Source organism: Salmonella sp. SA15303 (genome assembly GCF_029962125.1).
Taxonomy (GTDB): domain Bacteria; phylum Pseudomonadota; class Gammaproteobacteria; order Enterobacterales; family Enterobacteriaceae; genus Salmonella; species Salmonella enterica.
Genome location: NZ_CP123924.1, coordinates 2475624 through 2589345, shown reverse-complemented (window position 1 = coordinate 2589345; position 113722 = coordinate 2475624). Strand labels below are relative to the sequence as shown.

120 protein-coding genes, 2 tRNA genes and 2 pseudogenes (2 of these 124 only partly in view) are annotated in these 113722 nt (G+C 50.6%); 64 read left to right on the top strand and 60 right to left on the bottom strand.

Annotated features, from left to right (window positions below):
• Nucleotides 1–925: the 5' portion of an L-cystine transporter gene (locus tag QEN31_RS12705; protein ID WP_099949675.1), read on the bottom strand. It extends 422 nt beyond the left edge of the window; the window shows 925 of its 1347 coding nt (coding positions 1–925); its start codon is at nt 923–925; its stop codon lies beyond the left edge, outside the window.
• A gap of 426 nt (nt 926–1351) precedes the next feature.
• Here QEN31_RS12705 and sufA point away from each other — a divergent pair, with 426 nt between their 5' ends.
• The 7 genes from sufA to ldtE all read left to right on the top strand — a co-directional run bounded on the left by sufA (nt 1352) and on the right by ldtE (nt 8027).
• On the top strand, nt 1352–1720 hold the full coding sequence (gene sufA / locus QEN31_RS12700; protein ID WP_000418970.1) for a Fe-S cluster assembly scaffold SufA: 369 nt from the start codon (nt 1352–1354) through the stop codon (nt 1718–1720).
• A gap of 8 nt (nt 1721–1728) precedes the next feature.
• Complete coding sequence (gene sufB / locus QEN31_RS12695; protein WP_000089383.1) at nt 1729–3216, top strand: Fe-S cluster assembly protein SufB; 1488 nt, start codon at nt 1729–1731, stop codon at nt 3214–3216.
• A 16-nt stretch (nt 3217–3232) separates the two neighbouring features.
• Entirely contained in the window at nt 3233–3979 is a 747-nt protein-coding gene (gene sufC / locus QEN31_RS12690; protein WP_000948902.1) for a Fe-S cluster assembly ATPase SufC, read from the top strand.
• Nucleotides 3954–5225 (top strand): Fe-S cluster assembly protein SufD, encoded by a 1272-nt coding sequence (gene sufD / locus QEN31_RS12685; RefSeq protein WP_000907925.1) that lies wholly within the window; start codon nt 3954–3956, stop codon nt 5223–5225. Before sufC ends, sufD begins: the two co-directional genes overlap by 26 nt.
• Nucleotides 5222–6442, top strand: coding sequence for a cysteine desulfurase SufS (gene sufS / locus QEN31_RS12680; protein ID WP_000143859.1), 1221 nt, complete (start codon nt 5222–5224; stop codon nt 6440–6442). Before sufD ends, sufS begins: the two co-directional genes overlap by 4 nt.
• A 12-nt stretch (nt 6443–6454) precedes the next feature.
• The gene (gene sufE / locus QEN31_RS12675; protein WP_000729468.1) at nt 6455–6871 is read left to right on the top strand and encodes a cysteine desulfuration protein SufE; all 417 of its coding nucleotides are present in this window, start codon (nt 6455–6457) and stop codon (nt 6869–6871) included.
• Nucleotides 6872–7025: 154 nt separating this feature from the next.
• Nucleotides 7026–8027 carry a L,D-transpeptidase LdtE gene (gene ldtE, locus QEN31_RS12670; RefSeq protein WP_000817059.1) on the top strand — a complete coding sequence of 334 codons (1002 nt, stop codon included), beginning with the start codon at nt 7026–7028 and terminating at the stop codon, nt 8025–8027.
• Nucleotides 8028–8093: 66 nt separating this feature from the next.
• Here the strand turns inward: ldtE and QEN31_RS12665 are convergent, their stop codons facing one another.
• The 11 genes from QEN31_RS12665 to ttrB all read right to left on the bottom strand — a co-directional run bounded on the left by QEN31_RS12665 (nt 8094) and on the right by ttrB (nt 20204).
• Nucleotides 8094–8333, bottom strand: a complete 240-nt coding sequence (locus tag QEN31_RS12665; RefSeq protein WP_001082332.1) for a major outer membrane lipoprotein — start codon at nt 8331–8333, stop codon at nt 8094–8096.
• Nucleotides 8334–8415: 82 nt separating this feature from the next.
• Nucleotides 8416–8652 carry a murein lipoprotein Lpp gene (gene lpp, locus QEN31_RS12660; protein ID WP_001082307.1) on the bottom strand — a complete coding sequence of 79 codons (237 nt, stop codon included), beginning with the start codon at nt 8650–8652 and terminating at the stop codon, nt 8416–8418.
• A 310-nt stretch (nt 8653–8962) separates the two neighbouring features.
• Nucleotides 8963–10375 carry a pyruvate kinase PykF gene (gene pykF / locus QEN31_RS12655; RefSeq protein ID WP_000751447.1) on the bottom strand — a complete coding sequence of 471 codons (1413 nt, stop codon included), beginning with the start codon at nt 10373–10375 and terminating at the stop codon, nt 8963–8965.
• 7 nt (nt 10376–10382) lie between these two features.
• The gene (ynhH, locus tag QEN31_RS25420; protein WP_418143684.1) at nt 10383–10613 is read right to left on the bottom strand and encodes a protein YnhH; all 231 of its coding nucleotides are present in this window, start codon (nt 10611–10613) and stop codon (nt 10383–10385) included.
• 163 nt (nt 10614–10776) lie between these two features.
• Complete coding sequence (locus QEN31_RS12650; protein WP_000756089.1) at nt 10777–12120, bottom strand: APC family permease; 1344 nt, start codon at nt 12118–12120, stop codon at nt 10777–10779.
• A gap of 21 nt (nt 12121–12141) precedes the next feature.
• Nucleotides 12142–13035: a proline iminopeptidase-family hydrolase gene (locus QEN31_RS12645; RefSeq protein WP_001000510.1), complete on the bottom strand. Its 894-nt coding sequence runs from the start codon at nt 13033–13035 to the stop codon at nt 12142–12144.
• A gap of 58 nt (nt 13036–13093) precedes the next feature.
• On the bottom strand, nt 13094–13831 hold the full coding sequence (locus QEN31_RS12640; RefSeq protein ID WP_000697187.1) for a glutamine amidotransferase: 738 nt from the start codon (nt 13829–13831) through the stop codon (nt 13094–13096).
• Nucleotides 13832–13842: 11 nt separating this feature from the next.
• Nucleotides 13843–15069 carry a PfkB family carbohydrate kinase gene (locus QEN31_RS12635; protein ID WP_000471807.1) on the bottom strand — a complete coding sequence of 409 codons (1227 nt, stop codon included), beginning with the start codon at nt 15067–15069 and terminating at the stop codon, nt 13843–13845.
• 322 nt (nt 15070–15391) lie between these two features.
• Complete coding sequence (gene ttrA, locus QEN31_RS12630) at nt 15392–18454, bottom strand: tetrathionate reductase subunit TtrA (protein WP_000002375.1); 3063 nt, start codon at nt 18452–18454, stop codon at nt 15392–15394.
• A complete protein-coding gene (gene ttrC / locus QEN31_RS12625) occupies nt 18447–19469 on the bottom strand; it encodes a tetrathionate reductase subunit TtrC (protein WP_000149760.1) in 1023 nt (340 codons plus the stop codon). Before ttrC ends, ttrA begins: the two co-directional genes overlap by 8 nt.
• Nucleotides 19470–20204, bottom strand: a complete 735-nt coding sequence (ttrB, locus tag QEN31_RS12620) for a tetrathionate reductase subunit TtrB (protein WP_001523928.1) — start codon at nt 20202–20204, stop codon at nt 19470–19472.
• A gap of 181 nt (nt 20205–20385) precedes the next feature.
• On the opposite strand from ttrB, the gene ttrS reads away from it, so the two are divergent.
• From ttrS to fumD, 3 genes are all read left to right on the top strand, one after another.
• Nucleotides 20386–22164 (top strand): tetrathionate respiration histidine kinase TtrS, encoded by a 1779-nt coding sequence (ttrS, locus tag QEN31_RS12615; protein WP_001214413.1) that lies wholly within the window; start codon nt 20386–20388, stop codon nt 22162–22164.
• Nucleotides 22139–22759 carry a tetrathionate respiration response regulator TtrR gene (gene ttrR, locus QEN31_RS12610; RefSeq protein ID WP_000190927.1) on the top strand — a complete coding sequence of 207 codons (621 nt, stop codon included), beginning with the start codon at nt 22139–22141 and terminating at the stop codon, nt 22757–22759. The genes ttrS and ttrR overlap by 26 nt, the downstream gene beginning before the upstream one ends.
• A 97-nt stretch (nt 22760–22856) precedes the next feature.
• On the top strand, nt 22857–23069 hold the full coding sequence (fumD, locus tag QEN31_RS12605) for a fumarate hydratase FumD (RefSeq protein ID WP_000165779.1): 213 nt from the start codon (nt 22857–22859) through the stop codon (nt 23067–23069).
• A gap of 95 nt (nt 23070–23164) precedes the next feature.
• On the opposite strand, the gene mlrB is transcribed toward fumD, so the two are convergent.
• The 4 genes from mlrB to QEN31_RS12585 form a co-directional block, all read right to left on the bottom strand.
• On the bottom strand, nt 23165–24124 hold the full coding sequence (gene mlrB / locus QEN31_RS12600; RefSeq protein WP_001060729.1) for a transcriptional regulator MlrB: 960 nt from the start codon (nt 24122–24124) through the stop codon (nt 23165–23167).
• Nucleotides 24125–24296: 172 nt separating this feature from the next.
• Complete coding sequence (locus QEN31_RS12595) at nt 24297–25025, bottom strand: MerR family transcriptional regulator (protein WP_000122323.1); 729 nt, start codon at nt 25023–25025, stop codon at nt 24297–24299.
• 178 nt (nt 25026–25203) lie between these two features.
• Nucleotides 25204–25842 (bottom strand): two component system response regulator, encoded by a 639-nt coding sequence (locus QEN31_RS12590; RefSeq protein ID WP_000666335.1) that lies wholly within the window; start codon nt 25840–25842, stop codon nt 25204–25206.
• Nucleotides 25843–25872: 30 nt separating this feature from the next.
• Nucleotides 25873–28635, bottom strand: a complete 2763-nt coding sequence (locus QEN31_RS12585; RefSeq protein WP_001050769.1) for a two component system sensor kinase — start codon at nt 28633–28635, stop codon at nt 25873–25875.
• A gap of 400 nt (nt 28636–29035) precedes the next feature.
• Here QEN31_RS12585 and spiC point away from each other — a divergent pair, with 400 nt between their 5' ends.
• The 30 genes from spiC to ssaU all read left to right on the top strand — a co-directional run bounded on the left by spiC (nt 29036) and on the right by ssaU (nt 50526).
• Nucleotides 29036–29437, top strand: coding sequence for an SPI-2 type III secretion system protein SpiC (spiC, locus tag QEN31_RS12580; RefSeq protein ID WP_001738217.1), 402 nt, complete (start codon nt 29036–29038; stop codon nt 29435–29437).
• A 1-nt stretch (nt 29438) separates the two neighbouring features.
• A complete protein-coding gene (gene spiA / locus QEN31_RS12575) occupies nt 29439–30932 on the top strand; it encodes an SPI-2 type III secretion system protein SpiA (RefSeq protein ID WP_000261284.1) in 1494 nt (497 codons plus the stop codon).
• Nucleotides 30913–32124: a SctD family type III secretion system inner membrane ring subunit SsaD gene (gene ssaD, locus QEN31_RS12570; protein WP_000323786.1), complete on the top strand. Its 1212-nt coding sequence runs from the start codon at nt 30913–30915 to the stop codon at nt 32122–32124. The genes spiA and ssaD overlap by 20 nt, the downstream gene beginning before the upstream one ends.
• Before the next feature lie 7 nt (nt 32125–32131).
• Nucleotides 32132–32374, top strand: coding sequence for a YscE family type III secretion system co-chaperone SsaE (gene ssaE / locus QEN31_RS12565; RefSeq protein ID WP_000210202.1), 243 nt, complete (start codon nt 32132–32134; stop codon nt 32372–32374).
• Nucleotides 32375–32637: 263 nt separating this feature from the next.
• Entirely contained in the window at nt 32638–32964 is a 327-nt protein-coding gene (gene sseA / locus QEN31_RS12560; protein ID WP_000972855.1) for an SPI-2 type III secretion system chaperone SseA, read from the top strand.
• Between the two features lie 6 nt (nt 32965–32970).
• Nucleotides 32971–33561: an SPI-2 type III secretion system translocon protein SseB gene (gene sseB / locus QEN31_RS12555; RefSeq protein WP_000094422.1), complete on the top strand. Its 591-nt coding sequence runs from the start codon at nt 32971–32973 to the stop codon at nt 33559–33561.
• On the top strand, nt 33558–34031 hold the full coding sequence (gene sscA, locus QEN31_RS12550) for a SycD/LcrH family type III secretion system chaperone SscA (protein WP_000711024.1): 474 nt from the start codon (nt 33558–33560) through the stop codon (nt 34029–34031). Before sseB ends, sscA begins: the two co-directional genes overlap by 4 nt.
• 2 nt (nt 34032–34033) lie before the next feature.
• Nucleotides 34034–35488, top strand: a complete 1455-nt coding sequence (gene sseC / locus QEN31_RS12545; protein WP_064239877.1) for an SPI-2 type III secretion system translocon protein SseC — start codon at nt 34034–34036, stop codon at nt 35486–35488.
• 15 nt (nt 35489–35503) lie between these two features.
• Nucleotides 35504–36091: an SPI-2 type III secretion system translocon protein SseD gene (gene sseD / locus QEN31_RS12540; protein ID WP_000388323.1), complete on the top strand. Its 588-nt coding sequence runs from the start codon at nt 35504–35506 to the stop codon at nt 36089–36091.
• A 2-nt stretch (nt 36092–36093) separates the two neighbouring features.
• A complete protein-coding gene (sseE, locus tag QEN31_RS12535; RefSeq protein ID WP_017466107.1) occupies nt 36094–36510 on the top strand; it encodes an LcrR family type III secretion system chaperone SseE in 417 nt (138 codons plus the stop codon).
• A 51-nt stretch (nt 36511–36561) separates the two neighbouring features.
• Entirely contained in the window at nt 36562–36996 is a 435-nt protein-coding gene (gene sscB / locus QEN31_RS12530) for a SycD/LcrH family type III secretion system chaperone SscB (protein ID WP_000979963.1), read from the top strand.
• A 15-nt stretch (nt 36997–37011) separates the two neighbouring features.
• A complete protein-coding gene (sseF, locus tag QEN31_RS12525) occupies nt 37012–37794 on the top strand; it encodes a type III secretion systems effector SseF (RefSeq protein WP_000690718.1) in 783 nt (260 codons plus the stop codon).
• Entirely contained in the window at nt 37791–38480 is a 690-nt protein-coding gene (gene sseG / locus QEN31_RS12520; RefSeq protein ID WP_000805851.1) for a pathogenicity island 2 effector protein SseG, read from the top strand. The genes sseF and sseG overlap by 4 nt, the downstream gene beginning before the upstream one ends.
• Before the next feature lie 93 nt (nt 38481–38573).
• Nucleotides 38574–38789, top strand: coding sequence for a type III secretion system needle filament protein SsaG (gene ssaG, locus QEN31_RS12515; RefSeq protein WP_000350226.1), 216 nt, complete (start codon nt 38574–38576; stop codon nt 38787–38789).
• Nucleotides 38767–39057, top strand: a complete 291-nt coding sequence (locus QEN31_RS12510) for an EscG/YscG/SsaH family type III secretion system needle protein co-chaperone (protein ID WP_000444713.1) — start codon at nt 38767–38769, stop codon at nt 39055–39057. Before ssaG ends, QEN31_RS12510 begins: the two co-directional genes overlap by 23 nt.
• A gap of 11 nt (nt 39058–39068) precedes the next feature.
• The gene (gene ssaI, locus QEN31_RS12505; protein WP_001574409.1) at nt 39069–39317 is read left to right on the top strand and encodes a SctI family type III secretion system inner rod subunit SsaI; all 249 of its coding nucleotides are present in this window, start codon (nt 39069–39071) and stop codon (nt 39315–39317) included.
• Nucleotides 39314–40063 carry an SPI-2 type III secretion system apparatus lipoprotein SsaJ gene (ssaJ, locus tag QEN31_RS12500; RefSeq protein ID WP_000862878.1) on the top strand — a complete coding sequence of 250 codons (750 nt, stop codon included), beginning with the start codon at nt 39314–39316 and terminating at the stop codon, nt 40061–40063. The genes ssaI and ssaJ overlap by 4 nt, the downstream gene beginning before the upstream one ends.
• A 17-nt stretch (nt 40064–40080) precedes the next feature.
• Nucleotides 40081–40629, top strand: a complete 549-nt coding sequence (locus tag QEN31_RS12495) for a type III secretion system domain-containing protein (protein WP_001535905.1) — start codon at nt 40081–40083, stop codon at nt 40627–40629.
• Entirely contained in the window at nt 40626–41300 is a 675-nt protein-coding gene (ssaK, locus tag QEN31_RS12490; RefSeq protein WP_000011212.1) for an SPI-2 type III secretion system apparatus protein SsaK, read from the top strand. Before QEN31_RS12495 ends, ssaK begins: the two co-directional genes overlap by 4 nt.
• Nucleotides 41266–42282, top strand: coding sequence for an SPI-2 type III secretion system apparatus protein SsaL (ssaL, locus tag QEN31_RS12485; protein ID WP_000238879.1), 1017 nt, complete (start codon nt 41266–41268; stop codon nt 42280–42282). The genes ssaK and ssaL overlap by 35 nt, the downstream gene beginning before the upstream one ends.
• A gap of 57 nt (nt 42283–42339) precedes the next feature.
• Nucleotides 42340–42708 carry an SPI-2 type III secretion system apparatus protein SsaM gene (ssaM, locus tag QEN31_RS12480; protein ID WP_000383702.1) on the top strand — a complete coding sequence of 123 codons (369 nt, stop codon included), beginning with the start codon at nt 42340–42342 and terminating at the stop codon, nt 42706–42708.
• Nucleotides 42693–44738, top strand: a complete 2046-nt coding sequence (gene ssaV, locus QEN31_RS12475; RefSeq protein WP_001258231.1) for an SPI-2 type III secretion system apparatus protein SsaV — start codon at nt 42693–42695, stop codon at nt 44736–44738. Before ssaM ends, ssaV begins: the two co-directional genes overlap by 16 nt.
• Nucleotides 44728–46029 (top strand): SctN family type III secretion system ATPase SsaN, encoded by a 1302-nt coding sequence (gene ssaN, locus QEN31_RS12470; protein ID WP_000787213.1) that lies wholly within the window; start codon nt 44728–44730, stop codon nt 46027–46029. Before ssaV ends, ssaN begins: the two co-directional genes overlap by 11 nt.
• Before the next feature lie 2 nt (nt 46030–46031).
• Nucleotides 46032–46409, top strand: coding sequence for an SPI-2 type III secretion system apparatus protein SsaO (ssaO, locus tag QEN31_RS12465; protein WP_000449089.1), 378 nt, complete (start codon nt 46032–46034; stop codon nt 46407–46409).
• Nucleotides 46390–46764 (top strand): SPI-2 type III secretion system apparatus protein SsaP, encoded by a 375-nt coding sequence (gene ssaP / locus QEN31_RS12460; protein ID WP_001223304.1) that lies wholly within the window; start codon nt 46390–46392, stop codon nt 46762–46764. Before ssaO ends, ssaP begins: the two co-directional genes overlap by 20 nt.
• Nucleotides 46745–47713, top strand: coding sequence for an SPI-2 type III secretion system cytoplasmic ring protein SsaQ (gene ssaQ, locus QEN31_RS12455; RefSeq protein ID WP_000944190.1), 969 nt, complete (start codon nt 46745–46747; stop codon nt 47711–47713). The genes ssaP and ssaQ overlap by 20 nt, the downstream gene beginning before the upstream one ends.
• A gap of 67 nt (nt 47714–47780) precedes the next feature.
• A complete protein-coding gene (gene ssaR, locus QEN31_RS12450) occupies nt 47781–48428 on the top strand; it encodes an SPI-2 type III secretion system export apparatus protein SsaR (RefSeq protein WP_000056367.1) in 648 nt (215 codons plus the stop codon).
• A complete protein-coding gene (gene ssas / locus QEN31_RS12445; RefSeq protein WP_000999982.1) occupies nt 48425–48691 on the top strand; it encodes an SPI-2 type III secretion system apparatus protein SsaS in 267 nt (88 codons plus the stop codon). Before ssaR ends, ssas begins: the two co-directional genes overlap by 4 nt.
• Nucleotides 48692–49471, top strand: a complete 780-nt coding sequence (gene ssaT / locus QEN31_RS12440) for an SPI-2 type III secretion system apparatus protein SsaT (protein ID WP_000068766.1) — start codon at nt 48692–48694, stop codon at nt 49469–49471.
• Entirely contained in the window at nt 49468–50526 is a 1059-nt protein-coding gene (ssaU, locus tag QEN31_RS12435) for an SPI-2 type III secretion system apparatus protein SsaU (RefSeq protein WP_001291716.1), read from the top strand. Before ssaT ends, ssaU begins: the two co-directional genes overlap by 4 nt.
• A gap of 157 nt (nt 50527–50683) precedes the next feature.
• Here ssaU and QEN31_RS12430 read toward each other — a convergent pair.
• The 3 genes from QEN31_RS12430 to mdtK form a co-directional block, all read right to left on the bottom strand.
• Nucleotides 50684–50760: transfer RNA gene (locus QEN31_RS12430), tRNA-Val, on the bottom strand.
• A gap of 10 nt (nt 50761–50770) precedes the next feature.
• Nucleotides 50771–50847, bottom strand: a tRNA-Val gene (locus QEN31_RS12425).
• Between the two features lie 151 nt (nt 50848–50998).
• Nucleotides 50999–52372 (bottom strand): multidrug efflux MATE transporter MdtK, encoded by a 1374-nt coding sequence (gene mdtK / locus QEN31_RS12420; protein ID WP_001175077.1) that lies wholly within the window; start codon nt 52370–52372, stop codon nt 50999–51001.
• Nucleotides 52373–52588: 216 nt separating this feature from the next.
• On the opposite strand from mdtK, the gene QEN31_RS12415 reads away from it, so the two are divergent.
• Nucleotides 52589–53230: a riboflavin synthase gene (locus QEN31_RS12415; RefSeq protein WP_000493967.1), complete on the top strand. Its 642-nt coding sequence runs from the start codon at nt 52589–52591 to the stop codon at nt 53228–53230.
• Nucleotides 53231–53271: 41 nt separating this feature from the next.
• Here the strand turns inward: QEN31_RS12415 and cfa are convergent, their stop codons facing one another.
• Nucleotides 53272–54420 (bottom strand): cyclopropane fatty acyl phospholipid synthase, encoded by a 1149-nt coding sequence (gene cfa, locus QEN31_RS12410; RefSeq protein WP_000098879.1) that lies wholly within the window; start codon nt 54418–54420, stop codon nt 53272–53274.
• A 289-nt stretch (nt 54421–54709) separates the two neighbouring features.
• Nucleotides 54710–55915: a purine nucleoside transporter PunC gene (punC, locus tag QEN31_RS12405; protein ID WP_001182316.1), complete on the bottom strand. Its 1206-nt coding sequence runs from the start codon at nt 55913–55915 to the stop codon at nt 54710–54712.
• 112 nt (nt 55916–56027) lie between these two features.
• Here punC and punR point away from each other — a divergent pair, with 112 nt between their 5' ends.
• The gene (punR, locus tag QEN31_RS12400) at nt 56028–56960 is read left to right on the top strand and encodes a DNA-binding transcriptional activator PunR (RefSeq protein WP_000269525.1); all 933 of its coding nucleotides are present in this window, start codon (nt 56028–56030) and stop codon (nt 56958–56960) included.
• Here punR and purR read toward each other — a convergent pair.
• On the bottom strand, nt 56957–57982 hold the full coding sequence (gene purR / locus QEN31_RS12395) for an HTH-type transcriptional repressor PurR (RefSeq protein ID WP_000190993.1): 1026 nt from the start codon (nt 57980–57982) through the stop codon (nt 56957–56959). The two genes, punR and purR, sit on opposite strands and share 4 nt — an antisense overlap.
• Before the next feature lie 295 nt (nt 57983–58277).
• Between purR and cydH the strand changes: the two genes are divergently transcribed.
• Nucleotides 58278–58367: a cytochrome bd-I oxidase subunit CydH gene (gene cydH / locus QEN31_RS12390; protein ID WP_000102277.1), complete on the top strand. Its 90-nt coding sequence runs from the start codon at nt 58278–58280 to the stop codon at nt 58365–58367.
• 82 nt (nt 58368–58449) lie between these two features.
• Here the strand turns inward: cydH and sodB are convergent, their stop codons facing one another.
• Both sodB and QEN31_RS12380 read right to left on the bottom strand, forming a co-directional pair.
• Nucleotides 58450–59031 (bottom strand): superoxide dismutase [Fe], encoded by a 582-nt coding sequence (sodB, locus tag QEN31_RS12385; protein ID WP_000007299.1) that lies wholly within the window; start codon nt 59029–59031, stop codon nt 58450–58452.
• A gap of 126 nt (nt 59032–59157) precedes the next feature.
• Nucleotides 59158–59979: a C40 family peptidase gene (locus tag QEN31_RS12380; protein WP_001520344.1), complete on the bottom strand. Its 822-nt coding sequence runs from the start codon at nt 59977–59979 to the stop codon at nt 59158–59160.
• 334 nt (nt 59980–60313) lie between these two features.
• Here QEN31_RS12380 and grxD point away from each other — a divergent pair, with 334 nt between their 5' ends.
• Nucleotides 60314–60661: a monothiol glutaredoxin 4 gene (gene grxD, locus QEN31_RS12375; protein ID WP_000108176.1), complete on the top strand. Its 348-nt coding sequence runs from the start codon at nt 60314–60316 to the stop codon at nt 60659–60661.
• 77 nt (nt 60662–60738) lie between these two features.
• Here the strand turns inward: grxD and rnt are convergent, their stop codons facing one another.
• The 4 genes from rnt to QEN31_RS12355 form a co-directional block, all read right to left on the bottom strand.
• Complete coding sequence (gene rnt / locus QEN31_RS12370; protein WP_001282267.1) at nt 60739–61386, bottom strand: ribonuclease T; 648 nt, start codon at nt 61384–61386, stop codon at nt 60739–60741.
• Nucleotides 61387–61486: 100 nt separating this feature from the next.
• On the bottom strand, nt 61487–61894 hold the full coding sequence (gloA, locus tag QEN31_RS12365) for a lactoylglutathione lyase (protein WP_001237787.1): 408 nt from the start codon (nt 61892–61894) through the stop codon (nt 61487–61489).
• 68 nt (nt 61895–61962) lie between these two features.
• Nucleotides 61963–63060: an alkene reductase gene (locus QEN31_RS12360; RefSeq protein WP_000092932.1), complete on the bottom strand. Its 1098-nt coding sequence runs from the start codon at nt 63058–63060 to the stop codon at nt 61963–61965.
• A gap of 58 nt (nt 63061–63118) precedes the next feature.
• Nucleotides 63119–63718, bottom strand: coding sequence for a TetR/AcrR family transcriptional regulator (locus QEN31_RS12355; protein ID WP_001041823.1), 600 nt, complete (start codon nt 63716–63718; stop codon nt 63119–63121).
• A 102-nt stretch (nt 63719–63820) separates the two neighbouring features.
• Here QEN31_RS12355 and QEN31_RS12350 point away from each other — a divergent pair, with 102 nt between their 5' ends.
• The 3 genes from QEN31_RS12350 (at nt 63821) to sodC2 (ending at nt 65608) form a co-directional block, all read left to right on the top strand.
• Nucleotides 63821–64060 carry a DUF1289 domain-containing protein gene (locus tag QEN31_RS12350; RefSeq protein ID WP_001519323.1) on the top strand — a complete coding sequence of 80 codons (240 nt, stop codon included), beginning with the start codon at nt 63821–63823 and terminating at the stop codon, nt 64058–64060.
• A gap of 50 nt (nt 64061–64110) precedes the next feature.
• Entirely contained in the window at nt 64111–65007 is an 897-nt protein-coding gene (locus tag QEN31_RS12345; protein WP_000250717.1) for an aldo/keto reductase, read from the top strand.
• A gap of 79 nt (nt 65008–65086) precedes the next feature.
• On the top strand, nt 65087–65608 hold the full coding sequence (sodC2, locus tag QEN31_RS12340) for a superoxide dismutase [Cu-Zn] SodC2 (RefSeq protein WP_000826819.1): 522 nt from the start codon (nt 65087–65089) through the stop codon (nt 65606–65608).
• On the opposite strand, the gene QEN31_RS12335 is transcribed toward sodC2, so the two are convergent.
• Genes QEN31_RS12335 through QEN31_RS12325 form a run of 3 tightly spaced genes read right to left on the bottom strand, consistent with a single transcriptional unit; the run spans nt 65584 to nt 68722 of the window.
• On the bottom strand, nt 65584–67623 hold the full coding sequence (locus QEN31_RS12335; protein WP_000777608.1) for an FUSC family protein: 2040 nt from the start codon (nt 67621–67623) through the stop codon (nt 65584–65586). The genes sodC2 and QEN31_RS12335 overlap by 25 nt on opposite strands.
• Nucleotides 67623–68483: an efflux RND transporter periplasmic adaptor subunit gene (locus QEN31_RS12330; protein WP_001520441.1), complete on the bottom strand. Its 861-nt coding sequence runs from the start codon at nt 68481–68483 to the stop codon at nt 67623–67625. Before QEN31_RS12330 ends, QEN31_RS12335 begins: the two co-directional genes overlap by 1 nt.
• Before the next feature lie 2 nt (nt 68484–68485).
• Complete coding sequence (locus tag QEN31_RS12325) at nt 68486–68722, bottom strand: DUF1656 domain-containing protein (RefSeq protein WP_000649755.1); 237 nt, start codon at nt 68720–68722, stop codon at nt 68486–68488.
• Between the two features lie 194 nt (nt 68723–68916).
• On the opposite strand from QEN31_RS12325, the gene slyA reads away from it, so the two are divergent.
• On the top strand, nt 68917–69357 hold the full coding sequence (gene slyA / locus QEN31_RS12320) for a transcriptional regulator SlyA (protein ID WP_000764553.1): 441 nt from the start codon (nt 68917–68919) through the stop codon (nt 69355–69357).
• A gap of 47 nt (nt 69358–69404) precedes the next feature.
• Here slyA and slyB read toward each other — a convergent pair whose 3' ends face one another.
• A complete protein-coding gene (gene slyB / locus QEN31_RS12315) occupies nt 69405–69872 on the bottom strand; it encodes an outer membrane lipoprotein SlyB (protein WP_000597179.1) in 468 nt (155 codons plus the stop codon).
• A gap of 271 nt (nt 69873–70143) precedes the next feature.
• On the opposite strand from slyB, the gene anmK reads away from it, so the two are divergent.
• The 5 genes from anmK to pdxY all read left to right on the top strand — a co-directional run bounded on the left by anmK (nt 70144) and on the right by pdxY (nt 74718).
• Nucleotides 70144–71265 (top strand): anhydro-N-acetylmuramic acid kinase, encoded by a 1122-nt coding sequence (gene anmK, locus QEN31_RS12310; RefSeq protein ID WP_000835011.1) that lies wholly within the window; start codon nt 70144–70146, stop codon nt 71263–71265.
• 87 nt (nt 71266–71352) lie between these two features.
• Nucleotides 71353–71682, top strand: a complete 330-nt coding sequence (gene mliC, locus QEN31_RS12305; protein WP_001132086.1) for a C-type lysozyme inhibitor — start codon at nt 71353–71355, stop codon at nt 71680–71682.
• Nucleotides 71683–71740: 58 nt separating this feature from the next.
• The gene (gene pdxH, locus QEN31_RS12300; protein WP_001282334.1) at nt 71741–72397 is read left to right on the top strand and encodes a pyridoxamine 5'-phosphate oxidase; all 657 of its coding nucleotides are present in this window, start codon (nt 71741–71743) and stop codon (nt 72395–72397) included.
• Nucleotides 72398–72523: 126 nt separating this feature from the next.
• Entirely contained in the window at nt 72524–73798 is a 1275-nt protein-coding gene (tyrS, locus tag QEN31_RS12295) for a tyrosine--tRNA ligase (RefSeq protein ID WP_000168626.1), read from the top strand.
• A gap of 59 nt (nt 73799–73857) precedes the next feature.
• Nucleotides 73858–74718, top strand: coding sequence for a pyridoxal kinase PdxY (pdxY, locus tag QEN31_RS12290; RefSeq protein WP_000789732.1), 861 nt, complete (start codon nt 73858–73860; stop codon nt 74716–74718).
• A gap of 58 nt (nt 74719–74776) precedes the next feature.
• Here the strand turns inward: pdxY and gstA are convergent, their stop codons facing one another.
• From gstA to blr, 12 genes are all read right to left on the bottom strand, one after another.
• On the bottom strand, nt 74777–75382 hold the full coding sequence (gene gstA / locus QEN31_RS12285; protein ID WP_000765727.1) for a glutathione transferase GstA: 606 nt from the start codon (nt 75380–75382) through the stop codon (nt 74777–74779).
• A gap of 104 nt (nt 75383–75486) precedes the next feature.
• Nucleotides 75487–76992: a dipeptide/tripeptide permease DtpA gene (gene dtpA, locus QEN31_RS12280; protein ID WP_000100911.1), complete on the bottom strand. Its 1506-nt coding sequence runs from the start codon at nt 76990–76992 to the stop codon at nt 75487–75489.
• A gap of 601 nt (nt 76993–77593) precedes the next feature.
• Nucleotides 77594–78229 (bottom strand): endonuclease III, encoded by a 636-nt coding sequence (nth, locus tag QEN31_RS12275; RefSeq protein WP_001030318.1) that lies wholly within the window; start codon nt 78227–78229, stop codon nt 77594–77596.
• A complete protein-coding gene (locus tag QEN31_RS12270; protein WP_001289628.1) occupies nt 78229–78921 on the bottom strand; it encodes an electron transport complex subunit E in 693 nt (230 codons plus the stop codon). Before QEN31_RS12270 ends, nth begins: the two co-directional genes overlap by 1 nt.
• 2 nt (nt 78922–78923) lie before the next feature.
• A complete protein-coding gene (rsxG, locus tag QEN31_RS12265) occupies nt 78924–79544 on the bottom strand; it encodes an electron transport complex subunit RsxG (protein WP_000920822.1) in 621 nt (206 codons plus the stop codon).
• A gap of 3 nt (nt 79545–79547) precedes the next feature.
• Nucleotides 79548–80606 (bottom strand): electron transport complex subunit RsxD, encoded by a 1059-nt coding sequence (gene rsxD, locus QEN31_RS12260; RefSeq protein WP_000231891.1) that lies wholly within the window; start codon nt 80604–80606, stop codon nt 79548–79550.
• Nucleotides 80607–82814, bottom strand: coding sequence for an electron transport complex subunit RsxC (rsxC, locus tag QEN31_RS12255; RefSeq protein ID WP_000915668.1), 2208 nt, complete (start codon nt 82812–82814; stop codon nt 80607–80609).
• Nucleotides 82807–83385 carry an electron transport complex subunit RsxB gene (gene rsxB, locus QEN31_RS12250; protein WP_001092597.1) on the bottom strand — a complete coding sequence of 193 codons (579 nt, stop codon included), beginning with the start codon at nt 83383–83385 and terminating at the stop codon, nt 82807–82809. Before rsxB ends, rsxC begins: the two co-directional genes overlap by 8 nt.
• On the bottom strand, nt 83385–83966 hold the full coding sequence (rsxA, locus tag QEN31_RS12245; protein ID WP_000133179.1) for an electron transport complex subunit RsxA: 582 nt from the start codon (nt 83964–83966) through the stop codon (nt 83385–83387). The genes rsxB and rsxA overlap by 1 nt, the downstream gene beginning before the upstream one ends.
• Nucleotides 83967–84042: 76 nt before the next feature.
• On the bottom strand, nt 84043–84483 hold the full coding sequence (locus tag QEN31_RS12240; RefSeq protein WP_000214061.1) for a DUF2569 domain-containing protein: 441 nt from the start codon (nt 84481–84483) through the stop codon (nt 84043–84045).
• Nucleotides 84484–84571: 88 nt separating this feature from the next.
• Nucleotides 84572–84787, bottom strand: a complete 216-nt coding sequence (gene ydgT / locus QEN31_RS12235) for a transcription modulator YdgT (protein ID WP_000217946.1) — start codon at nt 84785–84787, stop codon at nt 84572–84574.
• Between the two features lie 297 nt (nt 84788–85084).
• A complete protein-coding gene (gene blr / locus QEN31_RS12230) occupies nt 85085–85210 on the bottom strand; it encodes a division septum protein Blr (RefSeq protein ID WP_001708800.1) in 126 nt (41 codons plus the stop codon).
• 207 nt (nt 85211–85417) lie between these two features.
• Here blr and QEN31_RS12225 point away from each other — a divergent pair, with 207 nt between their 5' ends.
• Nucleotides 85418–86458, top strand: coding sequence for an oxidoreductase (locus QEN31_RS12225; protein ID WP_000998242.1), 1041 nt, complete (start codon nt 85418–85420; stop codon nt 86456–86458).
• A 74-nt stretch (nt 86459–86532) separates the two neighbouring features.
• On the opposite strand, the gene add is transcribed toward QEN31_RS12225, so the two are convergent.
• The 5 genes and pseudogenes from add to manA all read right to left on the bottom strand — a co-directional run bounded on the left by add (nt 86533) and on the right by manA (nt 91026).
• Nucleotides 86533–87534: an adenosine deaminase gene (gene add / locus QEN31_RS12220; protein WP_000565569.1), complete on the bottom strand. Its 1002-nt coding sequence runs from the start codon at nt 87532–87534 to the stop codon at nt 86533–86535.
• 225 nt (nt 87535–87759) lie between these two features.
• A pseudogene (locus QEN31_RS12215) lies at nt 87760–87891 on the bottom strand (transcriptional regulator); the annotation flags it as partial.
• Nucleotides 87892–87900: 9 nt separating this feature from the next.
• Nucleotides 87901–88121 (bottom strand): annotated as a pseudogene (locus QEN31_RS12210) (glucose PTS transporter subunit EIIB); the annotation flags it as partial.
• Between the two features lie 118 nt (nt 88122–88239).
• Nucleotides 88240–89748 carry a YdgA family protein gene (locus tag QEN31_RS12205; protein ID WP_099949673.1) on the bottom strand — a complete coding sequence of 503 codons (1509 nt, stop codon included), beginning with the start codon at nt 89746–89748 and terminating at the stop codon, nt 88240–88242.
• A 102-nt stretch (nt 89749–89850) separates the two neighbouring features.
• Nucleotides 89851–91026 (bottom strand): mannose-6-phosphate isomerase, encoded by a 1176-nt coding sequence (gene manA, locus QEN31_RS12200; RefSeq protein ID WP_001170622.1) that lies wholly within the window; start codon nt 91024–91026, stop codon nt 89851–89853.
• 199 nt (nt 91027–91225) lie between these two features.
• On the opposite strand from manA, the gene fumB reads away from it, so the two are divergent.
• Nucleotides 91226–92872 carry a class I fumarate hydratase gene (fumB, locus tag QEN31_RS12195; RefSeq protein ID WP_000066594.1) on the top strand — a complete coding sequence of 549 codons (1647 nt, stop codon included), beginning with the start codon at nt 91226–91228 and terminating at the stop codon, nt 92870–92872.
• 167 nt (nt 92873–93039) lie between these two features.
• Complete coding sequence (gene fumC / locus QEN31_RS12190) at nt 93040–94443, top strand: class II fumarate hydratase (protein ID WP_000259117.1); 1404 nt, start codon at nt 93040–93042, stop codon at nt 94441–94443.
• Here the strand turns inward: fumC and tus are convergent.
• The 5 genes from tus to rstA form a co-directional block, all read right to left on the bottom strand.
• Nucleotides 94440–95369, bottom strand: coding sequence for a DNA replication terminus site-binding protein (gene tus, locus QEN31_RS12185; protein ID WP_000092500.1), 930 nt, complete (start codon nt 95367–95369; stop codon nt 94440–94442). The two genes, fumC and tus, sit on opposite strands and share 4 nt — an antisense overlap.
• 75 nt (nt 95370–95444) lie before the next feature.
• The gene (gene rstB, locus QEN31_RS12180; protein WP_000732949.1) at nt 95445–96746 is read right to left on the bottom strand and encodes a two-component system sensor histidine kinase RstB; all 1302 of its coding nucleotides are present in this window, start codon (nt 96744–96746) and stop codon (nt 95445–95447) included.
• 110 nt (nt 96747–96856) lie between these two features.
• A complete protein-coding gene (locus QEN31_RS12175) occupies nt 96857–98563 on the bottom strand; it encodes an amidohydrolase (RefSeq protein WP_099949672.1) in 1707 nt (568 codons plus the stop codon).
• Nucleotides 98564–98715: 152 nt separating this feature from the next.
• Complete coding sequence (gene ompS2, locus QEN31_RS12170) at nt 98716–99867, bottom strand: porin OmpS2 (protein WP_001660099.1); 1152 nt, start codon at nt 99865–99867, stop codon at nt 98716–98718.
• Between the two features lie 479 nt (nt 99868–100346).
• Nucleotides 100347–101078 carry a two-component system response regulator RstA gene (gene rstA / locus QEN31_RS12165; RefSeq protein WP_001080048.1) on the bottom strand — a complete coding sequence of 244 codons (732 nt, stop codon included), beginning with the start codon at nt 101076–101078 and terminating at the stop codon, nt 100347–100349.
• 126 nt (nt 101079–101204) lie between these two features.
• On the opposite strand from rstA, the gene QEN31_RS12160 reads away from it, so the two are divergent.
• On the top strand, nt 101205–101540 hold the full coding sequence (locus tag QEN31_RS12160; protein ID WP_000524877.1) for a GlpM family protein: 336 nt from the start codon (nt 101205–101207) through the stop codon (nt 101538–101540).
• 61 nt (nt 101541–101601) lie between these two features.
• On the opposite strand, the gene QEN31_RS12155 is transcribed toward QEN31_RS12160, so the two are convergent.
• Complete coding sequence (locus tag QEN31_RS12155; protein WP_000412353.1) at nt 101602–102984, bottom strand: amino acid permease; 1383 nt, start codon at nt 102982–102984, stop codon at nt 101602–101604.
• Nucleotides 102985–103282: 298 nt separating this feature from the next.
• Nucleotides 103283–104227, bottom strand: a complete 945-nt coding sequence (ydgH, locus tag QEN31_RS12150; RefSeq protein WP_000769294.1) for a DUF1471 family protein YdgH — start codon at nt 104225–104227, stop codon at nt 103283–103285.
• Between the two features lie 526 nt (nt 104228–104753).
• Between ydgH and pntA the strand changes: the two genes are divergently transcribed.
• Complete coding sequence (gene pntA / locus QEN31_RS12145; RefSeq protein WP_001219360.1) at nt 104754–106283, top strand: Re/Si-specific NAD(P)(+) transhydrogenase subunit alpha; 1530 nt, start codon at nt 104754–104756, stop codon at nt 106281–106283.
• A 10-nt stretch (nt 106284–106293) separates the two neighbouring features.
• Nucleotides 106294–107682, top strand: a complete 1389-nt coding sequence (gene pntB / locus QEN31_RS12140; protein ID WP_000014056.1) for a Re/Si-specific NAD(P)(+) transhydrogenase subunit beta — start codon at nt 106294–106296, stop codon at nt 107680–107682.
• A 174-nt stretch (nt 107683–107856) separates the two neighbouring features.
• On the opposite strand, the gene QEN31_RS12135 is transcribed toward pntB, so the two are convergent.
• A complete protein-coding gene (locus QEN31_RS12135) occupies nt 107857–108891 on the bottom strand; it encodes an AI-2E family transporter (protein ID WP_001118268.1) in 1035 nt (344 codons plus the stop codon).
• Nucleotides 108892–109026: 135 nt separating this feature from the next.
• On the opposite strand from QEN31_RS12135, the gene QEN31_RS25415 reads away from it, so the two are divergent.
• The 3 genes from QEN31_RS25415 (at nt 109027) to mdtI (ending at nt 109987) form a co-directional block, all read left to right on the top strand.
• Entirely contained in the window at nt 109027–109197 is a 171-nt protein-coding gene (locus tag QEN31_RS25415) for a protein YdgV (protein ID WP_001539987.1), read from the top strand.
• A 111-nt stretch (nt 109198–109308) separates the two neighbouring features.
• Nucleotides 109309–109671: a multidrug/spermidine efflux SMR transporter subunit MdtJ gene (gene mdtJ, locus QEN31_RS12130; RefSeq protein WP_000500278.1), complete on the top strand. Its 363-nt coding sequence runs from the start codon at nt 109309–109311 to the stop codon at nt 109669–109671.
• Complete coding sequence (mdtI, locus tag QEN31_RS12125) at nt 109658–109987, top strand: multidrug/spermidine efflux SMR transporter subunit MdtI (protein WP_001183821.1); 330 nt, start codon at nt 109658–109660, stop codon at nt 109985–109987. The genes mdtJ and mdtI overlap by 14 nt, the downstream gene beginning before the upstream one ends.
• A gap of 39 nt (nt 109988–110026) precedes the next feature.
• Here the strand turns inward: mdtI and QEN31_RS12120 are convergent, their stop codons facing one another.
• The gene (locus QEN31_RS12120; RefSeq protein ID WP_000549649.1) at nt 110027–110848 is read right to left on the bottom strand and encodes a trypsin-like serine peptidase; all 822 of its coding nucleotides are present in this window, start codon (nt 110846–110848) and stop codon (nt 110027–110029) included.
• Nucleotides 110849–111116: 268 nt separating this feature from the next.
• Complete coding sequence (asr, locus tag QEN31_RS12115; RefSeq protein ID WP_001520947.1) at nt 111117–111368, bottom strand: acid resistance repetitive basic protein Asr; 252 nt, start codon at nt 111366–111368, stop codon at nt 111117–111119.
• 235 nt (nt 111369–111603) lie between these two features.
• On the opposite strand from asr, the gene QEN31_RS12110 reads away from it, so the two are divergent.
• Nucleotides 111604–111696, top strand: a complete 93-nt coding sequence (locus tag QEN31_RS12110) for a KPN_01571 family protein (protein ID WP_001068154.1) — start codon at nt 111604–111606, stop codon at nt 111694–111696.
• A gap of 66 nt (nt 111697–111762) precedes the next feature.
• Here the strand turns inward: QEN31_RS12110 and QEN31_RS12105 are convergent, their stop codons facing one another.
• A complete protein-coding gene (locus tag QEN31_RS12105; protein WP_000091796.1) occupies nt 111763–113016 on the bottom strand; it encodes an MFS transporter in 1254 nt (417 codons plus the stop codon).
• A 119-nt stretch (nt 113017–113135) separates the two neighbouring features.
• Here QEN31_RS12105 and QEN31_RS12100 point away from each other — a divergent pair, with 119 nt between their 5' ends.
• Nucleotides 113136–113722, top strand: partial view of a LysR family transcriptional regulator gene (locus tag QEN31_RS12100; protein ID WP_001019577.1) — the 5' portion only. It continues 313 nt past the right edge of the window; only the first 587 of its 900 coding nucleotides appear in the window; its start codon is at nt 113136–113138; its stop codon lies beyond the right edge, outside the window.

Genomic DNA, 113722 nt, shown 5'->3' with positions numbered 1-113722 from the left:
CGGAAATGGCCAGCGGGATAGAGGCTGCGCTGCTGCGGGAAACAAACGCAAAGGTTAAGACGGGCCAGACCATTCTGAAATAACGCGCTGGATTATTAGCGCTGAGGATCAGCAAGATGGCATGCACGATAAACATCATAAAAATCGCGATGTAACAGGCACCGATAAAACCAAGTAAGCTGGCGAATTGTTCAAGGCGGTATGATGAAAATACGGTGGTCATTAATGCCATGACGCCATAGGGCGTTAATGCAATAACGATACGTACCATCTTCATGACCCATATCTGAATAGCGTTAATGCCTGCGCTTAATTTCTGACCTTCTTCCGGCGCCTCTTTTTTGACCTTTAACAGAGCGATCCCCGCTATTAGCGTGAAGATAACGATGCCGATAACGGAAACACTTCTGGCTCCCGTAAGATCAAGAAAAATATTAGTCGGAATCAGCGATGTCACTAACTGGGGAATCGACACCGCGGCAGTCTTATTGACTTCTTCCGTAGTTAACATTGACGGCATGTGCACAAAAGCGCTGGCGTCAAGCCCCAGCACATGAGCGGTCAGTAATCCGATAAAACCGGCAACCATCACCAGGCATAACATGCATCCGACGATCGTCAGCGACATTTTTCCGATGCCGGCACTATTTTCCAGTTTATTGATGGCGGAAAGAATAGAAATAAAAATTAGCGGTATAGCGACCAGTTTTAGCAGGTGGACGTAACCATTGCCGACGATGCTGTACCATTCGATAATAGTTTTAGTGTGATTTGCTGAAATAAAATGCAGGGATAAACCAATAACAGCCCCTAAAAAGATAGCGATAAAAACGCTTTTCGACAGGGAATCGCTTTTTTGATTAATTCTCAAGATGACCCACGAGAAAACCAAAAAAAGTGCGATATACGCGAGCGTAACAACCATATTTTAAGCCTCTTGCCTCATTCAGCACCTGAAATGCCGGAAAGAGTTTACATAAACCTATAGCTCAAACTGAGTTATAGAACCGCAGCGGATTATAAAGAGCGCAACGCCAGGTATCCATACAAAAAATGGGGTTCTGACCTCGCCGCCCGGCAATGTCGACAGCCTATTAATTAAATAGTCATTTTCTATACATCTTTTCGTTTTTGACCTGTCAGAACGGTTAATATCTTATAAATCATTACTTATCAAAAAGTTAAGTTGTTTTTTGTCTGTCGTATGACCTGGCGGACAGGGTCTATGCTTAATAAAAGGCGCTCAATATGACCATTTGTTGGAAAGCCCCTGCGGTTAAGGGGTTGAAGTGATAATCATTATCACTAACATGCTGTTATATCCTGGTGATTTAGAACGCGAGGTAACTCTATGGAATTGCATTCAGACACGTTTAACCCGGAGGACTTCCCCTGGCAAGGGCTGACGCTAACGCCAGCGGCGGCAGCGCACATACGTGAACTGGCAGAAAAGCAGCCGGGCATGTTGGGCGTGCGGTTAAGCGTAAAACAGACGGGATGTGCCGGATTTGGCTATGTTCTGGATACCGTTCGGGAGCCGGATAAAGACGATCTGGTTTTTGAAGCCGAAGGCGCAAAGCTTTTCGCACCGTTACAGGCGATGCCTTTTATTGACGGAACAGAAGTGGATTACGTACAGGAAGGGCTGAACCAGTTATTTAAATTTCATAACCCCAAAGCCCAGAATGAATGCGGCTGCGGCGAAAGTTTTGGGGTATAGGCGGTACTATGTCTCGTAACACTGAAGCAACGGAAGAGGTCGGCATCTGGACAGGCGGACGCCTTAATTACAAAGAAGGATTTTTCACGCAACTACCCACTGATGAACTGGCAAAAGGCATCAGCGAAGAGGTGGTGCGCGCGATTTCCGCAAAGCGTAACGAACCTGAGTGGATGCTGGAATTTCGTCTCAATGCCTATAGAGCCTGGCTGGACATGGATGAACCGCACTGGCTGAAAGCGCACTACGATAAATTGAACTATCAGGACTACAGCTATTACTCTGCGCCATCATGCGGAAACTGCGACGATAGCTGCGTTTCCCAGCCGGGAGCCGTACAGCAAACGGGCGCGAATACCTTTTTGAGTAAAGAGGTTGAAGACGCCTTCGAGCAGCTTGGCGTTCCGGTTCGCGAAGGGAAAGAGGTCGCCGTCGATGCGATTTTTGACTCGGTCTCCGTAGCGACCACATACCGTGAAAAACTGGCGGAACAGGGCATTATTTTCTGTTCTTTTGGCGAAGCGATACACGATCACCCTGACCTGGTCAGGAAATATCTTGGCACCGTCGTGCCGGGGAACGATAACTTTTTTGCCGCGCTGAATGCGGCAGTCGCTTCCGATGGGACATTTATCTATGTTCCCAAAGGCGTGCGTTGCCCGATGGAGTTATCCACCTATTTTCGCATTAACGCCGAGAAAACCGGTCAGTTTGAGCGCACGATTCTGGTGGCGGATGAAGGCAGCTATGTGAGTTATATCGAAGGCTGCTCCGCGCCCGTACGCGACAGTTATCAGCTCCACGCCGCGGTAGTGGAAGTCATCATCCATAAAGATGCTGAAGTAAAATATTCCACCGTACAAAACTGGTTCCCGGGCGACAACAACACGGGCGGCATTCTGAACTTTGTGACCAAGCGGGCGTTGTGCGAAGGGGAAAACAGCAAGATGTCGTGGACCCAGTCGGAAACCGGTTCGGCGATTACCTGGAAATACCCGAGCTGCATTCTGCGCGGTGATAATTCTATCGGCGAGTTCTATTCCGTTGCGCTGACCAGTGGACATCAGCAGGCTGACACCGGCACCAAAATGATCCATATCGGTAAAAACACGCGCTCAACCATTATCTCAAAAGGCATTTCCGCCGGCCACAGCCAGAACAGCTACCGTGGGCTGGTAAAAATTATGCCGACGGCAACCAACGCCCGAAATTTCACCCAATGCGACTCCATGTTGATTGGCGCGGACTGCGGCGCGCATACGTTCCCGTATGTTGAATGCCGCAATAACAGCGCGCAGCTGGAGCACGAGGCGACAACATCACGCATCGGTGAAGATCAGCTTTTCTATTGTCTGCAACGCGGCATCAGCGAAGAAGACGCTATTTCGATGATCGTCAACGGTTTCTGCAAAGACGTTTTCTCGGAACTGCCGCTGGAGTTTGCCGTTGAAGCGCAAAAACTGCTGGCGATTAGCCTTGAGCACAGCGTCGGTTAATGATGAAGGAAAAACCATGTTAAGCATTAAAGATTTACAGGTCAGTGTGGAAGAAAAAGCGATTTTGCGTGGCCTGAATCTGGAGATTCGCCCCGGCGAAGTTCATGCCATTATGGGGCCGAACGGTTCCGGGAAAAGCACGCTCTCCGCCACCCTGGCGGGACGTGAAGATTATGAGGTCACCGGCGGCTCGGTTACGTTCAAAGGTAAAGATCTGCTTGAACTGTCGCCGGAGGAACGGGCGGGTGAAGGGATTTTTATGGCCTTCCAGTACCCGGTAGAAATCCCCGGCGTCAGTAACCAGTTTTTCCTGCAAACCGCGCTGAATGCCGTGCGCGCCTACCGCGGGCAGGCGTCGTTGGATCGCTTTGATTTTCAGGATCTGATGGAAGAAAAGATCGCATTGCTGAAAATGCCGGAAGATTTACTGACCCGTTCGGTAAACGTCGGTTTTTCCGGCGGGGAGAAAAAGCGCAATGATATTTTGCAAATGGCGGTGCTGGAGCCGGAACTGTGCATCCTTGATGAGTCGGACTCCGGACTGGATATCGATGCGTTGAAAATTGTGGCGGAAGGCGTCAACGCGTTACGCGACGATAAACGCGCTTTTATTATCGTGACCCACTATCAGCGCATACTGGACTACATCAAGCCCGATTACGTCCACGTCCTCTATCAGGGGCGAATTGTCCGTTCCGGCGATTTTACTCTGGTCAAACAACTGGAGGAGCAGGGTTATGGCTGGCTTACCGAACAGCAGTAAAGCGCTACAGCAATGGCAACATCTCTTTGAAGAAAAAGGAGAAAGTCGAACTGAGCAGGCAAGACAACATTTACAACAGATGTTACGTCTGGGATTGCCGACGCGTAAACATGAAGACTGGAAATACACGCCGCTGGAGGGCTTAACCCATAGCCAGTTTATCCAGCAGTGTGCGACTATCAGCGCCGCACAGCGTGATGCGTTGGCGCTGCAAATCGATGCCGTGCGACTGGTGTTTGTCGATGGTCGGTTTATGCCAGAGCTCAGTGATAGCACGCAAAACAGCGGATTTGACGTTAGCGTCAGGGATGAGCGCCAGGCGCTTGCCGCGCCGGTGCAGCCTGAGGTTTTTCTGCATCTGACGGAAAGCCTGGCGCAATGTGTCACGTATATACAGGTACGGCGAAATCAGCGTCCAACGAGGCCGCTACTGTTAATGCATATCACGCAGGGTGTGGATGGCGACGAGCTGAATACCGCGCATTATCGCCACCATCTGGCGCTGGCGGAAGGCGCGGAAGCGACGGTTATTGAGCATTATGTCAGCCTTACAGCGGCAAAACATTTTACCGGCGCGCGTCTGACGATGAACGTTGCAGACAATGCGCAACTGCGCCATTTCAAACTGGCGTTTGAAAATGCGTCCAGCTATCACTTTGCGCATAACGATCTTCTGCTGGCGACAGACGCCTCGGCGTTTAGCCACAGTTTTCTGCTGGGCGCCGCAGTACTACGTCACCACAGCAGCTCACAACTGAATGGTGAAAACGCGACGCTTCGACTGAATAGTCTGGCGATGCCGGTGAAAAATGAAGTCTGCGATACGCGGACATGGCTGGAACATAACAAAGGCTACTGTAACAGCCGCCAGTTGCACAAGACCATCGTCAGCGACAAAGGACGCGCGGTCTTTAATGGCCTGATTAACGTGGCGCAACACGCCATTAAAACCGACGGTCAGATGACCAATAATAACCTGTTGTTGGGGAAACTGGCCGAAGTCGATACCAAACCGCAATTAGAGATCTATGCCGATGACGTGAAGTGCAGCCACGGCGCGACGATCGGGCGTATTGACGATGAGCAGATGTTTTATCTGCAATCACGCGGCATCAGGCAGCAGGAGGCGCGGCACATGATTCTTTACGCGTTTGCCGCAGAGTTAACGGAAGCTATCCATGATAGCGCCCTTAAACAGCAGGTGCTGGCGCGAATCGGCCAGCGACTGCCCGGAGGCCTGGTATGACATTTCCTGTAGAAAAAGTACGGGCGGATTTTCCCATACTGCAGCGTGAAGTTAACGGCCTGCCGCTGGCTTACCTGGACAGCGCAGCCAGCGCTCAAAAACCTAATCAGGTGATTGATGCTGAATCTGCCTTCTACCGTCACGGCTATGCTGCGGTACATCGGGGTATCCATACGTTAAGCGCGCAGGCGACCGAAAGCATGGAGAATGTGCGTAAGCAGGCGTCGCGGTTTATTAACGCCCGCTCCGCAGAAGAACTGGTGTTCGTGCGCGGTACGACGGAGGGCATTAACCTTGTCGCCAACAGTTGGGGAACGGAAAATATTCGCGCCGGGGATAACATTATCATCAGCGAGATGGAGCATCACGCCAACATCGTTCCCTGGCAGATGCTGTGCGAGCGCAAAGGCGCTGAACTGCGCGTGATCCCATTGCATCCTGACGGTACGCTGCGGCTGGAGACCTTAGCTGCGCTGTTCGATGACCGGACCCGACTACTGGCCATTACCCACGTTTCCAATGTGCTGGGGACGGAAAACCCACTGCCGGACATGATTGCGCTGGCGCGCCAGCATGGGGCGAAAGTGCTGGTGGATGGCGCCCAGGCCGTGATGCACCATGCTGTTGACGTCCAGGCGCTGGACTGCGATTTTTACGTTTTCTCCGGCCATAAACTTTACGGGCCGACCGGCATCGGCATTCTGTATGTTAAAGAGGCGTTGCTGCAAGAAATGCCGCCGTGGGAAGGGGGCGGGTCGATGATCTCGACCGTCAGCCTGACGCAGGGAACGACATGGGCGAAAGCGCCCTGGCGTTTTGAGGCGGGAACGCCGAATACTGGCGGCATCATCGGTCTCGGCGCGGCGATTGATTATGTGACGTCGCTGGGACTGGATAAGATTGGCGATTATGAGCAGATGCTGATGCGCTATGCGCTGGAGCAACTGGCGCAGGTGCCTGATATCACGCTATATGGCCCGGCGCAGCGGTTGGGCGTCATCGCGTTTAATCTGGGTAAACACCACGCTTACGACGTCGGCAGCTTTCTTGATAATTACGGTATCGCGGTACGAACAGGGCATCACTGCGCAATGCCGCTCATGGCCTGGTATGGCGTGCCGGCAATGTGCCGGGCTTCGCTGGCGATGTATAACACCCATGAAGAAGTGGACCGACTGGTGGCAGGATTAACGCGTATCCACCGCTTATTGGGATAACAGTGAGGTTTTATGGCTGCGCTACCGGATAAAGAAAAACTGCTGCGTAACTTTACGCGTTGCGCTAATTGGGAAGAGAAATATTTATATATTATTGAGTTGGGGCAGCGCCTGGCGGAGTTAAATCCGCAGGATCGTAATCCGCAAAATACGATTCATGGCTGTCAGAGCCAGGTGTGGATCGTGATGCGGCGAAACGCCAACGGCATTATCGAATTGCAGGGCGACAGCGACGCGGCGATCGTTAAGGGCCTTATGGCGGTGGTATTTATTTTGTACCACCAAATGACGGCGCAGGATATTGTGCATTTTGATGTCCGGCCATGGTTCGAAAAAATGGCGCTTGCGCAGCACCTCACACCTTCTCGTTCTCAGGGGCTGGAAGCAATGATTCGCGCAATTCGCGCTAAGGCCGCCACTCTTAGCTAAACTGTACAGACAGCGTTCTACCTGATGTCAAATCCTTTGTCGGACGGCGACGTCGCTTTATCCAGAGTGGATAGAGCGTGTATTTTGTTATTCTGATAAGCGAAGCGCTACCAGTCGTCGCAGAGGGCATCACCAGGAATACAGGAGGTTTGGTATGAAACGTGCGTCTTTCATTACGCTAACTATTATCGGCGCGTATAGCGCGTTACAGGCAGCCTGGGCGGTTGATTATCCATTACCGCCCGAAGGCAGCCGTCTTATTGGTCAGAATCAAACCTATACCGTACAGGAAGGTGATAAAAACCTGCAGGCTATAGCCCGGCGTTTTGATACGGCGGCGATGCTCATTCTTGAAGCGAACAATACGATTGCGCCGGTGCCTAAGCCCGGTACGCTAATTACCATTCCCTCGCAGATGCTATTGCCGGATGCGCCCAGGGAAGGCGTTATCGTCAATCTCGCGGAGCTACGGCTGTATTATTACCCGCCGGGAGAAAACCGCGTACAGGTGTATCCCATCGGCATCGGTTTGCAGGGACTGGAAACTCCCGTCATGGACACCCGGATAGGGCAAAAGATCCCCAACCCGACGTGGACGCCGACGGCAGGCATACGCCAACGTTCGCTTGAGCGGGGGATCACGCTGCCGCCGGTGATCCCTGCCGGGCCAAATAACCCGCTGGGACGCTATGCGCTGCGTCTGGCGCACGGTAATGGGGAATATCTCATTCATGGCACCAGCGCGCCGGATAGCGTAGGTCTGCGTGTGAGTTCCGGTTGCATTCGCATGAACGCGCCGGACATCAAGGCGTTATTTGCGCAGGTCAGAACGGGGACGCCGGTAAAAGTGATTAACCAGCCAGTGAAATTCTCTGTCGAGCCGAATGGCATTCGTTATGTAGAGGTACACAGGCCGCTATCGCCGGAAGAAGAGCAAAACGTGCAGACAATGCCCTATGTGTTGCCTGCGGAATTTACCGCGTTCAGAAACGCGCAAGGGGTGGATAGTCGTTTGGTCGATAAGGCGCTATACCGGCGAGCCGGGTATCCTGTCAGCGTGAGCGCCGGGCAGACGCCGGCGGTAAATACGACCGCAGTCGAATCCGCTCAGAACGGTTTTGTCGGGGAAGAGGGGCAAACGCGCGCGACGCAGTAGCCTTTGCAGCAAACGACGGACAAAAAAATGGCGCACGATGTGCGCCATTTTATATTGTGCGTCAAATTATTTACAGATGCGGAATACTTTGTTGTCCAGACGTTGGTTCGCGCGAGCAGCATCGTCTTTAGCAGCCTGAACGTCGGAACGCATTGCATTTACGTCATTACTCAGTTGCTCAACTTTAGCGCTCAGCGTCTGTACATCGGAAGACAACTGATCGATTTTAGCGTTGCTTGAACAACCTGCCAGTAACGTGGAACCCAGAACTACTGCACCTAAGATCAGCTGGTTAGTACGGTTCATAACAATAACATTATACTTTGTGTGGTTATGTGGGTAAAAAAAATGGCGCACGATGTGCGCCATTTTTATTACGCAGGTACTATTACTTACGGTATTTAGTAGCCTGGTTGTCCAGACGCTGGTTAGCGCGAGCTGCGTCGTCTTTAGCAGCCTGAACGTCGGAACGCATTGCGTTCACGTCGTTGCTCAGCTGGTCAACTTTAGCGTTCAGAGTCTGAACGTCAGAAGACAGCTGATCGATTTTAGCGTTGCTGGAGCAACCAGCCAGCAGAGTAGAACCCAGGATTACCGCGCCCAGTACCAGTTTAGTACGATTCATTATTAATACCCTCTAGATTGAGTTAATCTCCATGTAGCGTTACAAGTATTACACAAACTTTTTTATGTTGAGAATATTTTTTTGATGGGAATGCACTTATTTTTGATCGTTCGCTCAAAGAAGCATCGAAATGCATGAAAGTCCCTAAAAAACCGAAAGAAAACAGGGGGCTTCCATCGGATTCTTCTTAGATAATCCGCAATTAGATAGTAAAATCCGATTTGATTTTTTTATTAATAGTGGCTATCGATTAAATAAAAAAAGCGCCGGAAGGGCGCTTTTTTAAACAAATTAATTCACACAACAATTATTACAGTACGTGAACAGAGGCGGTGTTAGTGGTGCCGCTTGGAACCAGCGCGCCGGAGACCATCACTACGACGTCGCCTTTCTGGGCGAGGCCGCTTTGCAGGGCGACATCTTTGCCCAGACGGTAGAAATCATCAGTAGAATTGATTTCTTTCACCAGCTGCGATACCACGCCTTTGCTCAGTACTAACTGACGGGCGGTCACTTCATTGGTGGTCAATGCCAGGATGGTGGCGTCCGGGAAGTATTTACGCACGGCGCGAGCGGATTTACCGCCCTGGGTCGCTACCACGATCAGCGGCGCTTCCAGTTTTTCGGCGGTTTCTACCGCGCCGCGGCATACTGCTTCCGTAATGCGCAGTTTACGGCTGTCGTTGTTGTAGTCCAGACGGCTGTTCATGACGCGGTCGGTACGTTCGCAGATGGTCGCCATGATAGAAACGGCTTCCAGCGGGTATTTCCCTTTTGCGGATTCGCCGGACAGCATAACCGCATCCGTACCGTCGAGGATGGCGTTCGCAACGTCGCCTGCTTCTGCGCGGGTCGGACGCGGGTTTTTGATCATAGAATCCAGCATCTGAGTCGCGGTGATCACGACTTTACGTGCGCGGATACATTTTTCGATCATCATTTTCTGCGCAAAAATCACTTCTTCAACCGGGATTTCTACGCCCAGGTCGCCACGCGCAACCATGATGCCGTCGGAAGCTTCGAGAATTTCATCGAAGTTGTTCAGGCCTTCCTGGTTTTCGATCTTAGAGATAATCTGGATATTTTCGCCGCCGTGAGCTTTCAGATGCTCGCGAATTTCGACAACGTCAGAACGTTTACGGATAAAGGACGCCGCAACAAAGTCAACGCCCTGTTCGCAACCGAAGATCAGGTCCTGTTTGTCTTTTTCAGCCAGCGCCGGCAGAGCAATAGAAACGCCCGGCAGGTTAACGCCTTTGTTCTCGCCCAGATCGCCGTTGTTCAGCACCTTACAAATGACTTTATTGCCTTCGATGGCGGTCACTTCCATACCGATCAGACCATCGTCAACCAGGACGGTGTTGCCAACGCTCAGGTCGCTGGTAAAGCCTTCATAGGTGACGGCAACGATTTCATTATTACCGACCACGGATTTGTCGGTGGTAAAAGTAAAGGTTTGGCCCGCTTTCAGCGAAACGTCGTTACCGCCTTCCAGTTTAATGGTGCGGATTTCTGGTCCTTTAGTATCAAGCAGAATAGCGGCTTTTTTCCCGGTTTTGCTCATCACGTTGCGCAAGTTCTGGATACGCTGACCGTGTTCTGCATAATCGCCATGAGAGAAGTTCAGACGCATCACGTTCATGCCCGCGTCCAGCATTTTGCTTAACATCTCTTCGGATTCGGTTTTCGGACCGATAGTACAAACAATTTTCGTCTTTTTCATGACAGTCTTAGTCTTTAAGTTGAGGAGGATATGGAAATCTGGCTTCGGGCGCGCACGGCCCGGAAGCTAAGCCTGTGTTGCTAAAGTGATGATGCCTCGCTCTAAGGATAGGTGACATCGAAAGAGCGTGCAGAGGAATGTGTGCTCGCGTTTCAGCCCAACGGGAAGGGGATAATTTTAGTCGTTGAGTTTTACAGTCCAATGCGCTGAAACCATTCAAGAGACAATTGGCGCGCATTATACGCTGAAATTTACAAAAAAGGAAAATGAAAACCCTGTTTCAAAAGACATCTGTGCAGATCCACAACGGTTTGTTATTACGCTGTTTACGATGTCGCTGGCGATAACGCCGCCCGAACAGGGGCGGCGTTGCGCAACAGTGGGTGTTGTTGCGCATAATGTCAATCGAGCAACTTTTTGCCTTCCAGGTCGATGGCGATGTTTTGGTTGTGTGCTTTTCGATAGCACAGAATCGCTATCCCGATCGCCGCCCAGCTAATTCCGAGTATCAGAGCGTGAATGTTCATGTTTAAACAGACGTAGCCGATGACGATCATCCCCATGATCGGCGAAATGACATGGGCGAAAATGCGCCGCTGGGCTTTCATCCGGAAATTGAACAGGATAAACACACACAGGTTCACGACAAAAAAAGCGAAAAGCGCGCCAAAGTTCACCAGCGTGGAGATAGATTCAATCTTGCCGGAAAACAGGTAGCTGAGCAGCAGGGTGACGCCGCCGGTAAACAGAATGGCATAATCCGGCGTTTTACGCGTGGTATGGACGTGAGCGAGGAAGGCGGGCAACATTCGGTCACGCCCCATTGAAAATAGCACTCTGGACACCGCCGTTTGCGCGGTAATAATGTTGCCGACGGCGCACACAAACGCCACAATGATGGAAAATGCCACTTTGAGCCAGATACCGCCAACGTTGCCGGCAATGGTGAAAAATGCTTCATTCGTCGCATTACCTTCCGCGAAGCGGTCGACGTTACCGGTGGCGAACGCCGCAAACGCCACAACGATAATAAACAGTACTGTCGCCAAAACTAACGCCAACAGCGTTGCTTTACTGACGGCGCGCCCCCCGCCTTCGCTTTCTTCACTTAATGTACTGATAGCGTCAAAGCCGAGAAAGTTCAGCGCAGCCACCGAAATCGCCGTCGCGATGAGCCCTGGGGTGAACCACTGTGAATCGAAAAAAGGCCGGAAGGAAAGCGTTATCTGACTACTGTCCAGCAGCATCAGACGGACAATGAGTAGCACGAAAATCGCCAGAATACCGAGTTGAATAAAGACCAGTAACTTATCGAATTTCGCCGTTTGCTGTATCCCGAGATAGTTGACTCCGGTGCCAATAGCCACATAAATCAACGGCCAGACCCAGACCGGGATTTGCGGTAAAATAGCGTGGACCGCGACGCCGCCCAGCACTGCCACGAGCGTAGGGAACAAAAGATAATCCAGCAGTAATATCCATCCGGTCAGAAACCCTACGGCGGGATTAATGCATACGCCAGCATACGCATAGGCCGAACCCGACGAGGAGATATGCTGCGATAAGGTAGAGTAGCTGTACGCGGTAAAAAACATCGCGATCGCGCCAATAATATAAACCAGCGCAACCATACCGTGCGAAAGATTATAAACGACGCCATAAAGAGAGACTGGCGCGATAGGCACCATAAACACCAGACCATAAAGCACTAAATCGGTAAGAGACAATTTTTTGACTTTTTTCATGATAAATACCTTAATGGCTTTTTATGCCAGATCGCGTAAAAACGCGCTTACCGCTGCGAGGCAGGGCGCGATATTTTCTTCATGCGGGTTATGGCTGCTGCCGGGAATAGTGACCGCGCGGCAGTCTGAAATGTGAGAGAGAAGCGGAGAGACGACGCGCTCGGTTGCCTGATCGTTTTCGCCGCGTAGTACCAGAACAGGACAGCGTATCTGGCACAAATGGGGCGTAATATCCCAGTCGGCAAGTTTGCCATTTGCCGCCAGTTCATTGGTTCCCCATAAAATGTGATAAACCGTAGGGTCGGCGGCGAACTGCGCATTAGAGCGCTGAACATGAACGGCTTCTTCCGCGAGGGTATAAACGTGTCTGGCATAATAAGCGACCAGCTGTTCCGGTGGGTTTTGATAAATGACGGCGGGCATAATGACGTTTTTGATATCGTCATCGGACATTGGCGTCAGAGCGTTAAAGAGCCGTATGGCTTCCTGTTGCCACAGGGCGATACTGGCCGGCGAACTGGCCAGTATCGTCCCGCGAAGCCCGGCAGGCTGTAAGCAGGCGTGCTCTGCGGCAAGCATTCCGCCCCAGGAATGTCCCAGTATCGAATACCCGTGTCCAATACCCAGGTGATGAATTAATTGGGTTAATTGACGGAGATAACGCGCAATAGTCCAGAAAGACGCGTCAGCATGAGGAAAATGCGTTGAACGACCGCAGCCATATTGATCGTAAAATATTACCATGCGCCCGTCATCAGCCAGACGGCGATAATTTAATAAATAATCAAAGCCGCCAGAAGGGCCGCCATGAAGGATAATGAGCGGCGTGAGTAATGATTTTCTGTCTCCATAAATCCGATAGCTTGTCAATATGTTTTCAGAAAACATTTCGCCATAGAGATAAGTATCATTCATATTCTTAATGACTCAGTGTGTGGCAGGGCAGGCGAAATTTATATTCGCCTGGATAATATTATTTTTTTATTGTGTGTAAAACATTACACCAGAAGGTGGCGTAATGTTCCCATTGCAGAAACTGCGGACTTCCCCAGTGCGGCGAACAATCACTGGCAAAACAACATACTTTCCCTTTATGGTAAGTACCCATAACTAACAGTGGATCGCCATTAATTTCAGCAAGGACCTGACTATTTTCTTTGGCGATAAGCTTGTTATAGCCCAACAGCGGCGGCCATTCGCTAAATGGCTGGGTAATAACATGCTCTACCGCAGTATTTACTGCTTTACATCCTTGCGGTAGTTCTACGCGGTCATCTACATCCAGCATATCAACCGGCAATACTTCCGCCAGAACCGTATTTTTATAATTGGCTTTTGCTTCTATTCCCGTAAAGGATAAATACCCGCCGATCATTAACAGACCGCCGCCCTCAGCAACATAATCGGCGATAAGTTGTAATGCATCAGGAATAATGTCCATATTATAAAACGTTCTGTTTTGTAGCAGGAACGTATTGCTACCGATATCACTGATGACGATCGCATCATAGCAGGCTAATGCTTCGGCGGTTTGTGGAAAACGAGTTTGCACAATATGGGCAGGCATGTAGTCCACATCGATATTACCCTGGCGTAAGCAGGATAATAAATAGTCTGCACCTTCTTCATATTTGCTCGATGTAAAGCTATCAAAACCTTTAGAGTGAATCATATGAATGTGCCAGGATTCGCCAATAAATAAAATTTTCATTATGTCACCTGTTAATTAATGTGAATGACTTTATTAGATTGGGTACGCATTCGATGTAAAACCTGCAAGTGCTGAGGCATACTCGACGCACCGACTTGTTCCACCGCCAGAGAAGCGAAAGCGGAGGCATATTGAATGGCTGCGACCATGTCTGCTTGTCGCGCCAGCGCGGCGGCTAAGGCGCCATTAAAAGCGTCACCGGCCCCAGCGGCATCTTTTACCACGGCGCTCCACGCAGGAATATACAACGTGCGGGCGTGCTCACAGATCAGAGAGCCACGGGCGCCAAGGGTAATGATGACTTTTTTCACCCCGGATTGCAGAATAATATTTCCGGCTTTTTTTGCATCATTAATATCAGTAATGGTTACACCGGATAAAAAAGAGGCTTCAGTTTCATTCGGCGTGATGATGTCAATATCAGATAATAAATGCGTCACCTGTTTCGTATAGGGGGCAGGGTTCAGCATGATCATTTTATTTTCTTGTTTGCCCAGACGAATAAATTCAGTCAACGCTTCAATGTTCGTTTCGAGCTGCATTAACATAACGTCAGACTCGGCGATATAACGGTGTTGCTCATTAATCTCTTGCGTGGTGAGCATCATATTGGCGCCAGGGTAGATGGCGATAATATTATCGCCATCCACGGCGGAGACATAGATCAATGCGCTACCGGTGGGTGCTTTATCTGTTTGATACGCGCTGTATGAGGTGATGCCTGATTGAATAATATGATTCATAGCAAATGCGCTGAACTGATCTTTGCCCACTTTAAAAATAAAATGTGCCGCAGCGCCAGCGTTGTTTGCCGCTAAAGCCTGGTTGGCTCCTTTACCTCCAGGATAGAATCCAAATTGACTGGCCAGAATGGATTCTCCGCTTTGTGGAAACCACGGCACGGTTGCTGAAACATCAATATTGAATGAGCCTAAAACACACACCTTGCCTGCTTTTTTTGGGTTTTCCCGGCGCAGTTTTGCATCCTGATGGATTGGCGTGGCGATAGTGCTGGAGATATCAATCTTATTTTCAGTGATAAGCTTACTCAGCGCGTCACGGTTTAAAATCCCTCCGCCATAGCAACGCTGAAGCATACCTGATTTCTGGAAATAGCGTAGATCGGAACGAATAGTCTCCTGGCTAACCTTATAAAGGTCTGAAAGTTTACTGACGCTAACACTATTATCCTTTATCAGTAAATTAATGATGGCATGACGTCTTTCTTCTTTAAACATATTGCCTCCGGGTAGTGAGTTGAATTGTATTTATGGCAATGTTGTCATGCGGTGAATTCAATCACAGATTATGCGGTCAACCGGAAGTAACCCCAAATGAATGTCAATAATCAGAAGCGCAGCCAATGTGTTAAATATTAATTGCTTACAGAAGGGGAAAATAGTTTTGTGAGTGTTGTCATATATTTTCTATGTAATATGACGGGGTGAACGTAAAATAGTTGGGCTTGCACGATTCAGTGAGTATATGCAGCCGGACAGCGTTCGCTTATCAGTCTCTACCCTCGACGAAATAAGACGATATCGCTCTCCGGCCCGGGGGTTATATACGCTCGATTTTTGCCGGCAGCCCCTGACGTACTGCCGCGCCAGAAACCCAGTCGAGCCAGGTGTTGGTAATGGTTCTTGTCGGATCGGCAAAGCCCAGATCGTTAAGATTTATGCCTGCCCTGATTTGTGGATCATACGGCATAGGCACGCCATCCAGAGAGTGCTGCGTTGCGCCCATCTCGCGGTGGCCATATCCGTGTTCGATGGCGATGACGCCTGGCATCACGCCATTTAACAAACTGATTTGCGCCACGACCTGACCGCCCGGCGTAATGATCCGTACCCGATCGCCATGTTGCAGTCCATAACGCTCGCCGTCTTGCGGATTCAGCGCCACCAGGTTTGCTGGCTTCACATGGTGTAAGCGCGGGATGACGGCTGTTGAGCTGGACATGGTATTTGATTTAAATGAAATCAGTTTCAGCGGCCATTGCCCAATGGGAAACTGGTCGTCAATCGCACGACCATCTGACAAACGCGCCGGATACCAGACCGGGCAACCGCTGAAGCGCTCCCCGGTGATGGCGTGACGGTGGGCGGCGACATCTGCATTCCAGATCTGTAAGGGTTTTTTCCACGCGTTACCTAACCGTTGCTCCGTATAGCCGCTATCCTCGGGCGCAAACCGGCCGCCACGCGAGTAGATAAACGCCACGCGACCGACCTCATCAGCTTTAAGCGTGTGCTGAATTGCTGGCAGAATGCGGCTGACGCCGGTAAGCGAAATATCTTCCTGATTTGCCAGCGCGACCGGCGTCTTGCCCATAAAGGCGATATTAGCGGCTACGCGCAGATAGAAGTCTTCCGCCCGGTTCAGTGGAAAAGTATTGCCCTGCGGATCGGTTATCGCCCGGTCGCCGAAGCCGGGCAGATGGAGCCGTTTTGCTACCGCAATACAAAATGCTTCCATTGAGACAGGTTGCCCGTCCGCCGTGCGGTGAGTGGCGGGGGCGACAACCGGCCAGCGGGCGGTAGTGGCTTTACTGGCTACGCCGCCCCAGGGCGCCGTAAAGCCCCAGCTCTCAAAATTGTGCGTATCCGGCACAATGTAATCCGCCAGCGCCGTCGTTTCATTCATAAAGGCGTCAATCGCGATAAAGAGCGGCAGTCGGCGAGGGTCTTTTAGTTTTTCTTCCGCCACGGCGCGTAGACCGGGAACACCGTAAAACGGGTTGCTCATATTGGAAATCCAGGCTTTAAGCGGATAAGGATAGCCTTCGAGCGCGGAGGTCAACAGTTCGGTAAGCTGGCCTGCCACAAAGGGATACCACGGCGCTTTGGCTGGATAAGGGGATTGCCCACCGGCAATTTTGTCGCGGTATTCTTCCGATGCTTCATAAGCGGTTTTGCTACGGGCAATACTTAACCCGGACGGTTTCACTTTTCCGGCAAAACTGTTCATGTTGTAGCGGGGGCCGTCGCTAACGCCGTTGAATTTGCCGCCGCCGACAAAGACGCCGCCGGACAAGCTGAGGTTGCCGATCAGCGCGTTAAGCATCATGACCGACCAGGCGTTATAAAACCCATTGCCGGCCATCATGCCGCCGTGACTGATGACCGCAGCTTTACGTCCGTGACTGGTAAAGGTTTCCGCCAGCGCGATAATTTGCGCTTCCGGCACGCCGCACTGTTCGCTGTATTGCGCCAACGAGAGCTTTTCTGCCGCCTCTTTCAGGCGTTGCAACCCGCTCTTCACCGTGACCCGTTGGCCGTCGGCGAGCGTAACGTACTGCGTCACGAAAAGCCGTGCCTGTCGGCAAGTGGACGCATCGACCAACTCGCCGTCGGTATTCAGTACGACAGGGGTCTCTTCGCCATCGGGCGTAAGATGGCGCAGCGTCAGGTGTTGTCCGGCAAGCGTCGGCAGCTCATCCGCAATGACCAGGTGCGTGGCGTTGGTCCAACTTTGCTCGCCGGCCTGCTGCATCGCCTGTACGCCGGGAATCGCCAGATAATCAGCATTATAACGTTGATTATCCATGATCCAGCGGATCATCCCCATTGCCAGCGCCGAATCACTGCCGGGCATGACCGGTTGCCAGCGACCGCGAGGATCGGCGAGCACCGTTGATAAGGGGAGGGCGGGGGCGACCACGACGTATTGAAAATTCTCACGCAGTCGGGCGCTCGCCAACTGACGTGCCTGGCGTTTAAACGGATTGCCGGACTGTGCCGGGGAGGTGCCCATAAAGAGCGCAAACTCCACGTTTTCCCAGTCGGGTTTGACATGCGGGTTTTTATCCAGATCGCCCATCAATGCCCCGGAGCCGGCCCGGTAAGCCAGTCCACAGTAGGCGCCATGCGCGCCGAAATTCTTGCTGCCGAAGCTATTTAGCGCAAAACGACGCAGAAACGCATCGCGGCCTTCGTCGCTGGTATTCGTGACCAGTAACTGATTGGTTTTGGGCCCGAAACTGGGGTGCTTTGCGTCAATTGGCGTATCCGGCGCATGAATAGCGCGCAGTCCGTCCACATGACCTTCGCCAAACAGATCGCCGCCTTCCACGACTTCTTCAATAAGTTGCTCAAAGCTGATGCGCTGCCATTTCCCTTCGCCGCGTTTACCCACGCGTTTCATCGGTTCAAGCAGTCGTAGCGGACTGTACAGGCTTTCCAGCAGCGTGGCGCCGCGCGCGCAGGCGGTTGAGCGGGCGTCAAGACCGCTTTCTCCCGCCAGTTGCTCCATGGCTTCGCTAAAAGGGACGGACGAGTCAATCGGGTGTTCCTGCGACAAGGGGTGATAGGGATTGCCGGCGATGCGTATCACTTTGCCATCGGCATTAACCCGGGCGCGGATACCGCACTGTGTCCAACAGCCGAAGCATTGCGTCATGGCGATGGTTTGTTGTGGATTTTGCTGCCAGTGTGTTTGCGCCTGCGCCTCCGGAATTAACGCATTGCCAAAGATGCGGTCGCGCGTTACCTTGCCGGACGTCCCGTTTAACAGGCCATCAATTGCGCGTTTCGCCACATCACGGTAGCTCAGACCAAAAGTGACCATCCCACCGACGGCGAGACCGACTTTTAGCCACTGACGACGGGTTAAATTAGCCATGTTGTAATCTCCTGGTGAGTCCGTTCAGCGTTTCACGAATAATAATCAGTAGCGCTATCCACAGGCCGAAGGTGCCGAGAATAGCCAGCCAGCCATCCGTTCCGCCTGGTAACGAGTAAGGGTTAAATTGCGCGTTGAACTTGGGGACGGTTTGTACCTGAATCAACAATGTCCAGCGCATCAGCCAACATAGCGCCAGCGCGCTGAGAACCAGCAGGACGCGTCTTAGCTGTGATAACGGATGGCGTAGCGCCAGGCTACAGAACAGCAGTGTGCATACCCACAGCGCTACCCAGCCGACAGCGTAATATTTGGCTGACAGGGCGACGGTAATCCACTGACGGATTGCCGTGCCGGAAAGCGTATCGCCGCTAACCCACATGGCCACAACCAGCCCCAGCGCCGCCAGCGTCCAGATTTGTCCCCACAATATTTTTGGCAGCCTTACCGAGTCGCGTCGGGCGGCGACAATCATCAGCGCGAAGAACGCCTGTAAGGCGCTAAGAAACATCGCCACGGGGAAGGCGTAGCTAAACCAGATTGGGCGCGCCAGCACAACGGAGACTTCGCGGCCGGTATAAATCAACAGGCCCACCGCGCAAAGCGCGCTGGCTAACGCCAACCATTTAGTGACGTTGTAACTTTTATTGAATAATCGTTTAATCTGCTGCGCCAGGAACCACAGAGCGAGAAATCCGGTAAACAGCGGCAGGAATAACGCTCCCCAGGGCATCCACGACCAGGGCGTCGGCCAGGCATAGAAATGCCAGACGCGGGCGGTCTGGTGCAGATCCGCCGTCAGCGCCAGCGGTGCGGTAATCGCACAGGTAATGGCAATCAGTAATGCCCGATTTTCTTCTGTTGCGGCGTCTTTTTTCCGCCAGTGAAGATAACAGGCAAACAGTGCGGCGCAGGCGGCAATGCCAATAAAAAAGAAATATTGTACCGCCCACGGCAGCCAGCTAATGTCCTGCGGGTGAGCCAGCACTTCTTCAATGATGAGTGAATGCGTCATTCAGACCTCCTGCCAAAGCGCGGGCTGCGCACGGCCCATTAATGGGGTGACAAAGGCGTCGTCCAGACCCAGGTAGAAAACATGGGGCGACGTGCCGTTTTCCGGCTTTAATACCTTGATAGCGTCGCGATGCTGATGAAGCATGGTGGCGATGCGGCTATGGGGATCTTTGATATCGCCAATAATACGCGCGCCGCCGACGCAGGACTCTACGCAAGCGGGTAACAGTCCGGCTTCCAGACGATGGACGCAAAACGTGCATTTATCGGCAGTTTGCGTTTCATGATTGATAAATCGGGCGTCGTAAGGACACGCCTGGACACAATAGGCGCAGCCGACGCAGCGTTTGTTATCCACCACCACAATGCCATCTTCCCGCTGAAAGGTGGCTTGTACCGGGCAGACCGGCACACAGGGGGGGTTATCGCAATGGTTGCACAGACGCGGCAACAGCACATTCGTGACTTCCTGACTACCTTCACGCTGGACCTGGTATTGGTTCACCGTCGTACGAAACGCGCCTTGCGGCGTTTGGTTTTCAATAGTGCAACTTACGGTACAGGACTGACAGCCGATACAACGCCGCAGATCGATAAGCATGGCGTAACGGTGTCGGGGAGAGCCTTCATGCCGCTCCGGCGAAAAAGGAAATTTCGCTTCAGCCAGCGGAACCAGCGAGGCGCCAGCGGTCAGGACGCCAAGCTGCTGGAGAAATTGCCGTTTACTGCTGTCCATATTGACTCCCGTCCACATTGCCAACAATGAAACATTTGTCACGATGTTGGTTCATGTGTAATGAATAAAAAATGTCGATGATTTACAGTGTAAAAATCGAGGCGGGGTGCGCTCTATTGTGGTTAACCACATACCCGGCTTGTTGTTGATCTAAAACAACATAATTGACAGGGATATTGGGGTGAGAGGTAAAACCGTAAGGCGCCTGGCGGTGTTGGCGGCAGTAGGGCTACTTTGTCATGGCGCGTGGGCAGGGACGTGGAATATCGGTATTTTGGCCATGCGCGGCGAGGCGTCTACGCGTAGCCACTGGCAACCGTTGGCAAAGACATTAAGCCAACAGCTTCCAGGCGAAACCTTTCACATCCAGCCGCTGGATCTGCATCAAATGCAGGAGGCCGTTAACCAGGGAACCGTGCAGTTTGTGATAACCAACCCGGCGCAATTTGTCCAACTGAACAGCCATGCGCCGCTGCGCTGGTTAGCTTCCCTGCGCTCCACGCGCGATGGGAAAGCGGTGAGTAATGTTATTGGCAGCGTGATTTTGACCCGGCGCGATAGCGGCATCACCACGGCGCATGATCTCATCGGTAAGACCGTCGGCGCGATTGATGCTCAGGCGTTTGGCGGCTATTTATTAGGCTATAAAGCGCTCAGCGACGCGGGCTTACGCCCGGAGCGCGATTTTCATCTCCGTTTTACCGGATTTCCTGGCGATGCCTTAGTCTATATGCTGCGCGAAAAAGCGGTGCAGGCGGCAATTGTGCCAGTGTGCCTGTTAGAAAATATGGATCAGGAAGGATTGATTAATAAAAAGGACTTTATCGCGCTGCTTTCCCGACCGACGCCCCTGCCTTGCTTAACCAGTACGCCGTTATATCCTGACTGGTCGTTCGCGGCGCTACCTGCGGTAAGCGATGCGCTGGCGGATCGCGTAACGCGAGCGCTATTCAACGCGCCCGCCGCCGCGTCATTTCACTGGGGCGCGCCTGCGTCCACCAGTCAGGTGGAAGCCTTGCTGCGTGATGTTCGTCAGCACCCTCAGCAGCGTCGACTGTGGCTGGATGTCAAAAGTTGGTTAATCCAGCACCAGCTAATGGTCGGCGGCGTGATTCTGGCGTTCTTGTTGCTCACGCTCAATTATATTTGGGTCATGCTGCTGGTGCGTCGACGTGGAAAGCAACTGGAACGTAATAGCGTAGTTCTTCATCAGCATGAGCGGGCGCTGGAAACCGCCCGGCAAATGAGCGTGTTGGGTGAAATGACCTCCGGGTTTGCCCATGAGCTTAATCAGCCGCTTTCCGCGATTCGACATTATGCCCAGGGGTGCCTGATTCGACTGCGCGCTGCAGATGAACAGCATCCCTTGCTGCCGGCGCTGGAGCAGATTGACCAGCAGGCGCAACGCGGTGCGGATACTCTGCGTAACCTGCGTCACTGGGTCAGCCAGGCGCAGGGCAACCCGGTGCTAACCGAAGCGTGGAAGGCCATAGCCATTCGCGAGGCGATTGATCATGTCTGGCAATTGTTGCGTATGGCGCAACAGTTTCCGACAGTGACTCTGCATACCGAGGTTAGCGCTGCGCTGCGCGTAACGCTGCCGTCAGTGCTGCTGGAACAGGTGCTGGCGAATATCATTCTTAATGCGGCTCAGGCGGGCGCCACCCATTTATGGATCGTTGCTGAACGCACTGAAAACGGCATCAGTATTGTTTTACAGGATAACGCCGGGGGAATCGATGAGGCGCTATTACGTCAGGCGTTTCAGCCGTTTATGACCACCCGTAAAGAGGGGATGGGCTTAGGGCTGGCGATTTGCCAGCGGCTGGTGCGGTATGGGCGGGGCGATATCAGCATCAGGAACCAGACCGCGCCGGACGGTCTGTCGGGAACGGTGGTTACGATACATTTCTTACATGAAAATGGGGGCAGGGATGGCGACAATTCATCTACTGGATGATGATACGGCGGTCACTAACGCGTGCGCGTTTTTACTGGAAAGTCTGGGATATGACGTAAAATGCTGGACGCAGGGGGCGGATTTTTTGGCGCAGGCCAGTCTGTATCAGGCCGGGGTCGTATTACTGGATATGCGAATGCCGGTACTGGATGGGCAGGGCGTTCATGATGCGTTGCGCCAGTGCGGAAGTACCCTGGCGGTTGTTTTTCTTACCGGGCATGGCGATGTACCGATGGCCGTGGAGCAGATGAAACGCGGCGCCGTCGATTTTCTGCAAAAACCGGTATCGGTAAAACCGCTACAGGCGGCGCTGGAGCGTGCGCTGACGGTTTCATCGGCAGCGGTGGCGCGTCGTGAGATTATACTGTGTTACCAGCAGTTGACGCCGAAAGAGCGTGAGCTGGCCAGCCTGGTGGCAAAAGGATTTATGAACCGTGAAATTGCGGAAGCGATGAATATCGCGGTGCGTACCGTAGAGGTGCACCGCGCCAGAGTCATGGAAAAAATGCAGGCCGGTAGCCTGGCGGAACTGATTAGGCGTTTCGAAAAAATGGCCTCGCCAGAGACCAGAATACGAACAACGTATGAGCCATGAATAATAAACCGCGCTATTTCTTTGATTTGCATCAAATTTTGTTTAATAGAGAAGACTGTTATATTCTGTTGGTTTGATCTGGCGACGAGTAAAACGTATGACAAAACCGACAAAAGATGACGAACTGTACCGCGAGATGTGCCGGGTGGTGGGCAAGGTCGTGCTGGAAATGCGCGATCTGGGGCAGGAGCCTAAATATATTGTTATTGCGGGCGTGTTAAGAACCGCGCTGGCGAATCAACGCATCCAACGTAGCGCGTTAGAAAAACAGGCTATGGAAACCGTGATTAACGCTCTGGCGCGGTCATAGCCGCTATCAGGGTGGCAATAACGACATCGCCTTTGAATTGTCGCGATTGTCACCATGGCGGGCGGGTTACCCGCCGTTAGCGATGCGCAGGGTTATCAGGTGATGGCTAAGCGCAGCCCTAATGTATCAGGGTACGGCTCAAAATAATTCTGGCTGCGTAGATAGTCATCCGGATGTTCCGCCAGATAGTGCTTCAGCAGCGTTAACGGTGCCAGGATAGGTAGTCGGCCCGCCCGGTAGCCGAGAATCACCTCGCGTAATTCCGCGCGTTGCCTGCTGTTCAACGCGCGGTGAAAATAGCCCTGGATATGCATCAGCACATTGGTGTGATTTTTACGTGAAGCGGGGTGGCGCAGGATAGCCATCAGTTTTTCTCTGTATCGGACAAAGAAGGCATCCAGATCGTCCCACTCATGCAGACGCGCGACGAAAGGGCCAATTTCGCGGTAGCCGGCCTGGTGGTGGGCGAGAAGCTGAAGTTTGTATCGGCTATGAAACGCGAGCAAACTGTGACGACTCAAGCCCTGCGCGCGTAGCGCATTTAATTCATGTAGCGCGAAGATACGTGCGATGAAATTCTCGCGTAGTACCGGATCGTGCAGGCGACCATCTTCCTCTATCGGCAGCCAGGGATATTTGTCCATCATCGCGGCGGTAAACAGCCCCGTGCCAGCTTTGCGGCCCCTGTTACCCTTTTCATCATACAGGCGAACGCGCTCCATTCCGCAACTGGGCGATTTTGCACACACAATAAACCCCGCCAGTTCGCCTATTGTTGGCAGAAACCGATCAGCAAAGGCATTCATTCGCTCGGTGACGTCATCGTGCGGGGCATGGCTATAGCGCATCCGAATGTCGCCACAGGTCGTCTGGATAAGACGCAGCGCAGGGCGGGGCACGGGCAGGCCGATCGCCACCTCCGGGCAGATCGGTTTGTAGGCCACCCACGGCGCCAGAGAGTTCATGACAAAATCCATACGCTTATGTCCGCCATCAAAGCGTACCGTGGCGCCAGTCAGACATCCGCTAATGCCGACTACGGGTTTGTTATTCATGATTCCCCCTTATTGAAAGTACGACGACTGACGCCAATGGCGCAAAATGTTATCTCACGCTGATTTAAAACTTACACAACTTTGTTTTTTTGTCTAAGTTTTCGCGGAGATTTTTTTTGACGTAATTAAATATCAATAAGATAGAATGAGGGGAAGAAATCTATTTCAGCGCCTATAGTGTGATAACCTCCAGCGAAGCGACCACGTTGCGCCACTGGGCAAGCTGTTTTTTCTGCCCGGCAGTGAGCTTTCCGGTGGTCACCAGGAACCATTTTCTCTGGGCGAACAGCTCGGGCGCCAGCACAACTGGGGGCGAGGGAAGCACATTGAGCCGCAGCTCTTGTCCGGTACGAGTCAACGCTTCCAGCCAGATTTCACAGTGATCCGAGAGATTCCATCCGCTAATAAAGGCATTGTTGCCAGGCGCTTTTCTGTCGCCTTCAAGGCAAAAAGAGGTGTAGGCAATAATGATGCCATCCAGTATTTCGCGCAGCGTCATCACGGCGGGAAGATGCGCGGACACTTTGCTGCGCAACGGACGCAATAAATGGGTCACCAGTTCTGCGCGGGGATATTCCCGGCCACAGTCATAAATCAACTGCCGCAGCGCGTCAATTCGCCCTTCGTGGAGATGTTGAAGCATCGTCTCCTGGATCGTTATCCAGTTATCGCCCAGGCGAATAACCGGACGCGACAGTAAGGGTTTGACCTGGCTTATCGGTACGCCTTTTCTCACCCAGTCGAGAATGCTAAGCGCTTGTCGAATATCGTCATCGCTGTATAAGCGATGTCCGCCATCAGTACGCTGCGGTTTCAATAAACCATAGCGTCGCTGCCATGCCCTTAGCGTGGCGGCATTGATACCGCATAGTCTGGCAAATTCGCCGATAGAATACGACATGGTAAAGCCCGTTAAATAAGGGGATTCTACTATATCATGATCAAATGAAGACTAAGGTAGTGATAAATGGTGCGGCATACCAGGGCATCCGTATGGATTTTGTCGATGATGAGCAATACTGCGTGGCGTAAGGCTCATCAAAATATGACCAATGCTTAATACCATCGGACGCCCCTGGTTAATACTCTATTAACCTCATTCTTCGGGCACAGTTAAGTAACTCTGTCACTTTATGAACCTGTAGCTTTCTCATCATATTCATCCGGTGTGTTTCGACGGTTTTTATACTGATATGTAGCTTTTCGCTGATCCCATGATTGGTATACCCCTCGTCAATAAGTTTAAGAACCTGACGCTCGCGCAAAGTAAGCAGTTGATGATTGGTCGTGTCAGCGTTTAATTCAGCCAGGATAGCTTCCCGATTCAACGTTGGGTCAATGTAACGCTTGTTTACTGCTACTGTTTGCAATGCCGCTAACAGAACTTGCTGACTACTGCTTTTTAAAACATAGCCATTAGCACCTGCGGCTAAAGTTTTAATGGTCATATACTCTTGTTGGTATGCTGTGTAAACCAGAATATTCATTGCTGGCCAACGCTGATGTAATTGAGGAATGATATCCAGGCCATTGATGCCAGGTAGACTAAGATCAAGGATAAGTATGTCAGGCTCGTATGCACAACAGGCATTATAAACCTCAAGACCATTTTTAACATGCTCTACAATTTTAAAATGAGGCCAGGGTAATAAGGCATTCATAATGCCGTTAATGATGATTTCATGATCGTCTACTAATAAGATCTTATATTCTTTCATTTTGCTGCCCTCGCGAAAATTAAGATAATATTAAGTAATGGTGTAGTTTTTGAAGATCATACGTATTTTCTGGCGTAAGTCGGTTAGTTCCTCCAGCGCGATGATTTTCCCCATTTTTACGCGATTCTCAATGTCTATGACATAGCATACTAATTCAGTCTGCCCTATTTGACCTAAACAGCCTTTTAATGTGTGAATTAACTGATCGATTTTTTCTCCAGCCGATACGGCATTTTCAATATCAGCCAGCAAGAGGTCCAGTGATTGGAAAATCTTGCTATTAATGACCATATCATCTGTCGCCAGTAGCGCTGAGCAGCGACTCGGATCCTGCTCCTGTAGCTCTATATTTCGTAAAAGTTGGTATTCTGCGGCAATACTGATGTAGCGAGCTAAGGTAGCCAATGTCACTGGTTTTGTAATGTAATGATGAATCCCATTTTTTTTACAACGATGAATATCTTCTGTCGCTACGCTAGCGGATAGTGCCACAAACATGCAGTCAGGATCTAAATTATTCGGCTCATCATGCCATAATCGTACACATTCAATACCATCTATTTCTGGCATTCTAATGTCAATCAGTACTAAATCGAATCGCTGCTGTTGTGATAAAGTCAGAGCCTCGTTACTACTGGCGGCAATAGTGACGTGTTGGCCCAGGCTGACAAGCATTTTGCCGATGATATCCCGATTAATATCGGCATCATCAACCAAAAGAATCTGCAACTGCCAGGGTGGTAACAAATTATTTATTACTGGCATATTTGGTGTACACAATATTAACTGTTGCGCCAGGTCGTAGAGTTTTCCGGAGAAATACAAAAGCTCTGCGTTGAGAAGCGCATTTTGCTGGTGGGGTGGTTCACCGCGTATTCCCCAGCAAGCCAGTTGCCGATGCAGGCAGAACGGCGCTGACAGCGTCCCTTTAATTGGTTGAGGCGGCTGGTATTCTTGTAAGGGTAATACTAGCGAGACACAGGTTCCAACCCCGGGGACACTTTTTAGTGTCAGATTACCGCCCATCATTTTAGCCAGGCTTGACGCAATAGTCAGTCCAATTCCTGTACCTTGCGAATTTGTGTCAGCTTGATAAAAAGCAGTAAAGATTTGAGACTGCTGCTGTATTTCAATCCCTTTACCGCTATCGCTAACCAGAAATATTAATTGTTCCTCATGACGCTTGACCGTCAGACGTATCCCTCCGGTTTCGGTAAATTTTACCGCGTTCCCGAGTAAATTAACCAAAATTTGCCGTAAACGGATACTGTCGGTATGAAAATAGAGAGGGACATGTTGACCGACAAAAGTACGTAATGACAGTTTTTTGCTTTGCGCTGGCCCCTGGATGGTTTGCATTGCCTGGTCCAGTAACGGCAGTAACGCTGTTTCTTCCATATGTAATGTGAAATGACCAGACTCGATGCGTGAAAAATCCAGCAGATTATTAATAATAGCTAACAAAGACAGTGTACAATTTCTGGCGGTATCAGCTAATCCTTGTTGCTCTATGTTTAAAGGGGTGGTTTGTAATAATTCAATTGCACCGAGTACGCCATTCATCGGAGTACGTAACTCATGACTTATTACCGTAAGATGAATGCTTTTACGTTTGTTAGCTCGCTCAGCGCGTTTTTTTGCTTCATTTAGCGCCTGGGTGCGCTCTGCGACTTTGTTTTCCAGATTGTCGTATTGGACTTGTAGAGTATCAAGCAGTTGGTTAAAAGCACCGGCAATACTATCTAATTCATCCAGTCGTTGTGCTGGTAAACGTGTGCTCAGCGGTGCAGTTGCGGTTTTATTAATGACATCGACAAAACGCCATAACGGTTTGGCCAGTGAGCGATGTAGTAACCAGCAAAAAGCCGACGTCATCAACACCAATGCTGTTAATGTAAAGGGGATTTGTTGAAGGATAATTTTTAAGATGCGATTATGTAGATTACCGTATGGGTACAGCGTAACCAGACTCCATCCGGGGCCATGCAAGGTTGTGCGTAATATCAGAAATCCGGGAATTTGCTGCCATCCATCATGCAGCGTTACATTTTCTAACTGTGTACGTATTTTTTGCGGGATGTATGAAAACGGCAATAAGTGGTTGTTTTGATCCAGCCATACTCGAATACTATCATCTAATGGCAGGTGGCTCTTAGTAATGAGATCGGGAAGTTTAACCGTCACCTCAAAAAATACGCCTTGCTGATCGGCAACCGCAACGGAAGCGTGCCATCCTTTGCCGTTTATGTATTCTGGTTCACTCCAGTAAAACCCGGCATGGGTTGGGTATAAAGGAAAGCTTTTTCGCGTTAAAGGCTGTAGAGTTGAATAATCTGAAGGGTTATCAGTAGATAATAACGAAATCTCATTTTTATGATTAAGAATAAAACTATCGCGACGAAAGCTATTTTCATCGATATCAGAGGACTGCAGAAAGAGACGGTGCTTCTCTCCGTTTAGCGTCGGCGTGCAATTTGAAGGACCGACAGATAGATGCCGGCTCACCTCAGGGAAAATATCGTTATGATGAATCTCAGTCGCTAATGAGCATTGATACATTAAATTTTTAGCGTCACGTTCAGCTTCTTCAAACCGTTGATTGCTTAGTACAATATTCATCTCGGATAGAACGGATAAATCCTCTATTATATGCTGCCGTTTCTGAACCATTGATATATAAGCTGCGGTAAGCACAGATAGCAGCCAAATAATTATTGTTGTTAATAAAAATAAAAAAGTTAGCCTGATTACTAAAGATGTTTGCAGCGTATTCTTGAGATTGAGCAAATTCATAATGCTTCCCTCCAGTTGCCTGTTGCAAAATCTTTGGCACTTGATCACTATCGCAGTACATATAGTTTCATCAGAAGATTAATCGATGGTGTTATCATTAGGAAGATAAATTTCTTCATATATAACCCAGTCGATGACTACAATTACTTTTTAATAAGATGGCGATGTAAAAACATCGTAACAGTTTATTTAATAAATAATTTTTCAAATTGTAAGTTTTTATGTCAATGCTGAAAATGTAATTGTGAATTTATCGGAAAATCCGAATGATAGAATCGCCTGTGACAAGGTATATGTAGACAGCATCCTGATATTGTACAAGAAGAGTATAGTCGAAATAAATGTGAATCAGGCTTTTTACGGATGTGGTTGTGAGCGAATTTGATAGAAACTCCCATTTATGTCTGAGGAGGGATTCATGCTGGCAGTTTTAAAAGGCATTCCATTAATTCAGGATATCAGGGCCGAAGGTAATAGCCGATCCTGGATAATGACTATTGATGGGCATCCTGCCAGAGGAGAAATTTTCTCAGAAGCATTTTCTATTTCTTTGTTCTTAAATGACCTGGAAAGCTTACCTAAGCCTTGTCTTGCCTATGTGACACTACTGCTTGCAGCACACCCGGACGTCCATGATTATGCTATACAGCTCACAGCGGATGGGGGATGGTTAAACGGTTATTATACCACAAGTAGTAGCTCTGAGCTTATTGCTATTGAGATAGAAAAACACCTGGCTTTAACTTGCATTTTAAAAAATGTAATACGCAATCACCATAAACTTTATTCGGGTGGGGTATAAAATGGTAGTAAATAAACGTTTAATCTTAATTTTACTATTTATACTCAATACAGCAAAGAGTGATGAGTTATCATGGAAAGGTAATGACTTCACCCTTTATGCCAGACAAATGCCATTAGCAGAGGTTTTACATCTGCTCTCAGAGAACTATGATACGGCTATTACTATTAGCCCATTGATAACAGCTACATTTAGTGGAAAAATTCCGCCTGGACCACCGGTCGATATTTTGAATAACCTGGCAGCACAATATGATTTGCTTACCTGGTTTGATGGCAGCATGTTATATGTATATCCTGCATCGTTATTAAAACATCAGGTTATCACTTTCAATATTTTATCTACTGGACGGTTCATTCATTACTTACGCAGCCAGAATATCCTTTCATCACCGGGATGCGAGGTTAAAGAAATTACCGGTACCAAAGCTGTGGAGGTGAGCGGTGTTCCCAGCTGCCTGACTCGTATTAGTCAATTAGCTTCAGTGCTGGATAATGCGTTAATCAAACGAAAAGACAGTGCGGTGAGTGTAAGTATATACACGCTTAAGTATGCCACTGCGATGGATACCCAGTACCAATATCGCGATCAGTCCGTCGTGGTTCCAGGGGTCGTTAGTGTATTGCGTGAGATGAGTAAAACCAGCGTCCCGACGTCATCGACGAACAATGGTTCACCCGCTACACAGGCATTGCCCATGTTTGCTGCCGACCCACGCCAGAATGCAGTGATCGTTCGTGATTATGCGGCCAATATGGCCGGGTATCGGAAACTCATCACAGAATTAGATCAACGCCAGCAGATGATAGAGATTTCGGTGAAAATTATCGATGTTAATGCTGGAGATATTAACCAGTTAGGCATCGACTGGGGAACGGCAGTGTCGCTGGGTGGCAAGAAAATTGCGTTCAATACAGGTTTGAATGACGGTGGTGCTAGTGGTTTTTCAACGGTAATCAGCGATACCTCAAACTTTATGGTGCGTCTGAATGCCCTGGAAAAAAGCTCTCAGGCTTATGTACTTTCCCAGCCATCTGTGGTGACTTTAAATAATATCCAGGCTGTGCTGGATAAAAATATTACTTTCTATACCAAACTGCAGGGAGAAAAAGTGGCTAAACTTGAATCCATCACTACGGGTTCTTTGTTACGCGTTACACCTCGCTTGTTAAATGACAATGGCACGCAAAAAATAATGCTTAATCTTAATATTCAGGATGGACAACAAAGTGATACGCAAAGCGAAACAGACCCGCTGCCCGAAGTGCAAAATTCTGAAATTGCTTCGCAAGCCACATTATTGGCCGGGCAAAGTCTATTGCTGGGAGGGTTTAAACAAGGTAAACAAATCCACTCGCAAAACAAAATCCCTTTATTGGGCGATATTCCTGTTGTAGGTCATTTGTTTCGCAATGATACGACTCAAGTACATAGTGTAATCAGGCTTTTTTTGATTAAAGCCTCAGTAGTAAATAATGGCATATCTCATGGTTAATCCAAAGAGTTCCTGGAAAATACGTTTTTTAGGTCACGTTTTACAAGGCCGGGAAGTATGGCTGAATGAAGGTAACCTGTCACTGGGGGAGAAGGGATGCGATATTTGTATTCCGCTGGCTATAAATGAAAAAATTATTCTGAGAGAACAGGCAGATAGTTTATTTGTTGATGCCGGGAAAGCCAGAGTTAGAGTTAATGGCCGCAGATTTAATCCAAATAAGCCGCTACCATCCAGTGGGGTTTTGCAGGTTGCGGGAGTGGCTATCGCGTTTGGTAAACAGGATTGTGAACTTGCTGATTATCAAATACCCGTTTCCAGATCAGGGTACTGGTGGTTGGCTGGCGTATTCTTGATTTTCATCGGTGGAATGGGTGTCCTGTTAAGTATTAGTGGTCAGCCTGAAACGGTAAATGACTTACCTTTGCGGGTTAAGTTTTTATTAGACAAAAGCAATATTCATTATGTGCGGGCGCAATGGAAAGAAGATGGCAGCCTGCAGTTGTCCGGTTATTGCTCGTCAAGCGAACAGATGCAAAAGGTGAGAGCGACTCTCGAATCATGGGGGGTCATGTATCGGGATGGTGTAATCTGTGATGACTTATTGGTACGAGAAGTGCAGGATGTTTTGATAAAAATGGGTTACCCGCATGCTGAAGTATCCAGCGAAGGGCCGGGGAGCGTGTTAATTCATGATGATATACAAATGGATCAGCAATGGCGCAAGGTTCAACCATTACTTGCAGATATTCCCGGGTTATTGCACTGGCAGATTAGTCACTCTCATCAGTCTCAGGGGGATGATATTATTTCTGCGATAATAGAGAACGGTTTAGTGGGGCTTGTCAATGTTACGCCAATGCGGCGCTCTTTTGTTATCAGTGGTGTACTGGATGAATCTCATCAACGCATTTTGCAAGAAACGTTAGCAGCATTAAAGAAAAAGGATCCCGCTCTTTCTTTAATTTATCAGGATATTGCGCCTTCCCATGATGAAAGCAAGTATCTGCCTGCGCCAGTGGCTGGCTTTGTACAGAGTCGCCATGGTAATTACTTATTACTGACGAATAAAGAGCGTTTACGTGTAGGGGCATTGTTACCCAATGGGGGAGAAATTGTCCATCTGAGTGCCGATGTGGTAACGATTAAACATTATGATACTTTGATTAACTATCCATTAGATTTTAAGTGAGTGGAAAATGACAACTTTGACCCGGTTAGAAGATTTGCTGCTTCATTCGCGTGAAGAGGCCAAAGGCATAATTTTACAATTAAGGGCTGCCCGGAAACAGTTAGAAGAGAACAACGGCAAGTTACAGGATCCGCAGCAATATCAGCAAAACACCTTATTGCTTGAAGCGATCGAGCAGGCCGAAAATATCATCAACATTATTTATTATCGTTACCATAACAGCGCACTTGTAGTGAGTGAGCAAGAGTAAAGTAAAAATATCTTAGAGCCTATCCCACCAGGCGTTAATTGGCGCAGCCAGTTTGGACACGGATAGCGCGCAAAAACCGCAGCGTACACGTAGTACGTGAGGTTTGACTCGCTACGCTCGCCCTTCGGGCCGCCGCTAGCGGCGTTCAAAACGCTAACGCGTTTTGGCGAGCACTGCCCAGGTTCAAAATGGCAAGTAAAATAGCCCTAATGGGATAGGCTCTTAGTTAGCACGTTAATTATCTATCGTGTATATGGAGGGGAATGATGATAAAGAAAAAGGCTGCGTTTAGTGAATATCGTGATTTAGAGCAAAGTTACATGCAGCTAAATCACTGTCTTAAAAAATTTCACCAAATCCGGGCTAAGGTGAGTCAACAGCTTGCTGAAAGGGCAGAGAGCCCCAAAAAGAGCAGAGAGACAGAGAGTATTCTTCATAACCTATTTCCACAAGGCGTTGCCGGGGTTAACCAGGAGGCCGAGAAGGATTTAAAGAAAATAGTAAGTTTGTTTAAACAACTTGAAGTACGACTGAAACAACTTAATGCTCAAGCCCCGGTGGAGATACCGTCAGGAAAAACAAAAAGGTAAAGCATAATGTCTTCAGGAAACATCTTATGGGGAAGTCAAAACCCTATTGTGTTTAAAAATAGCTTCGGCGTCAGCAACGCTGATACCGGGAGCCAGGATGACTTATCCCAGCAAAATCCGTTTGCCGAAGGGTATGGTGTTTTGCTTATTCTCCTTATGGTTATTCAGGCTATCGCAAATAATAAATTTATTGAAGTCCAGAAGAACGCTGAACGTGCCAGAAATACCCAGGAAAAGTCAAATGAGATGGATGAGGTGATTGCTAAAGCAGCCAAAGGGGATGCTAAAACCAAAGAGGAGGTGCCTGAGGATGTAATTAAATACATGCGTGATAATGGTATTCTCATCGATGGTATGACCATTGATGATTATATGGCTAAATATGGCGATCATGGGAAGCTGGATAAAGGTGGCCTACAGGCGATCAAAGCGGCTTTGGATAATGACGCCAACCGGAATACCGATCTTATGAGTCAGGGGCAGATAACAATTCAAAAAATGTCTCAGGAGCTTAACGCTGTCCTTACCCAACTGACAGGGCTTATCAGTAAGTGGGGGGAAATTTCCAGTATGATAGCGCAGAAAACGTACTCATGAAAAAAGACCCGACCCTACAACAGGCACATGACACGATGCGGTTTTTCCGGCGTGGCGGCTCGCTGCGTATGTTGTTGGATGACGATGTTACACAGCCGCTTAATACTCTGTATCGCTATGCCATGCAGCTTATGGAGGTAAAAGAGTTCGCCGGCGCAGCGCGACTTTTTCAATTGTTGACGATATATGATGCCTGGTCATTTGACTACTGGTTTAGGTTAGGGGAATGCTGCCAGGCTCAAAAACATTGGGGGGAAGCGATATACGCTTATGGACGCGCGGCACAAATTAAGATTGATGCGCCGCAGGCGCCATGGGCCGCAGCGGAATGCTATCTCGCGTGTGATAACGTCTGTTATGCAATCAAAGCGTTAAAGGCCGTGGTGCGTATTTGCGGCGAGGTCAGTGAACATCAAATTCTCCGACAGCGTGCAGAAAAGATATTACAGCAACTTTCTGACAGGAGCTAAAAATGAATCGAATTCACAGTAATAGCGACAGCGCCGCAGGAGTAACCGCCTTAACACATCATCACTTAAGCAATGTCAGTTGCGTTTCCTCGGGTTCGCTGGGAAAGCGCCAGCATCGTGTGAATTCTACTTTTGGCGAAGGCAACGCCGCGTGCCTGTTATCAGGGAAAATTAGTCTTCAGGAGGCAAGCAATGCGTTGAAGCAACTGCTTGATGCCGTACCCGGAAATCATAAGCGTCCATCATTGCCTGACTTTTTGCAGACCAATCCCGCGGTTTTATCAATGTTGATGACGACATTAATACTCAGCGTTTTTGGTAATAACGCTCAATCGTTATGCCAACAGCTTGAGCGGGCAACTGAGGTGCAAAATGCATTACGTGATAAGCAGGTAAAGGAGTATCAGGATCAGATCCAGAAAGCGATAGAGCAGGAGGATAAAGCGCGTAAAGCGGGCATTTTTGGCGCTATTTTTGACTGGATTACCGGCATATTTGAAACTGTGATTGGCGCCTTAAAAGTTGTGGAGGGTTTTCTGTCCGGTAATCCCGCAGAAATGGCTAGCGGCGTAGCTTATATAGCCGCAGGTTGTGCAGGAATGGTTAAAGCCGGAGCCGAAACGGCAATGATGTGCGGTGCTGACCACGATACCTGTCAGGCAATTATTGACGTGACAAGTAAGATTCAATTTGGTTGTGAAGCCGTCGCGCTGGCACTGGATGTTTTCCAGATTGGCCGTGCTTTTATGGCGACGAGAGGTTTATCTGGCGCAGCTGCAAAAGTGCTTGACTCCGGTTTTGGCGAGGAAGTGGTTGAGCGTATGGTAGGTGCAGGGGAAGCAGAAATAGAGGAGTTGGCTGAAAAGTTTGGCGAAGAAGTGAGCGAAAGTTTTTCCAAACAATTTGAGCCGCTTGAACGTGAAATGTCTATGGCGAATGAGATGGCAGAGGAGGCTGCCGAGTTTTCTCGTAACGTAGAAAATAATATGACGCGAAGCGCGGGAAAAAGCTTTACGAAAGAGGGGGTGAAAGCCATGGCAAAAGAAGCGGCAAAAGAAGCCCTGGAAAAATGTGTGCAAGAAGGTGGAAAGTTCCTGTTAAAAAAATTCCGTAATAAAGTTCTCTTCAATATGTTCAAAAAAATCCTGTATGCCTTACTGAGGGATTGTTCATTTAAAGGCTTACAGGCTATCAGATGTGCAACCGAGGGCGCCAGTCAGATGAATACTGGCATGGTTAACACAGAAAAAGCGAAGATCGAAAAGAAAATAGAGCAATTAATAACTCAGCAACGGTTTCTGGATTTCATAATGCAACAAACAGAAAACCAGAAAAAGATAGAACAAAAACGCTTAGAGGAGCTTTATAAGGGGAGCGGTGCCGCGCTTAGAGATGTATTAGATACCATTGATCACTATAGTAGCGTTCAGGCGAGAATAGCTGGCTATCGCGCTTAATCTGAGGATAAAAATATGGAAGCGAGTAACGTAGCACTGGTATTACCAGCGCCTTCCTTGTTAACACCTTCTTCCACTCCATCTCCCTCCGGGGAGGGAATGGGTACTGAATCAATGCTTCTGTTATTTGATGATATCTGGATGAAGCTAATGGAGCTTGCCAAAAAGCTGCGCGATATCATGCGCAGCTATAACGTAGAAAAACAACGGCTGGCCTGGGAACTGCAAGTCAATGTTTTACAGACGCAAATGAAAACAATTGATGAAGCGTTTAGAGCATCAATGATTACTGCGGGTGGCGCAATGTTGTCGGGTGTACTGACGATAGGATTAGGGGCCGTAGGCGGGGAAACCGGTCTTATAGCGGGTCAAGCCGTAGGCCACACAGCTGGGGGCGTCATGGGCCTGGGGGCTGGTGTAGCGCAACGTCAAAGTGATCAAGATAAAGCGATTGCCGACCTGCAACAAAATGGGGCCCAATCTTATAATAAATCCCTGACGGAAATTATGGAGAAAGCAACTGAAATTATGCAGCAAATCATCGGCGTGGGGTCGTCACTGGTCACGGTTCTTGCTGAAATACTCCGGGCATTAACGAGGTAAACATGGTGCAAGAAATAGAGCAATGGTTGCGTCGGCATCAGGTGTTTACTGAGCCTGCATATTTAGGGGAGACCGCCATATTACTTGGGCAGCAGTTTATATTATCGCCTTACCTGGTGATCTATCGTATTGAGGCAAAAGAAATGATTATTTGTGAGTTCAGGCGCCTGACGCCCGGGCAACCTCGACCACAGCAATTGTTTCACTTACTGGGACTTTTACGCGGGATATTTGTGCATCACCCGCAGTTAACATGTTTAAAGATGTTGATAATCACCGACGTTCTGGATGAAAAAAAAGCCATGCTACGCAGGAAATTATTGCGCATCCTGACAGTAATGGGAGCGACCTTTACACCGCTTGATGGCGATAACTGGACAGTTTTATCCGCCGAGCATCTTATCCAGCGACGTTTTTAAATGACCTTCCTGACGTAAATCATTATCACGTGAAAATAACAATCAATAGGTATGATGATGAAAGAAGATCAGAAAAATAAAATACCCGAAGACATTCTGAAACAGCTATTATCCGTTGATCCGGAAACCGTTTATGCCAGTGGTTACGCCTCATGGCAGGAGGGGGATTATTCGCGCGCCGTAATCGATTTTAGTTGGCTGGTGATGGCCCAGCCATGGAGTTGGCGTGCCCATATTGCATTGGCTGGCACCTGGATGATGCTTAAAGAATACACGACGGCCATTAATTTCTATGGACATGCCTTGATGCTGGATGCCAGCCATCCAGAACCGGTTTACCAAACGGGCGTCTGTCTCAAAATGATGGGGGAACCCGGGTTGGCGAGAGAGGCTTTTCAAACCGCAATCAAGATGAGTTATGCGGATGCCTCATGGAGTGAGATTCGCCAGAATGCGCAAATAATGGTTGATACTCTTATTGCTTAAATAACAGAACGAAATATGAAAATTCATATTCCGTCAGCGGCAAGTAATATAGTCGATGGTAATAGTCCTCCTTCCGATATACAAGCGAAGGAGGTATCGTTTCCTCCCCCTGAAATTCCAGCGCCTGGCACCCCCGCAGCCCCTGTGCTGCTTACGCCTGAACAAATAAGGCAGCAGAGGGATTATGCGATACATTTTATGCAATACACTATTCGTGCGCTGGGTGCGACAGTCGTGTTTGGGTTATCGGTTGCTGCAGCGGTAATTTCTGGCGGGGCAGGATTACCCATTGCTATTCTTGCGGGGGCGGCGCTCGTGATTGCTATTGGGGATGCTTGCTGTGCGTATCATAATTATCAATCGATATGTCAGCAAAAGGAGCCATTACAAACCGCCAGTGATAGCGTTGCTCTTGTGGTCAGTGCGCTGGCCTTAAAATGTGGGGCAAGTCTTAACTGCGCTAACACCCTTGCTAATTGTCTTTCTTTATTAATACGTTCAGGAATCGCTATTTCTATGTTGGTTTTACCCCTACAGTTTCCACTGCCCGCGGCTGAAAATATTGCGGCCTCTTTGGACATGGGGAGTGTAATTACCTCCGTTAGCCTGACGGCGATAGGTGCGGTACTGGATTATTGCCTTGCCCGCCCCTCTGGCGACGATCAGGAAAATTCTGTTGATGAACTTCATGCCGATCCCAGTGTGTTATTGGCGGAACAAATGGCAGCGCTCTGTCAATCTGCTACTACACCTGCATTAATGGACAGTTCTGATCATACATCTCGGGGAGAACCATGAAACCTGTTAGCCCAAATGCTCAGGTAGGAGGGCAACGTCCTGTTAACGCGCCTGAGGAATCACCTCCATGTCCTTCATTGCCACATCCGGAAACCAATATGGAGAGTGGTAGAATAGGACCTCAACAAGGAAAAGAGCGGGTATTGGCCGGACTTGCGAAACGAGTGATAGAGTGTTTTCCAAAAGAAATTTTTAGTTGGCAAACGGTTATTTTGGGCGGACAGATTTTATGCTGTTCCGCTGGAATAGCATTAACAGTGCTAAGTGGTGGAGGCGCGCCGCTCGTAGCCCTGGCAGGGATTGGCCTTGCTATTGCCATCGCGGATGTCGCCTGTCTTATCTACCATCATAAACATCATTTGCCTATGGCTCACGACAGTATAGGCAATGCCGTTTTTTATATTGCTAATTGTTTCGCCAATCAACGCAAAAGTATGGCGATTGCTAAAGCCGTCTCCCTGGGCGGTAGATTAGCCTTAACCGCGACGGTAATGACTCATTCATACTGGAGTGGTAGTTTGGGACTACAGCCTCATTTATTAGAGCGTCTTAATGATATTACCTATGGACTAATGAGTTTTACTCGCTTCGGTATGGATGGGATGGCAATGACCGGTATGCAGGTCAGCAGCCCATTATATCGTTTGCTGGCTCAGGTAACGCCAGAACAACGTGCGCCGGAGTAATCGTTTTCAGGTATATACCGGATGTTCATTGCTTTCTAAATTTTGCTATGTTGCCAGTATCCTTACGATGTATTTATTTTAAGGAAAAGCATTATGGATATTGCACAATTAGTGGATATGCTCTCCCACATGGCGCACCAGGCAGGCCAGGCCATTAATGACAAAATGAATGGTAATGATTTGCTCAACCCAGAATCGATGATTAAAGCGCAATTTGCCTTACAGCAGTATTCTACATTTATTAATTACGAAAGTTCACTGATCAAAATGATCAAGGATATGCTTAGTGGAATCATTGCTAAAATCTGAAGTTATTAGCGACGATGTTCGACGGTTGCTGCTGGAAATCATGTTTGCGGGCGTTAACCATAGCCTGATTTCCCAGGTACATGCGATGTTACCAGCGCTAACGGTTATTGTTCCGGATAAAAAATTACAGTTGGTATGTCTGGCATTATTGTTGGCGGGTTTAAATGAGCCGCTAAAAGCCGCGAAAATTTTATCGGATATAGATTTGCCAGAGGCTATGGCGCTGCGTCTGTTATTTCCTGCACCAAATGAGGGGTTTGAAAATTGAATATTTCTGATATGAGCGTAGTGCCTGTAAGCACTCAATCTTATGTAAAGTCCTCTGCAGAACCGAGCCAGGAGCAAATTAATTTTTTTGAACAATTGCTGAAAGATGAAGCATCCACCAGTAACGCCAGTGCTTTATTACCGCAGGTTATGTTGACCAGACAAATGGATTATATGCAGTTAACGGTAGGCGTCGATTATCTTGCCAGAATATCAGGCGCAGCATCGCAAGCGCTTAATAAGCTGGATAACATGGCATGAAGGTTCATCGTATAGTATTTCTTACTGTCCTTACGTTCTTTCTTACGGCATGTGATGTGGATCTTTATCGCTCATTGCCAGAAGATGAAGCGAATCAAATGCTGGCATTACTTATGCAGCATCATATTGATGCGGAAAAAAAACAGGAAGAGGATGGTGTAACCTTACGTGTCGAGCAGTCGCAGTTTATTAATGCGGTTGAGCTACTTAGACTTAACGGTTATCCGCATAGGCAGTTTACAACGGCGGATAAGATGTTTCCGGCTAATCAGTTAGTGGTATCACCCCAGGAAGAACAGCAGAAGATTAATTTTTTAAAAGAACAAAGAATTGAAGGAATGCTGAGTCAGATGGAGGGCGTGATTAATGCAAAAGTGACCATTGCGCTACCGACTTATGATGAGGGAAGTAACGCTTCTCCGAGCTCAGTTGCCGTATTTATAAAATATTCACCTCAGGTCAATATGGAGGCCTTTCGGGTAAAAATTAAAGATTTAATAGAGATGTCAATCCCTGGGTTGCAATACAGTAAGATTAGTATCTTGATGCAGCCTGCTGAATTCAGAATGGTACCTGATGTACCCGCGAGACAAACATTCTGGATTATGGACGTGATCAACGCCAATAAAGGGAAGGTGGAGAAGTGGTTGATGAAATACCCTTATCAGTTGATGTTATCGTTGACAGGACTGTTATTAGGAGTGGGCATCCTGATCGGCTATTTTTGCCTGAGACGCCGTTTTTGAGCCGACCTGATCCCGAGGTGTTGCAACTTTATCGTTATTTCTGGCAACCTGCTCGTTACGCTGTACCGGAATGGCTGGATAAGCTGGGTTTTCATCCTTCAAACTGCTGGCGTTATGGCGATCGGCCCGAGTTGGATCATCTTCTTGACAGAGCGTTAAATAGACTAAGAGGAAGCTCTGTTATTCCAGCCTGTTTAAATGACAGGCAAAAACGGCAGGTTCGTCTTGCGCCGCGTATATCGGCATTTGCCTTTGGGCTGGGATTATTCAAACTCAGGTGTAGTGACTATTTTATGCTACCAGAGTATCGGCAATTGCTTCTACAGTGGTTTAGCGAGGATGAGATCTGGCAGCTATATGGTTGGTTGGGGCAAAGAGATGGCAAATTACTTCCTCCGCAAGTGATGCAACAAACTGCATTGCAGATCGGTACCGCCATTCTTAATCGGGAAGCGCATGACGATGCGGTTTTACATGCGCTATTAGTATTATTACCCCCTCCGCAGCGTATACTTTGGCCGAAGACTTCTCTTACCGAGATTATCTTCATGGAGCATTTGCTATGAGTTTTACTTCACTTCCTCTGACGGAAATTAACCATAAGCTACCCGCTCGAAATATTATTGAGTCACAGTGGATAACATTACAATTAACTTTATTTGCGCAAGAGCAACAAGCTAAGAGCGTTTCACATGCTATTGTGAGCTCCGCTTACCGTAAGGCTGAAAAAATCATCCGAGACGCCTATCGTTATCAGCGTGAACAGAAAGTTGAGCAGCAACAAGAACTAGCGTGCTTGCGTAAAAATACGCTGGAAAAAATGGAAGTGGAATGGCTGGAACAGCATGTAAAACATTTACAAGACGATGAAAATCAATTTCGTTCATTGGTCGATCACGCAGCGCATCATATTAAAAATAGTATAGAACAGGTTCTGTTGGCCTGGTTCGACCAACAGTCGGTAGACAGTGTTATGTGCCATCGTCTGGCACGCCAGGCCACGGCTATGGCGGAAGAGGGAGCGCTTTATTTGCGTATTCATCCTGAAAAAGAGGCATTGATGCGTGAAACTTTTGGCAAGCGGTTTACGTTGATTATCGAGCCTGGTTTCTCTCCCGATCAGGCTGAACTTTCCTCAACACGATATGCCGTTGAGTTTTCACTTTCTCGTCATTTCAACGCGTTACTGAAATGGTTACGTAATGGTGAAGATAAAAGAGGTCGCGATGAATATTAAAATTAATGAGATAAAAATGACGCCCCCTACAGCATTTACCCCTGGCCAGGTTATAGAGGAACAAGAGGTTATTTCGCCTTCAATGTTAGCTCTCCAGGAGTTACAGGAAACGACGGGGGCAGCGCTCTATGAGACGATGGAAGAAATAGGAATGGCGCTGAGTGGTAAACTGCGCGAAAGTAATAAATTCATTGATGCTGAGAAACTGGAGCGCAGACAGCAGGCTTTGCTGCGTTTGATAAAACAAATACAGGAGGATAATGGGGCAACGTTGCGTCCGCTTACCGAAGAGAATAGTGATCCTGATTTACAGAATGCGTATCAAATTATCGCTCTTGCAATGGCGCTTACTGCCGGCGGGTTGTCAAAAAAGAAAAAACGCGATTTGCAATCGCAACTGGATACGCTTACAGCGGAGGAGGGATGGGAACTTGCCGTTTTTAGTTTACTGGAACTTGGCGAAGTGGATACCGCTACGCTGTCCTCTCTGAAACGTTTTATGCAACAGGCGATAGACAACGATGAAATGCCCTTATCGCAGTGGTTCAGACGCGTGGCAGACTGGCCGGATCGCTGTGAACGGGTCCGTATTTTGCTAAGAGCCATAGCCTTTGAACTTAGCATATGCATCGAACCTTCGGAGCAAAGTCGTTTGGCCGCAGCATTAGTACGTTTGCGTCGTTTGCTGTTATTCCTTGGCCTTGAAAAAGAGTGCCAGCGTGAGGAGTGGATTTGCCAGTTGCCGCCTAATACATTACTGCCGCTACTACTCGATATCATTTGTGAGCGCTGGCTTTTCAGTGATTGGTTGCTTGATAGACTTACCGCTATAGTTTCTTCATCGAAGATGTTCAATCGGTTACTCCAACAACTTGATGCGCAGTTTATGCTGATACCCGATAACTGTTTTAACGACGAAGATCAACGTGAACAAATTCTCGAAACGCTTCGTGAAGTAAAGATAAATCAGGTTTTATTCTGATACCTGGCTTTCAATATTTAGGTAAATTGGCTTTCTGGCTCATCATGAGGCGTCAGGATGGATTGGGATCTCATTACTGAACGTAATATTCAGCTTTTTATTCAATTAGCAGGATTAGCTGAACGGCCTTTAGCAACCAATATGTTCTGGCGGCAAGGACAATATGAAACCTATCTAAACTATCATAACGGTCGTATTCACTTATGTCAGATACTCAAGCAAACCTTCTTAGACGAAGAACTGCTTTTTAAAGCGTTGGCTAACTGGAAACCCGCAGCGTTCCAGGGTATTCCTCAACGATTATTTTTGTTGCGCGATGGGCTTGCAATGAGTTGTTCTCCACCTCTTTCCAGCTCCGCCGAGCTCTGGTTACGATTACATCATCGACAAATAAAATTTCTGGAGTCGCAATGCGTTCATGGTTAGGTGAGGGAGTCAGGGCGCAACAGTGGCTCAGTGTATGCGCGGGTCGGCAGGATATGGTTCTGGCGACGGTGTTATTAATCGCTATTGTGATGATGCTGTTACCTTTGCCGACCTGGATGGTTGATATCCTGATTACTATCAACCTTATGTTTTCAGTGATCCTGCTCTTAATTGCTATTTATCTTAGTGACCCTCTCGATTTATCGGTATTTCCGTCTTTATTACTTATTACTACATTATATCGTTTGTCACTCACAATCAGCACATCACGGCTGGTACTGTTACAACATAATGCCGGTAATATTGTGGATGCTTTCGGTAAGTTTGTCGTAGGAGGAAATCTCACCGTTGGGTTGGTCGTATTTACCATCATTACTATCGTGCAATTTATTGTCATTACAAAAGGTATCGAGAGGGTGGCGGAAGTTAGCGCACGTTTCTCGCTTGATGGGATGCCAGGCAAACAAATGAGTATCGATGGCGATTTGCGTGCCGGAGTTATCGATGCAGACCATGCCCGTACATTAAGACAGCATGTCCAGCAGGAAAGCCGCTTTCTCGGTGCGATGGACGGTGCGATGAAATTTGTTAAAGGCGATACGATTGCCGGTATTATTGTTGTTCTGGTGAACATTATCGGCGGTATCATTATCGCTATCGTACAATATGATATGTCGATGAGTGAGGCTGTTCACACTTATAGCGTACTGTCAATCGGAGATGGTTTATGTGGGCAAATTCCATCGCTGCTGATTTCCCTTAGCGCGGGAATTATTGTCACCCGTGTCCCGGGTGAGAAACGCCAGAACCTGGCGACAGAGTTGAGTTCTCAAATTGCCAGACAACCTCAGTCGCTCATATTAACCGCTGTGGTTTTAATGCTCCTCGCTTTAATTCCTGGCTTTCCTTTTATCACTCTCGCTTTCTTTTCAGCGTTGTTAGCATTGCCAATTATCCTCATTCGCCGCAAAAAGTCTGTGGTTTCCGCAAATGGCGTCGAAGCACCGGAAAAAGATAGTATGGTTCCCGGCGCATGTCCTCTAATCTTACGTCTTAGCCCGACGTTACATTCTGCCGACCTGATTCGTGATATTGACGCCATGAGATGGTTTTTATTTGAGGATACCGGCGTCCCTCTCCCTGAGGTGAATATTGAGGTTTTGCCTGAACCCACCGAAAAATTGACGGTACTGCTATATCAGGAACCCGTATTTAGTTTATCTATTCCCGCTCAGGCGGATTATTTATTGATAGGCGCGGACGCTAGTGTGGTGGGTGACAGCCAGACGTTACCGAACGGGATGGGGCAGATCTGTTGGCTTACAAAAGACATGGCCCATAAGGCGCAAGGTTTTGGACTGGACGTTTTCGCGGGCAGCCAACGTATCTCTGCCTTATTAAAATGTGTCCTGCTTCGGCATATGGGAGAGTTTATTGGTGTTCAGGAAACGCGTTATCTAATGAATGCGATGGAAAAAAACTACTCTGAGCTGGTGAAAGAGCTTCAACGCCAGTTACCCATTAATAAAATCGCTGAAACTTTGCAACGGCTTGTATCAGAACGGGTTTCTATTAGAGATTTACGTCTTATTTTCGGCACCTTAATTGACTGGGCGCCACGTGAAAAAGATGTCCTGATGTTGACAGAATATGTCCGTATCGCGCTTCGCCGTCATATTCTGCGTCGTCTTAATCCGGAAGGAAAACCGCTGCCGATTTTGCGGATCGGCGAAGGTATTGAAAACCTCGTGCGTGAATCCATTCGCCAGACGGCAATGGGGACCTATACTGCGCTGTCGTCTCGTCATAAGACGCAGATCCTGCAACTTATCGAGCAGGCGCTGAAGCAGTCAGCCAAATTATTCATTGTCACTTCTGTCGATACCCGACGTTTCTTGCGAAAAATTACAGAAGCCACCTTGTTCGACGTACCGATTTTGTCATGGCAGGAATTAGGAGAGGAGAGCCTTATACAAGTGGTAGAAAGTATTGACCTTAGCGAAGAGGAGTTGGCGGACAATGAAGAATGAATTGATGCAACGTCTGAGGCTGAAATATCCGCCCCCCGATGGTTATTGTCGATGGGGCCGAATTCAGGATGTCAGCGCAACGTTGTTAAATGCGTGGTTGCCTGGGGTATTTATGGGCGAGTTGTGCTGTATAAAGCCTGGAGAAGAACTTGCTGAAGTCGTGGGGATTAATGGCAGCAAAGCTTTGCTATCTCCTTTTACGAGTACAATCGGGCTTCACTGCGGGCAGCAAGTGATGGCCTTAAGGCGACGCCATCAGGTTCCCGTGGGCGAAGCGTTATTAGGGCGAGTTATTGATGGCTTTGGTCGTCCCCTTGATGGCCGCGAACTGCCCGACGTCTGCTGGAAAGACTATGATGCAATGCCTCCTCCCGCAATGGTTCGACAGCCTATCACTCAACCATTAATGACGGGGATTCGCGCTATTGATAGCGTTGCGACCTGTGGCGAAGGGCAACGAGTGGGGATTTTTTCTGCTCCTGGCGTGGGGAAAAGCACGCTTCTGGCGATGCTGTGTAATGCGCCAGACGCAGACAGCAATGTTCTGGTGTTAATTGGTGAACGTGGACGAGAAGTCCGCGAATTCATCGATTTTACACTGTCTGAAGAGACCCGAAAACGTTGTGTCATTGTTGTCGCAACCTCTGACAGACCCGCCTTAGAGCGCGTGAGGGCGCTGTTTGTGGCCACCACGATAGCAGAATTTTTTCGCGATAATGGAAAGCGAGTCGTCTTGCTTGCCGACTCACTGACGCGTTATGCCAGGGCCGCACGGGAAATCGCTCTGGCCGCCGGAGAGACCGCGGTTTCTGGAGAATATCCGCCAGGCGTATTTAGTGCATTGCCACGACTTTTAGAACGTACGGGAATGGGAGAAAAAGGCAGTATTACCGCATTTTATACGGTACTGGTGGAAGGCGATGATATGAATGAGCCGTTGGCGGATGAAGTCCGTTCACTGCTTGATGGACATATTGTACTATCCCGACGGCTTGCAGAGAGGGGGCATTATCCTGCCATTGACGTGTTGGCAACGCTCAGCCGCGTTTTTCCAGTCGTTACCAGCCATGAGCATCGTCAACTGGCGGCGATATTGCGACGGTGCCTGGCGCTTTACCAGGAGGTTGAACTGTTAATACGCATTGGGGAATACCAGCGAGGAGTTGATACTGATACTGACAAAGCCATTGATACCTATCCGGATATTTGCACATTTTTGCGACAAAGTAAGGATGAAGTATGCGGACCCGAGCTACTTATAGAAAAATTACACCAAATACTCACCGAGTGATCATGGAAACTTTGCTGGAGATAATCGCTCGGCGTGAAAAGCAATTACGCGGCAAGCTTACCGTACTTGATCAGCAGCAACAGGCGATTATTACGGAACAGCAGATTTGCCAAACGCGCGCTTTAGCAGTGTCTACCAGACTGAAAGAATTAATGGGCTGGCAAGGTACGTTATCTTGTCATTTATTGTTGGATAAGAAACAACAAATGGCCGGGTTATTCACTCAGGCGCAGAGCTTTTTGACGCAACGGCAGCAGTTAGAGAATCAGTATCAGCAGCTTGTCTCCCGGCGAAGCGAATTACAGAAGAATTTTAATGCGCTTATGAAAAAGAAAGAAAAAATTACTATGGTATTAAGCGATGCGTATTACCAAAGTTGAGGGAAGTCTTGGGTTGCCATGCCAGTCTTATCAGGATGATAACGAGGCGGAGGCGGAACGTATGGACTTTGAACAACTCATGCATCAGGCATTACCCATTGGTGAGAATAATCCTCCTGCAGCATTGAATAAGAACGTGGTTTTCACGCAACGTTATCGTGTTAGTGGCGGTTATCTTGACGGTGTAGAGTGTGAAGTATGTGAATCAGGGGGGCTAATCCAGTTAAGAATCAATGTCCCTCATCATGAAATTTACCGTTCGATGAAAGCGCTAAAGCAGTGGCTGGAGTCTCAGTTGCTGCATATGGGGTATATAATTTCCCTGGAGATATTCTATGTTAAGAATAGCGAATGAAGAGCGTCCGTGGGTGGAGATACTTCCAACGCAAGGCGCTACCATTGGTGAGCTGACATTGAGTATGCAACAATATCCAGTACAGCAAGGGACATTATTTACCATAAATTATCATAATGAGCTGGGTAGGGTGTGGATTGCAGAACAATGCTGGCAGCGCTGGTGTGAAGGGCTAATTGGCACCGCTAATCGATCGGCTATCGATCCTGAATTGCTATATGGAATAGCTGAATGGGGGCTGGCGCCGTTATTGCAAGCCAGTGATGCAACCCTCTGTCAGAACGAGCCGCCAACATCCTGCAGTAATCTACCACATCAGCTAGCGTTGCATATTAAATGGACAGTTGAAGAACATGAGTTCCATAGCATTATTTTTACATGGCCAACGGGTTTTTTGCGCAATATAGTCGGAGAGCTTTCTGCTGAGCGACAACAGATTTATCCTGCCCCTCCTGTAGTAGTCCCTGTATATTTAGGCTGGTGCCAGCTTACGTTAATTGAACTTGAGTCTATCGAAATCGGCATGGGCGTTCGGATTCATTGCTTTGGCGACATCAGACTCGGTTTTTTTGCTATTCAACTACCTGGGGGGATCTACGCGAGGGTGTTGCTGACAGAGGATAACACAATGAAATTTGATGAATTAGTCCAGGATATCGAAACGCTACTTGCGTCAGGGAGTCCAATGTCAAAGAGTGACGGAACATCTTCAGTAGAACTTGAGCAGATACCACAACAGGTGCTCTTTGAGATCGGACGTGCGAGTCTGGAAATTGGACAATTACGACAGCTTAAAACGGGGGACGTTTTGCCTGTAGGTGGATGTTTTGCGCCAGAGGTGACGATAAGAGTAAATGACCGTATTATTGGGCAAGGTGAGTTGATTGCCTGTGGCAATGAATTTATGGTGCGTATTACACGTTGGTATCTTTGCAAAAATACAGCGTAAACCTGATAAGAAAAATAATATGCGAACAATATAATAGCGTTCCAGGTCGTGTCATGAGAGATACAGTATGTCTTTACCCGATTCGCCTTTGCAACTGATTGGTATATTGTTTCTGCTTTCAATACTGCCTCTCATTATCGTCATGGGAACCTCTTTCCTTAAACTGGCGGTGGTATTTTCGATTTTACGAAATGCTCTGGGTATTCAACAAGTTCCCCCCAATATCGCACTGTATGGCCTCGCGCTTGTACTTTCCTTATTCATTATGGGGCCGACGCTATTAGCTGTAAAAGAGCGCTGGCATCCGGTTCAGGTCGCTGGCGCTCCTTTCTGGACGTCTGAGTGGGACAGTAAAGCATTAGCGCCTTATCGACAGTTTTTGCAAAAAAACTCTGAAGAGAAGGAAGCCAATTATTTTCGGAATTTGATAAAACGAACCTGGCCTGAAGACATAAAAAGAAAGATAAAACCTGATTCTTTGCTCATATTAATTCCGGCATTTACGGTGAGTCAGTTAACGCAGGCATTTCGGATTGGATTACTTATTTATCTTCCCTTTCTGGCTATTGACCTGCTTATTTCAAATATACTGCTGGCTATGGGAATGATGATGGTGTCGCCAATGACCATTTCATTACCGTTTAAGCTGCTAATATTTTTACTGGCAGGCGGTTGGGATCTGACACTGGCGCAATTGGTACAGAGCTTTTCATGAATGATTCTGAATTGACGCAATTTGTAACGCAACTTTTATGGATCGTCCTTTTTACGTCTATGCCGGTGGTGTTGGTGGCATCGGTAGTTGGTGTCATCGTAAGCCTTGTTCAGGCCTTGACTCAAATACAGGACCAAACGCTACAGTTCATGATTAAATTATTGGCAATTGCAATAACCTTAATGGTCAGCTACCCATGGCTTAGCGGTATCCTGTTGAATTATACCCGGCAGATAATGTTACGAATTGGAGAGCATGGTTGAATGGCACAACAGGTAAATGAGTGGCTTATTGCATTGGCTGTGGCTTTTATTCGACCATTGAGCCTCTCTTTATTACTTCCCCTATTAAAAAGTGGCAGTTTAGGGTCCGCGATTTTACGTAATGGCGTGCTTATGTCACTTACCTTTCCCATATTACCAATCATTTACCAGCAGAAGATTATGATGCATATTGGTAAAGATTACAGCTGGTTAGGGTTAGTCACCGGAGAGGTGATTATTGGTTTTTTAATTGGGTTTTGTGCGGCGGTTCCCTTTTGGGCCGTTGATATGGCGGGGTTTCTGCTTGATACTTTACGTGGCGCGACAATGGGTACGATATTCAATTCTACAATAGAAGCTGAAACCTCACTTTTTGGCTTGCTTTTCAGCCAGTTCTTGTGTGTTATTTTCTTTATAAGCGGCGGCATGGAGTTTATATTAAACATTCTGTATGAGTCATATCAATATTTACCACCAGGGCGTACTTTATTATTTGACCAGCAGTTTTTAAAATATATCCAGGCAGAGTGGAGAACGCTTTATCAATTATGTATCAGCTTCTCTCTTCCTGCCATAATATGTATGGTATTAGCCGATCTGGCTTTAGGTCTTTTAAATCGGTCGGCACAACAATTGAATGTGTTTTTCTTCTCAATGCCGCTCAAAAGTATATTGGTTCTACTGACGCTCCTGATCTCATTCCCTTATGCTCTTCATCACTATTTGGTTGAAAGCGATAAATTTTATATTTATCTAAAAGACTGGTTTCCATCTGTATGAGCGAGAAAACAGAACAGCCTACAGAAAAGAAATTACGTGATGGCCGTAAGGAAGGGCAGGTTGTCAAAAGTATTGAAATAACATCATTATTTCAGCTGATTGCGCTTTATTTGTATTTTCATTTCTTTACTGAAAAGATGATTTTGATACTGATTGAGTCAATAACTTTCACATTACAATTAGTAAATAAACCATTTTCTTATGCATTAACGCAATTGAGTCATGCTTTAATAGAGTCACTGACTTCTGCACTGCTGTTTCTGGGCGCTGGGGTAATAGTTGCTACTGTGGGTAGCGTGTTTCTTCAGGTGGGGGTGGTTATTGCCAGCAAGGCCATTGGTTTTAAAAGCGAGCATATAAATCCGGTAAGTAATTTTAAGCAGATATTCTCTTTACATAGCGTAGTAGAATTATGTAAATCCAGCCTAAAAGTTATCATGCTATCTCTTATCTTTGCCTTTTTCTTTTATTATTATGCCAGTACTTTTCGGGCGCTACCGTACTGTGGGTTAGCCTGTGGCGTGCTTGTGGTTTCTTCTTTAATAAAATGGTTATGGGTAGGGGTGATGGTTTTTTATATCGTCGTTGGCATACTGGACTATTCTTTTCAATATTATAAGATTAGAAAAGATCTAAAAATGAGTAAAGATGACGTAAAACAGGAGCATAAAGATCTGGAGGGCGACCCTCAAATGAAGACGCGGCGTCGGGAAATGCAGAGTGAAATACAAAGTGGGAGTTTAGCTCAATCTGTTAAACAATCTGTTGCGGTAGTGCGTAATCCAACGCATATTGCGGTTTGTCTTGGCTATCATCCCACCGATATGCCAATACCACGCGTCCTGGAAAAAGGCAGTGATGCTCAAGCTAACTATATTGTTAACATCGCTGAACGCAACTGCATCCCCGTTGTTGAAAATGTTGAGCTGGCCCGCTCATTATTTTTTGAAGTGGAACGCGGAGATAAAATTCCTGAAACGTTATTTGAACCCGTTGCAGCCTTGTTACGTATGGTGATGAAGATAGATTATGCGCATTCTACCGAAACACCATAAATGCTTTTGGTATGCTTCTTCAGGCCACTGCGAAGGTTAAGAGGGTAATAGCGTATAGAGCAGTGCTTGACGATAAAGGTGAGAGACTGAAAATAATCGCTTTTAGCCTGGCACAAGCACCAGATAGCGTATTATAAAATTAAACAAGATAATGGATTGGTGCGTCTGAATGGACTCGAACCATCGACCCCCACCATGTCAAGGTGGTGCTCTAACCAACTGAGCTACAGACGCATTAAAATGATGGTGCGTTCAATTGGACTCGAACCAACGACCCCCACCATGTCAAGGTGGTGCTCTAACCAACTGAGCTATGAACGCAACGTTGTAGGTGACAACGGGGACGAATATTAGCGTCACAACCGCAATGAGGCAAGAGGGAAATCGCAATTTTCTTCCTGAAATCACCTGATTGCGGTGGAAATATGCAACATGTCGAGAAAATAGCCGCCATGCGACGGCTATCGTCGTATTATCGCGCAGCGCGCTGCAAAATGATGGCGGACGGCTGACGTTGTAGATAGCGCATCCGTAGCATCATTAACACCGCCGCCGAGGTCAGGCCGATGATGAACCCCATCCAGAAGCCTGCCGGTCCCATACGATCCACCACCAAATCCGTTAACGCCAGGATATAACCGCTGGGTAAACCTAACACCCAGTAGGCGGTAAAGGTGATAAAAAAGATGGAACGCGTATCTTTATAACCGCGCAGAATACCGCTGCCGATAACCTGTATAGAGTCGGAAATCTGGTAAACCGCAGCGAGCAGCATTAATTGCGCGGCAAGCGCCACGACCTCAGGGTTGTCATTGTAGAGCAAAGCAATATGCTTACGCAGAGTAACGGTAAAAATAGCGGTAACCACAGCCATACAAATGCCGACGCCTAAACCGGTACGCGCTGCGGTTTGCGCATCCAGCGTTGAGCCCTGGCCCAGACGATAACCCACTCGAATCGTTACCGCCGCAGCCAGCGACATCGGCAGTACGAACATCAGCGAGCTAAAGTTAAGCGCAATCTGATGACCGGCGACATCCACAATACCTAATGGCGAAACCAGCAGCGCAACGACCGCAAATAACGTCACTTCAAAGAACAGCGCCAGCGCAATCGGCAACCCCAGTTGAATCAGGCGCTTCATGACGACGCTATCAGGTTTGCCAAAGCCTTTTTCATTACGAATATCACGCATTGAACGCGCGTGTTTAATGTAAGAAAGCATGGCGATAAACATCACCCAATAGACCGCCGCAGTCGCAACGCCGCAGCCGATACCGCCGAGTTCCGGCATACCAAAATGGCCATAGATAAAAATATAGTTCACCGGAATATTCACCAGCAGGCCCAAAAATCCCATCACCATACCCGGTTTGGTTTTGGCCAGACCTTCGCACTGGTTTCGCGCTACCTGAAAGAAAAGGTATCCTGGCGCGCCCCACAGTAGCGCGCGAAGATAACCCACGGCTTTATCAGCCAGCGCCGGATCAATATTATGCATGGAGCGGATAATGTATCCGGCATTCCACAGGACGATCATCACCAGCACGGAGACAAAGCCCGCCAGCCAGAACCCTTGTCGAACCTGATGCGCGATACGCTCACGACGGCCGGAGCCATTGAGTTGCGCAATCACCGGCGTCAAGGCCAGCAGTAAGCCGTGACCAAACAAAATGGCGGGAAGCCAGATAGAGGTGCCGATAGCGACGGCAGCCATGTCCGTAGCGCTATAGCCTCCTGCCATGACGGTATCGACAAATCCCATTGCGGTCTGTGCCACTTGCGCAAGGATCACCGGTATCGCTAACGCTAATAACTGACGCGCTTCACTGGTATACTTCTGCACGTATTCACCTTTTATTTTGTTGTTATATGAAAGACTAAAAAGCCGCCGTAGTGGCAGCCAAAAGAAATAGCAGGGGAAATTTCAGTCTATTGTAGCGGGGTATTACTATTTCTCCAGCGAAAAAACAGTTGTTAACGGCGCATTGCTGGCAAGCTGTTTTTCCACCTGCTATTGTGCTGAACAGTTCTGCTTTTATTTATTTCAGGAGTTGAAGATATGTTTACGGGGATCGTACAGGGTACCGCGAAACTGGTATCGATTGATGAAAAACCCAACTTTCGTACCCATGTGGTGATGTTACCGGACTACATGCTGGAGGGGCTGGAGACGGGGGCGTCGGTAGCGCATAACGGATGCTGTTTGACGGTGACTGAAATAAACGGTAACCAGATAAGCTTTGATCTGATGAAAGAAACGTTGCGCATCACCAATCTGGGCGCGTTGAGGGTAGGTGATGAGGTCAACGTAGAGCGCGCCGCCAAATTCAGCGATGAAATCGGTGGACATCTGATGTCGGGGCATATTATTACGACGGCGGAGATCGCGAAAATCATGACCTCCGAAAATAACCATCAGGTGTGGTTTAAAGTGCAGGATGCGTCCCTGATGAAGTATATCCTGTACAAAGGCTTTATCGGCGTCGACGGCATCAGTTTGACCGTCGGCGAGGTAACGCCAACGCGCTTCTGCGTGCATCTCATTCCGGAAACGCTGGAACGTACTACGCTTGGCAGAAAAAAGCTGGGTGAGCGTGTGAATATCGAGATCGATCCGCAAACGCAGGCGGTTGTCGATACCGTAGAACGCGTACTGGCTGCGCGAGAAAATGCGGTCAGAAATCAGGCCGACATTGGCTAACGGAAAATAAGATTCCCCCGCATGAAATGCGGGGGAGATGATTAGCGAGGAACGCGCAGTCCGTTTTCAACGCCGCGCGTAAATACCACCTGCCAAAGCTGAATATCACGCGCGCGAAACGCACCCGCGCAGGCGTTGAGATAATAGCTGAACATACGTTTAAAGCGCTCGTTATAATTGCCCGCAATCTCTGGCCAGGCATTGATAAAGCGCTCGTGCCACGCCATCAGAGTCGTGTCATAGTCGGCGCCAAAGTTATGCCAGTCTTCCATTACAAAGTGTGATTCGCTGGCCTCGGCGATTTGACGAACAGACGGCAAGCAACCGTTGGGGAAAATATACTTATTGATCCACGGATCGACATTATGATCGGTTTTTTTAGAACCAATAGTATGGAGCAGGAAAAGACCATCCGGTTTTAAATTCCTGTCAACAACTTCAAAATAGGTGTTGTAGTTTTTTGGCCCGACATGTTCGAACATGCCGACGGAGACGATTCGGTCAAACTGATCGTTAAGGTCGCGATAATCTTCCAGGAGAATGGAGACATCCAGACCTTCGCAACGCGTCTGCGCCATTTTTTGTTGTTCAGCGGAGATCGTTACGCCCACCACGCTAACGCCATAATGGGTCGCCATATATTGCGACAGGCCGCCCCAGCCGCAGCCGATATCCAGCACACGCATCCCCGGTTGTAGCTGTAGCTTTTCGCAAATTAATTTCAGCTTGGCTTGCTGTGCCGCTTCCAGCGTATCGGCATCTTTCCAGTAGGCGCAAGAATATTGCATATAGGGATCGAGCATACGGGAAAAAAGGTCATTACCAAGATCGTAATGTTCCTTGCCGACAATCCAGGCGCGTTTTTTACTTTGTAGATTAATCAGACGCGCGCCGAGGATACGGAGCGTATCTTTAACATGGTGGGGGAGTTGATTTTCAAGACCGGCACGTAAGACTTTGCTGAAGAAAATATCCAGACGCTCGCATTCCCACCAGCCATCCATGTAACTCTCACCTAACCCCAACGATCCTTCCTGAAGGACGCGTTTAAAAAAATCGGGATTCTTAACACGAATGTCAGACGGGGCGGAACCATTAATTGTAATATCCGCGCGACTTAACAATTCGTTGGCGATTCGGTACCAGTTATCATCCGGTACGCTGACTTCTTCTATACACGATGAACTCATAGTTTCTCCATCACTGGACGGTGATCAGAACCTTAAAACAGCGTAGACGCTTTTTTGGCTTTGTGAGAAATCCCACGGACAATTCCGTGAGCCAGTTATCCGACGTAGAACAGAGGAAGGGAGGAGCCCTTGCCGAAAAGGCCATCCATGGTGAATCGGGAACGCTCCGGTTCCCGTTAATGCCTAATAATTATCGTAATATAAACAACCGGGAATCAGTATAGGCCGCAATTTTTGATGATTCAACCGAAAATTGTTAGCGTGCTAATTACCAGCGGTTAACAAGTCTTTAGTGAGACTTGTCGTGGGCGACATTGGCATGGGGAAATCCGGTCTCAGCGCAATCTGCATGAGACTGCATTTTGTAACCTAACGCCGCCAGAACAACGGTAGAGAGCATTACGCTGGTGGTGGTCAGCAGCGGCGTGCTGATGAGCCATGAAACCACCAGGCTTGCCAGGAAACATAACCCCAGTTGCAGCGTATTTTGTAGCGCCGCAGCGCGTCCCGTGGCTTGAGGGAAAGGGCGTAACGCTTGCGCGACGACGATAGGGTAGATTGCGCCATTAGCAATCGCCATTACGCAGAAAGGAATCAGGATCTCCACCAGTGAGGCATTATTCAGAAGGCCCGCTCCCCAGGTGGCGATAACGCTCAGCGCGTACAGCCCTAACAGCCACGGAAGCAATTGGTAGCCCTGCCATTTTTGTAGCGCCGCGCGGCAACCATATCCGCCAATCAGAAAAGCGATGGTTTGCGGAACATAGCTCAGGCCAATCACTGCCGGGCTGTAACCCATCGCGCTGAGAATAAACGGCGACCCTGTTAGCCACGCAAAAAAGCTGGCGGAACAGGCGGCATAAATCAGCACATTACCGCGATAGGTTTTAGAGCGTAACAGTGTCGCGAAAGTGAGTTTATCCTGTCCTTCGGTACGCGCTTTTACCGATGGTTTTAAGCGCAGCGCCGGCAACATCAGCAACAACGTAATCACGAACAGGGTGGCGAAAATCGCCTGCCATGAGAAATGCGTCAGTATCCAGCTTCCCAGTAAGGGCGCAAGCGCCGGGGATAAGCCCACCAGTGGCATGATAGTGGCGAAGATACGGTTAATTTTTTGCGAAGGATAATAATCGGTCACCAGCGCTTGCCAGATTACCGTTGCCGCGCAAACGCCGACGGCCTGCACGAAGCGCAGCGTCAGCAGTGCTGCCGCGCTTTCTACCCACAGCATCCCCAGACTTCCGAGCGCAAAGATAGATAACCCCAGCAGTAAAATCGGTTTACGGCCATAACGATCCGATAGCGGTCCCCAAAGTAGTTGCGCGACGGCAAAGCCAGCTAAAAACAGGCTGAGGCTGGCGCTGACCGCGGCGGCAGGCGTTTGTAAATCCGCCTGTATGGCGGCAAACGCGGGCAGGTACATGTCCGTAGCCAGAAATCCCAGCACGCTAAGGCCGGCTAACCAGACTAAAAAACCTTTTCCAGGTTGCATATTTGTTTCTCTTTCTTATCAGACAGACATTGTCGCAGAGTGTAGGGAGTGAAATTACGGTTGTGAAACGTTAATATTTGTCCAGTGAATTCAAAATTTTTGTAGGCAAATTATGTGGTCGGAATACTCGCTTGAAGTGGTTGACGCCGTGGCGCGCAATGGCAGTTTTAGCGCGGCGGCGCAGGAACTGCACCGTGTGCCTTCAGCAGTCAGTTACACCGTTCGTCAGTTAGAGGAGTGGCTGGCCGTACCGCTTTTTGTACGACGTCACCGTGATGTTGAACTGACGCCTGCTGGCGTCTGGTTTTTAAAAGAAGGGCGTTCTGTTATCAAAAAAATGCAGATCACTCGCCAGCAGTGTCAGCAAATTGCTAATGGCTGGCGCGGGCAGTTAGCTATTGCGGTGGACAATATCGTCAGACCAGAACGTACCCGGCAGATGATCGTCGATTTCTATCGCCATTTTGACGATGTGGAACTGCTGGTTTTTCAGGAGGTGTTTAACGGCGTCTGGGACGCGCTCTCCGACGGGCGTGTCGAACTGGCGATTGGGGCGACGCAGGCGATTCCGGTAGGGGGGCGTTACGCTTTTCGGGATATGGGGACCCTGAGCTGGAGCTGCGTAGTGGCAAGCGATCACCCGCTGGCGTCGATGCCTGGGCCGTTAAGCGATGATACCCTGCGCAACTGGCCGTCGCTGGTCAGGGAAGACACTTCGCGAACCTTACCGAAACGGATTACCTGGCTGCTGGATAACCAAAAAAGGGTCGTCGTACCGGACTGGGAGTCATCGGCAACCTGCCTGTCGGCAGGACTATGCGTGGGAATGGTGCCGACGCATTTTGCCCGACAGTGGATAGACAGCGGAAAATGGGTGGCGCTGACGTTAGAGAATCCGTTTCCCGATGCGGCCTGTTGCGTGACGTGGCAGCAAAACGAGGCCTCGCCCGCGCTGACATGGCTGCTGGACTATTTGGGCGATAGCGAAACGTTGAATCGGGAGTGGCTGCGGGAGCCAGAAGAGGCTCCCGACAGCGGGGATTAACGCCGATAGTCGCGGAACGGGCCGTCAGCGACCGAGCGACGCTCAACCAGGCGTGGATGAACTTCAATAGACTGTGACTCTTCACGCTTATTGACGATGCGATCCAGTAGCATATTAAATGCGGTTTCGCCTAAAGAGTCTTTGGGCTGGTGAATCGTCGTCAGCGCCGGGGTAAAGTAACGGGCGTTACGCACATTGTCATAACCGATCACCGAAACGTCCTGCGGTACGCGAAGCCCCATTTCGTCAGCCGCGCAAAGCGCGCCCATCGCCATAATATCGCCGCCGCAGAAAACGGCGGTAGGGCGATGTGACTGCGATAAGATTTGCTGCATCGCGTGGTAACCGGACTCCGGCTCGAAGTCGCCCTGAACAATCCAGTTGTCCGGCACGTTGATCAGCGCCTCCTCCATGGCTTTCATAAAGCCTGCCAGCCGCCCCGCGCCGGTGTTGCGCTCCAGCGGGCCGGGAATAACGCCGATATCCCGGTGGCCGCGCTCAACCAGATAACGACCCGCCATATAGCCGCCTGCAAAGGCGTTATCAATCACCGTGTCGGTAAAATCGGCCTTCGCTTCACCCCAGTCCATCACCACCATCGGAATATGGCGATACTCTTCCAGCATGGAAAGCAGAGGTTCTGGATACTCAGAACACATCACCAGCAGGCCATCCACGCGCTTTTGCGCCATCATGGACAGGTAGGCGCGCTGTTTTTCCAGGTTATTCCAGGCGTTGCCTAAAATCAGCGTATAGCCTTTCTGGAAACAGTTTTTTTCAACTGCCTCGATAATTTCGGCAAAATAGGCCGCTTCGCTGCTGGTCGCCAGTAAGCCTATCGACTTGGTATGGTTAACCTTCAGGCTACGCGCGACGGCGCTGGGAGAGTAGTGCAGCTCTTTAATTGCCGCCCAGACCGCGTTACGCGTTTCTTCAGCGACAAAACGCGTTTTGTTGATTACGTGTGATACAGTTGTAGTGGAAACGTTTGCCCGTTTCGCTACATCTTTAATTGTTGCCATTACATTTCACTCCAGACCCTCGCTAAGCTCCTGAGAAACGCCAGGTAAACGTTTGCCTACACACACCCTAATCGCAACATCAGGGTTGCGGCACGCCGGAAAAACGACACGGAACGTCAGGAAGGGGTCAATGGCCGTTACGCTAATTCAGTAAGCCTGGAATTTTGTCTGATCTTGAGGAAAAGGGGAAGCGTTAAAAACAGTTATCAATATAAAACATGAGAGATTTTTGTGCGGGAATGTGCAAAAATGCGCTATATCACTTTTTGTGTGGGAATAAAAAGGAGAAAACTTGATGAGTACCGACCTGAAATTTTCGTTGATTACTACGCTGATTGTTCTGGGCGTGATTGTCGCAGGTGGATTAACGGCCGCTCTGCACTGATTTCCTCTCTTCTGAGGGTGGGCGTCTCCTCTATTCTATCCCTCTCTAAAACGCAGAAGGCGTACCTTCTGCGTACTCAGACTTATGCGGCGAGATTTTTCGCAACAAATTCCCAGTTAACCAGCGCCCAGAAATGCTCCAGATAGTTTGGACGGGCGTTGCGGTAGTCGATGTAATACGCGTGTTCCCACACATCAACCGTCAGCAACGGCGTTGCATCCGTAGTCAGCGGCGTACCGGCATTTGAGGTAGAAACGATAGCCAGTTTGCCATCAGCGCTTTTTACCAGCCATGTCCATCCGGAACCAAAGTTTTTGATAGCGGCATCGGTGAATTGCGCTTTAAATTCCGCGAAGCTGCCAAAAGATGCCGCGATAGCATCAGCCAGTTTCCCGGTCGGTTCGCCGCCAGCGTTTGGCGCCAGGCAGTTCCAGTAGAAGGTGTGGTTCCACACCTGAGCGGCGTTATTAAAGATGCCGCCTTCGGAAGTGCGCACGATCTCTTCCAGCGATTTGCCTTCAAACGCCGTGCCTTTGATCAAATTGTTAAGATTGGTCACGTAAGTCTGATGATGTTTGCCATAGTGATATTCCAGCGTCTCAGCAGAAATATGCGGCGCCAGAGCATCTTTGGCATACGGTAATGCAGGTAATTCGAACGACATTGCTTCTCTCCTTATTATTAATATTGCGCACGCACAATACCCCTGGTGCGCGTAAGGATAGGGTAGCAAATTGAGCGGTGGCGCAAAAGAAGAAGTTATCCTGTCGTTAAACGACAGGATAAAATATTAGCGAATTGTTTTAGGCGTCATCACCCGGCGGGCGCCGACATAATGACGTTGCCAGTATTCTTCGTTCAGTGAGGTGATCTTAATTTCCTGACCGCTGCGCGGAGACTGGATAAACTTACCGTTGCCGACATAGACGCCAACGTGATCGGCGGTGCCGCGCCCCTGCGTACGGAAGAACACCAGATCGCCGTTTTTCAACTCGCTACGCTCAATGGGCGCCGCGTCACGCAGGTGATACATCTCATTCGCCGTTCGGGGGATACGGATCTTCACTAAATCTTTATAGGCATAATAAACCAGACCGCTGCAATCAAAACCGGTGCGCGGCGACGCGCCTCCCCAGTGATACGGTTTACCAATCTGATTCATGAGTTTGGACATCGCGGTTTTCGTCGCTTTTTGTACTTTTGCACGATGCGCATCGGCAATAGAGACCGGCAATGTTCCTTTCCCCTTCACGCAGTGCGGCTTACGGCCTTTACGCGTCGTGCATTTTTCCGTTACGTCGAGGGCGGCGATTGACGTGGGCGCGGTTCTGTTACGACGATGCGTCGTATGACGAGATTTCGTGGAGGCGGTGGTACGTTTTGGCGTAGAAGCGGAAGAAGAACGGCTGGTTTTTGAGGTTTTTTTTACGTTTTTTTTGCTGGTTTTACTGATCTTTTTCGTTGTGCTTTTCTTTTTATCTGCCGTTTTCGTGACATGAGAAACAGCAGGCGTCGCTTTGGCTTGCCTGGAAGCATGGGCCATTGGCGTAAAGGGGAGAGTAGTAAAAAGTAAAGCACAGAGCGTGATCGAGATTTTGTTTATCCGCGCCACTGAGCAATCCTCTGTTAAAGGCAGGCGATTCATGCCTGCGTATGATTTACAAAACCTGATAATTCTAATCTACAAAAGCACAGATTGGTAATTGCTTTTGGTTTCTGAAGCTGTGTTTCGTTAACAGATGTAAAAAAATAGCAATTAATGCTAAACACGAACGCGTTATCTACAAATCACTGCGCGGCAACCCGCTTAAAAGATATTTTGTATACAACTTATTCCCGCAGACGGTAAAATAATAAGGCATGATGAAAATGTTATTTTCCGTTGCCAGCCTGACCCGTTACAATGACAGGCTTCAGTCGTAAAAGTAGTTTAAGGAAGCGAGACAATGAGCACCACTATCGAAAAAATTCAGCGCCAGATCGCTGAAAACCCGATTCTCCTGTATATGAAAGGTTCACCGAAACTGCCAAGCTGTGGTTTCTCTGCGCAGGCCGTTCAGGCGCTTTCAGCCTGCGGGGAACGTTTTGCCTATGTTGATATCCTGCAAAACCCGGATATTCGCGCTGAATTACCGAAATACGCCAACTGGCCGACATTCCCACAACTGTGGGTGGACGGCGAGCTGGTCGGCGGGTGTGATATTGTGATTGAAATGTATCAGCGTGGTGAGTTGCAGCAGCTTATTAAAGAAACTGCGGCAAAATATAAAACTCAGGAGCCGGACGCAGAGTAATCTGTGCAAGGAGAAAGCGACCTGTAAAGGTCGCTTTTTTACCGCCATCGTGAGCAAGAGCGGCGTTGTTAGCCTCGTTATTTGTCCGTCGGCAAAGGTAACGGCCAGCCGCCCAGGCGCTTCCAGCGATTGACAATTTCACAAAACAGCACCGCTGTCCGCTCGGTATCATACAAAGCGGAGTGGGCCTTTTCACCGTCAAACTCCATACCTGCCGCCAGGCACGCTTTTGATAACACCGTTTGTCCCAGCGCCAGTCCGCTCAATGCCGCAGTATCAAAGGTGACGAACGGATGAAACGGGTTACGTTTCAGCGAGGCGCGCTCTGCGGCGGCCATCATAAAACTGTGATCAAAAGTGGCGTTATGCGCGACCATAATGGCGCGGCTACAACCGCTGTCTTTGATACCTTTACGCACCATTTTGAAAATAGCGTGTAGCGCCTCATATTCACTCACCGCGCCGCGTAGCGGGTTAGAGGGATCGATACCGTTAAACGCAAGCGCTTCCGGCTGTAAGTTGGCTCCAGCGAACGGCTCCACATGGAAATGCAGCGTCATGTCCGGCATCAGCCAGCCTTGTTCATCCATTTTCAGCGTGATGGCGGCGATTTCGAGCAGCGCATCGGTTTTAGCGTTAAATCCTGCAGTTTCAACGTCGATGACGACAGGATAAAAACCACGAAAACGGTCGCACAGACCGGAAAGTTGAGCGTTATCGGACATCTGAGTCTCTTAATACGAAAAAATGCAGCGCGTATTATGGCAAATTTTACGCCGGGATGCAGTAAAACAACGGGCGCAGTGACCTGCGCCCGGCGGGGGATCAGTTACCCAGACCGCGGCCTGCGTCTTTAGCTTCAATCAATTCGATTTTATAGCCATCCGGATCTTCAACGAAGGCGATGATGGTCGAACCGCCTTTTACCGGCCCCGCTTCACGGGTCACGTTGCCGCCGTTCTGACGAATGCGTTCACAGGCTTCAGCAGCATTGTCAACGCTCAGCGCGATATGCCCGTACGCATTGCCCATGTCGTAGCTCTCAACGCCCCAGTTATAGGTTAGTTCGATGACCGCTTCTTCCGTTTCCGGACCATATCCCACAAAGGCCAGCGAGTATTTGTATTCCGGATTCTCACTGGTACGCAGCAATTTCATGCCCAGAACGTTAGTGTAAAAAGCGATGGAACGCTGCAAATCGCCGACGCGCAGCATAGTATGCAATAAACGCATTTTCGTTGTCCTTAAAATAGTCAAGATATTCAAAGTATAGCGGCGATGTGAGGCCGCTATCAATGAAATTACAGAGTAGGGTAGTCAGTGTAGCCTTCCGCGCCGCCGCCATAAAAACTTTCGGGACGCTGTGGATTAAGTTCCGCTTTACGTTGCAGACGCGCTACCAGATCCGGGTTAGCGATGTAATCACGACCAAACGCCACGGCGTCAATCAGCCCTTTTTCGATCAGATCTTCCGCTTTTTCTGGCGTATAGGCGCCAGCGCCGATGATGGGACCGTGGAAACGCGCGCGCACTTTTTCACGGAACGCGTCGCTGTACGGTTCGCCGCCCGCCCAGTCTGGTTCAGACATATGCAGATAAGCGATGCCGCGTTTGCCTAACGCTTCAATCAGATAAAGGGCGTCAGCTTCTTCATTCGGGCCGTTATCGACATTCTGGAAAGTGCCGACAGGAGAAAGGCGGATGCCGATACGGTCCGCGCCCCATTCCTTAATGCCGGCATCAACCACCTCCAGTACCAGACGGGCGCGATTCTCTACGCCGCCGCCGTACCGATCGGTACGGTGATTAGAAGACGGTGAGAGGAACTGGTGCAGCAGATAACCGTGCGCGGAATGCAGCTCCACCAGATCGAAGCCCGCCTCTCGGGCATTGGCGATAGCCTGGCGGAAATCGTTGACGATCCCGGGGATCTCGTGAGTATCCAGCGCGCGCGGCGTGGAAGTCTCTACGCGGATGGCCTGGCCGTTTTCGTCACGCAAAGAGGTGCGGGTTCCCGCATTGATAGCGGATGGCGCGACGGGCGCTTGTCCGCCTGGTTGCAGGCTGGCGTGTGAAATACGGCCCGTATGCCACAGTTGCACCGCCATATGGCCGCCCTGGGCATGGACTCCCTGAGTGATTTTTTTCCAGGCGGCGATCTGCTCATCGCTGTGTAATCCCGGTGCGCCGGCATAGCCTTTCGCCTGTGCGGAGATTTGTGTGGCTTCGCTGATGATCAATCCAGCGCTGGCGCGTTGACGGTAATATTCCGCCATTAACGGCGTAGGAATGTCGCCCGGTTCAATACTCCGCAAACGCGTCAAAGGCGCCATAAATACGCGATTTGTCGCCGTGATGGCACCCACCTTGAGGGGGGTAAACAGTTTTGCTGATGACATAGTGGCTCCTGATATAAGTAGACCGGTCGTCTTGTAATAAAGGAAATAAAAACGCCTGTTACTGCTCAGGCGTTGCAATGATGGTCTTAACATGCGCCAACGCATTTTCCAGCGGCGCGGCGCTACGGGATATTTTGGCCTGCAAATTGGCGCCCAGCCACAGGGCATAAAGTACCTGCGCCTGTGGCAACGGCTGGCCGGTGAAATGTAAACAGTGGCTATTACGGCCATCTTCCAGCGCGCGTGCAAGCAGTGCCATGATCTCCTGCGCCCCTTTATCCATCGTAGAGCGCATATCCTCCGACAGATCGCAGACTTCCGCTGACAGTTTCACCGTCAGGCAACCGCTGATGGCGCCTTGCTGGCAAAACTGCTTTAACGTTTCCTGATACCAGGCGAGAAGACGATCGCGATGATTACCGGGACCGGAGGTGAAGTGCGCCGTAAGACGCTGATGATAGCAGGCGTAATGTCGCTCAAGCATGGCGACGCCGAAGGCTTCTTTCGAGCGAAAGTAGTGATAAAACGACCCTTTAGGCACTTGGGCGGTTTTGAGCAACTCGCTAAGCCCCATGCCGGTAAAACCCCGTTGCATACAAAGCTGCTCGCCGGTGGCCAGCAGATGTTCGCGGGTATCGTGTTCGGTTTGCTTATTCATAGCAGGCAGTATAGTAGACCAGTCGGTCTACTACAAGCAGAGTTGCCATAATGTCAGTTAGCGTCTTCAATAGTCATAAGCGTCAAACGTTGAGGAGGGGATGTGGCCGAGCAGTTGGAGTTTTTTCCTGTAGCAAGCCCATGTCGCGGTATCTGCCAGTCTGATGAGCGTGGCTTTTGTCGGGGCTGTATGCGCAGCCGCGACGAACGGTTTAACTGGCAAAAAATGAGCGATGTCGAGAAACAAAATGTACTGCGGCTTTGTCGCCAGCGTTTCTTGCGTAAAATACGCGCAAATAAGCCTCTCCCATCGGAAGATCCTCAACAACCTTCACTCTTTTAAACGCGGAATTGCGTATACTCAACCTCATTATTCTCTATGAGGAATCTGTTATGGTTCAGCGTGTCACCATCGCTCCACAAGGCCCGGAGTTTTCGCGTTTTGTCATGGGTTACTGGCGTTTGATGGACTGGAATATGTCCGCGCGTCAGTTAGTGAGTTTTATCGAAGAACATCTGGATTTGGGCGTCACTACCGTTGACCATGCGGACATTTATGGCGGTTATCAGTGCGAAGCGGCGTTTGGCGAGGCGCTAACGCTGGCGCCGCATTTGCGGGAAAAACTGCAAATCGTTACCAAATGCGGTATTGCGACCACTGCCAGAGCGGAAAATAAGCTCGGTCATTATATTACCGATCGCCGCCATATTATTCTGAGCGCCGAACAGTCATTAAAAAATCTGGCGACAGATTATCTGGATATGTTGTTAATTCACCGTCCCGATCCGTTAATGGATGCGGATGACGTCGCCGAGGCGTTTCAACATCTGCACCAAAGCGGCAAAGTGCGCCATTTTGGCGTTTCTAATTTTACGCCAGCGCAATTTACGTTGCTGCAATCGCGCCTGCCTTTCACCCTGGCGACCAACCAGGTGGAGATCTCGCCGGTTCACCAGCCTTTGTTGCTGGACGGCACATTAGATCAATTACAGCAACTGCGTATTCGTCCGATGGCCTGGTCATGTCTTGGCGGCGGTCGGCTGTTTAATGATGAGGCTTATCAGCCGTTGCGCCAGGAACTTTCCGTTATCGCGCAAGAACTCAACGCCAGTTCTATTGAACAGGTGGTCTATGCCTGGATTTTACGTTTGCCGTCGCAGCCGCTGCCGATTATTGGCTCGGGTAAAATCGAACGCGTACGCGCCGCACTAGAAGCGGAAACGCTGTCATTGACGCGTCAACAGTGGTTCCGAATCCGCAAGGCGGCACTGGGTTATGACGTGCCGTAATCGCCAACTCGTTGACTTTCCGTACATGTTTTCGCCAGTGGTTTACACTTAACAGGCGACCACATGTAACGGAGGTTTTATGAAGCGATTAAGTTTAGCGATGGTGACGCTGCTGGCCTGTGCGGGTGCGCAGGCCGCCAGCGAGAAAGTAGAGATGAATCTGGTGACGGCGCAAGGCGTAGGACAGTCTATCGGCACCGTCGTCATCGATGAAACCGAAGGCGGCTTAAAATTTACCCCACACCTTAAAGCGTTGCCGCCGGGCGAGCATGGTTTTCACATTCATGCCAACGGTAGCTGCCAGCCCGCGATTAAAGACGGCAAAGCGGTTGCCGCAGAAGCCGCTGGTGGTCATCTGGACCCACAAAATACCGGCAAGCATGAAGGACCGGAAGGCCAGGGGCATCTGGGCGACCTCCCGGTGTTAGTCGTTAATAATGATGGTATCGCCAGCGAACCGGTTACTGCGCCGCGTCTGAAGTCTCTTGATGAAGTGAAAGATAAAGCGCTCATGATCCATGTGGGCGGCGATAACATGTCCGATCAGCCGAAACCGCTCGGCGGCGGCGGAATGCGTTACGCCTGCGGCGTCATTAAATAACCCGGAGCCAGTGTTCCCTGCGCTGGAGCCTGTTCCAGCTGCGACAGCGAACAGTGTAAACGCCAGATAATCGCCGCCAGCTCATGCGCGGCGGGTTGATGATGATGTGCGAGCGTGTCGCAGATACGCTGTAGTTCCTGTAGCGTGACGGCAAGCGGGCGTTGCTGCACGCCGCGCTCGCTCATCACATCGCGCAGCAGGGATATACAAATATCCCGCACCCGGGAAAGCGGATCGGAACGCGACTCCCAGGCGCGCAGCTGCCACACCACATGCGAGCAGTTCAGCAGCACCACTCCCCAACGTAATAACCACCGGCGCGCCAGCGCATCCTGACTATTGCTGAGCTGACTGACGTGATGATAGGTCAGCGATTCAAACTCGCTTTCGTTATGGGAAGGGTGACGGCTAAGCTGATCGACGAAATCCCGGCGTAGCGCGCGGATATGGCGGCGGCTTTTTACGGCATCGGAACCGGGGCGCAAAATCGCAAACGCCAGCCAGGAAATCGCGACGCCGACGATCTTGGCGGTATTATCGTTAAGGAAGTCGGCGAAGTCGTACACCGGTGGATTGGTCACGGCGATGAATGAGCCCATAAAAACGATAAGCTGCCCCCACAGTCCCGCCAGCTTAGGCATCTGCAGTTTAAGCAGTTGCATCGTGACGAACAGCGGAAAAAGGAAAAGCAAGAATTGCCACAGATCGGTGATTTGCACCATCAGGCCAAATTTCACCACGAAGCTGAATAAGGACAGCAGCACTAAAGTACGCATCAATAAGGAAAGCGACTTAAACGGCGTGGCGACGATGGAGTAGAGGACGCAACTGATCGCCGCCAGGGTTAATGCGCCGGGCCCGGATTCCCATTGCGCGCCAATACTCCAGGCGCCAATCACCGTGAGCGTGCAAAAGGTACGCACGCCGCTCCAGATGGCCTCTGCGTTATCCGTATGCCGCGCAAGGCCGGGAGTGCGGCGGATATGGATTTGATCCACCGGCGCGCCGCTTTCGATCAGATATAACTGACGGCTGCTGCGCAGATATAGCTGGCAAAAATAGCGTAATCGCTGCCAGAACGCGAGGTGACGATAATCCTGTTCATCCTGCGGGCGTAGCGGCGCAATAATCTGCGCCACGGTGTAGCTGTCCGCGCGCGGTTTTGCCAACTCAGCTAAGAGTTGCTCAATGACTTCGCGGCTGTTTTCCGGCGGCGTCGGCCAGTTTAAAAGCATTCTACGCAGACTGGAGATCACGCTGGTTAACCGTAATTGCTGGTGTAACAATGCATTTAGCAATGCATTCTGGCGGCGAAAACGGTAGTGACTCCAGAAGGCCTGAATACGCAGCAGGTTCATGGTCAGGATTTGCCCAATGACCCCCTCATGCGCGGAGCGGATAGCGTCAGTAGTCTCCGGCTGCCACAGTAGACTGGCATGTTCCAGCAAGCGCGCATGCATGTTTTTAAACGCGGTGAGCAGGGCGGTACCATCCGATGTGCTGGGTAGGATCATCATCATCATGCCGCCACAGAGGATGCCGACGATAACTTCACATACACGTGCCTGGGCGATATCCCACAACTGCGTGATTTCTACAATATTAACCATCGGGAACGCGATGATCGCCGCCGTGTAGCCGGACAACTGGAAAGCATAAGCGGCATTATTGGTAAAATGCGCGCAGGCCCAGGTACAAAAACCGATCCAGGCGGCCATGCTAAATAAGAACAACCAGGGTTCATTCAGCGTATGGCCAGCAATAATTAACGCGGCGGTCGCGCCGAGTAAACTCCCGGCAATACGCCCCAGACTTTTACTGATTACGCCGCCTACGGTCGGAAAGCTCACCACTGCGGCCGAAGTCATTGCCCAGTAGGGCTCATCCAGATTGAGATAATAAGCGAATGTCAGCGCGAGACACATGGCAATGGTATTGCGCAACGCGTAACGCCACTGGCCGGAGGTCGCTTTAAACCAGGGCGTATTTCGCAGGGCCGGCAGGGAGAGTTTCATTACCGCTGTCCAATGGCTACGCTGCAGGTAGTGCCGGAGACGAGCGTGATATCCTGCGGTAAAGCGTCAAATTCGATACGTACCGGTACGCGTTGCGCCAGACGTACCCACGGTACGTTGGGTTTGATATCGGGCACTAAACCGGAGTCACTTTCCACGCTTTGGTCGTAAATAGCGCGCCCGATACTGCCAACGTGACCCTGTAACTTAACATTGCCACTATACAGTGTTATTAATGCAGGCTCACCTTCGCGGATATGGCGTAGTTTGGTTTCTTCGAAATATCCCATTACATAAAATGAATGGCTATCTACCAGGGCGAAAAGTGGCTTACCGGTGCTGGCATAATCACCGGTACGCGTGGAAAGGTTGGTCACCCAGCCGGATACCGGCGCTTTTACTTCCGTCTGGCTAAGCTGCCACTGCGCCTGTTTTAACGTTGCCAGTGCGACATCTACGTTGGCCTGCATCGCTTTAACATTCAGATTGGCGCTATCCAGATCTTCAGCAGAGATGTAGTTACGCGATAAATGTCGACGTCGATCGGCTTCATTATTCGCTTTTGCCAGATCGGACTGCGCTTTGGCCAACTGCGCCTGCGCGTTAAGTTCTGCAATATGGAAGGGCGTTTTATCAATGACAAAGAGAACGTCCCCGGCGTTGACGAACTGATTATCTTTGATATTGAGTTGGGTAATGCTGCCAGAAACCTGTGGCGTTACGCTGACCTGTTCCGCGCGGATTTTACCATCGCGCGTCCACGGTGACTGCATATAGTAATTCCATAACCACCACGCGGCCAGAACGGCGACGACGGCGACAATGAGAGTAGAAAAATATTTTATTGTTTTTAACGACATATTTACCACGCGATCAGTAAAACGAGGCCCAGACATACGCAAAGCGTAAAGAGGGAGAGATCCATTAACAGGGGATGCCAGATTTCATCAGAGTATATCCGGTCACGCAGGAGTCGGTGAATAAACAACCAGATAACGAACCCAAGCGCAAAGGCTTTAAAGAATGGCGGAAAGTAAACAGATGCTCCCAACATGAGATCTTGTAAGGGCAATCCTGTGGCGTTGAGTATACACTTCACAAGCAATGTTCCTTTGCGTCAGACATCGATGCTTTAGTTTTAGCCAAAACTGAAGCTACAGGTGCCAAGTGCGCACTATGTCTGAAAAAATGTCTATTGGTAAGCAAATTTAGCAATACATTTGTTTTGAGAATACAAATACTGCACACTATTCTAAAATCAGCATAATAACTTAGCAAGCTAATTATAAGGAGATGAAATTGGAATCGCCACTAGGTTCTGATCTGGCACGGTTGGTGCGCATTTGGCGTGCTCTGATTGACCATCGCCTCAAGCCTCTGGAATTGACGCAGACACATTGGGTCACGTTGCACAATATTCATCAATTGCCGCCTGACCAGTCGCAGATTCAATTGGCTAAAGCGATAGGCATTGAGCAGCCATCGCTGGTACGCACGTTGGATCAACTTGAAGATAAGGGGCTAATTTCGCGGCAAACCTGCGCCAGCGATCGTCGCGCTAAGCGGATTAAACTGACCGAAAAAGCGGAGCCGCTGATCGCTGAGATGGAAGAGGTCATTCATAAAACGCGCGGTGAAATTTTGGCTGGGATTTCTTCAGAGGAGATTGAGCTTCTGATTAAACTTATCGCCAAACTTGAACACAATATTATGGAATTGCACTCTCACGATTGAGGTGCAGGGGCATACGTGTGGCCATGTGACCACACGTAAAGCCTGGTTTAGCGTGGAGAGACGGTAACCTGGCTGCCGTTGCTGGCCAGCACGACACGCTGACCTGCCGAGAAACGCGTATTTCCTTGTTTCTGCACAACCATAATGGTGTTGCCATCGTCTTTACGAATTTCCAGTTCCACACCCTGGGTTTTATTCATTGCGCTCTGGACGCCCTGGCCCGCTACGCCGCCAGCCACCGCGCCTGCCGCGGTCGCCAGTGAACGACCCGTACCGCCGCCGATAGTGTTGCCGAGGAATCCGCCCAACACCGCGCCGCCGATAGCGCCAATCACGTTAGAATCATCACCGCCCTGAATTTGAACCGGACGAACGTTAACGATAGTACCGTACGTTACATTCTGAACTTGTTTAGCCTCGGATGCGGTATAAACATCACCCGAAAGGCTATCATTGTTAACACACCCCGCTAGGGATAACCCCATCAGTGAAACGGCCAGTACACGTTTAATCATTTACCCATCTCCTGTTCTTCACGAAACGCTATTTCAGCATCCCTATAGCTAAATTATATGGCATTTATGCAGTTAAGGTCATATCTTCTGCCGAAAGAATGTGAAAATCATAATCAGAAGTTAATTAACCAATCTTAAACGAAGTCGGAAGCAAGAAAAGATAGGTCATTGATATCCGTGGACGACACGGCAAAAAATGTGACGTGGGCATAGCATTACAAAATACGTTATGCCGAGTGTTAAGGCTTAACCCAGCTTAAAAGGAAGAGGTATGAAATCGGGCCGTTTTATTGGCGTTATGTCCGGAACCAGCCTTGATGGCGTGGATGTTGTACTGGCGGCAATTGATGAAACCATGGTTGCGCAACAGGCAAGTCTCACCTGGCCCATTCCCGTTCATCTGAAAAAAGGCATTCTCGATATTTGCCAGGGACAGCCGCTTACGCTCTCGCAACTCGGCCAGCTTGATACCCAGTTAGGCCGGCTTTTTGCACAGGCGGTTAATGCGCTGTTAGCGCAACAACGTTTGCAGCCGCGGGATATCGTCGCCATTGGTTGTCATGGGCAAACGGTCTGGCATGAACCGACCGGCGAGGCCCCGCATACGCTGCAAATTGGCGATAATAATCACATCGTCGCCCATACGGGGATTACAGTGGTCGGCGATTTTCGGCGGCGGGATATTGCGCTGGGCGGACAAGGCGCGCCGTTGGTGCCTGCTTTCCATCACGCGCTGTTGGGACATCCGACGGAAAAACGTATGGTCCTGAATATCGGCGGCATCGCCAATTTATCTCTGCTTTTCCCCGGACAGGCGGTGCGCGGGTACGACACGGGGCCGGGTAATATGTTGATGGATGCGTGGATTTGGCGACAATGCGCGCAGCCCTACGACAAAGACGCGGCATGGGCGAAAGAAGGTCAGGTTATTCTTCCATTGCTGCAAAAGATGTTGCGCGATCCGTACTTTGCTGCGTCGGCGCCCAAAAGTACAGGACGCGAATATTTCAACTATGGCTGGTTAGAGCGCCATCTTGCGGCTTTCCCTGGCGCAGACGCGCGCGATGTACAGGCCACGCTGGCGGAGCTGACGGCGGTCTCCATCGCCCAACAGGTGCTGCTCAACGGCGGCTGCGAGCGGCTGATGGTCTGTGGCGGCGGTGGCCGGAATCCGTTAGTGATGGCCCGTCTGGCGGCGCTGTTGCCAGGTATCGAGGTTTCGACCACCGATAAGGCGGGGATCAGCGGCGATGATATGGAAGCGCTGGCCTTTGCCTGGCTTGCCTGGCGAACGCTCGCGGGCCTGCCGGGAAATTTACCTTCCGTGACGGGGGCTACAGAAGCCAGTGTTTTAGGCGCTATTTACCCGGCTAACCCAATAACTCAGAGTTAACTGAATTTTTCCCGGACCCTATATCGGTAAACTAGCAAGGTCAGGAAGGGGCGTTTGCCCTTCCAGAAGCAGGAGAGCTTTCGGGATATGCCTATGAAAAAGATCGCAATAATGTGTTTACCTGTGCTGCTGACCGGCTGTAGCGTTTATCAACAATTTGTTGAACGTATGCAAACGGATACGCTGGAATACCAGTGTGATGAGAAGCCGCTTACCGTTAAAGTCAATAACCCGCGTGAAGAGGTCAGTTTTGTTTATGACAATAAGCTGCTGACCCTGAAGCAAGGAATCTCGGCCTCGGGCGCGCGTTATACCGACGGGATTTATGTTTTCTGGTCGCAAGGCGAGAGCGCCACGGTCTATAAACGAGACAGAATTGTGCTTAATAACTGTCAGTTACAAAATCCGAAGCGTTGAGATTTTCAGTATGGGGGCGCACAATAGCGCCACCCACTGATTATTTCTGATCAACGCCATGTCTGATAACGACCAATTGCAGCAGATCGCGCATCTGCGCCGTGAATACACGAAAGGCGGCTTGCGTCGCCGCGATTTACCCGCTGAACCGTTAACCTTATTTGAGCGCTGGCTTGGGCAAGCGTGCGACGCCAGACTGGCCGATCCAACGGCAATGGTCGTGGCGACCGTAGATGACAAGGGTCAACCGTACCAGCGTATTGTGTTGCTCAAGCATTATGATGAAAAAGGCCTGGTCTTTTATACCAACCTGGGAAGCCGCAAGGCGCATCAGATTGAGCACAATCCGCGTATCAGCCTGTTATTTCCCTGGCATATGCTTGAACGCCAGGTGATGGTGACAGGCAAAGCCGAGCGTCTCTCCACTCTTGAGGTGGTGAGGTATTTCCACAGCCGTCCGCGCGACAGCCAGATCGGCGCATGGGTCTCTAAACAATCCAGCCGCATTTCCGCGCGCGGTATCCTCGAAAGCAAATTCCTGGAGCTCAAGCAGAAGTTTCAACAGGGCGAAGTGCCGTTACCCAGCTTTTGGGGTGGTTTTCGCGTGAGTATCGAACAGATGGAGTTCTGGCAGGGCGGCGAACATCGTCTGCACGATCGCTTTTTATACCAACGCGACGACGGCGCGTGGAAAATCGACCGTCTTGCGCCCTAAAGATGCAAAAATCTTGTTTTAAGCACTGGTGCGGATGAATCCGCCGTTTTATGCTATGTCTCTTTCGCGTCTGGCGAAAAGTCGTGTACCGGCAAAGGTGCAGTCGTTTTATACATGGAGATTTTGATGGCAAGCAGTAACTTGATTAAACAATTGCAAGAGCGGGGGCTGGTAGCCCAGGTGACGGACGAAGACGCGTTGGCAGAGCGACTGGCGCAAGGCCCGATCGCGCTCTATTGCGGCTTCGATCCTACCGCTGACAGCTTGCATTTGGGGCATCTGGTTCCATTGTTATGCCTGAAACGCTTCCAGCAGGCAGGGCACAAACCTGTTGCGCTGGTAGGCGGCGCGACCGGTCTGATTGGCGACCCGAGCTTCAAAGCCGCCGAGCGTAAACTGAACACTGAAGAGACCGTTCAGGAGTGGGTGGCGAAAATTCGTAAACAGGTTGCCCCATTCCTGGACTTTGATTGCGGCGAAAACTCCGCCATCGCGGCCAATAACTATGACTGGTTCGGCAGCATGAATGTGCTGACTTTCCTGCGCGATATCGGTAAACATTTTTCCGTTAATCAGATGATCAACAAAGAAGCGGTGAAGCAGCGTCTGAACCGTGACGATCAGGGTATCTCTTTCACGGAGTTCTCTTATAACCTGCTACAGGGGTACGACTTCGCTTGCCTGAATAAACTGCACGGCGTTGCCTTACAGATTGGCGGTTCTGACCAGTGGGGGAACATCACTTCCGGTATCGACCTGACCCGTCGTCTGCACCAGAATCAGGTATTTGGTTTGACCGTTCCACTCATCACCAAAGCTGACGGCACGAAATTCGGTAAAACCGAAGGCGGCGCTGTCTGGCTGGATCCGAAGAAAACCAGTCCGTACAAATTCTACCAGTTCTGGATTAACACCGCAGATGCCGATGTTTATCGCTTCCTGAAATTCTTCACTTTTATGGACATTGAAGAGATCAATGCCCTGGAAGAAGAAGATAAAAACAGCGGTAAAGCGCCGCGCGCGCAGTATGTGCTGGCCGAGCAGGTGACGCGCCTCGTTCATGGTGAAGAGGGACTGGTCGCGGCGAAACGGATCACCGAATGCCTGTTCAGCGGTTCACTGAGCGCGCTGAGCGAAGCTGACTTTGAGCAGTTGGCGCAGGACGGCGTACCGATGGTTGAAATGGAAAAAGGCGCCGACCTGATGCAGGCGCTGGTAGACGCCGAACTCCAGCCGTCACGTGGTCAGGCGCGTAAGACTATCGCCTCCAACGCTGTCACTATCAATGGTGAAAAACAATCCGATCCTGAATACATCTTTAACGATGAGGACCGTCTGTTTGGCCGCTATACCTTATTACGTCGCGGCAAAAAGAACTATTGTCTGATTTGCTGGAAATAAGGCATTAAGTAACAGGGAGTGAGAAATCACTCCCTTATTTTTGATGTTCAGGTAAAAAAATGAAGAATATCCTCGCTATCCAGTCCCATGTTGTTTTCGGACATGCGGGCAACAGCGCCGCCGAATTTCCCATGCGCCGTCTTGGCGCGAATGTTTGGCCGCTGAATACCGTTCAGTTTTCTAACCACACGCAATATGGTAAATGGACCGGCTGTGTCATGCCGCCCAGCCATCTGACTGAGATTGTCCAGGGGATTGCGGACATTGGCCAGTTAGCGCACTGCGACGCCGTACTTAGCGGTTACCTGGGATCTGCCGAGCAGGGAGAACACATTCTCGGTATTGTGCGCCAGGTTAAAGCAGCAAATCCGCAGGCAAAATATTTCTGCGATCCCGTGATGGGGCATCCGGAAAAGGGTTGTATCGTGGCGCCTGGCGTCGCAGAGTTCCATGTGCGTTATGCGCTACCCGCCAGCGATATTATCGCGCCTAACCTGATTGAACTGGAAATTCTCAGCAAACATAGCGTGAATAATGTGGATGACGCCGTGCAGGCGGCGCGTGAACTGATTGCTCAGGGGCCAGAAATTGTACTGGTAAAACATCTCGCCCGCGCCGGTTACAGTTCAGAACGCTTTGAAATGCTGCTGGTGACAGCGCAGGAAGCCTGGCATATTAGCCGTCCGCTGGTGGATTTCGGTTCACGTCAGCCGGTTGGCGTTGGCGATGTCACCAGTGGTTTATTGCTGGTCAAACTTTTGCAGGGCGCGACGTTGCAGCAGGCGCTGGAGCACGTTACGGCGGCAGTCTATGAGATTATGATCGCCACCAAAACGATGCAGGAGTACGAACTGCAGGTCGTGGCGGCCCAGGACAGGATCGCTAACCCTGAACATTACTTCAGCGCAACGCGGCTGTAATTATTGCTGCTAAAAAGAGGCCGGATGGCGGTACAGCGAGCTATCCGGCAACATGACATTAATTCAGTCCTTCCGCTTTAAGCGCTGCCGCAACGGTCGGTCTTTTTGCGACACGCTGCATATAACTTTCAATATGCGTTAACCCGTCCATATTCAGTTTTACGCCATAGGCCCAACGCAATACGGTAAACAGATAAGCGTCTGCAATGGTAAAACGCTGGCCGCAAATCCACTGGTCGTCTGAAAGCGACTCATCCACATACTGCAATTTCTTTTCCAGACCGGCGCGAACGGCGGGTTTGAGTGTTTCCGGCGTGTCAGGGCGGAACAGCGGGGTAAAGCCTTTATGCAGTTCCGTTGCAATATAGTTGAGCCATTCCAGCGTATGATAGCGAGCAAGACTACTTACCGGCGCCAGAAGCTGGCGGTCGGGAACGCTGTCGGCGAGGTACTGCATAATGGCGACGCCTTCAGTCAACAGTGTGCCGTCATCCAGCAGCAGAGCCGGAACCTGTCCTTTAGGGTTGACTGCCAGGTAATCATCACCGTTTTCCAGGCGTTTTTTTGCGAGATCGACGCCATCAAGCGTAAAGTCTTTGCCAATTTCGCGCAGGGTAATATGGGAAGCAAGAGAGCAGGCACCCGGTTTGTAGAACAGTTTCATCGGTAACTCCTTTTTGCTGAGGTTTAAAGTATGGTAGTGCGGGGACGAGCAAAAAAAAAGCCGCTAACGCACAGTTAGCGGCCTGAATGTTGTTTCCCGGAAAATTAAACTGTAGCGGCTTTAGAGCCTTTTTCAGCGGTATCATCGTCCTGGGTCATACGGTTCAGCTTAGGCGCTGTCAGCAGCATCAGGACGGCGATAACGGCGGTTGCTATGCCAATCTGCATAAATACGCGACCATAGACTTCCAGGGACATCAGTGGGTCAGTCACGTCGCTCGGCACAGCCATCAGGTTGGCGACATAACCGCCGATGATGTTAGCGCCTGCCGTTGTCAGGAACCAGCTACCCATGATGAAACCCATCAGACGCTGCGGAACCAACTGTGCGACCATTGCCAGTCCCAGACCGGAGATCATCAGCTCACCGATACTTTGCAGGCCGTAGCTTGCGATCAGCCAGTTTACGGATACGATGCCGGCATCGTTCGCAAATTTGGCACCCAGCGGCAGAATCAGGAACGCGCCGGAACACAGCACCATACCAATGGCGAATTTCATCGGCATCGGCAGCGTATCGCCCATCCTGTTATAGATAGCGGCCAGAATCGGGCTGCCGATAATGATCCAGAATGGGTTCAGCGCCTGATACTGTTCCGGTTCGAACGCGATACCGAGAATAGAGTGCTCGACGTTACGAATGGCAAAGAAGTTCAGCGACGTCGGCATCTGGCTGTACAGTACGAAGAAGATAATCGCCTGCAGCATCAAAATAAAGGCGACGATCATTTTACGGCGAGCCGCGCCGTGCATGGAAAACGCTTCTTTACCGAAGATAATGACGATGCCAAGAGCGATTACGCCCAGCACCATACGTGCGATATCCTGGTTGTGCAGCAGCCAGGTGGCGACCGCAATCAGAACGACAATACCCACGATGGTCAGCAGCAGATTACGGAAGTTGATCGGTTCAAAGTCGGGTTTGGAACCGTAGCTTTTCACCCAGCGCTGGCAGAAAGCAAAGTTAACGACGGTTATCAGCATACCGACGACGCTAAGCGCAAACGCGGTGCTCCAGCCATAACGCGCCGCCAGCCACGGCGTCGCCAGCATAGAGAAGAAGGAGCCGATGTTGACGGACATATAATACATCGTAAATGCGCCGTCGAGACGCGGATCGTCCTTCGCGTAACAGGTAGACAGCAGGGAAGACGGGTTAGCTTTAAACAGACCGTTACCCACAGCGATAGCCGCCATGCCCATATAGACGATGCCAGCGTCATGACCAGACCATGCGACCAGCGCATAACCGATAGCCAGCACCACGGCACCCAGCATAATAACGCGTTTGGTGCCCAGAATTTTATCACCTAACCAACCGCCAATGGCGACCAGGCCGTACACCAGTGCACTGAAGGAAGAGAAAAGGGTGATGGAATCCGCTTCTGACATACCCAGTTGTTTTACCAGGTAGACGGCCATAATGCCTTGCAGGCCGTAATAACCAAAACGCTCCCATAACTCTATCGAGAAGATGAGATAGAACGCCTTCGGTTGTTTGAAAGCGTTCAAACTGACGCTTTCAGTTGGTTTTTTGTTTGCAGTAGACACTTTTACCTCTTTTTTACGCCCCGTATTAACAGGGATTGTCTGGCGCGTGATGAGTCAGACTCATCCGTCCGATTGTTATATTGGAGGGGAAACGGCAGGTAATGTTCACTATCTTTCCTCTCCAGACAAGAGCTTTGTAATAATCTGTTACATATAACTCTTCTGGTTGAATCGTCCGATGTCAGAAATGTTATCCAGCGTTAAATTTCTTCATTTGAAGAATGGCAGATTTTTACACTGCAAAAAGGCCATTAGTTTGGGTGAAAGGCGATATCTTCTGCTATTTAAGGTGAAAAGCAGTGATATAGGCCATTATCTGAAAAAATGGCAGAGTAATGTTTTGTAGTGAAAACGGGGCGTCAGTCTATCCGGTTGTAAATGTAACCTTAGATGTCATTAAATTTCACATGAAGTTATCAAAGTGATCCTGATCACGGATAGATAGAATTTTTTGCGATTAAAAAAATGATTAACCTGACGTGGAGTGAAAACGAAAGCACATTACATCAGAAAAAGGACAGAGACTGGAATGATTGATGGCTAAAATAGATCCAGGCCGAAGGTGGGAGCGCGCTGGCGTGACGGACGCACTCCGACCATATCAAATATCGACTTTTTCTTTGTATTCGCAAAGATCTTCAATGAGGCAGGAGCCGCAGCGGGGTTTTCGGGCGATACAGGTATAGCGGCCATGCAAAATTAACCAGTGATGGCAGTCCACTTTGAACTCATTCGGCACCACTTTCAGCAACTTCTCTTCTACCTGCTCGACATTTTTACCCGGCGCGAACTGCGTTCGGTTGCATACACGAAATATATGCGTATCAACGGCGATGGTCGGCCAGCCGAAGGCGGTATTTAGCACCACGTTAGCGGTTTTACGCCCCACGCCGGGAAGCGCTTCCAGCGCCGCCCGATCCTCCGGCACTTCGCCATTATGCTTGTCCAGTAAAATACGGCAGGTCTTAATCACGTTTTCCGCTTTACTGTTAAATAAGCCGATAGTTTTGATATAGGATTTCACGCCCTCTACGCCCAGCTCCAGCATCGCGGCTGGCGTATTGGCGACCGGGTAAAGTTTGGCGGTAGCCTTGTTCACGCTGACGTCGGTTGCCTGCGCGGAAAGCAACACGGCAATCAGCAACTCAAACGGCGACGTGAAATTGAGTTCCGTTGTGGGGTGCGGATTGTTGTCGCGCAGGCGCGTCAGAATTTCCAGCCTTTTTGCTTTGTTCATCAGACTTTCCCTGTTTCACCTGCCGGAACAGCGGAAGGCGCGGTTTCGGCGCGGCGTTTCTTCATTTTTTCATCAATAAGATATTTTACCGCCAGCATGAGCCCCAGGCCGATAAACGCGCCTGGCGGCAGCATCGCCAGCAGGAAAGGCGAGTCGGTGTGAAATATCTCGACCCGTAATACTTTTGCCCAGCCTCCCAGCAGGCTATCCGCGCCATCGAAAAGCGTACCATTCCCGAGGATCTCGCGCAGCGAACCCAGCACGAACATCGCGCCTGTCGCGCCCATGCCGATGGAAAAACCGTCCAACGCGGAAAGCCACGGTCCTTTTTTCGCGGCAAACGCTTCGGCGCGACCAACAACAATGCAGTTCGTTACAATCAGAGGAATAAAAATCCCTAAAGACTGATACAAACCGAACGCATACGCATTGATCAGCATCTGTACTGCGCTTACCACCGAGGCAATGATCATGACGTAAATCGGGATACGGATTTCTGCCGGCGTCCAGCGACGTAGTGCGGACACCGTAAGGTTGGTCAGCGTTAATACCAGCGTTGTGGCCAGACCCAGCCCCAGAGCGTTGGTTGCCGTAGACGTCACCGCCAGTAGAGGGCACAGGCCAAGTAGCTGCACCAGAGCAGAGTTATTTTTCCATAACCCCTGAACAACAATGTCTTTTATTTCGCTCATGGCTATTCTCCACAGGCGGTTAAATGGGGGAGCTGAGCGGGCAGTGATTCGGCGTACAGCCCGGCGCGTTTAACCGCATTCACTACGGCGCGCGGCGTTATTGTCGCCCCGGTAAATTGATCAAAATCACCGCCATCTTTTTTCACCGCCCAGTGCGTATCATTTTCACCACTGATGGTTTTACCGCTAAAGTGGGTAATCCAGTCAGACAAACGGCGCTCAATTTTATCACCTAACCCTGGCGTCTCATGATGTTCCGTCACACGCGTCCCCAGGACGGTACCGTTGAAATCTGCGCCAACAATAAGCTGGATAGCGCCGGAATAGCCATCTGGCGCGGTAGCCTCAATGATGGCCGCTACGGGTTTATCATCCTTGCGAGCGATAAAAACACGGTGTGTGCCTTTGCCGAGGGCGGGCGCATCGACCAGATAACAACTCTCTTGCAGATTATTATTGTAACGATCTGGCGGCAATACCTGATCGAACAGGGCATGTTGTTGTTGCAGCGCTTGTTCGTGGATGGTTGATTTTGTCATCTGATTAATCACCGCGGTCAATCCCGTAGAGCCTGCGGCAAAAAGCGCCAGCGTAATACCGTGTTTACGAATCGTTTTCAGCATGGTTTATCCTTTGCGATGTCCATAGACGCGGGGGCGCGTGTAGTAGTCGATCAGAGGAACCGTGATATTCGCCAACAGGACAGCAAAAGCAACGCCGTCCGGATAGCCGCCGAAGCTACGAATCAGCCACACTAATACCCCAGCCAGCGCGCCGAAAATTAAACGTCCACGGTTGGTCGTGGAGGCGGTAACCGGATCCGTTAAGATAAAAAATGCACCCAGCATGGTGGCGCCTGACAGCAGATGAAGCTGCGGCGAGGCCAGCGTAGCGGGCGAGAAAAGCCAGCCTAACGCGGCGCATAGCGCCAGCGTCAGCAGAAAACTGACCGGGATATGCCAGCGGATGGCTTTTTGCCACAGCAGGAATACGCCGCCGACAAGCCAGGCGAGGTTAACCCACTGCCAGCCCACGCCAGCCAGCGCGCCGCTGTATATCGGGTACTGCATGATTTGCTCAACGGAGTGCCCGGCGCGCAAGGACGTTTTAAACGTATCCAGCGGCGTCGCCTGGCTGATACCGTCAATACCGATACGTAGCAGCGTCATATCGCCGCCGCTGGCGGTATGCCCGGTAAAAATCATCCGCAACGTGTCCAGCATATCGGGCGTTGTTGCGGCTATTTCATAAGGCGGCAACCAGCTTGTCATTTGCACCGGAAAGGAAATTAATAGCACCACGTAACCGATCATGGCCGGATTAAAGGGGTTTTGTCCCAGCCCGCCATATAACTGTTTAGCGATAATAATGGCGAATCCGGTTCCCAGCACGACCATCCACCAGGGCGCAAGCGGAGGGATGCTGACCGCCAGCAAAAGCCCCGTCAATAACGCGGAATAATCCTGCAGGTGACTGGCGACCGATTGTTTGCGCAGCCTGAGGACAATGGCTTCTGCGACTAGCGCCGTGATAGCAGCCAGAACGATCTGGAAAAGCGTTCCCCAACCAAAAAACCACGTCTGCGCGGCAATCCCCGGCAGAGCGGCGATTAATACCAGCAACATGATTCGCGATGTCTGGCGCTGGTTATGGGTATAAGGCGAGCTTGCGATTCTGAATACCATTTAATCCTCGTTAACAACCTGCTGCTGTGCTGCTTTTTTTGCCTGAACGCGGGCGATAGCCGCAGCAACCGCGGCTTTACGCGGGTCGGCCGGTTCGGCAGGTTCGCTTCCGGCCTGCTGCTCCTGCTTACGGGCTTTGGCGCGAGCGATGGCCGCTTCCACTGCGGCTTTGCGCGGATCGATCGGTTCGGCAGGTTCGCTTCCGGTCTGCTGCTCCTGCTTGCGGGCTTTGGCGCGGGCGATAGCCGCTTCCACCGCGGCTTTGCGCGGATCGACCGCTTCGGCAGGTTCGCTTCCGGTCTGCTGCTCCTGCTTACGGGCTTTGGCGCGGGCGATAGCCGCTTCCACCGCGGCTTTACGCGGATCGACCGCTTCGACCGGTTCGCTTCCGGCCTGCTGCTCCTGCTTACGGGCTTTGGCGCGGGCGATGGCTGCCTCCACCGCGGCTTTACGCGGATCGACCGGTTCGGCAGGTTCGCTTCCGGCCTGCTGCTCCTGCTTACGGGCTTTGGCGCGGGCGATGGCTGCCTCCACTGCAGCTTTACTCGGGTCGTCGCCGGGTATCGCGCTGTCAGCCATCGGATGAGCGGCTTGTTTAGCGCGCGCTTGCGCTTTACGCGCTTCACGGGCCGCGATGACGGCGCTATTGTCTGGCTGACTACCCGCCTGAATAACCACCGGTTGCGTGGCCTGCGCCTGTTTCTCTTTTACCCGCGCCAGCGCAGCGGCAATGGCATCCTGATCTTTTGCCGCTGGTTGTACCGCTGCGCTCTTGTGACGTGCAAGGCGGGCGGCTTTTTCGCGCTCCAGTCTTGCCTGACGAGCCTCAAAACGCGCTTTGGCTTCGGCGGCGCGTTTTTCTTCAAGCCTGATCGCATTAATCTCCGCTTTTTCCTGACGGAAATATTGGACGAGCGGAATATTACTCGGGCAGACCCAGGCGCAGGCGCCGCATTCTATACAATCAGCAATATGGTGAGCGGTAGCCTTGTCATGCTGCTGCCCTTTGCTGAACCAATAAAGCTGCTGCGGTAAAAGGTCGGCAGGGCAAGCGTCAGCGCAAGCGCTGCAACGAATACAGCTTTTCTCTTCCTGAGGCGCTCCCATTTCAGTCACGGATGGCGCCAGCAGGCAGTTGGTGATTTTTACGACCGGTACGTCAAGCCAGGGAAGGGTGAATCCCATCAACGGGCCGCCCATGATGACCATCTGGTCAGCAGAAGGGCAGAACCCGGCATCGTTAAGCAAATGACGAACGGGAGTGCCGAGCCGCGCCCAGACGTTACCCGGGCGGCTTACCGCTTCACCCGTTAAGGTGACGACGCGTTCTGTGATCGGTTCGCCGTCAATCACGGCGCGTTTAACGGCATACGCCGTACCGACGTTTTGCATCAGCACGCCAATATCAGAGGAGCGCCCGCCGTGGGGAACCTGTTTTCCCGTCAGTATTCGGGTGAGCTGTTTTGCGCCGCCGGAAGGGTATTTGGTTGGGATCACACGTAACGAAATATCGTGGGCGTCAGCCAGTACGGCGCGCAGCATGGAAATAGCCTGCGGTTTGTTATCTTCAATGCCGATTAATACCTCACGCGGTTGCAGAATATGCGCCAGGATGCGAATACCTTCCACAATCTGCGCGGCGCAGTCCTGCATCAAACGATCGTCCGCCGTAATGTAAGGTTCGCACTCTGCGGCATTGATAATAAGCGTGGTGATTTTATCGCCGCCGCCCTGCAATTTAACGCCGGTGGGAAACCCCGCGCCGCCAAGCCCGGCAACGCCATACTGATGAATGCGTTCAATGAGCGCTTCACGGCTGTGGGCGCGGTAATCAGACCAGCCCTCGCGTTCAATCCAGCGGTCCTCGCCGTCGGCATCAATGATTACGCTTAACTCCGCCAGCGCCGAAGGATGCGCCGTCGAGTGGGGGGCAATAGCGATAACCGTCCCGGAGGTGGGCGCGTGTACCGGCAGCATTCTCCCACGTCCACGGGTAAGCGCCTGGCCGCGTAGCACGCGATCGCCGACGCTAACGCACAGCTCGCCCTCAGCGCCAATGTGCTGTTTTAAAGGGATAACAAAGCGCGGCGCTAAAGGCACCTGGCGCAGCGGCGTGCCGTTTGACTGGGTCTTCATTTCGGGCGGATGAATACCACCGTCGAAATCCCAGATTTTATCTTTTCTGAAAGCGGAAAATAGTTTAAGCATGTTGTTCCACGGGAATGATGCGAACGGGAATGGTGTTCAAATCCCATTTCCAACTGTCGGGCGTCTCATTCACCGGACGTAATTCGATGCAGTGCGTCGGACACGGATCGACGCACAGATTACAGCCAGTACAGAGATCGCTCATGACCGTGTGCATGGCGCGCGTTGCGCCAACAATGGCGTCAACCGGGCAGGCCTGAATGCATTTTGTGCAGCCAATGCAGTTATTTTCATCAATAACTGCCAGCATACGTACTGGCGCAGCCTGCTGTTCTTCACCATCGCATGGTTGCGGCTCTACGTTTAGCAACTCTGCAATTTTCAGCATGACGGCTTCGCCGCCGGGCGCGCAACGATTGATTTTCTCGCCCTGGAGACCCACGGCTTCGGCGTAGGGGCGGCAGCCGGGATAGCCGCACTGACCACACTGGCTCTGCGGCAAAATCGCATCGATTTTTTCAACAACCGGATCATCTTCAACCGCGAATCGGCGGGAGGCATAACCCAGAATGGCGCCGAACACCAGACCCAGAAGGGTCAGGGCGCCAACGGCAATCCAGATAGTATTCATTACAACTTCACCAAACCACTAAAACCCATAAAGGCCAAAGACATTAATCCTGCGGTAATCAATGCTATCGCGTTACCACGAAAAGGGGCGGGCACATCCGCCACGGCAAGGCGTTCGCGGATAGCGGCAAACAGAACCATCACTAATGAAAAACCGACGGCGGCGGAAAATCCGTACAGCGCCGACTGAAGAAAGTGATGACCGAGATTAATATTCAGTAACGCTACGCCCAGAACCGCACAGTTAGTGGTAATCAGTGGTAAGAAGATGCCTAACAAGCGGTATAACGCCGGGCTGGTTTTCCGCACAACCATTTCGGTAAATTGCACGACCACAGCAATGACGAGGATAAAGGCTAGCGTCCGCAGATAAATCAGATCCAGCGGAATAAGTATCCAGGTGTCGATAAGCCAGGCGCATATCGACGCCAGCGTCATGACAAAGGTCGTCGCGAGGCCCATCCCCATGGCGGTTTCCAGTTTTTTGGATACGCCCATAAAGGGACAAAGGCCCAGGAATTTGACCAGTACAAAGTTATTGACCAGTACAGTTCCGACAAAGAGCAGCAGGTAATCAGTCATGTTTCGGCCTGAAATAAAAAAGCCGCCTATTATCTGTCAAACTACCACAGGCGACAACAGGTTAACTGTAGGGTTATTACGGATTAACAAACGTTGTTTTAACGCGCGCTGAACGTTTGAGATAAGGCACAATGAGCGCCGTTGCCAACAGTGGGAAGAGTAACTGACGCACGGCAAAGGCATCTGAGACGGGCGAAAAGGCAAATGCTTTAACCGCCAGTAACACCGACACCAGCAGCCAGATAATGTAATGCTTCGGCACGCAGCGTCTGCGCTTGAAGAATGCGATCGTCAACCACAGGGTATAGTACCACATGGCGATAGCGGTAATAAATGAAATGCCCCATAGCAGTAAATTACCGGTTTCCTGTCCGCTAAGCGTCTTGAACGTTTGCGGTGTGGCAAGCGCCATAACGTAGAGTAATAACGCCAGCGAGGCGCTCAACAACGCGACTAACAGCCAGGCTAACGGGCCAAGAAGCCAGCCTCCAATTCGTTGTGGCGGTGTTGTAGTCATATCTTCTCCGGGGTTACGCGCATTAACGGTCATGCCGCTCATTTTGGGGCAAATATTATAAGGTTTTTGATGTTAAACGCTACTTTCTTTATTGCACATAGCGCCAGACGGATTGCGGAACCTGACCTACATCAAACAGGCGTCCTCCGGAAACCAGTTCGGCACGGCGGTGATCTGCAGCGCGATACATATTAACAATGTCCATGTCATCAGTAAGGGTATAGTTAAGGTGGTCGAACAGTTTTTCCAGACTTTCGAGCGAACTAATTTTGCGGAATTTTAATAGATAATCCTGAACAGTCATATAAAGTTGATCCATATTAAATATAATGCCAACGGAGTAGTCACTGATAAAAAATAAACAAAACCGCACCAGTGAGAGGTCAGGGGTGCAGGTAAAAAGGGAATATTCTTACCGGTAAAGAGTCAGGCGCCACATGGCGCCTGGGGCGAAAGGTTAACGCGCTTTCCTACAACAGGCAATAAACGTCAGACCAGATAGGACATATTTCGTTTTTTTTGCCGGTTTTTGACTTTTCTTTGCACCCCCCGGGGCGCCGCTTACCGTACCACGCGAAAATGCCTTTACATTATCTGACGCTTACTTCTTCTGGACGGAAGCCGTGGGCTCTGGTGGTTGGTAATTGTCAATATGGTTGGCAATACCTAAAAGAATGACTGAGATAACGAGAACTATCCACCCAGTTAATTCAATAAGACGATTCATTATTGACGACATTTGCTTTGATTTATCCATAAACACAGGGGGTAAATGTTACTTTCCTGGCGAACGGTCGGCAAGAGGGAGGGAAACGTTTTCAGCCTCTGTTCTGTAACAAGTTAATCATTTGATGCTACGTTGATGGTCAGGACGCTATTGCGGCTAATCGCACGATGGTGTGGAATAGCGATATCTAAAACCGGAGGCAGTGAGATGAATGATAAAATCCGCGTTGGGTTAATCGGTTATGGCTACGCCAGTAAAACCTTTCATGCGCCCTTAATTATGGGAACGCCAGGGCTAGAGCTTGCGGCGGTATCCAGCAGCGATGAAACAAAAGTGAAAGCAGATTGGCCGGCGGTTTCCGTGGTCTCTGAGCCCCGACATTTATTTAACGATCCGCATATCGACCTTATCGTGATCCCGACGCCCAACGATACCCATTTCCCGCTGGCGAAAGCTGCGCTGGAAGCCGGTAAGCATGTGGTGGTTGATAAACCCTTTACCGTGACACTGTCACAGGCGCGAGAATTGGATGCGCTTGCGCGGAGCACTGGTCGGGTACTTTCCGTCTTCCACAACCGACGCTGGGACAGCGATTTTTTGACGCTGAAGGCCTTGCTGGCGGATGGCGTGCTCGGCGAGGTGTCCTTGTTTGAATCCCACTTTGATCGCTTCCGTCCCCAGGTGCGCGACCGCTGGCGCGAGCAAGGCGGGCCGGGAAGTGGTATCTGGTACGATCTGGCGCCGCACTTGTTGGATCAGGCCATTCAACTTTTTGGCCTGCCGGTCAGCATGACGGTGGATTTAGCGCAACTGCGTCCGGGCGCGCAATCTACAGATTATTTCCACGCGATTTTATCCTACCCCCAGCGCCGCGTGATTTTGCACGGTACGATGCTGGCCGCGGCGGAATCCGCGCGATACATCGTTCATGGTTCGCGCGGTAGCTATGTAAAATATGGCCTCGATCCCCAGGAAGAACGGTTAAAAAACGGCGAGCGTTTACCGCAGGAAGACTGGGGATACGACATGCGTGACGGCGTATTGACCCTGGTTGAGGGAGAGACGCGCAAAGAAGAAAACTGGCTTACGTTGCCGGGTAACTATCCGGCATATTATGCCGCCATCCGCGATGCGTTAAACGGTAACGGTGAAAATCCCGTGCCAGCAAGCCAGGCGATTCAAATTATGGAGTTGATTGAACTGGGCATGGAATCGGCAAAACATCGCGCGACGCTGTGTCTTGCCTGAGATGTCGCATTTCTCCGCCTGGGATAGCATTAAACCGCAGGCGGAGAGAGGGCGTTAGCATCAATAAAGCAATCTTACGCCTCGGCCACTTTTTCGCGCAGCGCACGTTTTTCGCTATCGCTCAGAAAGGCGATTTCCAGACCGTTAATCTGCGCCTGGCGAATCTGTTCGCGGCTCAATCCTGCCGCTGGCGCGGCGACGTGATATTCATGGATAATATCTACGCCCTGAACAGCCGGATCGTCCGTATTAAGACTGGCGAGAACGCCATGCTCAAGGAAGGTTTTGAGTGGATGATCCGCCAGCGATGCGACGGTACTGGTCTGAATATTCGAGGTCAGACAGGATTCAATACCGATACGCTGCTGTGCAAGAAAATCCATTAACGCGCGATCTTCGACAGCTTTTACGCCATGTCCGATACGTTCGGCCCCCAGTTCGCGAATCGCCTGCCAGATACTTTCCGGCCCTGCGGCTTCGCCAGCGTGAACGGTGATATGCCAGCCCGCATCGCGCGCCCGATTAAAGTGCGACAAAAACAGACTGCCGGGAAAGCCCAGCTCATCACCGGCTAAATCCAGCGCGGTGATGTTCTCTCTGTGCGCCAGCAGCGCATCAAGCTCCTGTAAACATGCCGCCTCGCCGAAGGTACGGCTCATAATGCCAATGAGTCGTGCCTCGACGCCAAACGTGTTACAGCCGTCGCGTACACCGTCGATAACGGCTTCAACCACGCCTGCGATCGGTAACTGATGCGCCATCGCCATATAGCCGGGCGAAAAGCGAAGCTCGACGTAATGCAGGCCGTTACGTGCGGCATCTTCAATATTTTCAAAGGCCACACGGCGGCAGGCGTCAAGCGATGCCAGGACTTTTACCCCCCAATCGAGCTTAGTGAGAAAGCTTACTAAATCGGGTTCGGTTGAGGTGACCTGGACATGCGGAATCAGCGTTTCCAGCGTTTGGGCGGGAAGGGCGATGTTGAACTGCCGACCAAGATCCAGAATTGTTTGGGCGCGAATGTTGCCATCAAGGTGGCGGTGGATGTCAGTCAAAGGAAGCGTAATATCAATCATGGGCGCACTCAATTTTTAATAAAAGTGCGCACCATTATACTACAGATTGATAATGCTCTGGAAATTTTGCAAAAACGGAGTCATTACGTTGCAACTTCGCGAGAGCGCGGGAGAAATTTTGTATCATTCTCTTTAACGCGCCCCCAGTCAGCTCACGGGGGGCGTCTCTGTTATCGCCTCTCAGGATAAAGGGTCAACCCCCCGCTTGTAGACGGTATCAGCGAACGGTGCGGTGGCAAAATCCATATCCGAGATCGTAAAGGGGAGCAGATCGGCTTCGCCAAAACGATCGGCGACATAATCCCACTACGTACACCATGTCCCGCGTCGGTCAACTTCCTGTGAAAAATCGAACATATCCCTTCTTTATGCCTGAACGGTATTCATCAGGCCAACCATTTCATCTTTTACCGACTGAACCTGCGGGCCGATAATTACCTGCAAATTATGCTGATTGAGCTATACGATGCCTGTCGCGTGATTGTCCTTCAATGCCTGGACATCGACAAACGACATATCTTTCACTGACAGGCGTAGGGGGGGATGCAGTTGTCCAGACTCACGATGTTTTCCGTGCCGCCTAATGCTCACGACGAGCACCATGTGCGGAGTCAAACGATAGCCGCTCGCCTGGTAACGCAAAAGTAGAGGCTGCGCGTCGTTCGGCGCAGACCGGGTGCAGCGTCGCGACACCCGGCAAGGCGATTATTGTTGAGGCAGCGCCGGAACGTCCGGTACGGAAAGCGCCGGCATCCCAAACAGGCCGACAAAGTCTTCCAACGGCATTTTTTGTCCGTTGAGCGTGATCTGGCCATTGGCGTACTGCAAACTGGAGGCGATAGTATTATCCTTCAGCGTTGTCAGTCGGAACATCTGACCCATTGCGGACAGCCCCTGCACCTGCTGTTTTGCCAGTTTTTCCGCATCATCCTGCTGATAGCCTTCCAGCTTTGCTATCTGCGTCATAAACTCGACCGCCATGTCCATCGGAATTGCCAGTTTCGCATCCAGCGATTTCACGGAGCGGTCGACTTCCTGCGCCAGCGTTTGCGGTTGTGCCGTTGTGGTTGCCGGATCTTTGAGGAACAGCGACAGATTCAGCGTGGTTTCCCCTTTGGCGTTTTTCCAGCTAAGCGGCGCCAGGGTCAGTACCGGATCGCCTTTTAACAGCACGGGGAGAGCGCTAAAGAACGCTTCAGTGACTTTTTGCTGATAAAGCTCAGGATTCTGCGCCACGTCCGGCTGATTCAGCAGCGCCTGCGTTTGTGCATGATATTGCTGACTAAACTGGTGCCAGGCTTCGCCGTCGATTTGACCGACTTTCAGCGTTAATTTACCGCTGCCCAAATCCTGATTCTGCACTTTCAGGCTGTTAAGCGAGTAATCCAACTGGCTGTTAATGGTTTTTCCGTCGTTGACGAGATCGGACTTGCCGGCAATTTCCATCCCTTCCAGCACCGCCATCTCTTTACCCTCAATGGCGATGGACAGTTTATCCAGCGTTAACTTTTGGTCGCCCACACGTTCGCCAAAGCTTGCCAGTTTACTGGTACCGTCGGTTTTCAAATTATTAAAGGTGAGTTGGACCTTCTGGTTATATTCGTTAACGGCATCGACCAGGCCGCTCTGCGCTTCGCCCGACAGCGAAACCACATTACCGTCTTTATCGGCGTTAAGCTGGAACTCGCCGCCGCTAAAGGCGACCTTTTCACCGGCATTCTCGTAGTTTAACGGCTTGAGAGAGATATCGGAGCGGGTATCGCCGCCATAACCAATGCGGGTATTGATAACAAAGGGCGTGTTGCCTTTCGCGATATCAAAGAGGGGTTTTGCCGCATCGTTATTCACCAGCGTGGTTTTTACCGACGCCATAGAAGGGATCAGATTGAGCGTTTTGAGCTGGGCGAGCGGGAAGGGGCCATGTGAAACGGACTCGTCCAGCACAATGCTTTGCCCGGGCTTCAACCAGGTAGTGTCTGCGCCGGCAACCGGTTTGACAACCAGTTGCAGATGGCTACTGAACACGCCACGCTGGTAGTTTTGATAACTTAATTCGACACCGGCCTCCGGCGCAGTACGCTTGAGCTGTTCATTGGCCTGAGTCACCATTTCTGAAAGATGGTTCTCCAGCTTTTTCCCCGTATACCAGGCGCCGCCTGTCCAGACGATGCCAAGTGCAATCACTACACCTGCAGCTACCAGTGTTTTTTTCATATCAATTGTCCATAAAAATGAAACCAGGCGGATTAAACCGCCTGGAGGAGTTTTACGTCTGTTATAAGCTTAGCAAGAGTTGTTAAAAAATTCAGTACGTTGCTACAGCTTGTTATAAACACGCGCTAAACGGCCTGTGCCGCTGGCGTTAACCGGAGACTCATCCGCGCCGATAAAGGCCGATTCACCCGGCTTCAGTACCAGACGCTGTTCATCTTTACGTAACACCGCCTCACCCTCAACGCAGAACAGAATCGCGGCGCTGTGTTGGCCGATGCTCGTCTCCTGAAGCGCCAGGTCGTGCAGTGAAAAAGCAAAATCGTCAACCGGAATTGGGAAGTCCAGCTCCGCGCCGCTTTTCACCGGGGCAGTCAGCAACTCGCCGGCAGGTTTAGGTTCGAACTTCACGTTCGCGACCAGCTCAGGGATGTCGATATATTTTGGCGTAAGGCCAGCGCGCAGAACGTTATCGGAGTTCGCCATGACTTCCAGCGCAACGCCCTGCAGATAAGCATGAGGCGTTTCGGCAAACAGGAACATCGCCTCGCCGGGATTCAGTTTGACCACATTCAGCAACAAAGGAGAGAAAAGCCCGCTGTCGTCAGGATAATACTCTGAAATCACGCGGATCGTTTGCCACGGTTCGCCTTGCTGGCTGTTAAGCGCCGCTTTGAGTACGGCTAACGCGCGGGATTTTTCTTCGCCTTGCATATTCAACAGGCTGGCGAAAAGCTGGCTCAGACGTTCAGCATTCGGCGCCTGCAAAAAGTGGGCGATAGCGGAATGCGCGCCGGCGACAGGTTGCAGTAAAGAGACAATGTCAGAAAATTCGCGGAACGCGTTCATCGCCAGGAAAGGCGTCAGGGCAAAAACCAGCTCTGGTTTATGGTTAGGATCTTTATAGTTCCGCTCTGCGGCATCCATGGGGATACCCGCCGCATTTTCTTTCGCGAAACCGATTTCGGAATTGCGCTTATTCGGGTGCACTTGAATAGAGAGCGGCTGCGCGGCGCACAGTACTTTAAACAGAAACGGCAGTTCGCCGAAACGGTTGGCTACCGCTTCGCCCAGCATGGCGGTTTTATTCTTTTCGATGGCGTCACGCAGGGAGACGGTTTCGCCGTTGGCGGTGGTGATTCGCGAGCTGCTTTTGGGATGCGCGCCCATCCAGAGTTCAGCCATTGGCTGCTGCTGCGGATTGGCGATGCCATAAAGTTCCGTTAACGCAGTTTTACTTCCCCAGGCATAGTTTTGCACTGAGTTAATGAGTTTTTGCATTATCAAGCCCTGTTTCAATGTGGAGATCAATGGGAGGTATTAAACCAAGAAACCCGCATGAAGTAACCTCCGGGCGTAAAAAGTCGTACTTGTCTCAGTTTTTGTTAAAAAATTGTGTAGGATAGTGTTACTCGCTTTGAGTCGGGCAATGGAACACCTGCCCAGAGAATAACCATACCGAGCGGTAAGTGAGAGCACAATGTCAAACAAACCCTTCTTTTATCAAGACCCTTTTCCCCTCAAAAAGGACGATACCGAGTACTACTTGTTGACCAGCGAACATGTTTCCGTCGCCGAATTTGAAGGACAAGAGATCCTGAAAGTCGCGCCGGAAGCGCTAACGCTGTTGGCGCGTCAGGCCTTCCACGATGCGTCTTTTATGCTACGTCCCGCGCATCAGCAGCAGGTGGCGGATATTCTGCGCGATCCGCAGGCCAGTGAAAACGACAAATATGTCGCGCTGCAATTCCTGCGAAACTCCGATATCGCGGCCAAGGGCGTGTTGCCCACCTGCCAGGATACCGGTACGGCCATTATTGTCGGCAAAAAAGGCCAACGGGTCTGGACTGGCGAAGGTGATGAAGCGGCGCTGGCTCGCGGCGTATATAATACCTATATCGAAGATAACCTGCGCTATTCACAGAACGCGGCGCTGGATATGTACAAAGAGGTCAATACCGGTACTAACCTGCCGGCGCAGATCGATCTCTACAGCGTCGATGGCGATGAATATAAATTCCTCTGTATCGCTAAAGGCGGCGGATCGGCGAATAAAACCTATCTCTATCAGGAGACAAAAGCGCTTCTGACGCTGGGTAAGCTTAAAAATTATCTCGTCGATAAGATGCGTACGCTGGGCACCGCCGCCTGTCCGCCGTATCACATTGCGTTTGTCATTGGCGGCACCTCGGCGGAAGCGAACCTGAAGACCGTTAAGCTGGCCTCGGCAAAATACTATGATGCGCTACCGACCGAAGGCAATGAACACGGGCAGGCCTTCCGCGATATTGAGCTGGAAAAAGAATTGTTGCTTGAGGCGCAAAATCTTGGCTTAGGCGCGCAGTTCGGCGGCAAGTATTTCGCTCACGATATTCGTGTCATCCGATTGCCGCGCCACGGGGCATCGTGTCCGGTAGGTATGGGCGTGTCCTGCTCCGCGGATCGAAACATTAAAGCGAAGATCAACCGGGACGGGATCTGGATCGAGAAGCTGGAGCGCAATCCCGGTAAATATATTCCAGAGGCGCTGCGCCAGGCGGGAGAGGGCGAGGCGGTGCGCGTTGATCTTAACCGTCCCATGAGCGAGATACTGCAACAACTGTCGCAGTATCCGGTATCAACGCGCCTGTCGCTGAACGGCACGATTATTGTGGGCCGCGACATCGCGCACGCTAAACTGAAAGAACGGATGGACAGAGGCGAAGGTTTGCCGCAGTACATCAAAGATCATCCTATCTATTATGCGGGGCCGGCAAAAACGCCGGAAGGGTATGCCTCCGGGTCGCTTGGGCCGACTACCGCAGGACGGATGGACTCTTATGTTGATCAGCTCCAGTCGCAGGGCGGCAGTATGATCATGTTGGCGAAAGGCAACCGCAGCCAGCAGGTGACCGATGCCTGTAAGAAACATGGCGGCTTCTACCTGGGCAGTATCGGCGGCCCGGCAGCCGTTCTGGCGCAGGGCAGTATCAAGCGCCTGGAGTGCGTGGAATATCCTGAACTGGGTATGGAGGCTATCTGGAAAATTGAAGTGGAGGATTTTCCGGCCTTTATTCTGGTGGATGATAAAGGCAACGATTTCTTCCAGCAGATTCAGTCATCGCAGTGCGCACGCTGCGTTAAGTAATGTCGCCGCCCTGCGGGGCGGTAACATGATTCGCTATTTTGCCGGAGAACGGCGCAAGCGCCTTATCCGGTCTACACCGTTGTGTTGTTATCGTTAATACTCATAAGACCGCAAACATGTGAGCAATGTCGACACATGATCTCATCAACTTGAGTAAGGAGCAGGTAATGGTAACGGTACGCCGCGAGAAAGATTCAATGGGCGCGATTGAAGTCCCGGCAGATAAACTGTGGGGGGCGCAGACTCAACGTTCGCTGGAGCATTTTCGGATTTCCACGGAGAAAATGCCCGTCTCGCTCATTCACGCTCTGGCGTTGACCAAGCGCGCTGCTGCGAAGGTCAACCAGGACTTAGGGTTGTTGGCGGCGGAAAAAGCCAGCGCGATTATCCAGGCGGCTGATGAAGTGCTGGCGGGAAAACATGCTGATGAGTTTCCGCTGGCGATTTGGCAGACCGGGTCCGGTACGCAAAGCAACATGAATATGAATGAAGTGTTAGCGAACCGCGCCAGTGAAATTTTGGGCGGCGTTCGCGGTATGGAACGCAAGGTGCATCCCAATGATGACGTCAATAAGAGTCAAAGCTCAAACGATGTGTTCCCAACCGCCATGCACGTGGCGGCGTTACTGGCGTTACGCGAACACCTCATCCCGCAATTATCTGCATTAACGGATACGCTTCGCGATAAATCCCACGCTTTCGCCGATATTGTCAAAATTGGCCGTACTCACCTGCAGGACGCGACGCCGCTCACCTTAGGCCAGGAGATTTCCGGTTGGGTAGCCATGCTGGAACATAACCTCAGACACATTGAGCACAGTTTACCGCACGTTGCGGAACTGGCGCTCGGCGGAACCGCAGTAGGGACAGGGCTTAATACCCACCCGGAATATGCCCGGCGCGTGGCCGAGGAACTGGCGACGATTACCGCGGCGCCGTTTGTTACCGCCCCGAATAAATTCGAAGCGCTGGCGACCTGTGACGCGTTGGTACAGGCGCATGGCGCATTAAAAGGACTGGCGGCCTCGCTGATGAAAATCGCCAACGATGTTCGCTGGCTGGCGTCCGGCCCGCGCTGCGGCATTGGCGAGATTGCTATCCCGGAGAATGAGCCAGGCAGTTCCATTATGCCTGGTAAAGTGAACCCGACCCAGTGTGAAGCGGTAACGATGCTATGTTGCCAGGTGATGGGTAACGATGTGGCCATCAATATGGGGGGCGCATCGGGCAACTTTGAGCTCAACGTCTATCGTCCGATGGTTATCCATAATTTTCTGCAAACGGTGCGCCTGCTGGCCGATGGCATGGCGAGCTTCAATCAACACTGTGCGTCAGGAATCGAGCCAAACCGCGAGCGTATTACGCAGTTGCTGAATGAGTCGCTGATGCTGGTCACTGCGCTCAATACGCACATCGGTTACGATAAAGCGGCGGAGATTGCGAAGAAGGCGCATAAAGAAGGGCTGACGCTCAAAGCCTCAGCCGTGGCATTAGGATACCTTAGCGACGAGGAGTTCGACGCCTGGGTACGTCCGGAGTTGATGGTTGGCAGTATGACGCCGGGACGTTAATCCGCCACATACAGGTGCAGTCGCGGAATAATCAGTCGCAGCGGTTGCGCCTGTGGTTTAAAACGGTGCTGAATATTATCGGCGTCATAGTTTTCCAGCCCGCCAATATCCGGCACGCCTGCGCCGTTGTCCGTGTTGATTAATGCGATAATCGGCGTGGGGCAGGCGTGTTGCACCTGTTTCTGCTGGCCTTTATACCAGATGCGGGCGATCGGCTGTACTTTAACCGGACGCTTAATCTTGAGTCGGGCCTGCTGCGGTAAGGCAGCGATATCCTGATATTCCCGTTCCAGCTTGAATTGCCATTGTTCGCGCGTCCACGGCGGGACGCTGCGCGGCGACGCGAGGCTTTTTTTCAACTGGCTCAGAACCTCATCCCGGCTTAAATTTTTAATAATATGTTTATTTGCCCAGCCGAAACGTATGGTGGCGGGGTTATTGATAAGCGTCAGCGTGCGGTAAGCGTTCAGAGTAATTAAGCCGGGTAGATGCCGATGCACCCACTCAAAACGTGCCGCTGAGGGAAGACCGGACTCTACCGTAACCATCTGCTCGAAGGTGGTTTTCAACTGGTTAATGCGCTGTACCTGATTTTCCAGATCTAGCTGTGTCGCATTATCCACTTGATAGCATAAAACGCCAGGCAGGCGGACGGCGGCTTTACTGCTGCGATTTTCGGACTGCTGTTGAATAAACAAATGGCGATAGTGACGTAGCGCCAGCGTTTCGGCCTCTTTCCCCAGATGTTGCGTTACCTCGATAGTATCCAGCGGCGCATGTTCCGCCCCTTTGGTCACCTGCGGCAGTGAAAAGACACGGGCGATAAGTAGCGAATGCTGCTGTAGATTACCCGTCAGCGCCGCCAGGTGTTGTTCTATCTGGCGAAAAGTGCCATTCAGGCGTTCAACGAGATCGTAGCGGGACATGGTATCACTCACTTTAGTTACAACATACTATCTATATAGCACAGTTCCCGCCGCTCAACCAGCGTGCAAAATGCGTCAGGCAGCGGTCATGTCGGGCATCGCGTGCCAGACCGGCCAGCGAAAACTAAATTTTGCGCCGCCCAGTTCGCTCTCGTCACAGACGACGCTACCGCCCATCGCCAGGGCGATAGAGTGTACGATGGCGAGTCCAAGCCCGCAGCCGCCTGTCGCCCGGTCTCTACTGGGGTCGAGTCTGACAAAAGGTTCAAATATGCGCTCACGCGCATCCGCTTCAATGCCGGGGCCATCATCTTCGACTATCAATGTTGCCTGACTGCCGTCGAGTAACAGGCTGACCTGAACGGTGGTACGACTGTAGCGCAACGCATTATTCAGCAGGTTATCCAGCACTCGCGACATTAACCGCATATCAAGCGCGCCATAATCGCCGATTACAGATGTGAGAAGGTTTACGGCACGTTCCGGGGTCACGCTCTGCACATCCTGCAAATGCGCGAGCAACCATGCGGGGAGGTCGGGTTCGGTCAACATCAGTTCATTTTGCGGTCGGTCAAGGCGCGCATAGGTGAGCAGTTCTTCAATCAGTGCTTCCAGTTGACCAATATCGCGATTGAGCGCCTGTGATTCCGGCGGTGTCAGATTTTCACTCATTTCAAGCCGATAGCGTAAACGTACCAGCGGCGTGCGAAGCTCATGGGCGATACCGTCAATCAGCTGTTTTTTACTGGCGATCAGGGCATTAATGTTATCCGCCATCTGGTTGAACGCGACGCCCAGACGTTCGAAACTGGAGCCATTATCGAAGTGCAGGCGTTCAGTCAAATGACCCTCGCCAAAGCGCTGCGCGGCGGATTCGAGCCTGAGCATTTCTTGCCAGTGCGGGCGCATCCAGATAAACACAGGAAAGGCGAGAGAAAAGGCAATGAGCGCCATTAAGGCGATATCCAGCAGTCGCATTTGATGCAGGAAATAGAGATAGGGAACCGGGCCAACCGCCAGGACGTAATGGCTGCGCGGGATACGCTGAATAAAGGTGTATTGATCGTCAAGCGCGACAATATCGCCTTCACGCAGTCGCTGCGTGGTGGCGGCATCAAGCTTATAGTGATTTAACGGTTCAACGCGTAAATCGAAAGAGAGGTTCAGGTCCATCTCTTTTAACGTTTTCCCCCATTCACGCGGCGGAATTTCCCGCAGTTCGCTGCGCATCAGATAGAGCGAACTTTTCATCAGATCGTCGAGCGATTGCCTGCCCGCGCGTTCGGCGGTGAATTTGTACACCAGTCCGACCAATAAGGTCATGACCAGAAAACAGACGAACAGCAAAAGGTAAAACTGCACAAACAGCTTTTTCATCAACGCCCACCGGATCTCAATACATTAGCTCTATCGCGCGCTGACGAAAAAGATTTCCCGTCAGCGCCGCTGGTGGGTTATAAAAGCAGGCTTTGCGTCAACTGACAACCTCATTGTCCGGCGTTAAGGTCCGGACTTTCGTGAACAATGCGTCCATCGACAAGCGTCAAAACAGCGCGAATGGTATCAATTCTGTCTTCCGGCATCGTCATAAATGGCTGATTGAGTACCGCCAGATCGGCCTGTTTTCCGACGCTAAGCTGGCCCCGGTGTTGTTCGGCAAAGGCGAGCCAGGCGGCATGACGTGTATATAACGCTAGCGCTTCCAGACGCGTGAGCCTCTCGCTGGCGGGTTTACGCACGGAACCGCCTGACGCTATACCGGTGATATGATATTCGATAGCGTGCCAGATACCGGCAATGCCAATACGCGTCGAATCGGTACCGCCAGCCACGACAAGCCCTTTATCCAGCGCCAGTCGAACCGGCGGCGAATTGTCCGTCGCGCCGGGTGGATTGGCGTCACGGATGGCAAGCCCCTCAAAGTAAGGCCCCATTTGCACAGTGTATGCCAGACCCAGCTTACGCATTCGCTCAAGCGTCTGTGGCGAACCGGTATTCAGATGCGCAATAGACCAACGGAGAGGGCGCAGAACGTACTGCTGCGCTACCTGCTCAAAAATCGTCAATATCGTGTCGGCGCTATCATCGGTATAGGCGTGGATCTCAAGAGGTATTCCCCGTTTTGCCGCAAATGTCGCGACCTGGCGAAGCGCGGTTTTGTCCTGCTCTGAGGAAGAAAACCCTGGGGTCATCCGCACGCCGTCATTCATTCCGGCCACCAGGCTTTCCCCCAGGCCAAGAAAAGCCAGTTGCCCGTCATCGGCACGCGCCGGGCGAAAGGCCATCAGGTTGCTGAACCACTGCGCTTCATGACCTTTCGCTTCTGGCTGTACCGGAATGCGATACCCCACGCGCAGCGGTAAATCCCCCTGGTTTCGCATTGCAAATAAAGGCTCATAAGCGGCGGCAGGCCCGGCAGAGGGGTCAATGATGCCGGTCACGCCGCGAGCGTTCATATCAGCGAAAAATTGCCGCAGACCACCCTCACGATCGGCGTTACTACTTATGCTGGCAAAAAGCTGGTTAAACGCGGCGATGTCACCAAATAATTTCCCCGTGGCGCTACCTTTTGCGTCGCGCTCTACGCGGATTCCCGCTAAATCAGGAGGAGGGGTGTCGTTAAGGCCAAGTACGTCTATACCGCGCTGATTCACTAACGCATAGTCGTAAAGATACTGAATATAAGCTGGATGATCGGGAAGGGCGTGGCTCAGTTCGGCTACCGTCGGCGCCCGGTTTTCTGCAAATTGCGCCGGTATCCACGATCCCACTACGGCTACCCATTGATCGTGGGGACGACGGTTCGCGTCGGCGCGTAATTTATCCAGCGCGTCTTTAAGCGAAGGGCTGTCGTACCAGTAGGTTTCGAATGTCCAGGTTTGTCCGCCGCGAATGGCGTGGATGTGGGTATCGGTCAGGCCGGGTATCACGGTTTTACCCTGTAAATCGATGGTACGGGTATGGTCGCCGCGCCATTCATTTGTCGCCGTATCATCGCCAATCGCCACAATCCGCGAGCCGGAAATCGCCAGCGCGCTGGCCTGCGGCTGGGCATCATTCAGAGTGATGATATTACCGTTATGTAAAATAATATCCGCTGCCGGGCGGGCGGCGGTGGCTGCGCCTGTGGCCGTGAGCAGAAAGAGAAGCGCGGTTCTGGAAAGCAGAGGCGGGACGAGACTGATCATTAGCATGTTCCTTTTGTCGGGCGATAAGCAAACCATAGAGAGCGAACAAGAATTGTTCAATCTGTGCCCAGGGAACAGTGCGTTCTGTTTTTAGAACGGTGGTGATGAAAAAAGAAAAGCCCGCCGAAACGGCGGGCTTGAGAAGAATTAATGAATAATTAGAACTGGTAAACCATACCCAGCGCGACGATATCATCAGTGCTGATACCGGCATCTTTATAGAACTGGTCGTCATCATCCAGCAGGTTGATTTTATAATCAACATAGGTGGAGAAGTTTTTGTTGAAATAGTAGGTAGCACCTACATCAGCATATTTAACCAGGTCTTTATCATCGCCATTAACGTTGTTATAGGTCAGATCTTTACCTTTAGACATCAGGAAAGAAACCGCCGGGCGCAGACCGAAATCAAATTGATATTGGGCTGTAACTTCGAAGTTTTGCGTTTTGTTTGCTACGCCGCCAGCATAACCCGCATCCGTTTTACCATAAGGCGTCATATTACGGGTTTCAGAATACATAGTCGCTAAATAGATGTTGTTGGCATCATATTTCAAGCCAGCTGTCCATGCATCCGCTTTGTCGCCGCCAGCAATCGTGCCGCCAGCATTGACTTGCTCATTAGTACGATCGGAAGTGGTATACGCAGCGCCTGCGCTGAAGCCCATGCCAATATCATAGGTAGTAGAAATACCGAAGCCATCACCGTTATCGTAACGAATATCGTCGCCATTATTACGGTTATTGGTACCGATATTTACATCGTCAGCGCTTTGGCTTTCATTTTTACCCTGATATTGCAACGCGAAGTTCAGACCTTCTACCAGACCGAAGAAATCAGTGTTACGGTAGGTGGCCACGCCGTTAGCACGACCGGTCATGTAGTTGTCAGCGTAAGTATAGGAGTCGCCGCCAAACTCAGGCAGCATATCGGTCCAGCCTTCTACGTCGTACAGGACGCCGTAGTTACGACCATAGTCGAATGAGCCGTAGTCGCCGAATTTCAGGCCGGCGAATGCCAGACGAGTCCAGGAATTAGCACCTTCGCCTTCGGTAGTGTTAGCCTGAACGTTATATTCCCACTGGCCGTAACCGGTCAGTTGGTCGTTAATCTGCGTTTCGCCTTTAAAGCCGACACGCATATAGGTCTGATCGCCATCTTTAGAAGAGTCATCAGAGAAATAGTGCAGGCCGTCTACTTTCCCGTAAAGGTCCAGTTTGTTGCCGTCTTTGTTATAAATTTCAGCGGCGTGTGCTGCGCCAGCAGCCAGCAGAGCCGGGATGACAAGTGCCAATACTTTTCTTTTCATTTTTTTATCCTTAAAAACTTAACTTATTTGCAAAAGATTGAACTTCTACAGATTCGTTGAATCAAAGGCATCCTAATCTGAATAATATTATTTCAGCAAATGCTAACTTTTCTTATATGTTATTAATTAATACAAAAGTTACTATCGGAAACGCATATATTTATGGTGAATATATTTGTTATTATATATTCATGGTTGTGATTTGTTTTATTTCACAATTTGCGAAAAAAGATGGCAATATAGCGGCGGGCAGACATTCTGTTATCAATTTTGTGAACTGGCTTCGAGTTTTTTTAATTTAATTTTCTTGAGCGAAAAAGACGTAATGATGAACCGAAACGCAGAGAAAACGGTAATAAAGGGGCTGTTCCGACTAATAAAAATAGCATTCATGTATACAATGTCTGTTTTTTGAACAGTGGCGGTGATGAGCATCGCCACTATGACTTAATAAAGGCAGGTAAAATCTGTCGGCTAACTTATCCCGTCGTTTCGTCCCAGGCATGAGGGGCAAAAAGATAGCCTTTATTGCGAATGGTCTTTATACGATAGGGCTCAGCAGCGCTATCCAGCAGTTTCTTACGCAGGCGGGAAATCGCCACATCCACGCTGCGATCCAGACCATCATAATTGACGCCGCGCAGCGTTTTTAGCAACGCGTCGCGATCCATAATTTGTCCGGCGTGTGTCGCCAGTTCCCAGAGCAATTCAAAATCGGCGGTGGAGAGCGATATGAAATCGCCATTGAGCTGGACCGCCCGGTTAAGGGGATCGATGGTTAACGCGCCAAAACGCAGCGCTTTATGCGGCGTAAGCGCGCTCTCCTGAAGACTTTTTGCCTGTTGCGTTTGTTCGCTTTGCCGCAGGTGTAAGCGCAGACGCGCCAGCAAAACGGCCGGAGGCGTGGTTTTGAGGATGTAGTCGCAGGCGCCCATCTCCAGCGCCAGAATATGATTCATATCACTGTCCAGCGAGGTGAGCAGGACAATCGGGCCTTGCCAGCGGTGGCGTAAATCGCGACATATCGTCATGCCATCTTTACCTGGAAGCATAATATCCAGTAAAACCAGATCGGGCTGAGTGGTGAGGATAAGATCCTCCGCCCGGTCACCACGCGGCTCAACAATGACATCAATATCATGTTTCGCCAGATAAGCGGCAATGAGAGAACCCACTTCAGCGTCGTCTTCAACAAATACAATGCGGTTCATATTATAAATGGAGAATAGAAAACGCCAACATACACCGCCTCTGTTTTCCCTTCCATAAATCTTTTCTAAACGAGAGCGGTTCCGTTATGCTACACGCTGTTGTTATTAGCGTGTTAAGGCAAGGTAATGGGACTCGTGATTAAAGCTGCCCTGGGGGCGCTGGTCGTCGTATTGATTGGTCTGCTGTCAAAAACGAAAAATTATTATATCGCCGGATTAATTCCTCTGTTTCCAACGTTTGCGCTTATCGCGCACTATATCGTGGCCAGCGAGCGGGGCATCGACGCGATGCGTACCACCATCGTCTTTAGCATGTGGTCGATCATTCCTTATTTCATTTATCTTGCAACGCTATGGTATTTCAGCGGCGTGATGCGCCTGCCCGTCGCGCTTGGCGGTGCGGTGGTCTGCTGGGGGCTAAGCGCGTGGCTGCTGATTTTTTGCTGGATTAAATGGCATTAATATTGGCAAAGACCGTGGTTTCCCCATCGTAATACAGACGGATATTACGATGGGGAGGTTGTCAACCCACCAGCATCCACGTAGCCGGAACCGCCGCGACCAGCAATAAACCAATCAGCACGACTTCCTGACGATTTAACACGTTGTCATGCTTGTGCGTCCGACGCGCATACAGGAAAACCAGTAATCCAGGCGCGTACAGTACGACGGACAGCAGCAGGTGCATGGGACCCGACGCGTATAACAACCATAAGCCATAAATACAGGCTCCGATACCGACCGCCCGATGGAGGGGACGTGTTGCAATCTTCAGCAGAAATGCGCCGACCAGAAAGTAGGGCACCAGAATCATTTCTGACGCAATCGTCAATAGCGTGTTGTAGTCCGAACCGGTCAGCCAGATCAGCACCAGACAGATTTGCACACAGATATTGGTGAGCCATAACGATGCAGAAGGCGCGCCTTGCGCATTTTGTCGCGCGAAGATGCCCGGGAAGGATTTATAGGCTGCCGCCAGAAACGGCACCTCTGCCGCCATGATAGTCCAGCTTAGATAAGCCCCGCAGACAGACACAATCAGTCCCGCTGCAATAATAATTTCTCCCCACGGCCCCATCATTTTTACCATCAGTCCGGCCATCGACGGGTTACGCATCTCCGCCAGTTCCGGACGCGCAAGAACGCCAAGAGAAAGCAGCGTGACCAGGAGATATATTCCCAGCGCCGCGAGAACCGCCAGTAGCGTGGCGCGGCCTACATCGCGTTTATTTTTCGCTCGGGCCGAGACGACGACGGCGCCTTCAACGCCAATAAATACCCACAGCGTAATAAGCATGGTGTTCTTGACCTGTTCCCATACGGGAATACCGAGTTCAACACCGGTGAAGTCCAGTGTGAAGGTATCCAGTTTGAACATCATGATAGCCAGCACAATAAACGCGCCGAGCGGCAACAGTTTCGCCAGAGTCGCGACCAGATTGATGCTGGCTGCCGTTTGTACGCCGCGCAGGATGAGGAAATGGACAATCCAGAGCAGGACTGAAGCGCCGACAATAGCCTGCCAGGTATTACCGTCGCCAAACAGACGCAGCGCAGGCGTATCGGTAAAGAAACTCAGCGCTGAAAAAACGATAACCAAATAGGATACGTTGGCGATGACCGCGCACAGCCAATAGCCCCAGGCAGAACAAAAGCCAATCAGTTCGCCGAAGCCTTCGCGGGCGTAAGTAAAGATGCCGCCGTCAAGCTCGGAGCGAATGCGCGTAAGGATTAACATGGCGAATGCCAGTAAGAGTATCCCCACGCCGGTAATGGCCCAGCCAATTAACAACGCAGCCGGACTGGCAACGGCGGCCATATTCTGGGGCAGACTGAAAACACCTGCGCCAAGCATTGAGCTTAAAACCAGCGCGGTCAGCGCGCTCAGTCCCAGTTTTTTTTCCATTGGTATCCAGCTATAAAAATGAAATTGGAAGAATAATTATTATGGCAAAACGCATAAAAATGGTGAAAGCCACTAAGGCGCGGGATTTTACGGAGAGAAGGGACCGCATGCAACGGCCTGGATAAGATTTATCGCCAAAAAAGCGAAAAGTGAGATTCATCGCGATATTTGACGGAACTGGCATCCCGCGAGAAAGTGCCGGATGGTGGCTTATCAGGCCTGCCGTTGAACGATCGTGTAGGCCTGATAAGGCAGGTATGCCGCCATCCGGCGAGAAAGCCTGATGGCGACGCGCGCCTTATTTATAGAGGTCGGCGCTGATGGTGATGTTATTGCCGCGCTCCTGCCACTGACGCGTAATATGATAATACTTAGCGCCTTTCTTCGCCGCGCGTTTGGCGACCTGATAGGAGATTTCTGTCATATTGCCGTAGTTGCCGGTGAACTTAACGCTGTCGAAAGGCACCATCATCGCAGCCGTCGCTTTATTCAGCTCCTCAACTTTTGTGCCATCCGGAAGTGTGACAGTGTAACGTCCGCCTTTGGAGGATTGCGTTTCGAAGAAACGGCCTACTTCGGCGCTCGGCGAGGCTGACGTGGCGACGCCTGGAATTTCGACTTTCTTCGCAGCTTCGCCGCCCTGAGCCAGCGCGGCGCGGCCAGCTTCAGAGTCTGCCGGAATAGCGTCCGGGCTCTGGACGATGCGTTTTTTCGCATCTTGTTTATAGATAAATGCAGTGATGCGCTGGTTTCCGCCCTGATTCGCATCTATCTGACGAACAATATAGAAAGCGTATGCGCCTTTTTGTTTCGCCGCTTTCGTAATGGCATCGTTAACTTCCGGCTGGCTACGGTAGAAGCCCTGAACGGTGACGGTATCATACGGTTCTAATTGTACGGCCTGGTCTTTCGGTAATTCCACGATGCCATTAATGACACGATTTTTGGGCGCGTCGGCTTTCGGCGCGTCGGCTTTATACACGTCCGCCACAACACGCCAGTTACCACTGTTGCCGAACTCCGAGGTGTCGACAACATAGAAGGAGGCTGCGCCTTCTTTATCTGCGCGGCGGGACACGGCGGAGACCGCATCGCCAATAGCATTAAAACGACCGGTAATAACGATGCGGTCATAAGGTTTTAGTGCAGCCGCTTGCTCCGGCGTCAGTTCTGTTGCTGCATGGACAGAAAAAGCAGCCGCAGAAAGCAGAGCCGACGCCAGGAGAGTGTTCTTAAGCTTCATAAAAATAATCCTTCGCCTTGCGCAAACCAGGTACTGGTATTGTTATTGACTAGAAACGTGGCTGATTATTGCATTTAAACCATATGGATGTCTGCGGGATTTTTCACGCATCGTGTCATGTATCCTATCTTTGATGATAACATTTGCCGATATGTCGAAAAAAACGGCGTCCGGGCGGCTAAGCTAATGAAGCGCATAAATTTAATAAGTTAATTTAATGTTAATTTCTTGATCGCGCCAGGGGTTTAATGATGTTTTGCTGTCAAATTTGAGCGAATTATCAGCCCTCGCAGGCCATTTTCAAGGCATTATGGCTGCTTAGCGGCTGAATCGTTCATGTTTTGCAAATTTGATAAAAAATTCTGTTTTTTGGCGCTAGATCACAGGCGTTATTTTCAGTAGGTTATAGAGAGTTTGTAACGGTTTTATTCTGCTGGGGTAACATTTACCTCAAACGCGGGCAGGCGTACGCTTCTCGCGCTTACTGACAAACCATCATCAAAAATATCGATGGAAGGGAACATTTATGCGAATTGGCATACCAAAAGAGCGGTTACCCAATGAAACCCGTGTCGCTGCGACGCCGAAAACGGTAGAGCAGCTACTGAAGCTGGGGTTTAGCGTCGCTATCGAAAGCGGGGCGGGTCAACTGGCAAGTTTTGACGACAAAGCGTTTGCGCAGGCTGGCGCGGATATTGTAGACGGCAATGCTATCTGGCAGTCGGAAATTATTCTCAAGGTTAATGCGCCTGAAGAAGAGGAAATCGCTTTACTGAACCCCGGGACTACGCTGGTCAGTTTTATCTGGCCTGCGCAAAATCCTGGGTTAATGGAGAAACTTGCCGAACGTAAGGTTACGGTGATGGCGATGGACTCCGTGCCGCGTATTTCCCGCGCGCAGTCGCTCGACGCGTTAAGCTCAATGGCGAATATCGCGGGTTATCGCGCCATTGTAGAGGCCGCGCATGAATTTGGGCGCTTCTTTACCGGCCAAATCACTGCCGCCGGGAAAGTGCCGCCGGCGAAGGTGATGGTGATTGGCGCGGGCGTTGCCGGTCTTGCGGCTATCGGCGCGGCAAACAGCCTGGGGGCGATTGTCCGCGCGTTTGACACTCGTCCTGAAGTCAAAGAGCAGGTCCAGAGTATGGGGGCTGAGTTCCTCGAACTGGATTTTAAAGAGGAAGCCGGTAGCGGCGATGGTTACGCCAAAGTGATGTCCGAGGCGTTTATCAAAGCGGAAATGGCGCTCTTTGCCGCCCAGGCCAAAGAAGTCGATATCATTGTTACCACCGCGTTGATTCCGGGCAAACCTGCGCCGAAGCTGATTACCCGCGATATGGTCGATTCTATGAAGGCTGGCAGCGTGATTGTCGACCTGGCCGCGCAGAACGGCGGTAACTGCGAATATACCGTCGCTAATCAGGTTGTGACGACGGACAATGGCGTGAAAGTGATTGGCTACACCGATCTACCGGGGCGTTTGCCGACGCAGTCATCCCAGCTTTATGGCACCAACCTGGTTAACCTGCTGAAGCTGCTGTGCAAAGAGAAAGACGGCAATATTGACGTGGATTTTGACGATGTCGTGATCCGTGGCGTGACGGTGATTCGCGACGGCGACATTACCTGGCCTGCGCCGCCAATCCAGGTTTCCGCGCAGCCACAAGCCGCGCCTAAAGCAGCACCTGCGCCAAAAGAGCCGGAAAAGCCCGCTTCACCCTGGCGGAAGTATGCGTTAATGGCGCTGGCGATCATTCTTTTTGGTTGGCTGGCCGATGTCGCGCCAAAAGAGTTCCTCGGCCATTTTACCGTGTTTGCGCTCGCCTGCGTGGTTGGTTATTACGTGGTGTGGAACGTGTCTCATGCGCTTCATACGCCATTAATGTCGGTGACCAACGCAATTTCAGGGATTATTGTTGTCGGGGCATTATTGCAAATTGGTCAGGGCGGCTGGGTCAGCTTCCTGAGCTTTATCGCGGTGCTTATCGCCAGCATTAATATTTTCGGTGGCTTCACCGTGACTCAGCGTATGCTGAAAATGTTCCGGAAAAACTAAGGGGTAACATATGTCTGGAGGATTAGTTACAGCTGCATACATTGTTGCCGCGATCCTGTTTATTTTCAGTCTTGCCGGGCTTTCAAAGCATGAAACGTCCCGCCAGGGGAATAACTTCGGTATTGCCGGGATGGCGATCGCGTTGCTGGCGACCATTTTCGGGCCGGATACCGGCAACGTAGCATGGATTCTGGTCGCCATGATTATTGGCGGCGCGATTGGCATCCGCATGGCGAAAAAAGTTGAGATGACCGAGATGCCGGAGCTGGTCGCGATTCTGCACAGTTTCGTGGGCCTGGCGGCGGTACTGGTTGGCTTTAACAGCTATCTGTACCATGACGCCAGTCTGGCGCCGGTGCTGGTGAATATTCATCTGACCGAAGTCTTCCTCGGTATCTTTATTGGCGCAGTCACTTTCACTGGATCGATCGTAGCGTTTGGTAAACTGCGCGGCAAAATCTCTTCTAAGCCGTTGATGTTGCCTAACCGTCACAAAATGAACCTGGCGGCGCTGGTTGTTTCTTTCCTGTTGCTGCTGGTTTTTGTCCGCACCGAAAGCGTGGGTCTACAGGTTCTGGCGCTGCTGCTGATGACCATTATCGCGCTGGCGTTTGGTTGGCATCTGGTCGCCTCTATCGGCGGGGCGGACATGCCGGTGGTTGTTTCAATGCTGAACTCCTATTCCGGTTGGGCTGCCGCGGCGGCTGGCTTCATGTTGAGCAACGATTTGCTGATTGTGACCGGCGCGCTGGTCGGTTCGTCAGGCGCGATCCTGTCTTACATTATGTGTAAAGCGATGAACCGCTCTTTCATCAGCGTTATTGCTGGTGGGTTCGGTACTGACGGCTCCTCAACGGGCGACGATCAGGAAGCTGGCGAACATCGCGAAATCACGGCGGAAGAGACCGCTGAGATGCTGAAAAACTCCCACTCCGTCATTATTACGCCGGGGTACGGGATGGCGGTGGCGCAGGCGCAGTATCCGGTGGCGGAAATCACCGAAAAACTGCGTGCGCGCGGTATCAACGTGCGTTTCGGCATTCATCCGGTGGCGGGTCGCCTGCCGGGGCATATGAACGTGCTGTTGGCAGAGGCGAAAGTGCCTTATGACATCGTGCTGGAAATGGACGAAATCAATGATGATTTCGCCGATACCGATACCGTGCTGGTGATTGGCGCGAACGATACGGTGAACCCGGCGGCGCAAGACGATCCCCGCAGCCCGATCGCCGGTATGCCGGTTCTCGAAGTGTGGAAAGCACAGAATGTCGTGGTCTTTAAGCGTTCAATGAATACTGGTTATGCTGGTGTGCAGAACCCGCTGTTCTTTAAAGAGAATACGCAAATGCTGTTTGGCGATGCCAAAGCCAGCGTGGATGCAATTCTGAAAGCGCTTTAATCTTTTAAACGTGCGGCGGCCTCTTCGGAGGCCGTTTTTATACACTTCATCCTTTACGCTGCCTCTTTGTTGGCTGCGCTCAGAAACCCCGGTCACATCGTTATCTATGCTCCCGGGGATTTCTTCCCTTGCCGCCGCGAGGCATCTTGAATGATTTTGTGTATGTATTGCATTTTATCTTTTGTTTAAATCGCTAAGCAGAACGGCGATACTCTGCCCGCCGGTGGTCTGTTCGAGGGCGATTTTGACAATGATGGTTAACGGAACGGAGAGCAGCATGCCCACCGGACCTAATAGCCAGCCCCAGAAAATTAACGACAAAAATACCACTAAGGTTGAAAGGCCTAAACCACGTCCCATGATTCGTGGCTCAAGGATATTGCCGAAGACCAGATTAATCAGCAGATAGCCTGCCAGCACCAGCAGCGCATCATAAAACCCGTTAAATACCAGCACCTGAATAATGGGCGGCAGGGCAGCGAGCACCGATCCAATATTAGGAATATAGTTCAGCGCGAAGGCCAGTAGTCCCCAGACAAAGGCGAAGCGGACATCCAGCGCGGCCAGCATTCCCCATGCGACCAGTCCCGTCACGATACTGATCGCTGTTTTTAGCACCAGATAATGGGAAACGCTATCAAGCGCGCGTTGAATTGCCGCCATGCCCTCCACCGGACGGCTCATCATCTGCTGCAGTTTTTCAGGCAATTGTGGAACCTCCAGCAGCATAAATACCACGGTCAATAACAATAAAAAGATGGACGACATGGCATTGGACAGCTGGGTGAGCAGGTTCGTTACCAGAGTCATTGCGGCGTTTGGATCGATATATTTCGCCAGCTCATCAACCGACACGCCAATGCCTGCTCGCTGCAACCACGGTTCGATACGTTGCAACGGTATCACCAATGAGGAGCGATACTGCGGTAGGGTACGGGCCAGTTCATTTAATGATGTCCCCAAATAGGCCAGTAGCAGTACCATTAGCATGACAATAATCACAATGAGCAATGACACGGCGATAACGCGCGGAATTCGACATCGGGTCATCCGTTGCACAACGGGATTGAGAACGACCGCAATAAATAACGCCAAAATAAAGGGAACAATGATATCTGCGGCGAAGCGGATACCGCTCAGAATAACCACCAGCATTCCCAGCATAATGACGATTTTTAGACCATTGAGCGTGATGATCGGTTTTGCCATATCAGTCCCTGTTTTCTGATGCCGACACGAATAATAATGTGATGTCGGTCGACCTGTTCTGGTTAAAATCAAATACTTCAGGTAAAGAAGTGAAAATATTTTGAGTTAATTCCTGGCTTATGATACAAATCAGGCGTGTTCAACTACCGAGGACAATTATCATCCGCGATGACGAGAAGCAACACTGCGGATAATTGTAATATTATGGACAATATGTTCAGCGCTTTTTTCTCCACGCAAACGCATCTTCACTCTACCTCCTTTTTCCTGCTTATCGGCGAGCAGCACTGGCGTAACGCACTTTAGTCTCTCACTTCTGCCTGAGCTGGCGCAATGCGCTGTGCTAACTGATTTTATTTTTTAGTTTGCTGCGTGCAGCAGACTCGAAAGAGTATATTCTCATGCAGGAGAAGTGTCATGTTTTACTGGATTTTATTAGCTCTGGCTATCGCGACTGAAATTACCGGCACGCTCTCAATGAAATGGGCTAGCGTGGGTAATGGCAATGCGGGTTTTATTTTAATGCTGGTGATGATCACGCTGTCATATATATTTCTTTCTTTTGCGGTAAAAAAGATTGCCCTGGGTGTAGCGTATGCCTTATGGGAAGGGATCGGCATTTTATTTATTACCATTTTTAGCGTGCTGCTATTTGATGAAGCATTATCAACCATGAAGATTGCCGGCTTGCTGACGCTGGTCGCCGGCATAGTATTGATCAAATCAGGGACGCGTAAACCCGGCAAACCGGTGAAGGAGGCGACTCGTGCAACAATTTGAATGGATACACGGCGCCTGGCTTGGGCTGGCAATAATGCTGGAAATCGCGGCTAACGTACTGTTGAAATTTTCGGACGGCTTTCGCCGTAAATGCTATGGCATCTTATCGCTTGCCGCTGTTCTGGCCGCCTTCAGCGCGCTTTCCCAGGCGGTAAAAGGGATAGACCTGTCGGTGGCGTATGCGTTATGGGGCGGTTTTGGTATTGCCGCCACGCTGGCGGCGGGCTGGGTGCTCTTCGGCCAGCGCTTAAACCCCAAAGGCTGGGTTGGCGTGATATTGCTGCTCGCCGGAATGGTCATGATCAAATTTGCCTGAGACGATCGCTGCCTGTCGGTTCAGGCAGCGATTCCCGCATTAATCCTGCGCCAGAGCTTTCAGCTTATCGCGAAAGCCGGTGACGGATATAGCGCGGTTATCGGCGCGCCAGCGATCTTTAGCCGCAGGGGCGGAGCTTTGTACGCCAATGAGCTGCCATCCGCTATCCGTGTGCAATAAGAGCGGCGAGCCGCTGTCGCCAGGTAACGTGTCGCACTGGTGTGAGAGTACGGCATTCTGCGCCCAGCCGGTCACGACGCAATCCTGATGGGAATAGAGCGCATTCAGATGATCTTCCGGATAACCGGACTGCGTGACTTTTCGGTCTGCGGCTTTCAACGCCGCAGTGAGCGCCGCTTTATCGCCGGTAAATAAAGGCACTGGCGTGATACCGGAAGGTGGGTAGCGCAATATTACCAGACCAAAATCCCAGCTTGCCGCGGCAGGCGGCACAATCCAGCCATCGCCATCCGCTTTCAGGCGTCGGCCCAGCGACGGTTCAACGCGGCCTTCAATGCCGTGGATTTCATAGCGCCATACTCCTTTTCGCGCCACAAAACGCAGCGCAACCGCCTTGTCTGGTTTTCCTTTCGGTGGCGTTAGCAGGCAGTGACCTGCTGTCAGGGCGATATGCGGGGAGATAAGCGTTGCCGTACACAAATTACCGCTGGCGGTCTCTAGTTGCCCGATGGCATCCCACGGCGATTGGGTAGGATCGGCGACGGGCACCCGATCATCATGGTTAAAAAAAAGCGTTTTGACGTCGCTGGCATCCGTGGCGTCTGTTTCAGCCCCCCTGGCTTTCGCCATAACCGGTAAAAAACACACTATGCCCAGTAATACAGCAATGGTTTTATGCATATCACACTCTGGTGGGTAATTATGATTATTAACAACAAACCCTCAGTACTACTATAGACGTGACGGTAAGAAAGTGGGAGTAAAATCAGATAACTACACTCAGGAAAGATAGAAATGCGTGGCAATAGCGGCGCATAAAATAAGCACGATAAGAATGAGCTCAAAGCGGTAGCGAGACACTTTTTTGCCCTCCCGGAAGGCGGCGCTAAACCAGAACAATTTAGCGCCGTAAAAACGGGCGCGGGGGCGCGCCGCAGCATGTTACGACTTACGCAGCCGGCTGCGAAGTTGTTTTTGACGTAGATTTGGCTGGGGCTTTTTTGCCATCTTTTTTCTGGTGTTTTTTAGCCGCCTGCGCTTTTTGCTCAACGGTTTTTTTATGCTGTTTTTTGTGGTGCTGGGTGTTCTGGGTTGTTTTGGCAGGCGCTGCGGTTTTCGCAGGCGTTGCAGTCTCAGCCGCGAATGCTGCGGAAGAGAGACCCATTGCAGCGGCAACAACCAGAGCTAATACTTTTTTCATTTTGATACCCTCGATTTGGTTTTCATTCAACCCCACTGCGGGGCCGGTGAAATGACTATATCGCTGTTATCAAAAGGCTTCCGTGAGTGATTGGTTTCGGCATGTAACGTTATGTACAATCCCCCGGTAACGCGATGTAAGCTCCCACCATAATAGGTAGCTTTACGTTACCGGCCGTTATTTTTGGCCGCAGAGTCGGTAATATCCGCCCTCCAGAATAACAAGCACACCGTATATGAATCCGATAATCTGGGTGGTATTTACGCTTCTGGCGCTGGATGCAATCAGAGAAGTTATGGGCGTATCAAGCCTGACAGGTCTATGGTGAACAGTGAGTCGTGGCGTGAAACCAGCCCGGCGATAGCGCACGTTGCTATCGCCGGATTATTTCTTTTCAGGCGTGAAGACGATGATGTAACCGCGTCCCGACCAGGATGGCCAGCACCAGCATTAGCGCGATAAAACCACCTACGCCGTTCCAGCCGTAACTATGCCAGAATACGCCGCCTAGCGTCCCGGCGATACTGGACCCCAGATAATAGCTGAAAAGATAAAGTGACGAGGCCTGTCCCTTCGCCCGGCGTGCACGCGGGCCAATCCAACTACTGGCCACGGAGTGCGCGGCGAAAAAGCCGGCGGAAAAAAGCAGCATCCCGGCAAAAATCAGCCAAAGCGAGGTAAAAAGCGTCAGTAAAAGCCCGCCCAGCATTACTGCGGTAGAGAACAGCATCACCGGCCCCCGGCCATAGCGTGAGGTCATTGCGCCAGCTTTCGGCGAGCTCCATGTGCCGGTGAGATAGGCTACGGATAACAGTCCGACCACGGCCTGGCTTAATTCCCAGGGGGAGAGCATCAGGCGATAGCCAATGTAGTTAAACAGGGTGACGAACGCGCCCATCAGTAAAAAACCTTCCGCAAACAGCAGAGGTAGCCCCCGATCGCGCCAGTGGAGACGGAAATTAATAAATAGCGTTTTAGGCCGTAGCGACGTGGGACGGAAATGTTGCGAGGCGGGTAAAATCTTCCAGAACATCAGCGCGGACGCCAGCGCAAAGCATCCGATGGCCGCCAGCGCGATGCGCCAGTTAAAAAAGTCGGTCATGACGCCGCTTAATAAACGCCCGCTCATCCCGCCGATGGAATTACCGCTAATATAGAGTCCCATAGAGAAAGCGACAAAGCTGGGATGGATTTCTTCACTCAGGTAGGTCATTCCCACCGCGGCGACGCCGCTTAACGACAGACCGATCAGCGCACGCATAATCAGAATACCATGCCAGCTGGTCATCATGGTTGATAACAATGTGCAGCAGGAGGCTAATAACAAGGCGGTGACCATCACCGGTTTACGGCCTATCGCATCAGAAAGCGGGCCGGTAAAAAGTAAGCCGATAGCCAGCATGGCGGTAGAAATAGAAAGTGAAACGCTGCTGCTGGCGGGGGAGACGCCAAACTCCTGGGAAAGTACCGGTAGTATAGGCTGGACGCAATAAAGGAGCGCGAAAGTCGCCAGGCCCGCGGAAAAAAGAGCCAGCGTGACGCGCATGAAAGGCGCTGTACCGCGTTTAATAAATTGAACCGGCTGAGAATGGCGTTGTTCATCGATATCGCTCGCCGTGGCGTCATCGAGAATAGTTGTACGACTCACGTTAAATCCTTGCTTTACATCTCCGTCAACAGGAGACGGGTATAACCGACATGTAAAGCATAGAAAAAGCAAAATATTCTGTCTAATATATTAATTGTCTCAAATAAGACGTTAAAAATATGAATATCGAATTACGTCATTTACGTTACTTTGTGGCGGTAGCAGAAGAGCTGCATTTTGGTCGTGCCGCCGCGCGCCTCAATATCTCGCAGCCGCCGCTCAGTCAGCAGATACAAATTCTGGAGCAGCAGGTCGGCGCGCGATTACTGGCGCGGACCAACCGCAGCGTAGCGTTAACCGCCGCCGGGCGACAGTTTCTGGTGGATAGCCGACACATCCTGAGTCTGGTAAACGACGCCGCCGCTCGCGCCGAGCGGTTGCATCAGGGCGAAGCGGGTGAAATCCGTATTGGCTTTACGTCTTCAGCGCCTTTTATTCGGGCGGTATCGCATACCTTTTCGCTGTTCCGCCAGTCCTATCCGGGAGTGCATATGCAAACGCGTGAAATGAATACGCGTGAGCAAATCGCGCCGCTCAACGAAGGCGTACTGGATATTGGCTTGCTGCGGAATACGCCGCTGCCCGACACACTTAATCGCGAGGTGATTTTGCATGAGCCGCTTATGGCCATGATCCCGCGCGAACATCGGCTGGCGCAAAAGCCGGTCGTCAGTCTGACAGAACTGGCGGAAGAACCTTTCGTCTT

Bases quoted from the DNA above. Each gene is read 5' to 3' on its own strand.
- rstA (WP_001080048.1), bottom strand. From the start codon at position 101,078: ATGAACCGCATTGTATTTGTTGAAGACGACGCTGAAGTGGGTTCTCTC.
- purR (WP_000190993.1), bottom strand. From the start codon at position 57,982: ATGGCAACAATTAAAGATGTAGCGAAACGGGCAAACGTTTCCACTACA.
- rstB (WP_000732949.1), bottom strand. From the start codon at position 96,746: ATGAAAAAGCTGTTTGTGCAGTTTTACCTTTTGCTGTTCGTCTGTTTT.
- mlrB (WP_001060729.1), bottom strand. From the start codon at position 24,124: ATGAATAACAAACCCGTAGTCGGCATTAGCGGATGTCTGACTGGCGCC.
- sseC (WP_064239877.1), top strand. From the start codon at position 34,034: ATGAATCGAATTCACAGTAATAGCGACAGCGCCGCAGGAGTAACCGCC.
- punR (WP_000269525.1), top strand. From the start codon at position 56,028: ATGTGGTCGGAATACTCGCTTGAAGTGGTTGACGCCGTGGCGCGCAAT.
- fumB (WP_000066594.1), top strand. From the start codon at position 91,226: ATGTCAAACAAACCCTTCTTTTATCAAGACCCTTTTCCCCTCAAAAAG.
- QEN31_RS12110 (WP_001068154.1), top strand. From the start codon at position 111,604: ATGAATCCGATAATCTGGGTGGTATTTACGCTTCTGGCGCTGGATGCA.
- QEN31_RS12640 (WP_000697187.1), bottom strand. From the start codon at position 13,831: ATGAAAATTTTATTTATTGGCGAATCCTGGCACATTCATATGATTCAC.
- ompS2 (WP_001660099.1), bottom strand. From the start codon at position 99,867: ATGAAAAGAAAAGTATTGGCACTTGTCATCCCGGCTCTGCTGGCTGCT.
- rsxD (WP_000231891.1), bottom strand. From the start codon at position 80,606: ATGGTATTCAGAATCGCAAGCTCGCCTTATACCCATAACCAGCGCCAG.
- pntA (WP_001219360.1), top strand. From the start codon at position 104,754: ATGCGAATTGGCATACCAAAAGAGCGGTTACCCAATGAAACCCGTGTC.
- QEN31_RS12155 (WP_000412353.1), bottom strand. From the start codon at position 102,984: ATGGAAAAAAAACTGGGACTGAGCGCGCTGACCGCGCTGGTTTTAAGC.
- mliC (WP_001132086.1), top strand. From the start codon at position 71,353: ATGCCTATGAAAAAGATCGCAATAATGTGTTTACCTGTGCTGCTGACC.
- tus (WP_000092500.1), bottom strand. From the start codon at position 95,369: ATGTCCCGCTACGATCTCGTTGAACGCCTGAATGGCACTTTTCGCCAG.
- ttrC (WP_000149760.1), bottom strand. From the start codon at position 19,469: ATGACGCATTCACTCATCATTGAAGAAGTGCTGGCTCACCCGCAGGAC.
- ydgH (WP_000769294.1), bottom strand. From the start codon at position 104,227: ATGAAGCTTAAGAACACTCTCCTGGCGTCGGCTCTGCTTTCTGCGGCT.
- ssaP (WP_001223304.1), top strand. From the start codon at position 46,390: ATGCGTATTACCAAAGTTGAGGGAAGTCTTGGGTTGCCATGCCAGTCT.
- slyA (WP_000764553.1), top strand. From the start codon at position 68,917: ATGAAATTGGAATCGCCACTAGGTTCTGATCTGGCACGGTTGGTGCGC.
- fumD (WP_000165779.1), top strand. From the start codon at position 22,857: ATGACAAAACCGACAAAAGATGACGAACTGTACCGCGAGATGTGCCGG.
- ssas (WP_000999982.1), top strand. From the start codon at position 48,425: ATGAATGATTCTGAATTGACGCAATTTGTAACGCAACTTTTATGGATC.
- ssaR (WP_000056367.1), top strand. From the start codon at position 47,781: ATGTCTTTACCCGATTCGCCTTTGCAACTGATTGGTATATTGTTTCTG.
- gstA (WP_000765727.1), bottom strand. From the start codon at position 75,382: ATGAAACTGTTCTACAAACCGGGTGCCTGCTCTCTTGCTTCCCATATT.
- ssaD (WP_000323786.1), top strand. From the start codon at position 30,913: ATGGCATATCTCATGGTTAATCCAAAGAGTTCCTGGAAAATACGTTTT.
- slyB (WP_000597179.1), bottom strand. From the start codon at position 69,872: ATGATTAAACGTGTACTGGCCGTTTCACTGATGGGGTTATCCCTAGCG.
- punC (WP_001182316.1), bottom strand. From the start codon at position 55,915: ATGCAACCTGGAAAAGGTTTTTTAGTCTGGTTAGCCGGCCTTAGCGTG.
- blr (WP_001708800.1), bottom strand. From the start codon at position 85,210: ATGAATCGTCTTATTGAATTAACTGGGTGGATAGTTCTCGTTATCTCA.
- ydgT (WP_000217946.1), bottom strand. From the start codon at position 84,787: ATGACTGTTCAGGATTATCTATTAAAATTCCGCAAAATTAGTTCGCTC.
- fumC (WP_000259117.1), top strand. From the start codon at position 93,040: ATGGTAACGGTACGCCGCGAGAAAGATTCAATGGGCGCGATTGAAGTC.
- rsxC (WP_000915668.1), bottom strand. From the start codon at position 82,814: ATGCTTAAACTATTTTCCGCTTTCAGAAAAGATAAAATCTGGGATTTC.
- pdxH (WP_001282334.1), top strand. From the start codon at position 71,741: ATGTCTGATAACGACCAATTGCAGCAGATCGCGCATCTGCGCCGTGAA.
- rsxB (WP_001092597.1), bottom strand. From the start codon at position 83,385: ATGAATACTATCTGGATTGCCGTTGGCGCCCTGACCCTTCTGGGTCTG.
- nth (WP_001030318.1), bottom strand. From the start codon at position 78,229: ATGAACAAAGCAAAAAGGCTGGAAATTCTGACGCGCCTGCGCGACAAC.
- anmK (WP_000835011.1), top strand. From the start codon at position 70,144: ATGAAATCGGGCCGTTTTATTGGCGTTATGTCCGGAACCAGCCTTGAT.
- ttrR (WP_000190927.1), top strand. From the start codon at position 22,139: ATGGCGACAATTCATCTACTGGATGATGATACGGCGGTCACTAACGCG.
- QEN31_RS12590 (WP_000666335.1), bottom strand. From the start codon at position 25,842: ATGAAAGAATATAAGATCTTATTAGTAGACGATCATGAAATCATCATT.
- grxD (WP_000108176.1), top strand. From the start codon at position 60,314: ATGAGCACCACTATCGAAAAAATTCAGCGCCAGATCGCTGAAAACCCG.
- QEN31_RS12120 (WP_000549649.1), bottom strand. From the start codon at position 110,848: ATGCATAAAACCATTGCTGTATTACTGGGCATAGTGTGTTTTTTACCG.
- spiC (WP_001738217.1), top strand. From the start codon at position 29,036: ATGTCTGAGGAGGGATTCATGCTGGCAGTTTTAAAAGGCATTCCATTA.
- sscA (WP_000711024.1), top strand. From the start codon at position 33,558: ATGAAAAAAGACCCGACCCTACAACAGGCACATGACACGATGCGGTTT.
- sufC (WP_000948902.1), top strand. From the start codon at position 3,233: ATGTTAAGCATTAAAGATTTACAGGTCAGTGTGGAAGAAAAAGCGATT.
- ssaN (WP_000787213.1), top strand. From the start codon at position 44,728: ATGAAGAATGAATTGATGCAACGTCTGAGGCTGAAATATCCGCCCCCC.
- ssaM (WP_000383702.1), top strand. From the start codon at position 42,340: ATGGATTGGGATCTCATTACTGAACGTAATATTCAGCTTTTTATTCAA.
- tyrS (WP_000168626.1), top strand. From the start codon at position 72,524: ATGGCAAGCAGTAACTTGATTAAACAATTGCAAGAGCGGGGGCTGGTA.
- ssaU (WP_001291716.1), top strand. From the start codon at position 49,468: ATGAGCGAGAAAACAGAACAGCCTACAGAAAAGAAATTACGTGATGGC.
- QEN31_RS12135 (WP_001118268.1), bottom strand. From the start codon at position 108,891: ATGGCAAAACCGATCATCACGCTCAATGGTCTAAAAATCGTCATTATG.
- sseA (WP_000972855.1), top strand. From the start codon at position 32,638: ATGATGATAAAGAAAAAGGCTGCGTTTAGTGAATATCGTGATTTAGAG.
- ssaQ (WP_000944190.1), top strand. From the start codon at position 46,745: ATGTTAAGAATAGCGAATGAAGAGCGTCCGTGGGTGGAGATACTTCCA.
- sufA (WP_000418970.1), top strand. From the start codon at position 1,352: ATGGAATTGCATTCAGACACGTTTAACCCGGAGGACTTCCCCTGGCAA.
- QEN31_RS12160 (WP_000524877.1), top strand. From the start codon at position 101,205: ATGGGACTCGTGATTAAAGCTGCCCTGGGGGCGCTGGTCGTCGTATTG.
- ssaI (WP_001574409.1), top strand. From the start codon at position 39,069: ATGAGCGTAGTGCCTGTAAGCACTCAATCTTATGTAAAGTCCTCTGCA.
- ssaV (WP_001258231.1), top strand. From the start codon at position 42,693: ATGCGTTCATGGTTAGGTGAGGGAGTCAGGGCGCAACAGTGGCTCAGT.
- ssaK (WP_000011212.1), top strand. From the start codon at position 40,626: ATGAGTTTTACTTCACTTCCTCTGACGGAAATTAACCATAAGCTACCC.
- pntB (WP_000014056.1), top strand. From the start codon at position 106,294: ATGTCTGGAGGATTAGTTACAGCTGCATACATTGTTGCCGCGATCCTG.
- sseE (WP_017466107.1), top strand. From the start codon at position 36,094: ATGGTGCAAGAAATAGAGCAATGGTTGCGTCGGCATCAGGTGTTTACT.
- QEN31_RS12345 (WP_000250717.1), top strand. From the start codon at position 64,111: ATGGTTCAGCGTGTCACCATCGCTCCACAAGGCCCGGAGTTTTCGCGT.
- QEN31_RS12415 (WP_000493967.1), top strand. From the start codon at position 52,589: ATGTTTACGGGGATCGTACAGGGTACCGCGAAACTGGTATCGATTGAT.
- sseB (WP_000094422.1), top strand. From the start codon at position 32,971: ATGTCTTCAGGAAACATCTTATGGGGAAGTCAAAACCCTATTGTGTTT.
- cydH (WP_000102277.1), top strand. From the start codon at position 58,278: ATGAGTACCGACCTGAAATTTTCGTTGATTACTACGCTGATTGTTCTG.
- ssaL (WP_000238879.1), top strand. From the start codon at position 41,266: ATGGTGAAGATAAAAGAGGTCGCGATGAATATTAAAATTAATGAGATA.
- rnt (WP_001282267.1), bottom strand. From the start codon at position 61,386: ATGTCCGATAACGCTCAACTTTCCGGTCTGTGCGACCGTTTTCGTGGT.
- ssaJ (WP_000862878.1), top strand. From the start codon at position 39,314: ATGAAGGTTCATCGTATAGTATTTCTTACTGTCCTTACGTTCTTTCTT.
- QEN31_RS12645 (WP_001000510.1), bottom strand. From the start codon at position 13,035: ATGAATGATACTTATCTCTATGGCGAAATGTTTTCTGAAAACATATTG.
- pykF (WP_000751447.1), bottom strand. From the start codon at position 10,375: ATGAAAAAGACGAAAATTGTTTGTACTATCGGTCCGAAAACCGAATCC.
- lpp (WP_001082307.1), bottom strand. From the start codon at position 8,652: ATGAATCGTACTAAACTGGTACTGGGCGCGGTAATCCTGGGTTCTACT.
- QEN31_RS12225 (WP_000998242.1), top strand. From the start codon at position 85,418: ATGAATGATAAAATCCGCGTTGGGTTAATCGGTTATGGCTACGCCAGT.
- sufE (WP_000729468.1), top strand. From the start codon at position 6,455: ATGGCTGCGCTACCGGATAAAGAAAAACTGCTGCGTAACTTTACGCGT.
- sodC2 (WP_000826819.1), top strand. From the start codon at position 65,087: ATGAAGCGATTAAGTTTAGCGATGGTGACGCTGCTGGCCTGTGCGGGT.
- ssaT (WP_000068766.1), top strand. From the start codon at position 48,692: ATGGCACAACAGGTAAATGAGTGGCTTATTGCATTGGCTGTGGCTTTT.
- QEN31_RS12175 (WP_099949672.1), bottom strand. From the start codon at position 98,563: ATGCTAATGATCAGTCTCGTCCCGCCTCTGCTTTCCAGAACCGCGCTT.
- QEN31_RS12585 (WP_001050769.1), bottom strand. From the start codon at position 28,635: ATGAATTTGCTCAATCTCAAGAATACGCTGCAAACATCTTTAGTAATC.
- ssaE (WP_000210202.1), top strand. From the start codon at position 32,132: ATGACAACTTTGACCCGGTTAGAAGATTTGCTGCTTCATTCGCGTGAA.
- QEN31_RS12270 (WP_001289628.1), bottom strand. From the start codon at position 78,921: ATGAGCGAAATAAAAGACATTGTTGTTCAGGGGTTATGGAAAAATAAC.
- QEN31_RS12360 (WP_000092932.1), bottom strand. From the start codon at position 63,060: ATGTCATCAGCAAAACTGTTTACCCCCCTCAAGGTGGGTGCCATCACG.
- QEN31_RS12650 (WP_000756089.1), bottom strand. From the start codon at position 12,120: ATGAAAAAAGTCAAAAAATTGTCTCTTACCGATTTAGTGCTTTATGGT.
- QEN31_RS12335 (WP_000777608.1), bottom strand. From the start codon at position 67,623: ATGAAACTCTCCCTGCCGGCCCTGCGAAATACGCCCTGGTTTAAAGCG.
- ssaO (WP_000449089.1), top strand. From the start codon at position 46,032: ATGGAAACTTTGCTGGAGATAATCGCTCGGCGTGAAAAGCAATTACGC.
- mdtJ (WP_000500278.1), top strand. From the start codon at position 109,309: ATGTTTTACTGGATTTTATTAGCTCTGGCTATCGCGACTGAAATTACC.
- ttrA (WP_000002375.1), bottom strand. From the start codon at position 18,454: ATGGCTAATTTAACCCGTCGTCAGTGGCTAAAAGTCGGTCTCGCCGTC.
- rsxG (WP_000920822.1), bottom strand. From the start codon at position 79,544: ATGCTGAAAACGATTCGTAAACACGGTATTACGCTGGCGCTTTTTGCC.
- ldtE (WP_000817059.1), top strand. From the start codon at position 7,026: ATGAAACGTGCGTCTTTCATTACGCTAACTATTATCGGCGCGTATAGC.
- sscB (WP_000979963.1), top strand. From the start codon at position 36,562: ATGATGATGAAAGAAGATCAGAAAAATAAAATACCCGAAGACATTCTG.
- QEN31_RS12635 (WP_000471807.1), bottom strand. From the start codon at position 15,069: ATGTTTAAAGAAGAAAGACGTCATGCCATCATTAATTTACTGATAAAG.
- QEN31_RS12205 (WP_099949673.1), bottom strand. From the start codon at position 89,748: ATGAAAAAAACACTGGTAGCTGCAGGTGTAGTGATTGCACTTGGCATC.
- ttrB (WP_001523928.1), bottom strand. From the start codon at position 20,204: ATGGACAGCAGTAAACGGCAATTTCTCCAGCAGCTTGGCGTCCTGACC.
- rsxA (WP_000133179.1), bottom strand. From the start codon at position 83,966: ATGACTGATTACCTGCTGCTCTTTGTCGGAACTGTACTGGTCAATAAC.
- sseF (WP_000690718.1), top strand. From the start codon at position 37,012: ATGAAAATTCATATTCCGTCAGCGGCAAGTAATATAGTCGATGGTAAT.
- sufB (WP_000089383.1), top strand. From the start codon at position 1,729: ATGTCTCGTAACACTGAAGCAACGGAAGAGGTCGGCATCTGGACAGGC.
- QEN31_RS12330 (WP_001520441.1), bottom strand. From the start codon at position 68,483: ATGTCGTTAAAAACAATAAAATATTTTTCTACTCTCATTGTCGCCGTC.
- QEN31_RS12595 (WP_000122323.1), bottom strand. From the start codon at position 25,025: ATGTCGTATTCTATCGGCGAATTTGCCAGACTATGCGGTATCAATGCC.
- add (WP_000565569.1), bottom strand. From the start codon at position 87,534: ATGATTGATATTACGCTTCCTTTGACTGACATCCACCGCCACCTTGAT.
- sseD (WP_000388323.1), top strand. From the start codon at position 35,504: ATGGAAGCGAGTAACGTAGCACTGGTATTACCAGCGCCTTCCTTGTTA.
- pdxY (WP_000789732.1), top strand. From the start codon at position 73,858: ATGAAGAATATCCTCGCTATCCAGTCCCATGTTGTTTTCGGACATGCG.
- asr (WP_001520947.1), bottom strand. From the start codon at position 111,368: ATGAAAAAAGTATTAGCTCTGGTTGTTGCCGCTGCAATGGGTCTCTCT.
- sodB (WP_000007299.1), bottom strand. From the start codon at position 59,031: ATGTCGTTCGAATTACCTGCATTACCGTATGCCAAAGATGCTCTGGCG.
- manA (WP_001170622.1), bottom strand. From the start codon at position 91,026: ATGCAAAAACTCATTAACTCAGTGCAAAACTATGCCTGGGGAAGTAAA.
- spiA (WP_000261284.1), top strand. From the start codon at position 29,439: ATGGTAGTAAATAAACGTTTAATCTTAATTTTACTATTTATACTCAAT.
- QEN31_RS12355 (WP_001041823.1), bottom strand. From the start codon at position 63,718: ATGAATAAGCAAACCGAACACGATACCCGCGAACATCTGCTGGCCACC.
- QEN31_RS12240 (WP_000214061.1), bottom strand. From the start codon at position 84,483: ATGACTACAACACCGCCACAACGAATTGGAGGCTGGCTTCTTGGCCCG.
- cfa (WP_000098879.1), bottom strand. From the start codon at position 54,420: ATGAGTTCATCGTGTATAGAAGAAGTCAGCGTACCGGATGATAACTGG.
- gloA (WP_001237787.1), bottom strand. From the start codon at position 61,894: ATGCGTTTATTGCATACTATGCTGCGCGTCGGCGATTTGCAGCGTTCC.
- QEN31_RS12665 (WP_001082332.1), bottom strand. From the start codon at position 8,333: ATGAACCGTACTAACCAGCTGATCTTAGGTGCAGTAGTTCTGGGTTCC.
- ssaG (WP_000350226.1), top strand. From the start codon at position 38,574: ATGGATATTGCACAATTAGTGGATATGCTCTCCCACATGGCGCACCAG.
- sseG (WP_000805851.1), top strand. From the start codon at position 37,791: ATGAAACCTGTTAGCCCAAATGCTCAGGTAGGAGGGCAACGTCCTGTT.
- sufS (WP_000143859.1), top strand. From the start codon at position 5,222: ATGACATTTCCTGTAGAAAAAGTACGGGCGGATTTTCCCATACTGCAG.
- ynhH (WP_418143684.1), bottom strand. From the start codon at position 10,613: ATGCGCGCCAATTGTCTCTTGAATGGTTTCAGCGCATTGGACTGTAAA.
- sufD (WP_000907925.1), top strand. From the start codon at position 3,954: ATGGCTGGCTTACCGAACAGCAGTAAAGCGCTACAGCAATGGCAACAT.